Genomic DNA, 115,343 nt, shown 5'->3' with positions numbered 1-115,343 from the left:
GTGATCTGGGTGGCGCGCGAACGAATCATCGAAGTGTTGCGCTTCCTGCGCAACCTGCCCCGCCCCTACGTCATGCTCTATGACCTGCATGGCGTGGACGAACGCCTGCGGACCCATCGCCGCGGCCTGCCCAACGCGGACTTCACGGTCTTCTACCACCTGCTGTCCATCGACCGTAACAGCGATGTGATGCTCAAGGTAGCCCTGTCCGCCAACGACCTGCGCCTGCCCACCGCCACCGGCATCTTCCCCAATGCCAACTGGTACGAGCGGGAAGTGCTGGACATGTACGGCATCCATTTCGACGGTCACCCGCTGCCCAAGCGCATGCTGATGGCCGACAACTGGCAGGGGCACCCCCTGCGCAAGGACTATCCGGCGCGGGCCACCGAGTTCGATCCCTATGCGCTGAACGCCGCCAAGCAGGATCTCGAACAGGAAACCCTGAGATTCAAGCCCGAGGAATGGGGCATGAAGGAGCATGCGGAAAATTCCGACTTCATGTTCCTCAACCTGGGCCCGAACCACCCCTCCGCCCACGGTGCCTTCCGCATCATCCTGCAACTGGACGGCGAAGAAATCGTCGACTGCGTGCCGGAGATCGGCTACCACCACCGTGGCGCCGAGAAGATGGCCGAGCGCCAGTCCTGGCACAGCTACATCCCCTACACCGACCGGATCGATTATCTGGGTGGGGTGATGAACAACCTCCCCTACGTTCTCTCGGTAGAGAAGCTCGCTGGCATCAAGGTGCCGTCGCGGGTCGACTTCATCCGAGTGATGATGGCCGAGTTCTTCCGTATCAACAGCCACCTGCTGTACCTGGGCACCTATATCCAGGACGTCGGTGCCATGACCCCGGTGTTCTTTACCTTCACCGACCGTCAGCGGGCCTACAAGGTGATCGAGGCCATCACCGGCTTCCGCATGCACCCGGCCTGGTTCCGTATCGGCGGCGTCGCCCATGACCTGCCGCGTGGCTGGGACAAGCTGGTCCGCGAATTCCTCGACTGGATGCCCAAGCGCCTGGACGAGTACGAAAAGGCCGCGATGAAGAACAGCATCCTCATCGGCCGGACCAAGAACGTCGCCGTCTACAACACCAAGGAAGCCCTCGAGTGGGGCGTCACCGGTCCCAACCTGCGCGCGACCGGTCTGGACTTCGACCTGCGCAAGGCCCGCCCCTACTCCGGCTACGAGAACTTCGAATTCGAGGTGCCCATCGCCCACAACGGCGATTGCTATGACCGCGGCATGTTGCGCGTCGAGGAGATGCGCCAGAGCCTGCGCATCATCGAGCAGTGCCTGCAGCACATGCCCGAAGGCCCGTACAAGGCGGATCACCCGCTCACTACGCCGCCGCCCAAGGAGCGCACCCTGCAGCACATCGAGACCCTGATCACCCACTTCCTGCAAGTGTCCTGGGGTCCGGTGATGCCGGCGGGCGAAGCCTTCCAGATGATCGAGGCGACCAAGGGCGCCAACAGCTATTACCTGACGAGCGATGGCAGCACCATGAGCTACCGCACCCGCATCCGGACGCCGAGCTTCCCGCATCTGCAGCAGATCCCGGCCGTCATCCGCGGCAGCATGGTGTCCGACCTGATTGCCTATCTGGGCAGTATCGACTTCGTCATGGCCGACGTGGACCGCTGAGCATGAGCACCGAAACCCTGATCCAAACCGACCGTTTCGTCCTGAGCGACACCGAGCGCTCGGCCATCGAGCACGAGATGCATCACTACGAGGACCCGCGCGCGGCGTCCATCGAAGCCCTGAAGATCGTCCAGAAGGAACGTGGCTGGGTGCCGGACGGCGCCATCTACGCCATCGGCGAGGTGCTGGGCATTCCCGCCAGCGACGTCGAGGGCGTGGCGACCTTCTACAGCCAGATCTTCCGCGTGCCGGTCGGTCGCCACATCATCCGCGTGTGCGACAGCATGACCTGCTACATCGGCGGCCACGAATCCGTGGTCGGCGAGATCCAGCGTCAGCTGGGCATCGGTCTGGGCCAGACCACCACCGACAGCCGCTTCACCCTGCTGCCGGTCTGCTGCCTGGGCAATTGCGACAAGGCCCCGGCGCTGATGATCGACGACGACACCCATGGCGATGTCCAACCTGCGGGCGTGGCCAAACTGCTGGAGGGATACGCATGAGACTGACCTCCTTCGGGCCTGCCAACAGCATCGCCCGTACCCCCGAGACCCATCCCCTGACCTGGCGCCTGCGTGAAGACGGCGCCCCGGTCTGGCTGGAGGAATATCAGGCGAAGGACGGCTACGCCGCGGCGCGCAAGGCGCTGACCGAGCTGGCACCCGACGCCATCGTCCAGGAAGTCAAGGACTCCGGCCTCAAGGGCCGCGGCGGTGCGGGCTTCCCTACCGGCGTGAAGTGGGGCCTGATGCCCAAGGACGAATCCCTCGATATCCGCTACCTGCTGTGCAATGCGGACGAGATGGAGCCCAACACCTGGAAGGACCGCCTGCTCATGGAGCAGCTGCCGCACCTGCTGGTGGAAGGCATGCTGATCAGCGCCCGGGCACTCAAGGCCTACCGTGGCTACATCTTCCTGCGCGGCGAATACGTCGACGCCGCCGCCAACCTGCGGCGGGCGGTGGAAGAGGCCAAGGCCGCCGGTCTGCTCGGCAAGAACATCCTCGGCAGCGGCTTCGACTTCGAGCTGTTCGTCCACACCGGCGCCGGTCGTTACATCTGTGGCGAAGAGACCGCGCTGATCAACTCCCTGGAAGGTCGCCGCGCCAACCCGCGCTCCAAGCCGCCCTTCCCCGCCGCCGTCGGCGTCTGGGGCAAGCCGACCTGCGTCAACAACGTCGAGACCCTGTGCAACGTGCCGGGCATCGTCGCGGGTGGCGTGGACTGGTACAAGAGCCTGGCCCGCGAAGGCAGCGAAGACATGGGCACCAAGCTCATGGGCTTCTCCGGCAAGGTGAAGAATCCCGGCGTCTGGGAACTGCCCTTCGGCATCACCGCCCAGGAGCTGTTCGAGGACTATGCGGGCGGCATGCGCGATGGCTTCAAGCTGAAATGCTGGCAGCCCGGTGGCGCCGGTACCGGCTTCCTGCTGCCCGAGCACCTCTCGGCGCAGATGTACGCCGGCGGCATCGGCAAGGTCGGTACCCGCATGGGCACCGGTCTGGCCCTGGCCGTGGACGACAGCGTCAACATGGTTTCGCTGCTGCGCAACATGGAAGAGTTCTTCGCCCGCGAATCCTGTGGCTGGTGCACCCCCTGCCGCGACGGCCTGCCCTGGAGCGTCAAGCTCCTGCGCAGCCTGGAAAAGGGCGAGGGGCAGCAGGGCGATCTGGACACCCTGCTGCAACTGGTCAACTTCCTCGGCCCGGGCAAGACCTTCTGTGCCCACGCACCGGGTGCCGTCGAGCCCCTGGGTAGTGCCATCAAGTATTTCCGCGAAGAGTTCGAGGCCGGTGTGCGCAAGGCGCCCAGCGAGCCGCGACCGACTGCTTCGGCGAGCGTGACCTGAGGATCGGCCCCCGCGGGGGCCGCTTCCATCGCTTTCTGGCCGGACCCGCTCCGGCCGGCGCTGCCTCTGGCGATCGTCAGGGCGGCGCGAACGTTTTCCCATTAGCCAGACCCGCCCTGCGCGGGTGAGAAGAAAACCCTATGGCCACTATCCACGTAGACGGCAAGACGTACGAGGTCGACGGGGCGGACAACCTCCTCGAAGCCTGCCTGTCCCTGGGGCTCGACATCCCCTATTTCTGCTGGCACCCGGCGCTGGGCAGCGTCGGCGCCTGCCGCCAGTGCGCGGTGAAGCAGTTCGCCGACGAGAATGACACCCGCGGGCGCCTGGTCATGTCCTGCATGACCCCGTCCAGCGACAAGACCTACATCTCCATCGAAGACGCCGAAGCCAAGGAATTCCGCAGCTCGGTCATCGAATGGCTGATGACCAACCATCCCCACGACTGTCCGGTCTGCGAAGAAGGCGGCCACTGCCACCTGCAGGACATGACGGTGATGACCGGCCACAACAAGCGCCGCTATCGCTTCACCAAGCGTACCCACCAGAACCAGGACCTCGGCCCGTTCGTCGCTCACGAGATGAACCGCTGCATCGCCTGCTATCGCTGCGTGCGCTACTACAAGGACTACGCCGGCGGTACCGACCTGGGCGTCTATGGCGCCCACGACAACGTCTATTTCGGGCGTGTCGAGGACGGTGCCCTGGAGAGCGAATTCTCCGGCAACCTGACCGAGGTCTGCCCCACCGGGGTGTTCACCGACAAGACCCACTCCGAGCGCTACAACCGCAAGTGGGACATGCAGTTCGCCCCGAGCATCTGCCATGGCTGCTCGTCGGGCTGCAACATCAGCCCCGGCGAGCGCTATGGCGAACTGCGCCGCATCGAGAACCGCTTCAACGGCTCGGTGAACCAGTACTTCCTCTGCGACCGTGGCCGCTTCGGCTATGGCTATGTCAATCGCAAGGATCGTCCGCGCCAGGCCCTGCTGAAGGACGGCAGCCTGGAAACCGGCATCGACGCCGCCCTGGATCGCGCCGCCCTGCTGCTGCGCGGCAAGAAGGTGATCGGCATCGGCTCGCCCCGCGCCAGCCTGGAAAGCAACCACGCTCTGCGCGAACTGGTCGGCGCCGAGAATTTCTCCAGCGGCATGAGCGCTCGTGATCTGGCCAACGTGCGCCTAGTGCTGCAGGTCCTCAAGGACAGCCCCCTGCCCGTCCCGACCCTGCGCGCCATGGAGAAGCACGATGCCGTCTTCGTCCTTGGCGAGGATCTGACCCAGACCGCCGCCCGCCTGGCGCTGTCCCTGCGGCAGTCCGTCAAGGGCAAGCCCGAGGCCATGGCCGCGGCGCAGAAGATCCAGCCCTGGCTGAACGCCGCCGTGCAGAACATCGGCCAGAGCGAGCGCAACCCGCTGTTCATCGCCAGCGTGGCCGCCACCCGCCTGGATGACGTCGCCGACGCCCGTCTGCATGGCTCGCCGCTGGAGCTGGCCCGTTTCGGCCACGCCGTGGCCCACGCCATCGACGCCAGCGCCCCGGCCGTCGACGGCCTGACCAGCGAAGTCGCCGAGCAGGCTCGCCTGCTCGCCGAAACCCTACTGGCCGCCGAACGTCCGCTGGTGGTGTCCGGCACCTCCTTGGGCGAGCCGGCGCTGATCGAAGCCGCCGCCAACCTGGCCAAGGCCCTGGCCGCCAAGGGCAAGGCCGGCTCCCTGAGCCTGGTGGTGCCCGAAGCCAACAGCCTGGGCCTAGCGCTCTACGGCGGCGAGTCCGTCGAAGACGCCTTCGCGGCCCTGGAAAACGGCCAGGCCGATGCCCTGGTGGTGCTGGAGAACGACCTCTATCGCCGTGCCCCGGCCCAGCGGGTGGATCGGGCCCTGGCCCGCGCCCAGGTGCTGGTGGTGCTGGATCACCAGCGTACCGCCACCGCCCAGCGCGCCGACCTGGTGCTGCCGGCGGCGAGCTTCGCCGAAGGCGACGGTACCCTGGTCAGCCAGGAAGGTCGCGCCCAGCGTTTCTTCCAGGTCTATGAGCCGAGCTACTACGACCCCTCCAGCCTGGTCCGCGAAGGCTGGCGCTGGCTGCACGCCCTGCGCAACACCCTGGAAAACCGTCCGGTGGACTGGACCCAGCTGGACCATGTCACCGACGCCGTGGCCACCGCCGCGCCGCAACTGGACGGCATCCGCGATGCCGCGCCCAACGCCAGCTTCCGGGTGAAGGGCCTCAAGCTCGCTCGTGAACCGCACCGCTACAGTGGCCGTACCTCCATGCGTGCCAACCTCAGTGTGCACGAGCCGCGTGCGCCCCAAGACGCCGACACCGCCTTTGCCTTCTCCATGGAAGGCTATGCCGGCAGCGCCGAGCCGCGGCAGCAGATCCCCTTCGCCTGGTCGCCGGGCTGGAACTCGCCCCAGGCCTGGAACAAGTTCCAGGACGAGGTGGGTGGTCACCTGCGCGCCGGCGATCCGGGCGTACGCCTGATCGAGTCCCAGGGCGATCGCCTGAGCTGGTTCGCCGTGCCGACCGCTGCCGTGCGCGGCGCCGAGTCCGGCTTTCAGGCCGTACCGCTGTACCACCTGTTCGGCAGCGAAGAGACCTCTTCCCGCGCCGAGCCGGTGCGTGAGCGCATCCCGGCGGCCTACGTGGCCCTGGCCAAGGCCGATGCCGACCGCCTGGGTGTCAACGAAGGTGCCCTGCTGCGCCTGCAGGTCGCCGGTCAGGAACTGCGCCTGCCACTGCAGATCAAGGCCGAGCTGTCCGCTGGCCTGGTCGGCCTGCCCGCCGGCTTCGAAGGGATTCCGGTGGACTTCGCCGGCCTTACCGTGGAAGGACTGCAGGAGGCCGCGGCATGACCTGGCTCACCCCTACCCTCATCGCCGTGGTGATCGGCGTCCTCAAGGCCATCGTCATCCTCCTGGCGGTGGTCATCTGCGGGGCGCTGCTGAGCTTTGTCGAACGGCGCCTGCTGGGTCTCTGGCAGGACCGTCATGGTCCCAACCGGGTCGGCCCCTTCGGTGCCTTCCAGCTCGGCGCCGACATGCTGAAGATGTTCTTCAAGGAGGACTGGACGCCGCCGTTCGCCGACAAGATGATCTTCGCCCTGGCACCGGTGATCGCCATGGGCTCGCTGCTGGTGGCCTTCTCGGTCATTCCGATCACCCCCACCTGGGGCGTGGCTGACCTGAACGTCGGCCTGCTTTTCTTCTTCGCCATGGCCGGCGTCAACGTCTATGCCGTGCTCTTCGCCGGCTGGGCGAGCAACAACAAGTTCTCGCTGCTGGGCGCCATGCGCGCCTCGGCCCAGACGCTCTCCTACGAGGTGTTCATGGGTCTGTCGGTGATGGGCATCGTCGCGGTGACCGGTTCCTTCAACATGAGGGACATCGTCGAGGCGCAGCACCAGGGCTGGTGGTTCATCGTTCCCCAGTTCTTCGGCTTCTGTACCTTCTTCATCGCCGGCATCGCCGTCACCCACCGTCACCCCTTCGATCAGCCGGAAGCCGAGCAGGAGCTCGCCGACGGTTACCACATCGAATACGCGGGCATGAAGTGGGGCATGTTCTTCGTCGGCGAGTACATCGGCATCGTGCTGATCTCGGCGCTGCTGGTGACCCTGTTCTTCGGCGGCTGGCACGGTCCCTTCCTGGACACCCTGCCCTGGCTGTCGTTCTTCTGGTTCGCCCTGAAGACCGCCTTCTTCATCATGATCTTCATCCTGCTGCGCGCGTCCATTCCGCGTCCGCGCTACGACCAGGTAATGGCCTTCAGCTGGAAGTTCTGCCTGCCCCTGACCCTGATCAACCTGCTGGTGACCGGCGCGGTGGTGCTTTACACCGCCACGCCGGCCATCGGCCAGTGAGGTATCCGTCATGATCAAGGAAATCCTGCACGTCCTGCATGGCACCTACACCCAGTTGCGCAGCATCGTGATGGTCTTCGGCCACGCCTTCCGCAAGCGCGACACCCTGCAATACCCCGAGGAGCCGGTGTACCTGCCGCCGCGCTATCGCGGCCGCATCGTGCTCACCCGTGACCCTGATGGCCAGGAGCGCTGCGTGGCGTGCAACCTGTGCGCCGTGGCCTGCCCGGTCGGCTGCATCTCCTTGCAGAAGACCGAGGCCGAAGATGGTCGCTGGTATCCGGAGTTCTTCCGCATCAACTTCTCGCGCTGCATCTTCTGCGGCATGTGCGAGGAGGCCTGCCCCACCACCGCCATCCAGCTGACCCCGGACTTCGAGATGTCCGAGTTCAAGCGCCAGGAGCTGGTGTACGAGAAGCAGGACCTGCTGATCTCGGGTCCGGGCAAGTATCCGGAATACAACTTCTACCGCGTGGCCGGCATGGCCATCGCGGGCAAGCCCAAGGGTGCCGCGCAGAGCGAGGCAGAGCCGATCAACGTGAAGAGCCTGCTGCCCTAAGGAGCTGTCGTGGAATTCGCCTTCTATTTCTCCGCCGGGGTGGCCGTATTGGCCACCTTCCGGGTGATCACCAACACCAATCCGGTGCATGCGCTGCTGTACCTGATCATCTCGCTGCTGGCCGTGTCCATGGTGTTCTTCGCCCTGGGCGCGCCCTTCGCCGGCGCCTTGGAGATCATCGTCTATGCGGGCGCCATCATGGTGCTGTTCGTCTTCGTGGTGATGATGCTCAACCTCGGGCCGGTCGTCGCCGACCAGGAACGCAAGTGGCTGACCCCCAAGGTCTGGATCGGTCCCTCGATCCTCGCCGGTGCCCTGCTGGTGGAACTGCTGGTGGTGCTGGCACGCACCCCGGGTGGCGCCACCATCGGTCACACCTCGGTAGAGGCCAAGGCCGTGGGTATCAGTCTGTTCGGACCCTATCTGCTGGCGGTCGAACTGGCCTCCATGCTGCTCTTGGGTGCCCTGGTCGCGGCCTACCACCTGGGCCGCAGCGACGTCAAAGACGGGATCGGCGAGTGAGTCGCCAAGGACTGGAGAACAGCCAATGAACGCCATACCTCTGGAACACGGCCTGGCCCTCGCCGGCGCCCTGTTCGCCCTTGGCCTGGTGGGCCTGATGGTCCGCCGCAACATCCTCTTCGTGCTCATGAGTCTGGAAATCATGATGAACGCCGCCGCCCTGGCCTTCGTGGTCGCGGGTAGCCGTTGGGGCGCTCCCGACGGCCAGGTGATGTTCATCCTGGTGCTGAGTCTGGCCGCCGCCGAGGCCAGTATCGGCCTGGCGATCCTGCTGCAGCTCTATCGCCGCTTCCACACCCTCGACGTCGATGCCGCCAGCGAGATGCACGGATGAACCTGCTACCCCTCACCTTCGCCTTTCCCCTGGTCGGCTACTTCCTGCTGGCCTTCTCCCGCGGTCGGCTGTCGGAGAATCTCTCCGCGCTGATCGGCGTGGGTTCGGTAGGCCTGGCGGCGCTGGTCGCCGCCTGGGTCGGCTGGAACTTCCACGTCACACCGCCCGCTGACGGCCACCTGACCATCGTCCTCTGGCAGTGGATGAACGTGGAGGGCTTCGCGCCCAACATGGCTCTCTACCTGGACGGCCTGTCGCTGACCATGCTCGGCGTGGTCACCGGCGTCGGCTTCCTGATCCACCTGTTCGCCTCCTGGTACATGCGCGGTGAAGAGGGCTATTCGCGCTTCTTCGCCTACACCAACCTGTTCATCTTCAGCATGTTGCTGCTGGTTCTCGGCGACAACCTGCTGCTGCTGTACTTCGGTTGGGAAGGCGTGGGCCTGTGCAGCTACCTGCTGATCGGCTTCTACTATAGCGAGCGCGCCAACGGCAACGCAGCGCTGAAGGCCTTCATCGTCACCCGCGTCGGCGACGTCTTCATGGCCTTCGGTCTGTTCATCCTGTTCATGACCCTGGGCACCCTGGACATCCAGGAGCTGCTGCAGAAGGCCCCTGACGTCTTCGCCAGCGGTGATCCGCTGATCGTACTGGCCACCCTGGCGCTGCTCGGCGGTGCCGTCGGCAAGTCGGCCCAGCTGCCGCTGCAGACCTGGCTGGCGGACGCCATGGCCGGTCCGACCCCGGTCTCGGCGTTGATCCACGCGGCGACCATGGTGACCGCGGGCGTCTACCTGATCGCCCGGACCCACGGCCTGTTCCTGCTGGCGCCGGAGATCCTGCACCTGGTCGGCATCGTCGGTGCCGTGACCCTGGTGCTGGCTGGTTTCGCCGCCCTGGTGCAGACCGACATCAAGCGCATCCTGGCCTATTCGACCATGAGCCAGATCGGCTACATGTTCCTGGCCCTGGGTGTAGGCGCCTGGCAGCCGGCGATCTTCCACCTGATGATCCACGCCTTCTTCAAGGCGCTGCTGTTCCTTGCCTCGGGTTCGGTGATCCTGGCCTGCCACCACGAGCAGAACATCTTCAAGATGGGCGGCCTGTGGAAGAAGATCCCCCTGGCCTACGCCAGCTTCGTGGTGGGCGGTTCGGCCCTGGCGGCACTGCCGCTGGTAACCGCCGGCTTCTACTCCAAGGACGAGATCCTCTGGGAAGCCATGGCCAGCGGTCACACCTACCTGCTCTATGCAGGCTTGGCCGGTGCCTTCCTGACCTCGATCTACACCTTCCGCCTGATCTTCATCACCTTCCATGGCGAGTCGCACACCGAGGCTCATGCCGGCCACGGCATCGCCCACAACCTGCCGCTGGCGGTACTGCTGGTGCTTTCGACCTTCGTCGGCGCGATGATCGTGCCGCCGCTGGCCGGTGTGCTGCCGGAATCCGTCGGCCATGCCGGTGGCGAAGCCAAGCACTCGCTGGAGATCACCTCGGGGGCCATCGCCATCGCCGGCATCCTCCTGGCCGCCCTGCTCTTCCTCGGCAAGCGTTCCTTCGTGAACGGTCTGGCCAAGAGCGCGCCGGGCCGCTTTTTCGGGACCTGGTGGTATCACGCCTGGGGCTTCGACTGGCTGTACGACCTGATCTTCGTCAAGCCGTACCTGCTGCTGACCCGCCTACTGCGTCGCGATCCCTTCGACCAGGCCATCGGCCTGATCCCGATGCTGGCACGCGGTGGCAACCTGGCACTGAGCATCACCGAGAACGGCCGTCTGCGCTGGTACGCGGCTTCCATCGTGGGAGGCGCCGTGCTGTTGCTCGGCGCGCTGCTGCTGGCCTGACCCCCTGACTAAGGATAAGTACACGTCATGCTTCTGCCCTGGCTAATCCTGATCCCCTTCATCGGCGGCCTGCTCTGTTTCCTCACGGAAAAGACCGGCCCGCTGGTGCCCCGCTGGATCGCTCTGTTCACCATGCTGCTGGAGCTGGCGCTCGGCCTCTGGCTGTGGGCCCACGGCGACTACAGCCTGGCGCCGGCCCCTGGTGCCGAAACCGCCTGGACCGCGGAATTCCAGATGGACTGGATTCCGCGCTTCGGCATCAGCCTGCACTTCGGCCTCGACGGCCTGTCGCTGCTGATGATCCTGCTCACCGGCCTGCTCGGTGTGCTGGCGGTGACCTGCTCCTGGCGCGAAGTGCAGCGCCACGTCGGCTTCTTCCACCTCAACCTGCTGTGGATCATCGGCGGCGTGGTGGGGGTGTTCCTGGCGCTGGACCTGTTCCTGTTCTTCTTCTTCTGGGAAATGATGCTGGTGCCGATGTACTTCCTGATCGCGCTGTGGGGCCATAGCTCCGCGGACGGCAAGAAGAGCCGCATCACCGCCGCCACCAAATTCTTCATCTTCACCCAGGCCAGCGGCCTGATCATGCTGGTGGCGATCATCGCCCTGGTACTGGTGAACTACAGTGCGACCGGCGTCCTGACCTTCGACTACGAAGACCTGCTGCAGCTGCAGCTGGACCCCAAGCTGGAGTACCTGCTGATGCTGGGCTTCTTCATCGCCTTCGCGGTGAAGCTGCCGGTGGTGCCGCTGCACTCCTGGCTGCCCGATGCCCACGCCCAGGCGCCAACCGCCGGTTCCGTCGACCTCGCCGGTATCCTGCTCAAGACCGCCGCCTACGGCCTGCTGCGCTTCGCCATCCCGCTGTTCCCCAACGCCTCGGCGGAATTCGCGCCGATCGCCATGTGGTTGGGCATCATCGGCATCTTCTACGGCGCCATCCTGTCGTTCGCCCAGACCGACATCAAGCGCCTGGTGGCCTACTCCAGCGTCTCGCACATGGGCTTCGTGCTGATCGGCATCTACTCCGGCAGCCCCCAGGCGCTGCAGGGCGTGGTGGTGCAGATGATCGCCCACGGTCTTTCCGCCGCCGGCCTGTTCATCCTCTGTGGCCAGCTCTACGAGCGCATGCATACCCGTGACATGCGCGAGATGGGCGGTCTCTGGGCACGCCTGCCCTACCTGCCGGCCCTGAGTCTGTTCTTCGCCTCGGCGTCCCTGGGTCTGCCCGGTACCGGTAACTTCGTCGGCGAGTTCCTGATCCTGCTGGGCGCCTTCCCGGTGGTACCGATGATCACCGTCATCGCCACCTTCGGCCTGGTGTTCGCCTCGGTCTATTCGCTGATCATGATCCACCGTGCCTACTTCGGCCCAGCCAAGGCCGAGGGTGCCCTGCCGGGTCTGAACGCACGGGAACTGTCGATGCTGCTGTTGCTTGGCGTGCTGCTGGTGCTGCTCGGCGTCTACCCGCAGCCGGTGCTGGATACCTCGGCCGCGAGCATGGCCGGTGTCCAGCAGTGGCTCGGCGAAGCCTTCTCCTCTCTCGTTTCCGCCCGGTAAGAGCGCCATGACCTTTACCTACGAACACTTCATCGCCCTCCTGCCGATCATCATCACCGGCCTCACCGCCGTGGTGGTGATGCTGGGCATCGCCTGGCGGCGGGATCACACCATCATCCCGACCCTGGGCGTGATCGGTCTCAACCTGGCCCTGCTGTCCTGCATCCCGGCCCTGGGCGTCGGCGCCATCGACGTCACCCCGCTGCTGCGCATCGACGGCTTCAGCTGCTTCTACATGGCGCTGATCCTGATCGCCACCCTGGCCTGCATGACCCTGTCGCACGCCTACATGGAAGGCTATCCGGGCAACCGTGAAGAGCTGTACCTGCTGCTGCTGATCTCCGCCACCGGCGGTCTGGTGCTGGTGGCGGCGCAGAACGTCGCCGGCCTGTTCATCGGCCTGGAACTGCTGTCGGTACCGGTCTACGGCCTGGTGGCCTACAGCTACTTCAATCGCCGTTCCCTGGAAGCCGGCATGAAGTACCTGGTGCTGTCCGCCGCCGGCTCGGCCATCCTGCTGTTCGGCATGGCCCTGCTCTACGCCCAGTCCGGCAGCCTGAACTTCGCTGACATCGGCATGCAGATGGACGCCCCGGCCAGCACCGGCCTGCTGATGGAAATCGGCCTCGGCATGCTGATCGTCGGCCTCGGCTTCAAGCTGTCGCTGGTGCCCTTCCACCTCTGGACCCCGGACGTCTACGAGGGCTCGCCGGCTCCGGTCGGTGCCTTCCTGGCCACCGCCAGCAAGGTCGCCGTCTTCGCCGTGCTGGTACGGGTGTTCCAGACCATGCCCATGGCCACCGAAGACGGCTGGCTGCACGATGCCATCGCCTTCATCGCCATCGCCTCCATGCTGGTGGGCAACCTGCTGGCGCTGATGCAGAGCAACCTCAAGCGGCTGCTGGGTTACTCCTCCATCTCCCACTTCGGTTACCTGCTGGTGGCGGTGGCCTCGGGCGAAGGCCTGTCGATGGAAGCCGTGGCGGTCTACCTGGTGACCTATGTCTTCACCAGCCTGGGCGCCTTCGGCGTGATCACCCTGATGTCCAGCCCGAGCAACGGCCAGCGTGACGCCGATGCCCTGTTCGAGTACCGCGGCCTGTTCTGGCGCCGTCCGTACCTGACCGCGGCGCTGACGGTGATGATGCTGTCCCTGGCCGGCATCCCGCTCACCGCCGGCTTCATCGGCAAGTTCTACGTCATCACCGTGGGCGTGGAAGCGGGCATGTGGTGGCAGACCGCGGCCATCGTGCTGGGCAGCGCCATCGGCCTGTTCTACTACCTGCGCGTGATGGTCACCCTGTACCTGACCGAGCAGGGCCTGCAGCGCCACGATGCGCCGATGAACTGGGGTCAGCGCGCCGGTGGCGTGATGCTGATCGCCATTTCCATCGCCACCTTCGTGCTGGGTGTCTATCCGCAGCCGCTGCTGCAACTGGCGCAGCTGACGGTGTTCTGATCCCAGACGCCGCCCACGATCCCCGCTTCGGCGGGGATCGTCGTTTCTGGCCCCGGTGAAACACCCGCCCTTGGCAGGGTCGCACCGTGACCGCTACCCTCGACCCCTACTCTGCCTTCTTCTGCCCTTTTCTGGAGACCGCTTTCTCCCATGCCTGCGTTGAAACCCCTCGCCCTGACCATCGGCCTGCTGCTTGGCAGCCAGGCTTTCGCCGCCCCTGTCTTCGACGTCACCGAACTGGGTGACCCGGCAACCGCCTGTACCGACCTCGACACCTTCGTCAATGCCAAGTGGGTGGCGGCCAACCCCATCCCGCCGGACAAGTCGCGCTGGGGTTCCTTCATGGCCCTGGGGGAAAAATCACTCAACGACCAGCACGCCATCCTGCAACGTGCCGCGCGCTCGGCGGATCGCGCGGAAGCGGGTTCGGTAGAACAGAAGATCGGCTGGCTGTATCGCTCGGGCATGGACGAAGCCGCCATCGAGCGCGCCGGCTATCAGCCGATCCAGGCGCAACTGGCCGCCATCGATGAGCTACGCACCACGGCCGACGTGGTGAAGTACCTGCAACAGAGCTTCGCCCGCGGCGACATGCAGGTGTTCTCCTTCGGTTCCGGCGCCGACTACCAGAATGCCAAGCAGCAGATCGCCTATGCCTACCAGGGCGGCCTGGGCCTGCCCACCCCCGATTACTACACCGAGGCCGACTACGCCAAGCTGCGCCAGGCCTATCTGGGTCACATCGCCCGACTGCTGGTCCTGACCGGGGTACCCAAAGCCCAGGCGGCCGCCCAGGCCGAGCTGGTACTGGCCTTCGAAAGTCGCCTGGCGCGCGCCTCGGTCAAGCCGGTGGAGCTGCGCAATCCGGAGAACCAGTATCATTACCTGAGCTTCGCCGAAGCCAACAAAGTCACGCCGCATTTCGACTGGCAAGCCTTCTTCGCCAGCCAGGGCGTCACTGGCCAGCAGGGCTTTTCCTTGTCCCAGCCCGGCTTCTTCGCCGAATTCGACCGGATGCTGGCCGAGACCCCCATCGAGCAATGGCAGGCCTATCTGCGCGCCCATGTGATCGACGATGCGGCGCCGCTGCTGTCCAAACCCTTCCAGCAGGAGAGCTTCGACTTCAACCAGAAGACCCTGAGCGGCCAGCAGCAACAGAGCGAACGCTGGAAGCGGGTGCTGCGCACGGTCAACGGTGCCATGGGCGAAGGCCTTGGCCAGCTCTATGTGCAAGAGCACTTCTCGCCCCAGGCCAAGGCCCGCGCCCAGGAGCTGGTGGACAACGTGATGCTGGCGCTCAAGGCGCGCATCGAGCAGCTCGACTGGATGAGCCCCGAGACCAAGCAGAAGGCGCTGGCCAAGTGGGACAGCTTCCTGCCCAAGATCGGCTATCCCGAGCGCTGGCGCGACTGGAGCGGCCTGACCCTCAAGCCCCAGGGCTTCTACGCCAACCTGGAAGCCGCCTCGCGCTTCAACTATCGCCATGACCTGGACAAGATCGGCAAGCCCACCGACCGCCAGGAATGGGGCATGTACCCGCAGACGGTGAATGCCTACTATAGCCCCACCGACAACACCATCAACTTCCCGGCCGCCATCCTCCAGCCGCCGTTCTTCTATCCGGACGGCGACGACGCCATCAACTACGGCGGCATCGGCGCGGTGATCGGCCACGAGGCCAGCCATGGTTTCGACGACCAGGGCAGCAAGTTCGACGGCGCCGGCAACCAGGTGGACTGGTGGACCCCGGCCGATCGCAAGGCCTTCGAGGCCCGCACCGGCAAGCTGGTGGAGCAATTCGACAACTATCGTCCGCTGCCGGATCACCCGGACCTGCACGTCAACGGCAAGCTCACCCTGGGCGAGAACATCGGTGATCTCGGCGGCATCAATGCAGCCTACGACGCCCTGCAACTGGCGCTGGCGAAGAAGCCGGAGGAAGCCAACCGCACCCTCGACGGCTACACCCAGCAGCAGCGCTTCTTCCTCAACTGGGCACGGGTCTGGCGCAGCTCCGTGCGTGAGGAACAGCTACGCCTCTCGCTCAACACCGATCCCCATGCGCCCATGAGATTCCGCGCCATCGGCGCGCCGTCCAACATGCCGTCCTTTGCCCAGGCGTTCAGCTGCAAGGTGGGCGATGCCATGGTCCGACCGGACGAGAAACGCGTGGAAATCTGGTGAGGGTCCGGGGGCGTCCGGTGAACGGGTATCGCTTTTGCATCGGCTGTCGCCCCTCCCTGCCGGCGCCCCTTCCATGCCCCTAGAACTCGCCTTTGCCGAAGCCACCGCGACCGGTCCGCGCAAGGAAAACCAGGACGCCTTGCGCAGCGTCCAGCCCAGTGCGGCCCTGGCGGCGACCAAGGGACATCTGTTCGCCCTGGCCGATGGCGTCAGCGGCTGTCCGGACGGTGGCCTGGCCGCGCGCGCGACGCTCCAGGCCCTGGCCCAGGACTACTACTCCACGCCGGAGACCTGGCCGGTGGCCCAGGCCCTGGAACGGCTACTGCTGGCGCAGAATCGCTGGCTGCAGGCCGCCGGCAATGGCCAGCCACTGCTGACGACCCTTACCGCCCTGGTGATCCGCGGGCGGCGCTACACCCTGGCCCATGTCGGCGACTGCCGTGCCTATCGCTGGCATGGCGGTCGGCTGACCTGTCTCACCGTCGACCACGTCTGGCAGCAGGCCGGCATGCAGCATGTGCTGACCCGCGCCCTGGGGCTGGAAAACCACCTGGTGGTGGATTTTCGCGAAGGCGAACTGGAAGCCGGCGAAACCCTGCTGCTGGTGAGCGATGGGGTTTGGGCCGCGCTGGGCGAAGACAGCATGAGGCGCATCCTCGTCGACTGCGTCAGCGATCTGGACGCCACCGCTCAGGCGCTGGTGGCTGGCGCCCTGCATGCCGGCGGCCAGGACAATGCCAGCGCCCTGCTGGTGCGGGTCGATCGCCTGCCGGACATCTCCCTGGCCGATACCCTGGCCAATGCCGACACCTGGCCGCCGCTGCCTGCCTTGAAGCCTGGCCAGGCCTTCGAGGGCTGGACGGTGGTGGAGCGCCTGGCCGAGTCGCGGCAATCGCTGCTCTACCGGGTCACCGACGAGGGTGGCCGCCCCTGGCTGCTCAAGACCCTGCCCGCGGCGCTGCAATTCGACACTCTGGCCGGTCATGCCCTGCTCATGGAGGAGTGGTTCCTGCGGCGCGTCGCCGGCCGCGCCTTCGTCGAGGTGCATCCGCTGCCACGGCGCGCCCATCTCTATTTCGTGCAGCGCGAATATCCGGGGCGCACCCTGGCGCAGCAACTGACCGGCGACGGGCCCCTGGCCCTGGCCGACTGGCTGGACGTCGCCTCGCGCCTGTTGCGTGCGCTCGGCCAGTTGCACAGACGCAACATCCTTCACCGCGACATCAAGCCGGACAATCTGCACCGCGGCCAAGACGGCGAACTGCGCCTGCTGGACTTCGGCCTGGCCTACTGTCCGCAACTGTCCCAGGATCTGCAGGACAGTCCGGGCACCCCCAGCTACCGGGCCCCGGAATCCTTCGAAGGCGCCGAGCCGAGTCCCGCCCAGGACCTCTATGCGGCCGGGGTGACCCTCTATCAACTGCTGACCGATGGTTATCCCTACGGCGAGGTGGAGCCCTTCCAGCGCCCACGCTTCGGCACGCCCGCCAGTGCCCTGCGCCGGCGTCCGGATGTACCGGCCTGGCTCGACGACTGGCTGCAGCGGGCCGTGGCGGTCGACCCCGCCGAGCGCTTCGAAACCGCGGAAGAAGCCCTGCTGCTGCTAGAGCAGGGCGAGCGGCAGCCGGCAGTCCGCGCTCTGCCGCTGCTGCACCGCGATCCGCTGCGCACCTGGCAGGTGGTCGCGACCCTGTCGCTTCTGGCCAACCTGGTGCTCGGGCTGTTGTGGCTCTATCGCCACTGAGGCGTCCCGGTCTGGAGCAGCTTTTGCAGGCCACTGGCCAGCCTCCTGTTCGAGTCTCGCCCCATGTCCGATCGCCAGATGCCCCCTGCCCTGCGTTTCATGCTGGCGGCCCGCCGTTGCGAACTGCAGCAACTGGAGGGTCTTGCCCTGACCTGCGAGCTGGTGGAGGACGCCAGCGCGCTGGTGCATGACCTGCAGCGCGAGCGCGGCTTCAGCAATATCCTGCTGGGGACGGGTAGCGATCGCTATCGCAGCGCCCTGGAACGGCATTCGGCAACGACGCGCTGCAGCGAGACGCGCCTGCGCGAAGGCCTGGACACCTTCGACGCCAGCCTGGCCCAGGATCGCCCGCGCCTGCTCAATCGCATCGCCTGTGTCCTGCACCTGCTCGATGGCCTGCCGGGCCTGAGGCGCGGCGTGCTCGACCGGCGCCTGGGGATGGAAGAGGCCACCGCGGCCTTCTCGCACCTGATCGGTGGCTTGCTGGCGGTCATCTTCGAGGCGGCCGACACGGCGAGCGACCCGGGTCTCAGCCGGGCCCTGGTGGCGCTGTTCAACTTCATGCAGGGCAAGGAACTGGCGGGCCAGGCCCGGGCGACCGGCGTGGTCGGCTTCGCCCAGGGTCATTTCGATGCCGTGCTGCTGGCCCGTCTCGACGACCTGGACAGTGGCCAGGCCCGTTGCTTCGCCGGTTTCCTCGACCATGCCGATCCCCAGGCCCTGGTCCTCTGGCACGGGGTGCAGGAGTGCGCCTCGCGGCAGCAGATCGAACGGCTGCGCGGCGTCGCCCAGCGCACCTCGGCGAGTGCCCAGGTGGAGCCGGCGCTGGCCGAAATCTGGTTCGAACTCAATACCCGCCGCCTGGACGCCATGCAGGAGGTCGCCCAGCACCTGGTCCTGGAGCTCCGCGCGCGCTGTGCGAAGAGCATCGCCCAGGCCCGGGCGGACCTGGACAGCCATCGCAAGCTGTCCCGCCGCCTGGCCGAGCTCGACCGCGAGCCCAGCACGCCACTGCTGTTCAGCCTGACCGCCAATCCGCTGGGTGAAGCCCGGCCAGGCGAAGGTCAGCCCGGCATCCTCGAATTGCTGCACGAGCAGACCCGACGCCTGCATGAGGTGGAGGCGGAGCTTCAGGAAACCCGCCGCTCCCTGGTCGAGCGCAAGCTGCTGGAGCGCGCCAAGCAGCAGCTCATGCAGCAACTGCAACTGCCGGAGGCGGACGCCCACCAGCATCTGCAGCGACTGGCGATGCGCAGTGGCCGACCGCTGCCCGAACTGGTCCGGCAGCTACTCGGCCAGGAGCCCTAGGTCGGTACTATTCATCGATCAGTATTGGCCATCGTACTGCCTGGGCCCGTTCGGCACCTTCCATGCGCCGCCAGGGCGCACCCCGCCAGCGGAACGCCCCCTGACTGTGCGCCCAGGAACCGTAAAAGGCCTGGATCGCCCGGGATTCCGGGCTTGGCACAGTCCCTGCAGAAGCCCTGGCGAGCGCCATGCGCTCCCACAGCAATCCCCGGACGAAGGTGTCCACGCTCGCAGCCCAAGCCTGCCGAGAGTGGATGCCTTTTTTTGTGCCCGCGAAATAAGGAAGGACGATGGACGACAGCTCGCGTAACGATGACCAGGCCGGTCGCGGACTCCCCCGCCGCAGTTTCCTCAAGCAGTCGCTCGGCGTACTGGGCGCTGGCGCCGCGCTCACGCTGCTGCCACCCGGGCTGAGGTCCGCCGCCTGGGCCTCCGGCAGCGATGCCGTGGAGACGACCAAGGCCAAACTGGGCTTCATCGCCCTCACCGATGCGGCGCCGCTGTTCGTCGCCGACGAGCTCGGGCTGTTCGCCAAGTACGGCATGACCGAGGTGGAGGTGCTCAAGCAATCCTCTTGGGGTACCACCCGCGACAACCTGGTGCTGGGCTCGGCGGCCAATGGCATCGACGGCGCCCACATCCTCACCCCCATGGTCTATCACCTGGCCTCCGGCAAGATCACCCCCAACGGCCAGCCGCTGCCCATGGCGCTGCTGGCGCGGCTGAACGTCGACGGCCAAGGCATCTCCCTGTCAAACGACTACAAGGAGCAGAAGGTCGGCCTAGACGCCAGCGGCTTCAAGACCCCCCTGGCCGCGCGCCAGGCCGCTGGCAAGAAGACCTCGGCCGCCATGACCTTCCCGGGCGGCACCCATGATCTGTGGATTCGCTACTGGCTGGCAGCCAACGGTATCGACCCGAACAAGGACATCACCACCCTGGTGGTGCCCCCGGCGCAGATGGTCGCCAACATGAAGGTCGGCAACATGGACACCTTCTGCGTCGGCGAGCCCTGGAACGCCCAGCTGATCAAGCAGAACATCGGCTACAGCGCCCTGACCACCGGCGAGCTCTGGGCCAATCACCCCGAGAAGGCCCTGGCCCTGCGCGGCGACTATGTCCAGGCCAATCCCAAGGCCACCGTGGCGCTGCTCAAGGCGGTACTGGAGGCCCAGCAATACTGCGACGTGGCGGCGAACAAGCCGAAGGTCGCCGAGATCTGCGCCAAGCGGCGCTGGATCGGCGCGCCCGCCGAGGACGTAGTCGGCCGCCTGCAGGGCACCTTCGACTACGGTACCGGCCGGGTGGTGCAGAACAGTCCGCACCTGATGAAGTTCTGGAACGAGCATGCCTCCTTCCCCTACCAGAGCCACGACCTCTGGTTCATCACCGAGAACCAGCGCTGGGGCTATCTACCCGGCGACCTGGATGCCCAGGGCCTGATCGCCAAGGTCAACCGCGCCGATCTCTGGCGCGAAGCGGCGGCGGCCATCGGTGTCCCGGCCGGCGACATTCCCGCCAGCAACTCGCGCGGCAAGGAAAGCTTCTTCGACGGCAAGGTGTTCGACCCCGCCGATCCCAAGGCCTATCTCGCCAGCCTGACGCTCAAGGCCTGACGTCCACCATCCCTCAAGGAGTGCCGCCGATGAACGCCCACACCCGGCCGCCCAAGGCCCTCGCGACCTTTCGTCCGCAAACCCGTCTGCGTCGCTTCGGCCAGCAGGTGCTGCGCAATGGCCTGCCACCGCTGGTGGTGGGCGCCCTGCTGCTGATCGTCTGGCAACTGCTGTGCAGTCGCCCCGGCGCGGCCCTGCCGCCGCCGAGCCAGGTGGTCAACGACACCTGGGAGCTGATCACCCAGCCCTTCTACGACAACGGCGGCAATGACGTGGGCATGGCCTGGCAACTGCTGGCCAGCCTCGAACGCGTCGCCTACGGCTACCTGATGGCCGCCGTGGTGGGTATCGCCCTGGGCGTGCTGGTGGGCCAGTCGGCCTGGGCCATGCGCGGCCTCGATCCACTGTTCCAGGTCCTGCGCACCGTGCCACCGCTGGCCTGGCTGCCGCTGTCCCTGGCCGGCTTCAAGGACAGCCACCCCTCGGCGCTGTTCGTCATCTTCATCACCGCCATCTGGCCGATCATCATCAATACCTCGGTAGGCATCCGCAACATCCCAGAGGACTACCGCAACGTGGCGCGCGTCCTGCGCCTGAATGGCTGGGAATACTTCCAGAAGATCATGCTGCCGGCCGCCGCGCCCTACATCTTCTCCGGCCTGCGCATCGGCGTGGGCCTGTCGTGGCTGGCCATCATCGCCGCCGAGATGCTGATCGGTGGCGTGGGCATCGGCTTCTTCATCTGGGATGCCTGGAACGCCTCGCGCATCAGCGACATCATCCTGGCGCTGGTCTACGTCGGCGTCATCGGCTTCCTGCTCGACCGGCTGGTGGCCCTCATCGGCCGGCTGGTCACCCGCGGCACCGCGAACTAGAGGACTCCCACCATGGCCCAGCCCTACCTGAGCATCGAACACGTCGACAAGAGCTTCACCCGCAACGGCCTGACCTCCACGGTGCTGCGCGACGTCAATCTCAAGATCGAACGCGGCGAGTACATCTCCATCATCGGCCACTCCGGCTGCGGCAAGTCGACGGTGCTCAACATCGTCGCCGGCCTGATCGAACCCACCTCCGGCTCCATCCTGCTGGAGAACCGCGAGGTCCGCGGTCCTGGTCCGGAGCGCAGCCTGGTGTTCCAGAACCACTCGCTGCTGCCCTGGCTGACGGTCTACGAGAACGTCGCCCTGGCGGTGGACAAGGTGTTCAGGGGCGCCAAGAGCAAGGCCGAGCGCCATGCCTGGACGCTGCACAACCTGGAAATGGTCAACATGAGCCATGCCCTGCACAAAAGACCCAGCGAGATTTCCGGTGGCATGAAGCAGCGGGTCGGCATCGCCCGGGCCCTGGCCATGGAGCCCAAGGTGCTGCTGCTGGACGAGCCCTTCGGCGCCCTGGACGCCCTCACCCGGGCGCATCTGCAGGATGAGGTGATGCGCATCCAGAGCGAACTGCGCAACACCGTGATGATGATCACCCACGACGTGGACGAGGCGGTGCTGCTCTCGGATCGCATCGTCATGATGACCAACGGCCCGGCGGCCACCATTGGCGAGATCCTCACCATCGACCTGCCGCGGCCGCGCGATCGCATCACCTTGGTCGACGATCCCCGCTACAACGGCTATCGCCACGCGGTGCTGAGCTTCCTCTACGAGAAGCACAGCCACCCCGGTGCCGTAGCCTGATGATTCGCCCCGTTTCGAGGCAGCACGCCTCGAAACGGGGCGATTTTGCGGTCTCCCGCGCGCACAAACCCGGGATTTGTCTCGCTGGGGCAACTGGCACGAAGCCTGCAAATCCTCAGACAACTTAGGTCTTTCTTCAACGGCGAGGAAAGACCCTCCGGACAAAGGCGTCCCAGCTGCTTGCAGCGGGACGCCTTTTTTTTGCGTTACAGTCGCCACCCTGGATACGAGAGGTCACTACATGAGCGGGAAAGTCTGGTTGATCGGTGCCGGCCCCGGCGATCCCGAATTGCTGACCCTCAAGGCCGTGCGCGCCCTGGGTGAGGCCGAGGTGGTGATGATCGATGACCTGGTCAATCCGGCGGTGCTCGAACACTGTCCGAACGCCCGGGTGATCCGCGTCGGCAAGCGCGGCGGTTGCCGCTCCACGCCCCAGGCCTTCATCCATCGACTGATGCTGCGCTATGCCCGCCAGGGCCGTTGCGTGGCCCGGCTCAAGGGCGGCGATCCCTGCATCTTCGGTCGCGCCGGCGAGGAAGCCGAATGGCTGGCCGCCCGTGGCGTCAGCAGCGAGATCGTCAACGGCATCACCGCCGGCCTGGCCGGCGCCACCGCCTGCGGCATCTCCCTGACCCTGAGAGGCGTAGCCCGAGGCGTGACCCTGGTCACCGCCCACACCCAGGACGACAGTGCGCCCAACTGGCCGGCCCTGGCCGCCACCGGCACCACCCTGGTGGTCTACATGGGCGTGGCCCGCCTGGCCGAGATCCAGCAGGGCCTGCTGGACGGCGGTCTGGCCCTGACCACCCCGGTGGCCATGATCGAGAACGCCTCCCTGCCCAGCCAGCGCGAGTGCCGCTCGACCCTGCAGGATCTGCAGGCGGACGCCGCGCTCTTCCAGCTGCGCAGTCCGGCGATCCTGGTGATCGGCGAGGTGGTCGGCCAGGCCGCCCTGCAACAGGCCCTGAGCTTCGCCGCCCAGGCCTGAGCGGCGAACTCCGGAGCCCAGCCGCCGTTCCTATGGGTAATCCCCCAGCAGAGCGGCGCCCATGGACCTCGTCATCGCCCGCCCGGACGGCCTCTATTGCCCGCCCGGCGACTTCTACATCGATCCCTGGCATCCGGTGGAGCGCTCGGTCATCACCCATGGCCACGGCGACCATGCCCGGGTAGGCAACGGTCACTATCTCGCCACATCGGGCAGTGCCGGCATCCTGCGCGCCCGACTGGGGGCCGACATCAACCTCCAGACCCTGGAATACGGCGAGGTCATCGACCACCACGGGGTCAGGCTGAGCTTCCATCCGGCCGGCCATGTGCTGGGCTCGGCGCAGGTGCGCCTGGAGTATCGCGGGGAGGTCTGGGTGGCCTCGGGCGACTACAAGGTCGAACCCGATGGCACCTGCACCCCCTTCGAGCCGGTGCGCTGCCATACCTTCATCACCGAATCCACCTTTGGCCTGCCGATCTATCGCTGGCGACCCCAGGCCGAGATCTTTGCCGAGGTCAACCAATGGTGGCGCGCCAACCAGGCCCAGGGGCTGGCCAGCGTCCTCTACAGCTATGCCTTCGGCAAGGCGCAACGCCTGCTGCACGGCCTGGATCCGGAGATCGGCCCCATCCTCGCCCATGGCGCGGTGGAGCCGCTCAACCGGGTCTATCGCGAGGCCGGCATCCGCATTCCCGAGACCCACTACGCCGGCGACTTCAAGAAGAGCGATCCCACGTTGCGCCAGGCGCTGATCATCGCCCCGCCCTCGGCCGGGGGCAGTACCTGGATCCGCCGCTTCGGCGAGCACAGCGACGCCTTCGCCAGCGGCTGGATGATGCTGCGCGGCACCCGCCGCCGGCGCGGGGTGGATCGCGGCTTCGTGCTCTCCGACCATGCCGACTGGCCGGGCCTGCTGTGGGCCATCGAGCAGACCGGCGCCGAGCGCGTGATGGTCACCCATGGCTCGGTCGCCACCCTGGTGCGCTACCTGCGCGACCAGGGCCTGGACGCCCAGGGCTTCACCACCGAATACGGTGAGGAAGACGACACCCCAGTCGCCACGGAGGCCCAGGCATGAAGGCCTTCGCCGAACTCTATGGCCGTCTCGACGCCACCACCTCCAGCAACGCCAAGCTGGCCGCCCTGGTGGACTACTTCGGCAGCGCCCCGGCCGCGGATGCCGCCTGGGCGGTGTACTTCCTCGCCGGCGGCCGCCCCCGGCGCCTGGTGCCAACGCGCCAGCTGCGCGAGCTGACCATGGCGCTCTCCGGCCTGCCCGAATGGCTGTTCGAGGAGAGCTACCAGGCGGTCGGCGACCTGGCCGAGACCATGGCACTGCTTATCCCCACCGCCGATGCCGCCAATGCCGAAGGCTTGGCCTTCTGGCTGGAGGAATACCTGCTCCCCCTGCGCGGGCTGCCGCCGGAAGAGCTGGCCGAGCGCCTGCCGCCGCTCTGGGGCGAGCTGGATCGCCAGAGTCTGATGGTCTGCATCAAGCTGATCACCGGCGAATTCCGTGTCGGTGTCTCCAAGCTGCTGGTGACCCGTGCCCTGGCCACACTGGCGGACCTCGATCCGAAGCGCGTCGCCCAGCGCCTGGTGGGCTATACCGATCTCTCCCACCGTCCCACCGCCGAGGGCTATGCCCGCCTGGTCGCCCCGGAAAGTCCGGACGAGCACGCCCAGCGCGGCGGCCAGCCCTATCCCTTCTTTCTCGCTCACGCCCTGCAACTGCCGGTGGAGCAGTTCGAGGCGCAACTGGGGCCGGCCGAGGACTGGCAGGTGGAATGGAAGTGGGATGGCATCCGCGCCCAGTTGGTCAAGCGCGACGGTCGGCTGTGGATCTGGTCGCGGGGCGAAGACCTGGTCACCGATCGCTTTCCCGAATTGCATCCCCTCGCGGAGTCACTGCCCGATGGCACCGTGATCGACGGCGAGATCGTGGTCTGGAAGGAAGACGCCGCACCCGACACCCTGCTCAGCAGCGAAGAGGTGAGCGAGCAGCAGGACGGCCGCGATCCGGCCGCGCCCATCCCCTTCGGCGTGCAACCCTTCGCCCTGCTGCAGCAGCGCATCGGCCGCAAGACCCTGGGCAAGAAGATCCTCGAAGACGTGCCGGTCATCCTGCTCGCCTACGACCTGCTGGAATGGCAGGGCCACGACCTGCGCAGCCAGCCGCAACGCCAGCGCCGCGCCGAGCTGGAGCGGGTGGTGGCGCGTTGCGCCAGCCCGCTGTTGCGACCCTCGCCCCTGTTGCACGGCAAAGACTGGCAGGACCTCGCCCGCCAGCGCGAGGCCTCCCGCACCCTGGGCGTCGAAGGCATGATGCTCAAGGCCCAGGATTCGCTCTATGGCGTTGGCCGTACCAAGGACATGGGCACCTGGTGGAAGTGGAAGGTCGATCCCTTCTCGGTGGATGCGGTGCTCATCTATGCCCAGCGCGGCCACGGGCGGCGCGCCAGTCTCTATTCCGACTACACCTTCGCCGTCTGGGACGGTCCGCCGGAGAGCAGCGAACGGACCCTGGTGCCCTTCGCCAAAGCCTACTCCGGCCTCACTGACGAAGAAATGCGCAAGGTGGACGCCATCGTCCGGCGCACCACGGTGGAGAAGTTCGGCCCGGTGCGCAGCGTCGAGCCGACCCTGGTGTTCGAACTGGGCTTCGAGGGCATTGCCCTGTCCAAGCGCCACAAGAGCGGCGTCGCGGTGCGCTTTCCGCGCATGCTGCGCTGGCGCCACGACAAGCCGGTGGCCGAAGCCGACACCCTCGACATCCTGCAGAATCTGCTGGCCTAGCCCATGGCCGGTCAGACCGCGCCGCCGGTCGCCGATGGCGCCATAGGGGCCCCGCGGGAACCGCGCTGGGCCCTGGCGCTCGCCTGCCTGCCGGCGCTGGCGATCATCCTGCTCGTCGGCGGCTGGACGGCTGCCTGGCTGCCCTGCGTGGTGGCCCTGGGCGGCGCCTATACCGTTGGCTTCGGCGCCTACAAGAGCTTTGCCGCCGAACCCCTGGCACCGATGCTGGTGGCGGCGCTGGGGATGGCTTTTTCCACCGTGGTCGGCTCCCTGCTGGGTCATCAGCTGCCGGCGCTGGTCCTGGCCGGCGCCCTCTGGGCCGCCTGCTGCGCCTGGCTGTTCGCCGTTGGCAACGGCCCCTGGTGGATCACCCAGCAATGGACGGTGGCCCTGCTGGTGGCCGGCGGCTTTCCCGGTGACCTGCAGCAGGCGCTGCTGCGGGGCGGCCTGGTACTGGGCGGCGGGCTGCTGCAACTGCTGCTCTTCGCCCTGGTGCAAAAGGCGCTCTACCGCTCCCAATGGCGGCTGCGCACCGGCTCCCTGAAGGCCCACCTCCACGAGGTCGTGGTGCTGTTCGCGGACAGGTTTCGCCTTGGCCGCTACGGCTTCTATGCCGCCGCCGTGGTCGCTCTCTGCCAGACCCTGACCGGCCTGCTGGAGTACGGTCACGGCTACTGGGCGCCCATGACCGCGCTGCTGGTGCTCAAGCCGCGCCTGGGCGACACCTGGCGGCGTGGCCTCGGCCGGTTGGTCGGCACCCTAGCCGGCTGCCTGCTGGCAGGCGCGGTGGTCTGGCTCGATGACACCCCTGCCGTCCTGGCCGGCGCCTGCCTGCTGTGCGCGGCGGGCGCCTATCTATTGCAGGACGGGCGCTACTCGCTGCAGACGCTGTTCATCACCGGCACCACGGTCCTGATGGTTGCCCTGGCCGGCGCGCCCGAGGCCAGCATCGCCCGCGAACGGATCGGCAGCACCCTGCTCGGCGGCGCGGTCGCCCTGCTCTTTCTGGCGCTGGAAGCCGGCGTCGAACGAGGACTCGCCCGCCTTCAGCGGCGACGTCGGTTGCGCCAGGCGAACACCAGCAACCCCAGCAAGGCGCCCAGGTAGCTGCCAGCGTGCATCCAGGCCGCCAGCAGGAAACCTCCGCGGTCCTGTACGCAGGCCGGCACCCGCAGGACGCTGCCCAGCTCCACGGCGAGCCAGCCCAGGCCCAGGCCCAGCAGGGCGCAGCCCAGTGCCCCGAGCAGCACGGCCGCGCTGCCGCGCCAGAGATAGCGGTCACCGGCAGGCCGCCCGCGCGCCAGCCAGAGCAGCGCCAGGCCCAGCGGCAGTCCGGCCACCGCACCGGCCTGTAGGCCGACCCTGGCCGCTCGCCAACGCGGCGCCAGCGCCGTGTCGAGCAGGCCGAATTGCGGAAATTTCAGGCAGGTGAAGTAATCCGGACCCAGGCCATAGCTGACCTGATCATGCAGCGCCCCATAGAGCGCGGCCAGGGCGATCAGCGCCAGTAGCCTGCCCAGGCCGCTCGCCACCGGCTAGCCCAGGGCCTTGTGGTAGCTGTGCAGCCCCGTTCCCAACGGTCGCGGCAGAAAGCCGCAGTCTTGCAGACCGTGGCGGTCGTTGATCTCAACCAGGTAGAGCACGCCAGCGGTCATCGCCTTTTCCCGACAGGTCATCTCGCCTCGCTCCCGTTTCCTTTGCACACAGCCGCACGCCGCTATTGCTACCGAGCAGATACGATGTCTTATCGAATCGGGTCTTCTGCTACCTTTCTGCCCACCTTTGGCGCACGCGTATCTTTTTAGACCCAAAGCAGTGCGTTCGTCCGCCCCGGGCAGGAAAGCCGCGCCTTTCCGGTGCATAATGCGCGCCGTTTGGCTGGGTCGGCTGCTACAGGATGTAACCAACGCGGCAACCGCGTACAGATTTGGGACGATCTTCGCCGACTGGTAAGCTTATTGCTCCCGCGAGGGCACGGGCGTCGTACTGGCGCCATGATTTCATCCACATTCGCACTAGGATCCGACATGAAAAAAAGCTGGCTGACTCTCTCTGCGCTCGCCCTGTGTCTGGCCGCCGGTTCGGCGATGGCCAAGGAATGGAAAGAGATCCGCTTCGGTGTGGATACCACCTATCCGCCCTTCGAATCCCAGGCCGCCGATGGCAGCTTCGTCGGCTTCGACATCGAGCTGGGCAACGCCATCTGCGAAAAGCTGGAAGTGAAGTGCAAGTGGGTGGTGAGTGACTTCGACGGCCTGATCCCCGGCCTGCGCGCGCGCAAGTTCGACGGCATCCTGTCCTCGCTGACCAAGACCCCGGCGCGTGCCGAGCAGATCGACTTCTCCGACCTGCTGTGGTCGGGTCCCTCCTCCATGGTCACCAAGGAAGGCGCCAACCTGCAGGCCACCGCGGAAAGCCTGAAGGGCAAGACCGTCGGCGTGCAGCAGGGCACCATCCAGGAAACCTTCGCCAAGCAGAAGCTGGCGCCCAACGGCGTCAACGTCCAGAGCTACCAGAACCAGGATCAGGTCTATGCCGACCTGGTGTCCGGTCGTATCGACGTCGCCATGCAGGACATGCTGCAGGCCGAAGGTGGCTTCATGAAGTCGCCCCAGGGCAAGGGCTACACCAACACCGCCATCCACGACGAGCTGCTGCCGGCCGATACCGCCGTCGGTATCCGCAAGGGCAACGACGAGTTCAAGACCTTCGTCAACAAGGGCATCGCGGCCATCCACGCCGACGGCACCTACGACAAGATCCAGAAGAAGTACTTCGGCGACCTGAACCTCTACGATCCCAAGTAAGGTCGGTTCGGCAGACGCCCCCGGTGCCACCGGGGGCGTTTTACGTATGACCGCTGGCGCTCGTGGCGCCCGCGGCCTCACCAGGCGATTCTCCCAAGACGCATGCAGCAGAATTCCTTCGACTCCTTCTTGCAGTCCATCGGACTGGGCACGCTCAGCCTGCATGGCTACGGCCCGCTGATCCTGGAAGGCACCCTGACGACCCTCAAGCTCGCCGGCTTCGCGCTGATCGTGGCGGTCATCCTCGGCCTGCTCGGCGCCTCGGCCAAGCTGTCGCGCCTCGCGCCCCTGCGCTTCATTGCCCAGAGCTACACCACCCTGATCCGGGGCGTGCCCGATCTGGTGCTGATGCTGCTGATCTTCTACAGCCTGCAGAACTGGCTGGGCGCCCTCACCGACTACATGGGCTGGGATTACATCGACATCGATCCCATGGCCGCCGGTATCGCCACCCTCGGCTTCATCTATGGCGCCTACTTCACCGAGACCTTTCGCGGCGCCATCCTCGCCGTGCCACGCGGCCAGGGCGAAGCGGCCCTGGCCTACGGCCTGACCCGCTGGCAGACCTTCACCCTGATCACCTTTCCGCAGATGATGAGATTCGCCCTGCCCGGCATCGGCAACAACTGGCAGGTGCTGCTCAAGGCCACCGCGCTGGTCTCCATCATCGGCCTGGCCGATCTGGTCCGCGCCTCCCAGGAGGCCGGCAAGGGCACCTTCAAGCTGTTCTACTTCCTGATCGTCGCCGGCGTCATCTATCTGCTCATCACCGCCGTGACCAACGCCATCCTCGGGGCGCTGGAACGGCGCTATCACGTCGGCGTGCGGGAGGCCAAGCGATGATCGAACTCCTGCAGCAATACTGGAAACCGCTGCTGTGGACCGACGGCTACCACATCACCGGCCTGGCCATGACCCTCTGGCTGCTGGTGGCCTCGGTGGTGATCGGCTTCATCGTCTCGGTGCCGCTGTCGGTGGCCCGGGTCTCGGAGCGTCGCTGGCTGCGCTGGCCGATCGGCTTCTACACCTACGTCTTTCGCGGCACCCCGCTCTATCTGCAGCTGCTGATCTGCTACACCGGCATCTACAGCCTGGGCTTCGTGCGCGACCAGCCGATGCTGGGCAGCTTCTTCCGCGACGGCCTGAACTGCACCATCCTGGCCTTCGCCCTGAACACCTGCGCCTACACCACCGAGATCTTTGCCGGGGCCATCCGCAACACCCCCCATGGCGAGGTCGAGGCGGCCAAGGCCTATGGCCTGGACGGCTGGCGCCTCTATGTGCACGTTATCCTGCCCTCGGCGCTGCGCCGTTCGCTGCCGTTCTACAGCAACGAGGTCATCATGATGCTGCACTCCACCACCCTGGCCTTTACCGCCACGGTGCCGGACCTGCTCAAGATCGCCCGCGACGCCAACACCGCCACCTTCCTGACCTTCCAGGCCTTCGGCCTGGCCGCGTTGCTGTACCTGGCGGTGTCCTTCATCCTGATCGGCCTGTTCCGCCTGGCGGAGCGCCGCTGGCTGGCCTTCCTCGGCCCGACCCACTGACCCAAGCGGCCGCGCCCGGCGCGGCCCCGGAGTTGTCATGCGCCATCTCAGCCATCCGCTGGTCGCCCCGGTCCCGGGCACCGAGCGCTGCATCCACAGCTTCCACTTCGGCCCCGCCGACAGCGGTCGCAAGGTCTACATCCAGGCCTCGCTGCATGCCGATGAATTGCCCGGCATGCTCACCGCCTGGCACCTCAAGCAGCGCCTCAAGGCGCTGGAAGCCGCCGGTGAACTCCTGGCGGAAGTGGTGCTGGTGCCGGTAGCCAACCCCATCGGCCAGGACCAGCAGGTCGCCGACGTCCACCTCGGTCGCTACGAGCTGGAGACGGGGCAGAACTTCAATCGCCGCTTCCGCGACATGACCGCCCAAGTAGAGACGGTCATCGCCGAGCGCCTCGGCGATGACGTGGCCGCCAACCAGGCCCTGGTCCGCGCGGCCTTCCGCGAGGCCCTGGCCGCGGAATCCGCCACCACCCAGCTCGACAGTCAGCGCCTGACCCTGCAGCGCCTGGCCTGCGACGCCGAGGTGGTACTCGACCTGCACTGCGACTTCGACGCCGTGGCCCATCTCTACACCACCCCGGAAGCCTGGCCCCAGGTCGAGCCGCTGGCACGCTACTTCGGTTCCGAAGCCAGCCTGCTCGCCACCGATTCGGGCGGCCAGTCCTTCGACGAATGCTTCACCCTGCTCTGGTGGAATCTCCATCAGCGCTTCGGCGAGCGGCTGCCGCTGGGCAGCCTGTCGGTGACCCTGGAACTGCGCGGCCAGCTGGACGTGCGCGACGAACTCGCCGCGGCGGACGCCGAGGCCATCGTCAACTACCTACGTCATCAGGGCTTCCTGAGCGGCGTCGCCGCACCGCTGCCGCCCCTGCTGCAACCGGCCACGCCCCTGGCGGCGGTCGAGCCCGTGGCGAGCGCCCAGGGGGGCGTGCTGGTACTCAAGGCCCAGGTAGGCGAGCGCATCGAGGTCGGTCAGGTGCTGGCGCAGGTCATCGACCCCATCAGCGATCGCATGGAGGAGGTCCGCAGCGCCGTCGCTGGCATCCTCTATGCGCGCTCCAATCGCCGCATGGCCACGGCTGGCATGGTGATCGCCCACGTGGCGGGCACCGAGGCCTATCGCAGCGGCTACCTGCTCTCGCCGTGACCCCTACCCCTTTTCAGCTGTGGAATCCCTATCCATGTACAAACTGACCGTCGAAGGCCTGCACAAGCGTTACGGCGACCACGAAGTGCTCAAGGGCGTCTCGCTCAAGGCCAAGACCGGTGATGTGGTCAGCCTGATCGGCGCCAGTGGCTCGGGCAAGAGCACCTTCCTGCGCTGCATCAACTTCCTCGAGCAGCCCAACGCCGTGACCATGACCCTGGACGGCGAGCCCGTCCGCATGGCCGAGGATCGCGGCGCCGTCCGGGTGGCCGATGCCGCCCAGTTGCAGAATCTACGCACGCGCCTGGCCATGGTCTTCCAGCATTTCAATCTCTGGAGTCACCTGAGCGTGCTGGACAACATCACCCTGGCCCCGCGCAAGGCCCTGGGTGTGGGCAAGGCGGAAGCCGAGGACCGTGCACGCACCTATCTGGAGAAGGTCGGTCTACCGGCACGCGTGGCTGACCAATATCCAGCCTTCCTCTCCGGTGGTCAGCAGCAGCGGGTCGCCATCGCCCGCGCCCTGGCGATGGAACCGGAGATCATGTTGTTCGATGAACCCACCTCGGCGCTCGACCCGGAATTGGTCGGCGAGGTGCTCAAGGTCATTCGTGCCTTGGCGGAAGAAGGCCGCACCATGCTCATGGTGACCCACGAAATGGCCTTCGCCCGCGAGGTGTCTTCCCAGGTGCTGTTCCTGCACCAGGGGGTGGTGGAGGAAGAAGGTCCGCCAAGCGAGGTACTGGCGAGTCCACGGAGCGAACGTCTGCGCCAGTTCCTCAGCGGCAATCTCAAGTAGGCCTCGGGTCCCTGCCTGGGGACCCCGTGCGAACCAGGCGGCGCCAGCCACCCAGGTTCGCACCCGCCGCTGCCGAGGAGGCTTAGCGACGCTGCTGCGCGCGACGCCGTTGGGCAGCCAGCTGCTCGCGCTCGCGGCTGGGAATCGGGATGGCCTTCACCAGGCCGAGTCGGGCGAGCAGGTCCAGCATCAGAGCTTGTATACGGTCGTTCATGGAAACTCCTCGAGCCAGCGCTCAGTCAGGGACAGCTACAGCGGGCAAGGTTTGCTGCCCTCCTCCACAATATTGAGTCTTCACCGACCGATTCAATCCACAGGGCTGCGGTTGTTCGTCGCAACAGGGCTGAGCTTTGTCAGAAAGTATGTCTCCAGGCTGCCTGCCAGAGATTTCAGCTAGCAAACGTCACTGATTGGCCAGATGCCGATTGTTATTGGAACCCATAACAAATCTGTCTGTCTTGATCTGCTTGGCGAGTTCAATCCACCTCTCGAAACCTGACGAATGGTGAAAAAACGCTGCCTTCGTTGGTTATCATCCTAGAGTGATAACGGGTTAGCCGCGGTTCCTCATCCAATAACAACGATGTCATCAGGGTGTCCGCACTCCGATGTTTTCCCTGCTTGTTGTTATCTCCATTACTTCTATCAGGCGCGTCACCAGCACGGCGGGAGTGCTTCCATGAACAGATCCTTACCTCTATTTCTCGTCCTCGGACTCCTGGGCAGCCCGGTGATGGCGGCCAGCTGGGGCATGCAGCGCGAGGTGGGGGATTTCGCTCTGAAGATGAGCACGGCGCCGTCCCGCAGCATGGCTCAGGGCCTGGTCGCGCCGAACTCCGCCGGCATGGGCGGCGGCTTCGATCTCACCCATGACAGCGGTCTGTACTTCGGCCAGTGGACGACCAACAACGCCTCGTCCGCAGAAGCGCCCCTGCTGGAGATGGATACCTATGCGGGCTACAAGCATCGCTTCGCGCCCGGCTACGGCTACGAACTGGGTGTGATCAACTACAGCAACCTGATCCAGAACGTCGATCCCAGCCGTGAGCTGTATTCCGGCATGACCGTCTATGGCAAGCGCCTGGGCGCAGCCTTTGCCAATGACCCTGGACGCCAGAACGCCTCGCTCTACGCCGACCTGGGTACCCTGCCGTTGATCAAGACCGGGGTCTCGCTCAAGTACACCAACTATGTGCTGGACATGCCCACCACCCTCGACAGCGGCGGCATGGTACGCAGCTTCAATGACTGGTCGGTGAATCTGAGTCGCAAATGGGTGAACACCCTATTCAACCTGACCTACAGCGGCACCAGCCTGAGAGGCGCCGACTGCTCGGTGTATTCGGGCCACAACACCTATTGCGACAGCGCCCTGATGCTCAAGGCCTCTCACCCCTTCTTCTAAACACCACAGCTGTCCGCTACTGCCGCAATAGACTGCGCCCAAGCCCCACCTGGGGACGTTCCCGCCCCAGTTGCTGCAGGGCCTGCCGCGCCCGCACCTGTTCCCCGGCCTCCAGCTCGACCAGCCAATTGATCTTCGCCCCTACCCGGGTGGCGATGGGTACGCCATCGCGATAGAGCAGGCGATTGCCGGCCACGGCAGGCACCTTGGCGCCCGGCAGCAAGGTGCCGACCAGATTGAGCGGATCCAGCGCCGACACGCATACCCACAGATCCTCCGGCGGCCGCTGGCGCCATTCCCGCAAGGGTGCGATGGCGGCCGGATCGGCGAACTGCTCGCCGGACAAGCCGGCGATGAAGCGACCACCCCGGATCTCGCCACGGGCCTCCAGACGATGGCAGGCGCGCAAGAGATCGCGCCAGGGGGGCAACACCTCGCTCTCACGCTGCAGCAGTTGCCAGCAGAGCACGCCATAGCGGCGCAGCAACAGCCCGACCAGCCGCTCCAGCAGGGCATCCGGCAACCGCTCCTCGGTAGGGGCCTCGGCTAGTCGCAAGGCCGCCCAGCGCCCGGCGTCGTCCATGCCGCCATAAAGAGGCATTCGCCCGCGGCGCAGACCGGTGCGGCTGCCGCGCTTGGCTGCCGGTAGCAACAGGGCGCGCAGACCGGCGAAGCTATCGGCGTTGATCGCACCCACACCAACCAGCTCACCCAGGGCCGTTTCCAGCTCGCTGCGCAACAGGCGCGCCTCGCCGAGCAGCTCATCGAAGAAGGAGGCACCGCGACGCGTGAGCACCTCCAGCACCCGCTGCCCCTTGGGCGACAGGGCCTCGGCCAACGGGCGCGCGGTGAGGCTGTTCCAATCGGCCAGGTGGCGCCGGGGCAGCAGGACGATGGGTGACCCCTTGACCGGGCCGCCGCCACCGCGTCCGGGTTGCGGCAGGCGCAGCCAGACGACCCGACCAGCGCGGCAGAGATCATCGAGGTGGGTAAACTGGTAATCCGGTAGACGACTGGGCAGGACCTCCCCTTCCCAGCCGGCGGCGGCGACCTCGAAGCCCTCCAGCAGGCCGATGACCTGCTCAAGGCCCTCGTTACCTCTCAGGGTCGCCGGACCGGTCAGATGGTGGTGCTCCAACAAGAATCTCAGGTAGTCGGCCAGGGGCACCGGCTCGATGGCCTTGCGCAGTCGCCCCAGGGTATAGCGATGGATCCGCGCCAGGAGATGGCGCTCGCACCACTCCACGGCGCTGCCTGCCTCGGTGAAGCGCCCCTGCAGCACATAGCCTTCGCCCTGCAGGGCCAGCAGGGCCGGCGTGAGACGCGCCGGCAGGAGCCCGAGGCTGGCGGCCAGCTGGTGCTGGTCCACCGGACCGAGGGCGGTCAGGCGCGCGCGCAGGAGTTCCACCAGCGCCCCCTCAGGATCCACCGGCGCCTTGAATCCGGGCGGAGGACTGAGCAGCGGCTCCGTGGGGGTATCGGGAAATAGCACCTGAAAGAACGGCAGGCGCTCGGCCGCGATCCACAGGGTGAGCTCCGGCAGCCGCAGCCGCCCGGCTCGGCCGGCTTTGACCAGCTGGCGGGCCTGGGTCTGGTGCGGTGCCAACTCGGCCTCGGTGAGAAAGCCGACGCCCAACAGGGCTTCATGCAGGTCGTCGGCACTTTCCAGCCGTGGCCAGGCTTCTTCGCGCACTAGAGCGATCGCGGCGGGATCCAGGGCGCCCAACTCGTCGGGCTCGGCGCCGCCGAAGCGGCGATTCTGCACCGCGAGCGTCCGCCGCTCCTCGACCGGGGCATCGTCCAGATAAGCATAGGGCTTGGCCGTGAGCACCTCGGCGGCCAGTGGTGACGGCCCGGGCAGGTCGCGGGTGAGCAGGGTCAGCTGGCCAGAGGCGATGCGCGCCAGCAGCGCCAGCCAGTCACGGCTGTCGAGGGACTCGTGGAGGCAGTCGTCGAGGGTCTGGCGGACCAGCGGGTGATCAGGTACCTGGCGCTCGCCGGCGAGATTCTCCAGGCAGGCGACCTGATCGGGAAAGACCGTGGCCAGGAGGTCTTCGCTGCGCATGCGCTGCACCTGGGTCGCCACCTTGCGCCCGGCGCTGAAGCGCGGCAGGGCCAGGGCCGTGGTGGCATTCCAGCGCCAGCGCACGGCGAACAGTGGCGCATCGAGCAGGGCCTGGATCAGCACGGTCTCGGCGGTGGCCGGATGCAGGTAGCGCCAGACCTCGTCGAGGACGAAGCTGTGGCTCGTCGCCAGGGAGAGGATCAGGGCATTCTCCGTGGCCGCCGCCTGCAGCTCCACATTGAAGTTGCGGCAGAATCTCTTGCGCAGGGCCAGGCCCCAGGCGCGGTTAATGCGGCTGCCGAAGGGCGCATGGATGATCAGCTGCATCCCGCCGGCCTGGTCGAAGAAGCGCTCCATCACTAGCGTCTGCTGCGTCGGTAGCGCACCCAGCGCCTGCCGGGCACGACCCAGATAGTCCACCAACTGGCGGGCGGCACCCTCCTCCAGCTCATAGGCCGCGCCGATGCGGGCGATGGCCGGTTCCGGCGGCTCGTCGGTGCCGGGCAGCAGCGGTTCGAGCTCCGCCCGCAGCCGCGCCAGGCCTGCAGACAATTCATCGCTGCGCCCCGGCGCCTCGCCGTGCCAGAAAGGGATGTTGGGCGGCTGCCCCTTGGCATCCTCCACCCGCACCTTGCTGCCTTCGATCTTGACGATGCGGTAGGCGGTGTTGCCCAGCTGGAAGACGTCGCCCACCAGGCTTTCGAAGGCGAAATCCTCGTTGACGCTGCCGACGGTATGGCCCTGGGGTTCGAGCAGCACACTGAAGTCGCCGCTCTCCGGGATGGTGCCGCCGCTCATCACCGCAGTCGCCTTGCCGCCCCGGCGGCCGCGCAGGAGTCCATTGACCGCATCCCGATGGACGTAGGCCGCCCGCGGACCGCGGCGATCCGTATAGCCCTGGCTGAGCATCTCCACCACGGCTCGGTAGTCGGCTTCGCTCAGCCCGGCATAGGGCTCGGCCTGGCGCAGCACGGCCAGCAGGCCGGCTTCGGACCACTCCTGGCAGGCCACCTCGGCCACCAGCTGCTGCGCCAGGACATCCAGCGGCGCCACGGGGATGTGCAGGGTATCCAGCTCACCACGGCGCACGCAGTCGAGCAGCGCCACGCACTCGACCAGGTCGTCCCGCGAGGTGGGAAACAGCCGGCCCTTGGGTAGGCCGCCGACCTGGTGGTTGGCCCGCCCGACCCGTTGCAGAAAGGCGGCGATGGAGCCTGGCGAGCCGATCTGGCAGACCAGATCGACATCGCCGATGTCGATGCCCAGCTCCAGGGAGGCGGTCGCCAGCAGCAGGCGCAATTCGCCGCGCTTGAGGCGCTGTTCGGCGTCCAGTCGCTGTTCCTTGGCCAGGCTGCCGTGGTGGGCGGCGACCTGGGCGTTGCCGAGGCGGTCCGAGAGCTGGCGCGCCATGCGCTCGGCCAGGCGGCGGGTGTTGACGAACACCAGGGTGGTGCGGTGTGCCTCGGCCAGCTCGGCCAGGCGGTCGTAGACCAGCTCCCAGGCCTGGGTGGAGAGCATTGCCTCCAGGGGAATGGGCGACACCTCCAGGGCCAGATCGCGAGCACGCTGGTGGCCGATGTCGATCACCGTACAGGGCCGGGCCTGCCCCTGGGCATCGCGGCCGACCAGAAAGGCAGCCACCGCGGCCAGCGGCTTCTGGGTGGCGGACAGACCGATGCGTTGCAGCGAACGCCCGGTGAGGGCCTCCAGTCGCGCCAGACTCAGAGTCAGGTGACTGCCGCGCTTGCCATCGGCGATGGCATGGATCTCGTCGACGATGACGCCACGCACGCTGGCCAGCATTCGTCGCCCGGAGTCCGAACCGAGCAGCACATAAAGGGATTCTGGGGTGGTGACCAACAGATGCGGTGGCCGCCGGCGCATGGCCGCCCGCTCCTTTTGTGGCGTGTCTCCGGTGCGCACCGCCGTGCGTAACGCCAGGGGCGGTAGGTTTTGCGCCTCCAGCGCCGCGCTGATGCCAGCCAGGGGGTCTTCGAGATTGAGGCGGATGTCGTTGGACAGGGCCTTGAGCGGCGACACATAGAGCCAGAGGCAGGCCTCGGGCAGGCCACCCTCCTGCAATGCCTCCTGCACCAGGCCATCCAGCACGGCAAAGAAGGCGGTCAGGGTCTTGCCCGAACCGGTAGGGGCCGCCACCAGTACCGAGGCCCCGGCGCGAATGGCCGGCCAGGCCTGCCGTTGCGCCTCGGTCGGGGCGGGAAAGCGCGTCGTGAACCAGCTGCGCGGCGCGTCGTGAAAGTCCGCCAGGACGGCGGCAGGCGAGTTCGAGGTCATGCGCTCAATATGGGAGTGGCCACCGGGGGCCACAACCCAAGCCGACCGGCGGCTCACGCGATGCGATTGCGCAATTCGCCTCTCTGCAACATGGCTTCGAGGTTGGCCAGCATCACCTGTTGCTGCGCCTGTTGGGCCGAGGCGGCGTTGGCCGCGACATGGGGGCTAAGCACCAGGTTGGGCTGCTGACGCAGGCGCTCGGGCACCTCGGGTTCGCGGGCGAAGACATCCAGCGCCGCGCCGGCGATTACCCCCTGCTCCAGAGCGTCGGCCAGGGCCTCTTCGTCGACCACGCTGCCACGAGAGATATTGACCAGGTGGCCGTCGGCGCCGAGTGCGACCAAGACCTCGGTATCCACCGCGCCCACGGTCTCGGCGCTGGCGCGCACCGCCACCACCAGGACATCGCTCCAGCGCGCCAGCTCCAATAGGCTGCCGTGGTAGAGGTAGTCCAGTTCCGCACGGGGCGAGCGATTGAAGTAGCCGATCTCCATGTCGAAAGCCTCGCCACGCCGGGCGATGCGCCGACCGATCTCGCCCAGGCCATAGATGCCCAGTCGCCGCCCGGCCAGGCCCGGCACCTGGGGCATGCGCTCGACGGCGTTGCCCTGCCAGCGGCCGCTGCGGACGAAGGCATCGCCCTGCAACAGGCAACGCGCGCTGGCCAGGATCAGGCCAAAGGTGAATTCCGCCACGGCGGTGGCATTGGCATCGCCGGCGGTGGTCACCGCGATGCCGCGCTCGCGACAGGCGGCCAGCTCCACGCCTTCGTAGCCGGTGCCGTAGCACGCCACCAGGCGCAGCGCCGGCAGAGCGTCCAGCAGGGCGGCACGGGTCGGCAGGCCACCAATGGTCAGCAGCGCAACCGCCTCCTCGGCACCGACGGGCAGCGCCGTAGGATCGTTCGGCGAAAAGGGCCCGAGTACCCGGTAATGAGCTTCTAGCTGGGTTACCAGACCCTGGGGCAATTGCGGGGCCATCAGCAGCGTCGGTTTCATCTTGTAATACTTTCCTTGGCTAAAAAACCCAGCGTCGCCAGCGGAGGGCATGGTCGTCAACCATTCTCTTTAGGCCGCCGCTTGCGCCCCCCTTCACCGTGGCGGTGGAACCGACCCAAACCCTTGAATGGCTTGGGTTTTCACGCAACTTGTGGACCTGATGCCAGGTCCGATCGGCGTCCGCCAACCACACAGGGATTTTTGGGATGAGTAGAGTTCTCCGCCAGGTCGGTACCGCGTCCTGCCTTGCCTTGCTGGCCGGTCTGCCGCAGAGCGCCGCGGCACTGGAATTCAGTGGCTACGGCCGGGTAGGTGTCGGCGGCTCTGCGGAAGGTGGCAAGCAGAGCTGCTTCCAACTGCCCGGCGCACCGGCCAAGTACCGCCTGGGTAACGAATGCGAGACCTACTGGGAACTCGAATTGCACCAGACGCTGTACAAGGGCGTCGACGGCACCGAACTCAAGGTGCACGGCATGGCCAGCCTCTACAACGTCTACGACCAGACGCCGACCTTCAGCGGCGACAATGGCAACGTGCGCCTGCCGCAGATCTGGACCAGCCTCAGCCTGCCGGCACTCAATGGTGGCGGTCTCTGGGCCGGCCGCCGCTACTACAAGCGTCACGACATCCATATCAACGACTTCTACTACTGGAATCCGAGCGGTACCGGCTTCGGCGTGGAGGACTATGGCCTGGGCGACAGCGGTATGCGGCTGAGCTATGCCTTCAGTCGCGAGGACAACATCGACCAGCCGGACAAGGCCAACCGCCATGACCTCAACCTCGGCGGCATCAAGACCAATCCCGGCGGCGAGATCGAACTGGGGCTGTCCTATATCCAGCGCGCCGGCCAGGTGCAGAACGCCCACAGCGGCTGGTCGGCTACCGCCGAGCACAAGCAGGCGCAGTTCTTCGGCGGGGTCAATGTCTTCACCGTGCAGTACGGTCGCGGCCCGGGCACCGGACTAGGCGCCACCGGCAGCCTGACCGCCGACCAGGATTACGAAAGCCTCCGCGTGCTCGAATCGCCGCGCTGGCAGCTCACCCCGCGCTTCGGCGGCCAGTTGCTGGCGCTCTACCAGCGCGACCGGGCGCCGGGCGATGGTGGCCAGACCTGGTATTCCTTCGGGGTGCGGCCCAGTTACGCCTTCACCCGGCTGTTCAAGCTGCAGGTGGAATTCGGCCACGACCAGATCCACCCCGACAGCGGGGCCACCCGCAAGCTGAACAAGGTCACCGTGGCGCCGACGCTGGCGCTGGGCGGCATGGGGCTGATGGACCGCCCGGAGATCCGCCTCTACTGGACCTACGCCAGCTGGAACCACGGCGCCCAGGACGCTGCGGTGGCCGGCACGGCGCTGTCCGACAGCGGCGCCTTCGGCGATGCCCGCCACGGCAACAACTTCGGTGTGCAGCTGGAAACCTGGTGGTAGACGGCAGCGAGCGAGACCGCCCGTCATAACCGGGCGAACTAAACGTAGGCCGCCCGGTCGGTTTCCTGACCACAGGAAGACCGATCAGGGAAACTGCCATGAATCCTCTCGCCCGCACACTGCCCGCCGCGAGCCTTGCCGCCGCCACCCCGCTGGAGCGCTTTCGGCGGGTCCGGGCCGCCAGCGAGGCGCTCTGCGCCCCGCTCGCCGTCGAGGATTACGTCATCCAGAGCATGGCCGACGTCAGTCCGCCGAAATGGCACCTGGCCCACGTCACCTGGTTCTTCGAGGCCTTCATCCTCAAGCCCTTCCTCAAGGGTTACCAGACGCCCGATCCGGCCTACGACTACCTGTTCAACTCCTATTACGAGACCCACGGCAAGCCCTTTCCGCGGGCGGCCCGCGGGCACCTGTCACGGCCCGGCGTGGACGACGTCTATCGTTTCCGGGCGGCGGTGGATGCAGCCATGGCCGAGCTGCTCAGCGCGCCGCCCGCCGAGCACGCCGCCGAGATCGCCCGACGCCTGGAGCTGGGCCTGCACCACGAGCAGCAGCACCAGGAATTGCTGCTCATGGACATCAAGCACATCCTGGCGCAGAACCCGTTGCATCCGGTCTATCGCGCCGACCTGGTCAAGGGCGCCGCAGCTCCGGTGGCGCCCCTGGGCTGGGAAAGCCATCCAGGCGGCGTCCGTCACGTCGGCCATGGTGGCGAAGGCTTCGCCTTCGACTGCGAGACCCCGGTCCATCGGCAATTCGTCGACGACTTCCAGCTGGCCGACCGCCTGGTCACCAATGGCGAATACCTGGCCTTCATCGAGGACAACGGCTACGGCCGCAGCGATCTCTGGCTGTCCGACGGCGCCGCCGCCATCCGCAGCCTCGGCTGGCAGGCGCCGCTGTACTGGCAGAAGCTCGATGGCGTCTGGCATCACTTCACCCTGGGCGGCCTGACCCCGGTGGATCCGGCGGCACCGGTCTGTCACCTGAGCTTCTATGAAGCCGACGCCTACGCCAGCTGGGCCGGCGCCCGGCTGCCCACCGAGGCGGAATGGGAAACCGTGGCGGGGCGCCAGCCGATCCAGGGCAACTTCGTCGAGCAAGATCACCTGCAACCGGTCGCCGGCGAAGGTCAGGGCATGCGCCAGCTGTTCGGCGATGTCTGGGAGTGGACCGGCAGCGCCTTCCGTCCCTACCCCGGTTTCAAGCCGCTGCCGGGCAGTCTGGGCGAGTACAACGGCAAGTTCATGTCCGGGCAGATGGTCCTGCGCGGTGGCTGTTGTGCCACGCCCCAGGACCATGTGCGCGCCACCTATCGCAACTTCTTCTATCCCACCATGCGCTGGCAGTTCTCCGGTCTGCGCCTGGCCAGAGAGGTCTGACCCATGGCTCTAGCGGTGCGCTTCTTCGATCAGCAACCGGTGACCGTCGCCGACAGCTCGCTGCGGGACGACGTGCTCCAGGGCTTTGCCCAGACCCCCAAGGCGCTGTCGCCCAAGTACTTCTACGATCAGCGCGGCTCCGAGTTGTTCGAGGCCATCACCCGCCAGCCCGAGTACTACCCCACCTGCACCGAAGAAGCCATCCTCGCCAAGGCTGCAGCCGAGATCGCCCGCCTGGCCGGCCGTGATGCCGCCCTGGTCGAACTGGGCAGCGGCGCCAGTCGCAAGGTACGCCTGCTGCTGGAAGCCATGCACCCGGCCGGCTACCTGGGCATCGACATCTCCCGGGAATTCCTGCTCAGCAGCACCCAGCGCCTGGCGGCCGACTATCCCTGGCTGGACGTCAGCGCCGCCTGCGCCGACTTCAGCCGACCCATGACCCTGCCCGACAGTCTCGACGGCCTGCGGCCCATCGCCTTTTTTCCGGGTTCGAGCATCGGCAATTTCACACCCGAGGAGGCCAGCGTCTTCCTGCGCAATCTGCACCGGATGCTGCCAGCGACCGGTGGCCTGCTGATCGGGGTCGACCTGATCAAGGATCGGGCGCGGCTGGATGCAGCCTACAACGATGCCGCCGGGGTGACCGCCGCCTTCAATCTCAACCTGCTCGAACGCATCCGCCGCGAGCTGGATACCGATCTGGATCCGCAGCGCTTCCGGCACCTGGCCTTCTTCAACGAAGAACAGGCACGCATCGAGATGCACCTGGTCAGCACCCGCGACCAGACCGTACGTCTCGAAGGCCGCCGCTTCGCCTTCCATGAAGGCGAACGCCTGCATACCGAGAATTCCTACAAGTACAGCCTGGAGAGTTTTCGCGTGCTGGCCGAAGACGCCGGTTTCAGACAGGTACGGGTGTGGACCGACCCCCAGGCGCTGTTTGCAGTCTTCTACTTCGCGGCCTGAGCCTTTCGACAGATAAATGACGACTGGCAGAGTGTGAGGCGGGTGGTGAGGGAACTCTCGACCCGATCACGCTCTAAGTAGCAATCTGCTACTACAGCGCATCGAGACGTTGCTATGGAGCCTGCTCCACTCACTGCGGCCAATGAACGCCAGCGTCTTGCACTGCTGCGCGATCTCGCCTTGATCGACCGTCCTTCCGACCGTGCCTTTCAGGACCTCACCGCCCTCTGCGCACGGCTGTTCGATGTCCCTTACGCCATGATCTGCTTTCTTGACGGCCAGCAGGTTCATTGCCGGGCCACGGTGGGCTGTGAGCCCTTCACCGTGCCGCGTTCGCAGTCGTTCTGCCAGCATCTGCAGGAGACCGCTCTGCCGCTGCAGGTGGAAGACGCTCGCCACGACGTGCGCTTCGCTGGCCTGAGGGTAGTAAAGGGCGAGCCCAATATCCGCTACTATCTGGGCGCACCGCTGCGTACGGCCGAGGGGCTGATGCTCGGCAGTCTGTGCCTGTTCGATTCGGCGCCGCGGGCCGCCCTGTCGCAAGACCGGCTGCTGGGCCTGCAGCAGCTGGCAGCCCTCGCCAGCCAGCACATCGAACTGCTGCGTACCGAGGCTTTCTGGGATCCGGTCACCCAGTTGCCCAATGGCCAGCGTTTCATCGAAGACGCCGAAGGCCTGATCCGCGCCGGCACCCCGGTGGTGGCCGTGGCGGCCGACCTGTTCGCCCAGAGCTATCTCAACGACTTCATCAAGGCCATGGGCCAGGCCCATTTCGATGGCCTGCAACGCGCCATCAAGCAACACCTGCGCCGCCTGCTGCCGGCTGAACAACCGCTGTATCGCCTGGGGCCGGCACGCTTCGGCTTTCTCTTGCATGATACCGACGAAGCCGCGCAACAGGGGCTGCTCGAACGCCTGCAGCAGGAGTTGACCGGGGTGCTCGACTACAATGGCATTCCCATCCAGACCCGCCTGGGCCTGGGGGTGATGTCCCTGACCGACGATCATCCCACCGACTGGCTGCGCGCCCTGATCGCCACCGCCGACGATGCCCGCGCCGAGATGCGCGGCTGCCGGCATTTCGATCCGCAGCACGACGCCGCCTACCGCCGCGCCTTCGCCCTGCTCAGCGCCCTGCCCCAGGCGCTGCGCGCCGACGACCAACTCAGCCTGGTCTACCAGCCGCGTATCGACCTGGCCACAGGTCGCTGTCATAGCGTCGAGGCGCTGCTGCGCTGGCAGCATCCGCACCTGGGCCCGATCGGTCCGGCGGAATTCATTCCGCTGGCGGAAAAGACCGCGCTGATCACCGCCCTGAGTCGTTGGGTGATGCAGCAAGCCATCGGCCAGGCCTATGCCTGGCAACGCGAAGGAAGAGGGCTGGGGGTGGCGATCAACATCTCGGCCCATGATCTGAACGATCCGGACTTCACCGAGCACACCACCGACCTGCTGCAGCGCTATCCGGTCAATCCCCGGCGCCTGGAACTGGAGGTCACCGAGAATGCCCTGCTGGGCGATGTGGCCCTGATCCATCGGCAATTGGCGGCGCTACGCGAGCTGGGCATCGGCATCGCCATCGACGACTTCGGCACCGGCTACAACAATCTCTCGCACCTGCGCGAGTTGCCGGCCGACACCATCAAGATCGACCGCAGCTTCGTCCGCGAGCTGACCCATCGCACCAAGGATCGGCTGATCGTCAGCTCGCTGATCGAACTGTCCCATCAGCTGGGCTTTCGCATCACCGCCGAGGGCATCGAGACCGCCGAGGCTTTGGCCAGCCTGCTGGCGATGGGCTGTGACGAAGGCCAGGGCTTCTGGATCGGCAAGCCCATGGCGGAACCGGAATTGCAGGCCTGGCTGCTGGTGCAGCAACCCGACCTGCAGCGCCCGGCGCGCCGGGCCCCGGTATTCCAGCTGTTCGATGGCGCGGCCAAGAGCTAACCCTCAGAACCATCCATTTCAAGTTTTTCCATCCTTGATGATCTTAACTGCCCCTATCACGGGATGTTCGTGGAACTTAGGAGCGCAACCTCATCTGGAAAGAAGTCGTTGAGAGATTCGAATAGCAAGCCCTTGGTGCGGTGATGGCGCACCAGGCGTTGGACCGAGCCTTGCCTGTTAGTACACGGTCTTCATGGGCGGCAGAACCTGCCGGGGCTGGCAACTGCGGTAGCTCGACGGCAGCCGGCAGTTACCTTCAGGCCAGCGAGAAACGGCTGGCGCCGTTATGCGGCTTTCGTGGTGCGGCACTGCCGGGGCACGCGCTAGTGATCTACGACGCGGACAGTGCGCTGGTGCGCGACATCGTGGCGTGCGAAGACGCCTATGAGAGCAAGCGCCCCGGCCCTGCTCCTTGCGAAGGCCCAGGACAAGCAGGTGTGGATCGGCGACCGGCACTTCAGCACCCAGGCCATCGTTTAAGGACTGACCGAACGAGGAGCAGGCTGCATCGTGCGCGAGCGTGCGCGCCGCCCCAAGCCGCGACCCACTGCCCCATGGAACGAGCAGATCGACACTTGGACCGGGCACATGCGCGAGCAGTTCATCGAACAGGCCGAGCTCCCTAAAGGCGCCCTGCGGCACTGGCGCCGCATCGAGATCACGCTGCACACGCCCACCGAGTCCGGCGATAAGACCTTCGTGCTATGGAGCAACATGCCCCATGAGATCGAAGCGGCCACCCTCCGCGGCACTGTACCGCAAGCGACGGCGCATCGAAGGCCTGTTCGGGCGCCTAGAGTCGGTGCTTAACAGCGATATGAAGATGCTGGGCCATCCACGTGCCGCCTTGAAGGGCTTCACTGTGGCAGTGTTGGCCTACAACGTGCTAGCCCTACTCAAACAGCTCATCAAGCATGCGCGTCGCCACAGTCATCCGGAGCTGGACGTGTCCACCTACCACATAGCCGTGGACATCGCCGCCGACTACGGGCCAATGCTGCGCCTGCTAGCGCCGCAGAATCAATCGCGCGCAGACGACGCCCCCGGCCAACTCGTCGAGCACTTGCTGCTGGACAAGCGAACCCCAAGCAGTCGGCCACGTCCAAACGAAACCCAAGGCCGCAGGGCAAAAGCTACGTCGACAGCTCCGTTGCTCGCGCTCATGCGTCCACCGCTCGCGTACTCGAGCAAGGCGCGGCTAAAAAGACCTTGAAGGGGATGCCTTTTAAAGCCCTATTGCTGCAATGAAATGACAAGCGTTACTTCATGAAAAACCTTGACCAAGTCGGCTTCGAGCGAATGCGAGCTGGCGCCACACAAAGCTCACTGCACAGTGTCTGCTGGCCAGTGCTAGTGCTTCAGTTCATCCCATACCTTGGCATAAAGCTCCTGCACCTCTGGTGGGCAAGCCACTGTGTACTCGGCACTGTCCAGCACTGCTTTAGGAATATTCAGTTCCGGCGCGCTTCTAAGTTCCTCTGAAAGGAACATGTCGGCACCTTCAATTCCGGTGTCATAGCCGTGGAAACTCGAATTCAGCGCAGCGTTGCGCGGGGATAGTATGAAGTTCATGAACAGCCTGGCATTTTCCACGTTCCGAGCCTCGGCCAGCAGAACCAGACTGTCGCTGAACACTTGAGTGCCTTCACGCGGTAGTCCGAAGTGAACATGTGGGTTGGCCAGGCGCTGGCGCAAGGCGGCTCCATTCCAGTCGATGCTTGCCTGGAAGTGCCCACTGGCCATCATTTCCACGCTGCCATAGTCCATAGCCTTCCACGTCGGGCGTGCCTTGAGTAAGGTTGTCCGTACTTTGGACATCAACGCCGGCTCTGCATCGCACATACGCCCGCCGTGCATGCGTACCGCGGCGTAGATCACCTCGTTTGGGTCGGCACCGATGTTGATGGTGCCCTTCAGCGCTTCGGGTGGATCCAGCACCACCGACCAGGTATTGATGTCGCCTTCATAACGGTCGGCGTGCACTGTCACCCCTACTACGCCCCATGCCCAAGGGACTGAATACATGCGTTCTGGATCGAAGGGCGGATTGGTCCACGCCTTCTGTACATATCGGTAGTTGGCCAGGTCGATGGCGCCACTTGGACGTAGCAGCTTCGCTTCGCGCCAGGCAGGCAGAAAGTTGCTGGCGACCACGGCAAGATCGGCCTGAACTCTGCCATCTCTAATCTCGGATAAAGCCGCTTCGCTGGTGCGGTACTCGATCAGCCGGACCTTGATGTCATAGGCCTGCTCGAAGCTAGCCAGCAGTTCGGGGCTGGTGTAACTCTCCCAGTTGTACAGGGTTAGGGTACCAGCGGAGCTGACCGCCGTGCTCAACAAAAAGCCGCTCAGACCGACCAGGAGGCTGGTCACCGGTTTCCAGCTCATCAGATGTCTCCTTGCCGAGTTAGGCCAGCGGTAGTAGGACACGTCCCATCGCAACCTGCTTGGGGTGAGTGTCTTGCCCTTCCAGCGCCGAATAGGCAATTGATGCTGAGAACAGCATCAGCAGGACTGAGGCGCAGCGCAGGAATCTGCCGGTATACCTTGACCAGGCTCGGCGCAGGGTTAGGAGGTGGCCCAGGCAGGTCCACAGACTGCCGATTGGAATCAGCACCAGCAGGAAAACACCCATGAACCAGACGAACTGCGGCAGTGACTGGAATGCTGTCAATGGAAATGCGCTGCTGGCGAACAGAAACGCTTTGGGGTTGAGCAAGGTTGCAAGAAACACCTCCAGCCCGCCAGCGCACTGCTGATTGGAGACCAGGCGAGATACGCTACTGCGCCATAGGCGGGTAGCCAGCCATAGCAGGTAGCCCGCGCACAGCCATTTCATGGCAATGAGAAGCCAGGGCCGGTCTGCTCCGTAGGCCAGCAGCAAGCTGCCCCAGGCCAGGATCGATAGGGCGTAGCCTGCCGCCTCTGCACCTACCAGCGGCAAGGCCCGCCACAAGCCGAGTTGCACCCCAGCGGAGAACAACAAGGTATTAGTAGGCCCAGGCACTACGAGGATCAGTGAGGCAAGCAGCGCCAAGGGCAGCACGTGATCGAGTGTCGGCATGTGAAGTCCTCGCAGAGGGGCTCAGGGCGCGGTGAAGGGCAGTGATGTGCGCAACGGTTCGACACTGTCCAGGCCCAGTGCCATGCGGCACAGGCGCTCAATGCCGATGCCGAAGCCCGCGCTGCGTGGTGGAACGCTGCCGTCACGCATCAAGTCGCACATGATCGCGTCCTCAGGACCGAAACTGGCGAGATGGCGAGCTTGGGCCTCGAAGCGTTCCGGATCGTCTTCGTCGGTGTAGCCGTGGACCACTTCCACGCAATCGATGAGGATCTCGAAACGCTCAACGATGGCACCCTGGCCGTCCCGACGCCGGGCGCGCACTTCCGGCAACAGCGGGAAGTCGGTTACCACCATGCAGCGTCCCCGCGATAGCGGCTCGATCTGCTCGGTGATGTAGCGATCAATCAACCACAGGGGGAGATGTCCGGCTTGTTATACATTTGGCGAAACTTGCGCACCAGGGCCTCACTAGCGCCGGGATCGCTGAACAGGTCTATGCCTAGGTCTTCGAACAGGTGGCCGGCGAACGACAAGGTCTCGATCTGGCCTTTGTAGAAGGTGCGGACCAGTCGACAGGCTAGTTCGAGCATTTCGCCCAGGCTGGCCTCCTGACGATAGAGATCGAGCATGGTGAATTCGGGTAGGTGGGTGCTATCGAGCTCGTCTGGCCTGAAACAGGCTGCCAGTTCGTAGATCGCCGGTGCGTGCTGCAGGTTGCAACGCAGAGCGAAGGCCGAGGACTCGCGCAGCCACCGGCCGTCGCTCAGTTGCAGGCGAGGACGATCTGCATCGCCGGGGTAGCGGCGTAGAATCGGCGTCATGATCTCCAGGTAGCCTTCGCTGTCGAGCAACCTGCGAATACGCTGCAGCATCCGAGCCTTGTAGATCACGGGATGTATGTCGGGGGCCATGCACACTCCTTGGCGAGTATCTTGACCGGTCGCGGTCGACTCAGGGTTGCGGGTTGATCTTCCACCAGCGAGGCCGGGACGAAGTGAATGAATGGGACGTCGGGCGCAGTGCCTTGTCGCCCTTAGCGTCGAAACAGCCCAGCAGCAGGCCGACAGTGGGCGCGTCGTCAATGGCGCCGAGACTGCTGCCGCAGGTAGGGCAGAACGCACGGCTGGATTGCTCCGAAGAGCGGTACAGCGCCGGCATGCCACCTTCCCCGGTCCATTCGACGTCGGCCTTGTCAAACTCCACCCAGCACAGGGTGAGACTACCCGAGTGGCGTTGGCACATGCTGCACGAGCAGGTATGCGGAAATCGCGGTTCGCCCTTGGCGCTGAACCGAATGCGGCCGCACAGGCAACCACCGGTATGAACAGTGACTTTCATGGGACTAGTCCTTGCCGTCACGCGCGGCGTCGATCAGCGTACTCAGTTCTACCCATTGATCGACGAACGGGGTGAGCATCTGCAGGAAACCGTCGATGACTTGCGGCTGCAGGAAGCCGAACAACTGGGCCTGGCGAATGAAACGAGCAATGCCATCCTGGTGCCCTTGCTCGACCGCCACTTTGCCAGTGGCAGCCTCGTGTTCCTCGTCCAGATGCATGCGGTAATAGTCGTGCAACCTGGGCAGATCGGCACCCTGGCCACGCCCCAGTACCACGCCGAGGCGGTCGGTGATCGCTTGCAGCAGACGGGTTTCGGCGATCGCCACTGCTTCGGTGGCGTAGTACATGCCGAGGATGGTGGAAGGGCAATGGGACCAGGCCAGTACATCGATCATTGACACTAAGCTGCGGGTGGACGCGGCCCTGGGCATCCAACCATTGACTCTGAAGCCGAGGTCGGCAATCAGCGCGCCGCTGAAGACCACGTAGTGAGCGGGTAGCTTGCCGCGCTCACCCCCTTCCTCGAGATAGTTGCGCGTCAGTTCCTGTGCCAGCTCGGGACAGAAGCCGCGCACGGTATCGGCCGCACGCAGCAACAGGGTCGAGTTGTAACGGGCGAACACTGACAGCTCGCCAATGTACAGACGCGCCTGTTCGGCGGTCAGGGCGGCAGGATCGACGCGTTGCCAGATCTGTTGGTAAAGAGCCTCGATCAATGGATCGAGGTGTTCGATGATCAGCCGCTCACCGGAAATGACCGCCCGGCCTTCGCTGATTGCCTGTTCGAAGATCTGGCGCGTATGCGTTGCCTGAGCCAGTGCCTCGTCGACGAGACTGGGGAAATTTCTGTACATGTTCGACGCTCCTTCACCAGTTCAAACCAGTTCGAGACTACCGGTACGCGAGAGCGCCCGGCAGGCTTCACGCTGTTGCTCAGTTTCCACCGGCACAGAGTCATAGCTGTTCAGTTGCTCCAGCCAGGCGACCTGTCTGGCGTGCGGGTCATCAATGACCACACTGCGTGCTCCGGCAAACACACGCCGTTGAGCAGCAGAGCAGCCTAGAGCTGCCTGGTGGCTGACGTGCAAGGGTTCACGCAGGCGGATGCGCTGGCCTATCTGGATGGGCAACGGCTCCTGCAACGGGCCTTCCTCGCAGACTTTGGCCGAGATACGCCGTGGCAGCTCCCAGCCGCCGTTGCTGATCAGTCGGTGCCAGTGGTAACCGAGGTACTCGTGTAGCGCACCGTCGCTCCAGCGCCGCAAGTTGTCGTCCAGCAACTGCCCGAGCGGCACCAGCAGCGGATTGCGATTACCGAAAGGAAGCAGGTCGGAGATACCTTCCTGGTCGAATGCCAGACTCTGCTCACTGAGCTCCGGGATCACCCGACGTGAAAGAAAGCGCGTCAGTGGATAGGTGTAGAATGGCAGGGCCACCGATACTGAATACTCGTCCTGGCGTCCGATGTGATAAACCGACGCCGGCAGGTACAGCACGTCCCCAGGCTTGAGCAAGAACAGTTTGCCGGTCTTGAGTAAGGCGTCGTATGCGCTGGCACCAGCGAAGGTGGGCGCCCGGCCGCCGGCTAGGGCAATGTATTCATCGCGAGTCCAGCAGTAAAATTCCTTCACGCCGGGGCCCAGATGGCAAAGAAACGCGTGCTCGAAGCCTTCGTGTATACCGAATGCAGTGCCCGCATAATTGCCGCAAAACGCTGCTTGCTCCACGCCACCCACGGGCATGCCGCGAAACGCGAAAAATGAGCGAATGAAGCGACCAAAGGCTGCTGCCAGGCGAGGGCTGATCTGTTCGAGATTGTTGATTACCAGACTGAACCGCGTCCTTGCAGTAAGGCGCTGCATAAATGCGACCAGCGTTTCGCCATTGAGGCGTAGTTGACGGTAGGCCTGCTCAATGAGGTCATCCCGACGCTGTTCACCATCATAAATACGAATACGGCTATCGGTAGTTTTCCTATCAGATTGCTCGGCCAGATCATAAAATGCTTGTTCAACTACTTCAGGGCCGGAAAAACCTTTATGTATCGGCAGAATGGACTCGAATAAGTAGGGTGCTCGCCCCCCTGCGGTCTTTTGATCAAAATCGTCCCATAATTTTGCTTCAAACATATCGAGAAGTTCCTTCGCTAATCGAAAGCAACGCTACTCGCCGTTGAAATGACCGGCCGCTGCAACTCGCAGCGGCCGGCGCTTACCGCACTCAGGCGTCAGGTCGCACGCCTGCCTTCATCGCGTCGGGCCGTACACCCGCCTTCATGGCGTCCGGGCGAACCCCGGCCTTGAGGGCATCCGGTCGCACGCCCGTCTTCAGGGCATCAGGGCGCTCACCTGCTTTCAGCATGTCCATTTCGAAGTTCATGTTGCATTTTCCTTCTAAAATGATTGGCAAAAAGATTTGCCCGCACGCACAGCCACACAATCATCATGAATCGCTGCAATGATCTGAGCAAAGTTGTGTGTCCGCCCGTGCAGACGATGGGTTGAAACACGCCTGGAAGCCTTTTCTTCGGCGCAAGAAAACAATTACCTTCCGCAGAGGATTTTCCAAATCGGAAAATGTTTCGAGTTGTATGAATTGGCCTAACAGTTTGATGGAAATTAAAAAAATCGTGTAAAACGAGGGAGCCAAATGTGATTGGCTAACGTGACATGTGACATCTGAAGAGCAATCCAGATGACCGTTTTGTTACTGTGTGCGTTACGGTGTTGGAATCTTTTTCGTAAGGTAAAGAGTGGCATTGTCATAGGTACGTAACGCTGCCGGTTTAGGGCTTCGAAAGGAAAGGAGCTATGCATGTAGCCAATCCCCGTCACTGGCTTGCCCTTGTCGCGATCATGCTCGCTTTCCTACCCGTGGTTCTGGACATGACCATACTTACTGTAGCCATGCCCACCCTGACCCTGGCGCTGGGGGCTTCTGCCGCCGAAGTCCTGTGGATAATGGACATCTATCCATTGCTGATGGCAGGTCTGCTGGTGCCCATGGGAACGCTAGCCGATCGACTAGGCAACCGTCGTCTGCTCCTGATCGGCTTGGTAGTGTTCGGAGTTGCATCGCTGTTGGCAGCCCTGGCTTCGACCACTACCTGGCTCATCGCTGCCCGCGTGCTTCTGGCTTTTGGTGGCGCGATGATCATGCCATGCGTGCTGGGCATCATTCGCCGCACGTTCGAAGATGAGCAAGAGCGTGCTACGGCGCTGGGTTTGTGGAGTATGGTCGCTGCCGCTGGTGCAGCACTTGGGCCGCTGATTGGTGGCGCGCTGCTGGAGTACTTCTGGTGGGGAGCGGTCTTTCTGGTCAATGTCCCGATCATGCTGGTAGTTGCGCCCCTGGTGTTGCTGCTACTTGACCGAGACCAGCAGACCACTCCTTCCGATTGGGCACCTGGCCAGGCATTGCTCTTGATCGCAGGAATGCTGGCGTTGATTTACGGGGTAAAGGCCGCATTCGGCGCTACTCAACCTCTGGCCCTGGCTGTGCCGATCGCGCTGCTAGGAGTCGCTCTGCTGAGTATCTTCGTGCGGCTGCAATTGCATTCGACCACGCCCATGCTGGAGCTGTCGCTGTTCAACCAGCCTGCAATCGTGGCCGGGATTGCCATGGCGATGGTGACGTGCGGCACGCTAACCGGCGTGGAGCTTACGCTTGCACAGGAACTTCAGTACATGCTGGGAAAAACGCCGCTGCAGGCCGCCACCTTCATGATTCCGATCATGGCTGCTGCGGCCTTGGGTGGGCCATTGGCCGGCTATCTTATCAGACTCGGCAGCCTGCGCTGGGTGGCCAGTGCTTCCTTGTGGCTGTGCGCGATGACCATGGCCTTAATGGCCTCGGCTGACCTACACCAACCGGGTTTCTTGGTACCTGCAATACTGGCCTTGCTGGGCCTCACACTTAGTATAGGGCTGACAACTGCCTCTATTGCAATCCTGGGTTCGGTAGAAGCCAGCAAAGGTGCAGCAGCGGGATCATTGGAAGCTACTGCCTATGAGCTGGGGACAGCGCTGGGAATCACTTTTTTCGGTATGTTTATGTCCGTAGTGTTCGCCCATATGCTTGAGCTGCCGGTGGACCTTGCTCAGCCTTTGGCTGACCGTGCGATGCGATCAATCGGCGACAGCTATATCGTAGCCCAGGGTCTGATAGCGCCTCAGAGTGGGGCATTGATTAAGGCTGCCAGCGAGGCCTTTTCGACAACGCATAGCGTGTTGCTGATGACCTGCTCGGCCATGATGGGAAGCCTCGGGGTATTCGTCTTCCTCATGCTAAAAGGGTGCAGGCATTAGGGTTTGTTGAGAATCAAATCCAAACGATCACAAGGTTAGGGAGCAGTAAGCGGATGAGCATGGGCCGCCGGCAGAAGCCGAAGCAATCCACTATCAGCGTCGGCCCAAGCGGCATGACTCACACCAAAGAGCCTCCGGAGTTCCCAAGGCAGTTCATGCTTCTTAGAGCCTGTGCAAAGCATAGCGAGTTAGAGCCAAAGCAGGCCTAGACGGCCTTACGAAAGTAGCTGAAAAAGCGGATCAGACCCGCGCTCGGGTTTACGTGGTAAAGAAGCATTGCGACGGGGCCGCCTAGGCGGGGCTGGCGACCCAGGCTGTTTTCAACACCGTTTGGCCGACGCGCAGCAGACTTTGAACCGGCTCAGCGCGGGATCACTCCTGGGTGCGCTTGCGCGGCGGCGCGAAGCCGTCGGCCGAGGTCGGCACCAGGGCACCGGGGCGACGCTCGGACTTGGCTTTGGCCTTGGTCTTGGCCTTGCCGTCCTTCTTGCCCTCGGTCTTTTTCTTCTTGACGCCCGCCGCCTTGCCGGACGCCTTGAGCTTTTTCGGACCGTTGTAGCTGGCCTTGAGACCCGGCAGGTGACGGCGCTCGAATCTCAGCTTGAGATAGCGCTCGATGCTGGACATCAGATTCCAGTCGCCATGGGTGACGAAGGAGATCGCCGTGCCCGCCTCGCCCGCGCGACCGGTACGGCCGATACGGTGGACGTATTCGTCACCACTGCGCGGCAGGTCGTAGTTGATCACCAGGTCGAGGCCTTCGACGTCCAGGCCACGGGCGGCCACGTCTGTGGCGATCAGCACCTTGACCGCGCCACTCTGCAGGCGCTCCACGGCCAGCTTGCGATCCTTGGTGTCCTTGTCGCCGTGCAGGACGAAGACCTTGAGACCTTCGGCCACCAGGCGGCCGGTCAGGCGATCGGCCTGCACCTTGGTGTTGGTGAAGACGATGGCCTTGCGATAGGTCTCGTTGGCCAGCAGCCACTGCAGCAGGCGCTCCTTGTGCGGCGGCTCGTCGGCCAGGATCACCTGCTGCACCACGGCTTCGTTGAGTTCGCCGGTACGGTCCAGCATGAGGTTCTGCGGCTCGCGCAGGACCTGCTCGACCACCTGACGCAGGCTGTTGCCACCGCTGGTGGCGGAGAACAGCAGGGTCTGACGACCCTCGCGCTCGCAGCTCGCGGCGATCTGCAACACGTCCTCGGAGAAGCCCATGTCGAGCATGCGGTCGGCTTCGTCCAGCACCAGCATCTCGATGTCCTTGAGATCCACGTTGCCGGCGTTGCGCTGCTCCAGCAGCCGCCCCGGGGTGGCCACCAGGATCTCCGGGTTCTTGCGCAGGCCGGCGGCCTGGACGCGGAAGTCCTCGCCACCGATCACCAGGCCGGCCTTGAGAAAGGTGAACTGGCCGAAGCGTTCGATTTCCTTGGCGGTCTGCTGGGCCAACTCGCGGGTCGGCAGCAGAATCAGGGCGCGAGCGCCGGAGCGGGGCTTGGGATCCTTGAGCAGGCGATCCAGCAGCGGCAACAGGAAGGCGGCGGTCTTGCCGCTGCCGGTCCGGGCGGTGACGCGCAGGTCATGGCCTTCCAGGGCCGGGCCCACGGCAGCGGCCTGGACCGGGGTGGGCGTCTTGAAGCCCAGGGTATCGAGGGCCTTGAGCAGGCGCTCGTGCAGAGCGAGTTCGGTAAACACGGGTAGACCTCGGTAAAGAAAGGGCGGCCGCCGCGGGCGACCGCGGATGATCAGGGGACCAGACGGCTGTGGAACAGCGCCTGGTGCTCGCGGCATTGGGCGGCGGCGAGCAGGAAGACGCCATGGCCGCCACGCTCGAATTCGAGCCAGGTGAAATCGACTTCTGGATAGAGCGCCTCGACGTGGACCTGGCTGTTGCCCACCTCCACGATGAGGATGCCCTGCTCGGTGAGGTGATCGGCGGCCTCGGCCAGCATCCGCCGCACCAGATCCAGGCCGTCCTCGCCACAGGCCAGGCCCAGCGCCGGTTCGTGCTGGTATTCGGCCGGCATGTCGGCGAAGTCCTCGGCGTCCACGTAGGGCGGATTGCTGACGATCAGGTCGAAGCGCTGCCCCGGCAGACCGGCGAAGCCATCGCCCTGCACGGTATAGACGCGATCTTCCAGGCCGTGGCGCTCGATGTTCTGCCAGGCCACTTCGAGGGCGTCGTAGGACAGATCGCCCAGGGCAACTTCGGCCTCGGGAAAGGCATAGGCACAGGCGATGCCGATGCAGCCCGAGCCGGTGCAGAGATCAAGGATGCGCGCCGGCGTGGCCGGTAGCCAGGGGGAGAACTGGCCGTCGATCAGCTCGCCGATGGGCGAGCGCGGCACCAGCACCCGCTCGTCGACGGTGAACGGCAAACCGCAGAACCAGGCCTCGCCAAGCAGATAGGCGGTCGGCACCCGCTCCTGGATGCGCTTGTGCAGCAGCACCCCGAGTGCGTAGCGCTCGTCGTCTTCCAGGGCGCAGTCCAGGTAGCGGTCGGCGGTGTCCCAGGGCAGGTGCACGGCGCCCAGCACCAGGGCACGGGCCTCGTCCCAGGCGTTGTCATGGCCATGGCCGAAGAACAGTTCTTCGGCATGGAAGCGGCTGACGGCCCAGCGGATGTGGTCGCGCAAGGTGCGCAGGCGGGATTCGCTCATGAAAGGCTCCGGATGATCAGCCGCGCATTCTAACCCGCGCCCGGTCCGGCTGCAGGAACTTAACGTCCGGGCCCTTCTTCCTAAGCCTAGACCTTCAACGAGGAGAACATCATGAGCAAGACCGTAGCCGACCATCTCTGGGAGCGACTCGGCCAGTGGAACGTCGAGCGCATCTTTGGTTATCCCGGCGATGGCATCAACGGCATCATGGGCGCCCTGGGTCGGGTGGCCGACCAGTTCGACTACGTGCGGGTACGCCATGAGGAGATGGCCGCCTTCATGGCCTGCGCCCATGCCAAGTTCACCGGCGAGGTCGGCGTCTGCCTGGCCACCTCCGGGCCCGGCGCCATCCACCTGCTCAACGGCCTGTACGACGCCAAGATGGACCATATGCCGGTCGTCGCCTTGGTGGGCCAGCAGGCGGCCTCCTCGCTTGGCAGCGACTACCAGCAGGAAGTCGACCTGCACACCCTGTTCAAGGACGTCTCCGCCTACGTGGAGACGGTGGTGCATCCGGCGCAGCTGCGCCATGTCATCGATCGCGCCTTTCGCGTGGCCATCGCCGAACGCCAGGTGGCCACGGTGATCATTCCCAACGACATCCAACAACTGCCGGCGGTGGAAAGCCCGCCGCACCAACACGCCAATGTCCTCTCCGGTGCCGGCGCCATTCCGCCGCGCCCCTATGCCCAGGAAGACGACCTGCAGGCCGCCGCCGACATCCTCAATGCTGGCAAGAAGGTCGCCCTGCTGGTGGGCGCCGGTGCCCTACAGGCGCGTAGCGAGGTCATGGCGGTGGCGGAAAAGCTCAGCGCCGGGGTGGCCAAGGCGCTGCTGGGCAAGGGCGTGGTCTCCGACGAGCTGCCCTATGTCACCGGTTCCATCGGCCTGCTCGGCACCGAAGCCAGCGATCTGCTGATGAAGGAATGCGACACCCTGCTGATCGTCGGCTCGACCTTTCCCTACACCGAATTCCTGCCCCAGGAGGGCCAGGCGCGGGCCGTGCAGATCGACCTGCACGCGCGCAACATCAGCATGAGGTATCCCATCGAGCAGCCGCTGCTGGGCGATGCCGCCGAGACCCTGAGGCGCCTGCTGCCGCTGCTGGAGAGCAAACCCCATGACAGGTGGCGGGCGCGCATCGAAAAGAGCGTGGCCGACTCCTGGCACTCCATCGAGCAGCGCGCCCTGGCGCCCGCCGAGCCGATCAATCCGCAGCGGGTGTTTCATGAACTCTCCAGCCAGCTGCCGCAGGATGCGATCCTCTGCGGCGACAGCGGCTCCCATACCAACTGGTATGCCCGCGACATCCGCATGAGCGGCCAGATGCTGGGTTCGCTGTCGGGCAAGCTGGCCACCATGGGCTGTGGCATTCCCTATGCCATCGCCGCCAAGTTCGCCCATCCGGATCGCCCGGTAATCGCCCTGGTGGGTGACGGCGCCATGCAGATGAACGGCAACGCCGAGCTGGTCACCCTCCAGCAGTACTGGAAGAGATTCAGCAACCCGACCTTCATCGTCATGGTGCTCAACAACGGCGATCTCAACCAGGTGACCTGGGAGCAGCGCGCCCTGGCCGGGGATCCCAAGTTCGCCCCGGCCCAGGACGTGCTCGACTTCCCCTATGCGCGCTATGGCGAGCTGCTGGGCTTCAAGGGCCTGCGCATCCATCGCCCGGACGAGGTGGCCGATGCCTGGCAGCAGGCCTTCGAGGCGGATCGCCCGGTGGTGCTGGAATTCGTCACCGACCCCAGCGTGCCGCCTTTGCCGCCCCATATCAGCTTCGAGCAGGCCAGGGCGTTCCTCGGCGCCATCGCCAGCGGTGACCCGAACCGCTGGGACATGCTCAAACAGGGAGCCCGCCAGCTGCTGCGCTAGCCCGCGCGTCTCAGGCTCGCCAATAGCCGCCGAGGCGTATAACCTCGGCGGCCTGACCAAGCCTAGGGTATGAGCATGCAGTTGCCCGAGCACGACCGTTTCGATCCGCCGCCGCTGCGCTTGCGGCGACCCTTCCTGACCACCCTGACCGCCGGCCTAGGGGTCTTTTCCGTCCTGATCGGCCTGGCCGCACTGCTGGTCGGCGCCGCCGCCTGGTTGCAGCTGCCACAACTGGCGCCTTATCTGACGACGGCGCGCGAGACTGCCCAGGGCTTCCTGGCTGGCGGTGCCCTGCTGTTGCTGTGCGGGCTCTGGCTGCGCCGCCGCAGCCAGCGGCGCTGGCGCTATCGCAATGCCCTGAGTCTGGCGCCCGAGCTCAAGCGGCGGCGCTGATCAAGACTGCCGCAGCCGCGCCAGGCCACCACCCAGCAGACCGGTGAGGCATCCCAGTACCAGGCCGCCGACATGGGCGCCATTGGCGATGGAGCCGAAGCCGAGCAGATCGAAGACGCCGGTCAGGCAGATCACCAGCCAGATCAGCATCATGGCTACCACGCCACGGGGCATGCGATAGGCCGGATTGGGCGCCAGCCACTGGAACAGCCAGCAATGGCCGAGCAGGCCATAGAGCACCCCGGACAGACCGCCGAACAGCGCCGGTCCGGTCCAGGCGTACTGCACCAGGTTGGAGCCGGCAGCGAAGGCCAGGGTCAGGAGCAGCAGCATCACACCGCCCTGGCGGAATTCGACGCGGCGACCCAGCTCCCAGTACCAGAGGGCGTTCATCGCCAGGTGCAGCAGGCCGAAGTGCAAGAAGATCGGGGTGACCAGCCGCCACCATTCGCCACGGGACAGGCTGACATCGAGATCGAGAAAGGCGATGTGCTCGGCGTCGATCAGGCGGAATTCCTGCAGCGTCAGGTAGTGGATCAACGCCAGGTTGTCGCCCAGTTCGGTGGCCAGGCCCAGCAGCAGGGTGACGGCGAGAAAGACGGCGCTGACCGGACTGGCCTTGAGTTGCGCCAGCAGGCCGAAACCCCGCGGGCTACGGGTAGCCTGGACCTCGCCCCGCGGATCGCCGTCGGGATAGCGTTCATAGAGGCTGCGGGTCTCCTCGACCCGCGCCGGGTCCAGCACCCAGAGCACCTGGCTGTCGCCCTCTTCCACCACCCGGTGGCGGATCTGCAGGCGCCGCAGCAGGCGGGTGAAGGCCAGCAGGTCGCGGCCCAGGGGCACGCGCAGCACGGGTTGCGGCTGGTTCATCGGCCCTCCTCGCGCTGGACATCGATCCAGACGAACTTGGCCGGGTCGATCTGGCGTTCGTCGTCGAGGCGGTAGGCCACCAGCTTGCCGTACTTGACCGCGCTGTAGTCCAGGCAGGCCAGGTTGGGTCGCAGGGGTTCGGGATGGCCGTCGCGCCAGTAGTGGCCGACGAACAGCAGCGGCTCGCTTTCGCCATAGCAGAGCAACCCGGCCTTCTCCTCATCGCTCAGGCGTTCGCAGGCGATTTCCGCCGGCAGGGCATCGGGTTGGAAGACCACGTCGCCATAGGTCTGGGGATCGCGCTCCCAGAACTTGGTGCGAAAGCGCGCCCGCACATAGCCATCGCTGCCGGTGAGGCGCAGGCCATGGGGCAAGGGCAGCGACACGCCATTGAGCAGTCGCGAGGCGACCCGGCTGGCCAGGCTGCCACCGACGATGGACTGGCGGACGAAGTCTTCGTCGATGCAGGCATCCGGATAATGGTGGAGGAATTCGTCGATCAACCGCTGATCCCAGCAGGCGTGCACGATGCGGAAGTGGCCGAAGTCCTTACACAGCGGCAAGGTGTACAGCCAGCGCAGGTGGTCCTGCCACTCCTGGTGGTGATCGGCGAAGGCCGCCAGGGTCTCCTGGATCAGCTGACGGTGGCGCGGCGTATGCTCGCGCACCCAGGTCTGGCCGGTACCAGGTAGCGCCGGGGTGTGCCAGGCCAGGGCGTTGAGTTCGTGATTGCCGAGGATGCAGTGGGCGTGACCGCCCTCGACCATGGCGCGCACCCGGCGCAGCGAACCGCGGATACGCGGCCCGCGGTCGACCAGGTCACCGAGGAAGATCGCCTGGCGCTCGGGGTGCTGCCAGACGCCGTCCACCTGTCGATAGTCGAGGCGCTCCAGCAGCAGGTCCAGGGTATGGGCGCAGCCGTGGAGGTCGCCGATCAGATCGTAGCCCAGGGGCATCAGTCGTCTCCCAGGCGACTGCCCCAGCCGAGCTTGGTCCGGCAGATCTCGTAGTAGTTGTGATCCAGCGGATGGATCAGCCTGAGCTTGTGGGGCTTCTTCTGAATGGTCACGGTATCGCCGGGTGCGCAGGTGAAATGATTCTGGCCATCACATGAGACCTGCGGATAGATCGTCATGTTCGGCGACACCAGGATCGACAGGGTGCTGTCGCCGGACACCACGATGGGGCGGCTGGACAGGGTATGGGGATACATGGGCACCACCACGATGGCATCCAGCTTGGGATGCATGATGGGGCCACCGGCCGACAGCGAGTAGGCGGTGGAGCCGGTGGGCGTGGCGACGATCAGGCCGTCGGCGCGCTGGCTGCAGACGAACTGGCCGTCGATGTACAGCTCGAACTCGATCATCCGGGTGGACTTGCCGGGGTGCAGCACCACGTCGTTGAGGGCATCGCCCTGGCCGATCATCTCGCCGCCGCGCTCGACGAAGGCATCGAGCAGAAAGCGCGTCTCCATCAGGTACTGGCCGTCGAGCACCTCGGCGACCTTGGTCTCCAGCTCGTCGGGACGGATGTCGGTGAGAAAGCCCAGCTTGCCGCGATTGATGCCCAGCACCGGCACCCGTGGCCGCACCAGAGCGCGGGCGGCGCCGAGCAGGCTGCCGTCGCCGCCGACCACGATCACCAGGTCGCAGATCTCGCCCATGAGCTTGCGCGACACCGTCTGCAGGCCGTGCCCGGGCAGCACCTCGGCAATGGTGTTTTCCAGGATGACGTTGCGCCCGCGTTGCAGCAGGAAGGTCTTGAGCCGGCGGATGGTGTCCAGCACCTGGGTGCTGCCGAGTCGACCGATGATGCCGATGTTACGAAAGGAGTCCATGACGCGCCGGCGGCCCCGTTGGCTGGAAAGTGCGGAAAGTATGGGCGAAAGCCCGTGGCAGCGGCAAACCGCCCTCATCCGACCACGGGTCGCCGCCGGCGATCCGCAGCGGCCCGGCTTGGCCTATGCTGGCACCATGACGCCCTTTGCCGAGCTGCACGCCCTGCCCCGCCGCCTGAGCCAGCCCCAGGTGCGCGACCTTGCCTGGACCCTGGTCGCCGCGCCGCTGCTGACTACCGCCGATACCCGCCACCCCCTGGCCGCCAGCGACTGGGCGAGCCACCCTGCAAGACTGGCCGACTGGCTGCGGCAACAGGACGCGGCACCCGCTGAATTGGCCGCGTGGCTTGCCCAGGGCAGCGACCGCCGCCTGGGCCGGCAGTACGAAAGACTCTGGCAGTTCGCCCTGGCCCGAGCACCGGGCGTACGGCTGCGCGCTGCCAACCTGCCCCTGCGCGAGGGCGAGCGCACCCTGGGTGAGCTGGACCTGCTGGTGGAGGACGCCGAGGGCGTCCATCACCTGGAACTGGCGGTGAAGTTCTACCTAGGCGAAGGACCAACGCAGGCACCACGCTGGTTGGGCCCCGGCGGCGAGGATCAGCTGGCGCGCAAGCTCGCCCATCTGCGCCAGCGCCAGCTGCCGCTGTCGGCCACGCCCCTGGCCCGGGCCACTCTAGCCGCGCTGAACATCGCCCCGCCGCAGGCGGCGCTATGGCTGGGCGGCTATCTGTTCCAGCCCCTCGACCGCCCCCTGCCCTGGCCGACCGGTGCCTTGCCGCCCCGGCAACCCCAGCTGTGGTGCGAGCGCGGGCAGCTACCGGACGGCCCCTGGGAGGTGCTGCCCAAGGGCCACTGGCTGGCACCCGCGGTCGCCGACACGCCCTGCCTGCCCTTGCCGGACGGCGAGCCGATCTGGCCGCAATTGCTGGTGCGTCGCGACGCCCAAGGCGACGAGGACGCCCGACTGTTTCTGGTGCCGTGCGGTTGGCCGATTCAGCCCGCGGCCAACGCCGTCAGCTGAGCCTCCAAGGCGCGGCGGCCCTGCAGGCCGCCGCTGTGAATCAGCACCAGGCGACTACCCGGTGGCAGTGCGCCGCCTTCGATCTCCTGGCGCAAGGCCAGCCAGAGCTTGCCGGTATAGAGCGGCTCCAGGGCGATCCCGGTCTGCGCCTCGAAGTCCGCCATGGCCCGGGCCAGCTCGGCATCGATGCGCCCGAAGCCACCGCGGCTGGCGTCCAGCAAGCGCCAATTCGGGTTGGTGTGCTGCGCGAGCAGCCGGTCCAGGTTGGCTTCGACGCCATGCCCGGGCGGCACCGCCAGCCCACCCACCACCTGCCAGGCGGGATCGGCGGCGCGGATCACGCCGGCCAGAGTGGTGCCAGTGCCGGCGGCCAGCCAGAGTTGCTGGCAATCGGGCCAGCCCAGGGCGGCGAGCCCCTCGCGCAACTCGGTAACGATCGCCATGCAGGACGCGGCGGCCGACTCGTCGCAGCCGCCTTCGGGAACCGGCAGCAGCCCGGGATAACGGGCCTGCCAGGGTTGCCAGAAATCGGCGTCATGGCGGCGGCGATAGCCGCCATAGCCCAGCCAGTGCAGGGTCATGCCATTGGCCTGCACGTCCTCGACGGTGGGCGTCAGGCAGGGCTCGCCACGCAGGAGGCCGACGGTGGCGAAGCCTTCCTCCCGGCCCAGGGCGGCCAGCGCGTGCAGATGATTGGAGTGGGCGCCGCCAAGGCTGATGAGCCCACGGCCCGCGCCCCGGGCCAGGCGTTCGCGCCAGGGCTGCAGCTTGTAGCCCTTGTTGCCGTTATGGGCGGCGGGACGCTGATCCAGGCGTAGCACCGCCAGGCGCAGGCCGCGTGCGGCCAGAGCGGCGAGCCGCACCTCCTGGAGTGCGGCGGGGGTGGGAAACGTCATCAGCCAGGGGCTCAGAGATTGGCGACGTCACCATCGCTGTCATCGCCGCGGTGCTCGGCGCACAGCGTCGAGTGCTGAGGATCGAACTGGGCCGGATGCTCCACTCGCACCACCGGTCGGCCGCAGCGTTCGCCGTCCACCTCGGCCAGGCACACCGGCTGCTGGTGATGCTCCAGCCAGCGCTGGTACTGATCGCGACTGACCTTGCAGTGCTCGGCGACATACCCTAGCGGATCGGCGCTGAAACGCGGGACATCCTGGCGACTGAGGATCAGATGACCGGCGCCAGGCTGGAAGGTGACGAACAGGATGCCCTGGCGCGCCAGGCGCTCCAACTGGCCTTCGTTGCTGTCGCCGATCAGCTGGGCGCAGCGCTCGCGCAGCTGGCGGATGTCTTCCTGCAACTGTCCGTCCAGCTCGTCGCGGTACTTGAGTTCCACCTCGCGGATGGTCAGCTGATTCTTCAGCTCACCCACCGCCGCGGCTACCCGGGCCTCGCTTTCGGCTTCGGACTGGATGCGCAGCGCCTCGATCTTGTAGAGGGCGTTGCGTTCCAGGGTGCGCATCTGTTCGTTGAGTTCTTCACGCTCCTGGCGGGCCAGGTCGTGCTGCTGCTCCAGGTGCTGGGCCAGGGCGGCATAGCGCACCTCCAGCTCGGCCTTGGCCGTACGCAATTCGTCGGCATCGCGCTGCAGGCGCGCCAGGTCTTCCTGATGCTGGCGGGTCAGGGTCAGCAGCCGGGTGCGCTGGCCGGCGATCAGCTTGTCCAGCGCCTCCTGGTGTTCCTGGGCGAGGATGCGGCGGACCCGTTCGAGACGGGCCTCGACGTCGATGCCATCGGCGGCGCTGGGATGGTATTCCCCGGCCAGCTCCACCTCGCCATCGCGCGGTGCGACCAGCCCCAGGCAATCGCGGATCGCCTGCCAGTCGTCGTGCTCGGCATCGCTGCGCGGATCCCAGAGATCGCCCTGGTGCCAGGAGATTGGACAATGGCTGCGACTGGCCAGGCGGATCGGCCCGGCGCCCAGGTCGGGACCGACCCCGCCGCGCTCGGCCAGCTCCACCAGCGGCAGGTCCCATTCCGGCAGCGGACTGCCCTGGGCATCGAAGGCCAGCAGGAAAAACACCGTGGCCTTGACCCGGCGATGGTCGTCCAGCAGCAGATAGACGAAGCGATGGCGCCGTCCGGCGCAGTCGAGCAGCGTCTGGTCGCCCTGCCAGAGCGCCTGAAAATCGGGAAACAGCAAGGCGCGATTCACACCCTGGTCGCCGAACCCCAGCACCACCGGGGTCAGTACCGCCTCTTCGTTCAACGTCTCTGCCATCTCTCGCCGCGTGCTCTGTCGATCCCACATGAATTCCGAGGCCGGCGTCTCGCCACCGGGCGACCGGACGTGCATCCGCGCCCGACCTCTGGCGGCGACGCCTGTATCTCGCGTCTCCGCCCGACTGCTCCGATGCGCCAGGCCCCCACCCGACGCATCAGGACGGCAGCTTAGCCAATCCTGGTCGGCGGGATGGAACAGAGGCCAGACATTGGGACGAGGGTCGGTCCGGATCGGATGTTATGCGGAGTGGATCACAGAAATCATCCCTGATTGCAACGAAGAGTTACAGCTTCACGGCCAGCCGGGTGGCTTGATCGATGGCGCGCTTGGCGTCGAGTTCGGCGGCGACATCCGCCCCGCCCACCCGATGCACCGCCACGCCGGCGTCGAGCAGCTCGTCTTCCAGCTCGCGCAGGGACTCCTGGCCCGCACAGAGCACCACGTTGTCCACGTCCAGCACCTGCTCGGCGCCATCGGGCAGGCGCAGGTGCAGGCCGGCGTCGTCGATGCGCAGGTATTCCACCCCACCGAGCGCCTTGACGCCACGCTGCTGCAGGCGCGCACGGTGGATCCAGCCGGTGGTCTTGCCGAGGCCCTTGCCGGGCTTGCCCGGCTTGCGCTGCAGCAGCCAGACCTCGCGCGGCACCGCCGGCGGCGCGGCCGGTGCCAGCCCGCCGCGGTTGCTGAAACTGGGGTCTATGCCCCACTCGCGATAGAAGGCGGTGATGGGCTCCGCCTCCTGGTGGCCATGGGTGAGGAAATCCGCGACATCGAAGCCGATGCCGCCAGCGCCGATCAGCGCCACCCGCCGCCCCACCGGCTGGCGCTCCAGCAGCACGTCCAGGTAGCCCAGCACCTTGGGATGGTCGACGCCGGGAATCGGCGGCACCCGCGGCGTCACCCCGGTGGCCAGGATCACCGCGGCGAAGCCCTCGGCCTGCAATTCGGCGGCGCTGACGCGATGGTTGAGGCGGACATCCACCGCCAGTCGCTCCAGGCGACGCTGGAAATACCTCAGGGTCTCGCCGAATTCTTCCTTGCCGGGAATGCGCCGGGCCACATTGAACTGGCCGCCGATGCGCTCGCTGGCCTCGAACAGCACCACCTGGTGACCGCGCTCGGCCAGGGTGCAGGCGGCGGCCAGGCCCGCCGGTCCGGCGCCGACCACGGCAAAGCGGCGTGATTCGGCAGCGGGCAGGATCTGCAACTCGGTCTCGTGGCAGGCGCGCGGATTCACCAGGCAGCTGGTCAGCTTGCCGGCGAAGGTGTGGTCCAGGCAGGCCTGGTTGCAGGCGATGCAGGTATTGATCTCGTCGGCGCGGCCGGCGGCGGCCTTGGCGACGAAATCCGCGTCGGCCAGCAACGGCCGGGCCATGGACACCAGGTCGGCCTGACCGGCGGCGAGGATGGCTTCCGCCACCTCGGGGGTGTTGATGCGGTTGGTGGCGATCAGCGGCACCCGCACCCGGCCCTTGAGCTGGGCGGTGACGGCGGCGAAGGCGCCGCGCGGCACCAGGGTGGCGATGGTGGGGATGCGCGCCTCGTGCCAGCCGATGCCGGTGTTGATCAGGCTGACCCCGGCGTCTTCCAGCCAGAGCGCCAGCTGCAGGCATTCCTCGGGGGTGCTGCCCTGCTCCACCAGATCCAGCAGCGAGAGCCGGAAGATGATCAGGAAGTCCGGGCCAGTCGCAGCGCGGATGCCTGCGACGATGGCCAGCGGCAAGCGGCAGCGCTGGGCGAAGTCGCCGCCCCAACGATCCGTGCGGTGGTTGGTCCGCGCGGCGATGAACTGGTTGATGAAGTAGCCCTCGGACCCCATCACCTCGACGCCGTCGTAGCCGGCCTGTTGCGCCAGCGTGGCGCAGCGGATGAAGGCGGCGATCTGCCCCTCCACCTCGGCCTCGTCCAGTTCGCGCGGGGTGAAGGGATTGATCGGTGCCTGCAGCGCCGAGGGCGCCACCAGCTGGGGGTTATAGGCATAGCGACCGGCGTGCAGGATCTGCAGGCAGATACGCCCGCCGGCGGCATGCACCGCCTCGGTCACCGGCCGGTGGTGCTCGGCTTCCTCGGGCGTGGTCAACTTGGCCGCGCCCTTGGCCACCGCGCCCTCTTCGTTTGGCGCGATGCCGCCAGTGACGATCAGGCCGACCCCACCCCGCGCCCGCTCGGCGAAGAAGGCAGCCATCCGCGCGAAACCGCCCGGCCGTTCTTCCAGCCCCGTATGCATGGACCCCATCACCACACGATTGCGCAAGGTGATCGACCCCATGGGCAGGGGTTCGAGCAGATGCGGATAGCTATTCATAGGGGTGGTATTACTGGGGGCAAACTCGATCATGGCGGTCTCCGATGGTTGGCCCTTCTGGGAAAGCCTGGCGCCACGATAGGAGCGGCGCGCCCCGGCCTCAATCACCAGAAATGACAACCTCTTTACCCAAATGCACAGCCACCCCTTGGCAGTGGCGGTCTGGTCTCCTACCCTGAGCACCTTTATCTCACCCGGCCACAGGGGCCGGGACCGCTCTGGAGTGCCGATGCGCAAGCTCGTGTTCCTGGTGCTGATCGCCTTGTTCGCCGTGCTGGCGGGCTGGGTGGCCCAGCGGCCAGCCTTCCATTATCTGTCGGACCTACGCAGCAGCCTGGCGGTGGACCTGACCACCACGCCAGCCGCGGCCACCACCGGCAATCTATTGGGGATCGAGCCCGAGCTGATCGCCCTGGACTACGGCAATCCCGAGCGGCTGCGCCTCAAGCTCGACGCCTCTCTGGCCAATGCCCGCCGGCTGGGGCTGATCGGCACCCAGACCATCGTGGTGCTGCCCGAACACCTGGGCACGCCCCTGGCGCTGATGGGCGAGAAGCCCGAGGTCTATGCCGCGGCCCGCAGCGAAGAAGCCATCCAATGGCTGCTGCTGGGCAATCCGCTGCGCGTGGCCCGCGCCTGGTTCCAGACCGAGGGCGACCGGCGCCTGGCCGACAGCCTGTTGCGCATGAAGGCCTGGGACATGGCCAGCGCCTATCAGCAGCTTTTCGCCGGACTCGCCCGCCAGTACGGCGTCACCCTGGTAGCCGGCTCCATCGTTCTGCCCGGTCCGACCCTGGTCGACGGCGAGTTGCGGGTGGGCAGCGGACCGCTGCGCAACGTCACCCTGGTCTTTGGTCCCGACGGCAAGCCCCTGGGCCAGCCGCTGGTGCGACCGCTGACGGCCCAGGTGCACGGCGATGATCTCAGCCCGCCGCTGCTGCGGCTGGAGACGCCGCTGGGTCGCCTGGGCGTCATCCAGGGGAGCGACACCGGTCGCGTCGGCGTGCTGGACGATCCCCAGGTGGACCTGCTGGCGATCCCTGCCCTCGCCTCGGGCACCACCCCCGCACCGGCGCCCTTCGATGTGCAGCGCCTGCGCGCCGCCGGCATTCGCGCCGCCTTGGAAGTGCAGCTGCGCGGCCGTCTCTGGGAATGGCAGGCCGCTGGCGGCAGCCAGGCCTTTACCCCGGATGCGGCAGCGGCCACCGATCCCGCCCGGGCCGGCAGCAAGCTGATCAATCTGCGGCTATGAGTGCGCCGGCGCTGCGCCTGGGCGACCTCTCCACCGGCTTCGTGCTGGCGCTAGCGGCAGCCGTCGCCCAGCGGGGTGCCGATGCCGCCGGCCTGCTGGCACGCTTCGGCCTGACCGCGGCGCGGCTGGCCGAACCTGGCGGACGGCTGTCGATCCCTCACTACATGCGCCTGGGCCATGCCGCCTTGGAATTGACCGGTGATCCGGCGCTGGGCCTGGCCATGGGCCAGGCGATGCGCCCGGCCTTGCTCGGCCTTGCCGGCATCACCGTGGGCCAGGCGCCGGACGTGCGGCATGCCGCCGAGACGCTGCTGACCCTGGAGCCGCTCTATGGCCGCAACTACCGGGGCCGATCGCGCTATGCGGCCCAGGGCCGCGACGCCTGGCTGCACTTCTATAGCATCAGCCCCTACAACGGCTACAACCGCTTCGTGGTGGACGTGGTGCTCAGCGCCTGGTTGGCACTGCTGGGCACGGTGGCCGGGCAGGCGCTGCAACCGCGTCGCGTGCTCATCGAATACCCCGCGCCGGCGGATCCGGCACCCTACGCGGCCGCTTTCGGTTGCCCGGTGGAATTCGGCGCCGCCGAGAATGCCCTGCTGCTCGATGCCGCCAGCCTCAGCCTACCCGGCCCCGAACACTGTCCGGCCACCTGGCGCCAGCTGCTGGCCCTGAGCGAAGCCGAGCACAGCCGCCTGACCCGGACCCGCGGCCTCACCGAGCGGGTGGTCGAGGTCATGGGGCCACTGCTGCGCCATGGCGAGCCGACCCTGGAGCAGATCGCCGGTCGACTGCGCCTGCCCCCCTGGACGCTGAGGCGCAAGCTGGCCGAGGAAGGTACCCAGTACCGCACCCTGCTCAACCTGACCCGTCGCGACCTGGCACTCGCCTATATCCGCGACACCGAGGCCAGTTTCGGCGAGATCGCCTACCTGCTCGGTTTCGCCTCTCCCGCGGCCTTCCAGCGCGCCTTCAAGCGCTGGACCGAACAGACGCCCGGCGACTGGCGACGGACCGCGCGCCTGGCCTGACCTGCGCGGTCCCCCGCCACGTGCGACCCAGGCGCTACCAGTCGCTGCCCTGCCCAAGCAGCTCCAGGGCGTGGTGGCGCAATTCCAGCAGCCGGGGATCATCGCGCCGTCGGGGATAGGAGCGATCGACGACGATTTCGGCCAGCACCCGAGCCGGTCGCGCCGAGAACACCAGTACCCGGTCGCACAGCAGCAGGGCCTCTTCGACGTCATGGGTGACCAGCAAGGCGCTGTAGCGCTGGCGCTGCCAGAGACGAATCAGCTCGCTCTGCATGGCGATGCGGGTCAGGGAATCCAGCTTGCCCAGAGGCTCGTCGAGCAGCAGCAGCCGTGGCTCGTTGACCAGTGCCCGCGCCAGAGCCGCACGCTGCGCCATGCCCCCGGACAGCTGTCGCGGATAGGCGTTGCGAAACTCCAGCAGCCCGACCCGGCGCAGGGCCTCGTCCACCCGTTCGCGCTGGGTGGCGAGCAGGCCACGCGCCTGCAGACCGAGGGCGACGTTGTCCCAGACGCGGCGCCAGGGATAAAGGGTGGGATCCTGGAACATCAGGACCCGGGAGTGATGCGGCCCCGGAATGGCGGCGCCATCGGCCAGCAGACTGCCACTCTGCACAGGCTCCAGGCCCGCCACCAGCCGCAGCAGGGTCGACTTGCCACAGCCCGAGGGGCCCAGCAACCCCAGGCTCTCGCCGGCCGCCAGTTGCAGATCCACTCGGTCCAGCACGGCCAGCGGGCCATCCGCCAACTCGAAGGCGTGGCTCAGACCGCGCACCGCAATGGCCATCCCCTTGGTTTCCGGGACTATCGAAATTGCTGCACTCACCATTTCATCGTCCCCTTCTGCCAGGCCAGCACCCGGTCGCGGATAGCGAACAGCAGGGTGATCAACCCCGAACAGAGCAGCGCCATCACCAGCAGTGCCGCATACATGTTGGCGTAGGCTGCCCAGCCCTGGGCCCATTGCAGATACCAGCCGAGACCGGCCTTGACCCCCATCATCTCGGCCACCACCAGCACCGAGAAGGAGGCTCCCAGTCCCATGAACAGCCCGACGAATACCTGTGGCAAGGCCGCCGGGATGGCGACCCGCAGGATCAGGAAGGCATTGCTCGCGCCCAGGGTCCGTGCCACCTCGTAATAGGCGCGATCGACACTGGCGACGCCGGACCAGGTCAGTACGGTGACCGGGAACCAGGTGGCCAGGGCGATAAGAAAGACGCTCGCGCTCCAACTGGTGGGAAAGAAGAAGAAGCAGATTGGCAATAGCGCGGTGGACGGGATGGGACCGAGCAGACGCAGCACCGGATGCACCCAGTAGCCGATGCGCTGGGACCAACCGATGGCGAGACCAGCGAGAAAACCGCAGAAGGCGCCGGCGGCGACCCCGTTGAGCAACAGCCACAAAGAGTGCGCCAGACTCAAGCCCAGCCGCGGCCAGTCGTCGACGAACACCTCGACCAGTGCCTGGGGCGGGGCGAAGAAGGGGACCGGCAGCAGCCGCAGCTTGGCGGTCGCCAGGGTCCAAAGCCCCAGTAGCAGGGGTAGCGCGATCAGCCAGGGCCCCGCACGCCGCAGCCTCGCCAGCAGCCGTTCGCTACGCCTGGGCAGCAGTGCCAGCAAGGCCAGGAGTCCGGCGACCACCGTGGCCGCTACGGCCAGTTCGCGGGTGAAAGGCCAGGGCCGCCCGTGCTCGGGATAGAACGGCAGGAACACCGCCAGGGCCAGCCAGGCCGCCGCGGCGAGCAGACCACCCCGCCAGGTGAGAGCGGTCGCCGGGACCGCGTGGATGCGCTCAAGCGAAGACGTCGGCATGGATGCTCTCCGCGAAGGCGAGGGGGTCGGTCCGCGGCCGCAGCACCTCGATCTGCTTGAGGTCGCGGGCGTAGACGGCAATCTCCCTGACGAAGGCCTCGCCCACCGAGTAGTGAGCGTGGGTGTGCTCCCGCAGGATGGCCAGCAACTCCTCCCGGGAGCTGTTCACCGTGAGTGGCAGGAAGCGCTCGGCCACCACCTCGGGATGCTGCGCCGCCCAGGCGTGGGCCTGCAGGATGGCATGGGAGATGGCCGCTGCCACCGGCTTGTCCTGGCGCGCCAGGGTGCCGCTGACCCCGATCACGCAGCAGCTGAGGTTGGCGTAATCCTCCACCAAGTTGTTGGACAGTTCGACGATGCCAGGCCGCTGCTTGACCCGGTACATCATGGGGTCCGAGCCGCTGGCCGCCTGGATCTCGCCCTTGTCCAGCGCCGGGCCGAGCAGGTCCACCGGATACACTCGCCAGGTGATGTCGCGGCTGGGGTCGACGCCATGGCGTTTGAGCATCAGGGCGAAGAAGTTCTTGTCCGCCGCGGCCATGTCGGTGACGCCGATGGTGGCCCCCTTGAGCGCCGCCAGGTCGCCGGGGCCGCCCTCCCGCGCCAGCAGTCGCAGGCAACCGCCGTGGGTGCCGCCAGTGAGCTGGACGTCGAAGCCCTGCTCCAGCGCCTTGAGCCAGCGCAACGCCATGCCCACTGCGGCGTCGGCCTTGCCGGTGGCCATGGATTCCAGCAGTACTTCAGTGGAGTTGCCGAAGTTGACGAACTCCACGTCCAGGTTGTGCTGTTTGAAGATGCCCTGGGTATCGGCGACGGTCACCGGTGCCAGGCAGACGGCATTGAGATTGACCGCCAGCCGCACCTTGCGCGGCTCCGGCAAGGCCCAGCGCGCGGTGTCCTGCAGGAAATCCACCGGACTGGCCGCAGGGGCCACCCCATGGCCGGCATGCCCTGCATGGACATCGCCCGCCTCGGCAGCGAAGCCCAGCCGGCCGACCAGCGCTGCAGCGGTAGCGGCACCCGCCATGCCGAGCAGGCGGCGGCGATTGAAGGTATGGATGGTCATGAAGCCTCCTGAACGTATCCGGGCAGGCTCCACAGCGTCGGGTGGCGTGCCGATGAAGATGTAAAGAACGGATGAACCGACTTGCGACGGCCGCGGCGAGCCGTCTCCCGTCATGCCCGAGAGGAGTGAATCCACGTGGGGCGCGCATTAGCGCTAAGGCCGGACCAGCGCGATCGAGCCGATTCCGAGTCAGGTACCAGGCGCCCGCTCGCTCCCCCTGCTGCGGACGCTGAGCCTGACCGGGAACCGACGTCAGATACGCCGCGGCCATCCAATAGCGCGACGGTAAAACACAGGCGGATCATTGGTAAAATTCAATTTATAACTAATCTAATATGCAAAAATTACATTTAAGACCGATTGAATGCAGGACAGGCCAGTTCTTGGCGTCGTCATTCGCCAGGGAGTCATCGCGCTGCCTGACGAGTCTATGAGGCCAGACTCGTCTTCCGGTACTGCTCAGGTCTTAACCATGTTCAAAGCCTTGCTCGCCCTGTTGCTGTTGTGCCTGGCATTGCCCCTGCGCGCCGCCGAACCCCCTGCCCAGGCAGCGGCCGGCCTCGACCCCCAGCAGGCGCGCCAGGTCGCCGCCCTGCTGCAGGATCCGCAACGCCGCCAGGAGCTGATCCTGACCTTGCAGGCCATCGCCAGCCAGCCGACGAGCACTACCGGGACGCAGGCGGCGCCGGCCGCTACGGCGCCCGCGGCCGCCACCGCGCCCAGTGCGGCCACCCCCCCGGCGGCAGGCGAAGAAAAGGCGCTGGTACCGCTGGAGGCCAATGGCCTGATCGCCCAGACCCTCAGTCGCGTCGGGCGCTGGGCGGACAACCTGGGCAGCGAGCTGAACCAGATACAGCGGGCCGTGCGTACCCTGCCGGACTGGTCGCGCGCCAGCTTCACCTCCGCAGCGGGTCGCCATGCCCTGTTGCAAGCCCTGCTGACCCTGGCCACCCTCTTTGCCGCCGGCCTGGTGGGCGAGTGGCTGATCCATCGGGCGCTCCGGCGCCCGCGGCAACGACTGCAGCGCCATGCCGATCTCGCCGACAGTCGCGCCCGGCGCCAAGCCCAGCAGACGGCGGCCCAGCAGCCTCCGCCTGAAGCCTCGGCGACCACGACCGAAGACACGGCTACCCGCCCCACGGAACCTGCTGTGGCGCTGGTCAAGACCCAGATCGATGGGGTGGATCGGCTCGAAGAGGTGCCCATCGCCCCGTCCGACAGCGCGGCGCCCGCGCCAGCCGCGCCGGCGACCGAGTCCGCCGCCACCGATCCCACACCCGCCAACCGCGCCCGACCCAGCGCCGAGGAGCACTGGACCACCCTGCGGCACCTGCCCTTCGCCCTGGGACTGCTGTTGCTGGAAGTGCTGCCACTGCTGGCCTTCTGGGCCACGGCGGCGCTGCTGATCCACTATCTGGTGGGGTCGGATGCCAATCAGCGCGAGCTGGTCGGTGGCTTCCTCGGGGCCTATCTCACCACCCGCCTGGCGCTGATCGTCATCCGCCTGCTGATCGATCCTGCCGCCCACGGCATCCGCCTGCTCAAGGTCAAGACGGCCCTCGCCTGCACCCTGTTGCGCTGGCTGCACGCCTTCGTTGCCCTGGTCACCTTCGGCCTGGCGCTGGCCCAGGCCGCGGACATCCTGGGGGCTAACGAAGAGGGCCGTGAAGCCATCGTCAAGCTGGTCTCGCTGCTGGCCCATCTGCTGGTGGTAGGGCTGATCTTCCACATGCGTCGACCGGTGGCCGCGCGGATCGCCGGGCGCCAGGACGGCAATGGTGCCCTGACCGTGCTGCGCGCCTGGCTGGGTCAGGTCTGGGCCGTATTCGCCGCCGTGTTCGTCATGGGTGGCTGGACCATGTGGGCGCTGGACATCGAGAACGGGCTGCCGCGGCTGATGAATTTCGTCGCCCTCTCCGCCGGTATCGTCATCCTCGGACGCCTGGCGGCGGTGTTCCTGCTCGGCTTGCTGGGTCGGCTGTTCCAGCCGGCCACCACCGAAGGCGCCAGCGGCACCGAGCTGCACCTGCAGCGCTACTATCCGCTGGCGCGCTGGCTGGTGGGGGTGATCGTCACCCTGATCACCGTCCTGGCGCTGTTCCAGTCCTGGGGCTGGAGCGTGCTGGACTGGTTCGGCACGGGCAGCATCGGGCGCAGCCTGCTGTCCGCCTTTCTCACCATCCTCATCGCCGCCGTCATCGCCGTAGTGGTCTGGGAAGGCGCCAACACCACGGTAAATCGTCGGCTGAGCAGCTGGAACGAACGCGGCGACACGGTGCGGGCCGCTCGCTTGCGCACCCTGTTGCCCATGCTGCGCACCGGGCTGTTCATCCTGGTCGCGCTGATCGTCGGCCTGACCGCCCTGAGCGAACTGGGCATCAACACCACGCCACTCCTGGCCAGCGCCAGCATCATCGGGGTGGCCCTCGGCTTCGGCTCGCAGAAGCTGGTGCAGGACTTCATCACCGGCATCTTCCTGCTGCTGGAAAACGCCATGCAGGTAGGCGACTGGGTCACCGTGGCCGGGGTCTCGGGCACCGTGGAATACCTGTCGATCCGCACCGTGCGCCTGCGCGCCGGCGATGGCTCGCTGCACATCGTGCCCTTCAGCTCGGTGTCGGCGGTCAACAACATCAACCGCGGGCTGGGCAATGCCGCCCTGCGCATCAGCGTGGGCTACGGCGAAGACATCGAGCGCGTCATCGCCGAACTCAAGGACATCGGCGCCGGCATGCGTGCCGACGAGGCCTTCAAGGACCTGATCCTCGCCGATCTGGAGATCTGGGGCGTAGATGCCGTCGACGGCGCCATGGTGACCATCGCCGGGCAGATGAGATGCCTAGACAAGGGCCGCTGGGGCGTGCAGCGCGAACTCAACCGACGTATCCTCGAACGCTTCCGCGAGCGCGGCATCGAGATCGCCAATCCGCGCGCCAGTCTGCTGCTGCCTAGCGAAGCCGGTATCGTGCCCTCCTCGCCCATCCAGCCACGGCCTGCGGAGTGAACCCCGTGCAGTATCGCCAAGACGCCTTCAACGGCCTGATCATCGATGCCGCCTCGCTGCCCGCCACCCGCGAGGCCTTCGCCCCGGCGCTGGCCGAGTTGCTCGACAGGGCTCGCCGCGAGGGTCGCAACCTGATCTGGCTGACCCTGCCCCTCGCCCTTGGCGAACTGGTCGGCGTGGCCACCGCCGCCGGTTTCGTCTTTCACAACTGCCTGGAAGAGGAACTGACCCTGGTCTGGCGCGGCACACCGACCGCCTTCGCGCCCTTCGTCCCGACCCACAGCCTGGGTGTCGGCGGCCTGGTGCTGAACAGCCATGGCGAACTCCTGGCGATCCGCGAACGCGGCAGCCAGGGCTACAAGCTGCCGGGCGGCCATGTCGAGCTGGGCGAGGACTTGGGTCCTGCGGTGATCCGCGAGGTCTGGGAGGAAACCGGTATCCGCAGCGCCTTGCGCGGCGTGGTCGGGCTGGTGACCACCCACCCCTATCGCTTCGGCAAGTCCAATCTCTATGTGGTCTGCCGCCTCGACCCCCTGAGTGCGGAGATCGCCATCCAGGATCCGGACGAGATCGAGGATGCCCGCTGGCTGGCGCTGCCCGACTACCTGGCGGACCCGGGCAACAGCGCCTTCAATCGCGAGCTGGTGCGCAGCCTGGCCCATGCCGAAGGGCTGGCGCCCAGCGCCTTGAACAGCGAGCGCTATCCTAAGGCCGAAGTCTTTCTCGCTCAGTCGTCGAAGGACTGATCCATGCTCTCGGCCGGATGGGCGTCGCGCGGACGGCCCACCGGGCGGGCGGGAATGCCCACCACCGTGGTGTGGGGCGCCACCGGGTGCAGGACCACGCTGTTGGCACCGATCTTGGCGCCCTCGCCGATCTCCAGATTGCCGAGGATCTTGACCCCGGCGCCGATCATCACCCCGCGACGCACCTTGGGATGGCGATCGCCCTGCTCCTTGCCGGTACCGCCCAGGGTCACCTGTTGCAGGATGGAGACGTCGTCTTCCACCACCGCGGTCTCGCCGATGACGATGCCGGTGCCGTGGTCGAGCATGATGCCGCGCCCCAGCCGCGCGGCCGGATGGATGTCGATGGCCAGCAGGCGATTGCAGCGCGCCTGCAGGTGCAGGGCCAGCAGGCGCTCGCCGTTGCGCCAGAGCGCATGGCTCAGGCGCTGGGTCTGCAGCGCCAGGAAGCCCTTGGAGAACAGAAAGATCTCCAGCAGGCTGGCATAGGCCGGATCCCGCGCCAGCACGGCTTCCAGGTCCGCGCAGGCGGCCGCGGTCAATTCCGGCCACTCGGCGTGCAGCGCGGCGAAGCGCTCGGCGAGTGCCTCGGCCTGTCGCGGATCTTCCGCCAGGGCCTCGGCGCAGCGCCGCACCAGGACGGCGGCCAGATCCACCGGCTGCAGCAGCGCTCGCGTCAGGCCCTCGGCCAGGGCTGGGGCGTCGCGGCACCCTGCTTCGGCCTGGGCGCGCAGGAGTTGCCAGAGTTCGGTAGCGGAGTGAGGCGGCATGGCAGGAAAGGGTCCTTAACGGGGGGCGCCAAGCTTAGCGGGCGCGACCGCCAACGTCTTGTACATCAGGGTGGTGTTGTCTCGGCGTTCGGGCTGGCGAGCATCCAGGGCATAGCCGGGAATCCGGCCGACCACCTGATAGCCCAGGGACAGATAGAGCGGCTCGGCATGGTCGTCGCTACGGGTGTCCAGGGTCAGCAAGTCCCGCCCCTGTGCCTGGGCGGCCGCCTCCACCGCCTGCATCAGCCGGCGCGCCAGCCCCTGGCGACGGCAGTCGGGATGCACCAGCAACTTGACCACCTCGGCGCGGTGCGGCTGATTGGCCGGGGTATCCAGCACCAGTTGCACGCTGCCGACCACCCGGTCGCCCTGCAGCGCGGCGAACAGCAGCCGGGTACCCTGGGCCAGGCCCGGGGCCACGGCCTCGGTCCAGAAGCGCCGATTCACGGCGTCACCCAGCGGCAGGATGAAGCCGATGCTGGCGCCCTGCTCGACACAGGCGGCCAGTAGTTGCTGGAATTCATTCAGATGCCTCGTGAAAGCGGCGGCATCGAGCTGTTCGATACGCAGGGAAGCACTCATGGACACACCTCAGATCATGAACAGGAGATAACGGGCGCCCGCCGGGCCGCTCAGGAAGCGACTGCTACCCCAGAGGCGATAGCGCAGGCAGTCGCCGACGCCCAGCCGATAGGGCTGCTCTTCGATCCACAGCTGCAACTCGCCTTCGAGCAACAGCAGATGGTGTTCGAGCCCGGGACGGGGCGCTGCCTGATAGCGGATATCCACCCCTGGCCCCAGCTGGCTCTCGATGACCTCGCCCGCCAGCGCCTGGGCCGGCGGCGAAACCGAACGACGGGTGAAGGCCTGCTCGGGATCGGCCCAGATCTGCTGCGCCTGGCGCTCGACCTGGGCCGGATAGGCGCTTTCCACGCTATGCAGCAGGCGCGTCAGGGTCAGGCCGTAGGCCGAACAGAGCTGCCCGAGAACCGCCGTGGTCGGGCTGACCTCGGCGTTTTCCAGCCGCGACAGCGTGGCGCGACTGACCCCACTGAGGGCCGCCAGTTGGTCCAGCGACAGCCCGCGCTCCAGGCGCAGGGCCCTGAGCCTGGATGCCAAACGTTCATCGAGCATGGCCACCTCCCATATTGGGGATTTTTTCTCACAAAAGAGAGAACAGCACAAGCGTCTCGTAGTGGGAGAGCCCCTTGCTTCTAACTTTCGCCCTGACTATCGCCTTAATCTTTATCGGAAAAATTATTAGCTTTTAAATAGTGATGACTACAGACATTATCGTCTGCCAACTTTACAAAAGGCTCTGGAAGACACCTTTGCCGAGCTCTTGCAGATCACTGAAAGAACGACCCGCAACAATTACCGCTCAGAAAAAAGCGCCTTGCCAGCGATGATTTCGGCCGTGCAAAAGAACCAGCGTCGAGAAAAATCGTCTCAGCCTCCAGCGGCAAAAAAATCAGCGCTGACGCACCCTGCGACAAAATATTTCAAAAGATTTCACTCTTTTCAGCTGTGCGTAAGAAATTCTGCTAGCGAACCTTACGGATTCTTTTACAACTCCTGTACAGCCTTTTTACCAAGGGCTCTGGCACGATCATGGTCATCATCAACCTTGTATCCAACTTGAAGTCCGTCGAATAAAACCACCCTCTATCACCACATTCGAACCGCCCTTACAAAACCCTACTCCTAATAGTCGAGCCGCTTGGCCTTTGCGGGTACGGCGTTCGCTTCATCAATAACTGTAATTGGGAGAAGTCCTCATGGCTAACAAGAGCAGCAACCCAGGCAACTTCGCCAATAATCGCGACCGCGCCGCCGAGGCCGGGCGCAAGGGTGGGCGTGCCAGTGGTGGCAATTTCGCCAACAATCCCGCTCGTGCCTCCGAAGCCGGGCGCAAGGGTGGCCAGAACAGTCATGGCACCCGGCGCACAGAAGCAGAGAGCGAAGCGGCCGCGACCTGAAATCCACCGTTTTGCCGGCAGCCTCCTGTCCTCCACGCCAGAAGGCTGCCTCTGTATCCCTGCCAGACCAGTACCCCTCTCCTATTGCGCCTTCCCAAGTGAGCCCCAACTCACATAAATGCATGGCCGTGCTACCGTTATCGGACAGCCCGAGTGGCCCTTAGGGCTCACTCCTTTCGCCCTCGTCCGCCTGCACCGGTGCCCATGCTCAACAACATTCGCATCCAGAACAAACTCTTCGCCGGCTTCGCCGCCATCATCGCCCTGGTGGTCCTGCTACTCTGGCTGACCTATGCCGCCTTGCAGAGCCTGGTCGACGCCAATCGCTGGGACAGGCACACCGCCGAGGTGCTGCTGTCGGTCACGGCGCTGGACAACAACCTGCTCGAAACCCGCGCCAAGTTGCGTACCTACTGGTATTCCGGGACCGCCACCGATGCGGAGACCGCGCGCCAGGCCCTGCCGTCGCTGGCCGCCGCCCTGCGTGTGCCCCAGCAACTGACCCAGGACAATGTCAGTCAGCAACAACGCTTCGCGCGCCTGATCGCCGAGCTCGACAGCTGGCGACAGAACACCTTCGAACCGCTGCTGCGCCTGCGTGCCACGGGTAATCTCAGCGCGGTCCAACTGGCCAACGAGCCGCTGATCGACAACCTCACCAGCCAGGTCGCGGCGATGCGCCAGGAGATCCAGGCTATTGCCGATGAAGAGCGACGCCTGTCCGCGCAACGCGCCGGCCATACCGAGGAGGTACGCAACCAGCTGACCTGGACCCTGGTCGCCGGCGGTGCCCTCTGCGTGCTGCTGGCCGCGCTCATCGCCTGGCTGCTCTCCCGTCATCTGCTGCGCTCGATCCGCCGCCTGACCGCTACCGTGGCGCGCATCTCCGCGGGCGAAAGCGGCGCCCGCGTGGACGTGCAGGGCCGAGACGAACTCGCCCAGGTGGGGCTGGCCTTCAACCAGATGGCCCAACAGATCCAGGACGACCATGCCCGCGAGCAGGTCCTGATGCAGCGCCTGCGCGCCGATGTCGACGATCTGCTGAGCGTGGTCAACCGGGCTGCCGCCGGTGATCTCACCGGACGCACCGCGGTCAGCGGCGATGACGCCATTGGCCAGCTGGCCCGTGGCCTGGGCAAGATGATCGAAGACCTGCGCGGGATGATCGCCAAGGTGCAGCGCGCCGGCATCCAGGTGACCTCCTCCACTACCGAGATCGCCGCCTCGTCGCGCCAGCAGGAAGCCACCAGCATCGAACAGGCACAGACCAGCGTGGAAGTGCTGAGCACCACCCGGGAAATCGCCGCCAACGCCAATGCCCTGGTGCGCACCATGGAGGAAGCCGTGCAGGTGGCGGACGAGACCACCCAGGGCGCGGTGCAGGCGCGCAGCAACCTGGCGAGCATGGACAGCACGATGCAGCGCATGGTGGCGGCGACCGACTCGATCAATGCCAAGCTCGCCGCCCTGTCGGAGAAGTCCAGTCATATCAACAAGGTGCTGACCACCATCACCAAGGTCGCCGACCAGACCAATCTGTTGTCGCTCAACGCCGCCATCGAGGCGGAAAAGGCTGGCGAGGCGGGCCGCGGCTTCTCGGTGGTGGCCACCGAGATCCGCCGGCTGTCGGACCAGACCACCGCCGCCACCGACGACATCGAGCAGATGCTCAAGGACATGAATTCCGCGGTATCCGCCAGCGTCATGGGCATGGACAAGTTCTCCGAAGAGATCCGTCGCAGCGTGCAGGAGGTGGCCAGCGTCAGCGATCAGTTGGCCGGGGTGATCGAGGACGTGCAGAAATTGCCGGCACGCTTCGATATCGTCCTGGAAGGCATGCAGTCCCAGGCGGTTGGCGCCGGCCAGATCGCCGAGACCATCACCCAGCTCAACGACAGCACCCAGCAGACCACCGAGGCGCTCAAGGCCACCAGCGAAGCGGTGCAGTATCTGCAGCAGGCGGCCCAGGACCTGCAGAGCAGCGTCGCCACCTTCTCGGTCACCCGTTGACCATGCAGATCCTGGTCTTCCAGTTGGCCGACGCTGCCGCGGCCCTGCCCACGACGGCGATCCGCCAGGTGCTGCCCTTTCTGCAGCTGACACGGTTTCCCGCCGCGCCACCCGGAGTGGCCGGGCTGATGAATCTGCACGGCGCGGCCATCCCGGTGGTGGACATCACCGCCATGAGCGGCGGACCGGCCGCCCAAGCGCGCCAGGACACCCGCATCCTGCTGGTCGACCATGCCCTGCCCGATGGCACCCGTCGCCCGCTCGGCCTGGTGGTGGAAGGCGTCGCCGGCGTGCGGCGGATCAGCGCCGCCACGCCTCGCCCCGCGGGCATCCGGCTGCCTGACTATCCCTGGCTCGGCGAGGTGCTGGAGACGCCAGAAGGCCTCTGGCTGTGGCTCGATCAGGATCGTTTGCTGTCACCTGCCCTGGCCGCCCTGCTGTTCCAGGAGGCCGCGTGAAGCTCGATCCCCGGCTGGCGCCCCTGGTGCGGGCGCGCACCGGCCTGGCCATCGCCGACGACATGCTCGGCCGCGCCATTCGCCAGCGCCTACGCGAGCGCCAGGAGAGCGATGCCGAGGTCTATATGGCGCGCATCCTCGACGACGAAAGCGAATTCGCCGATCTGCTGGACCTGCTGGTCATTCCCGAGACCTGGTTCTTTCGCGACCCCCAGGCCATCGCCCATGCCGCGCGCTTCGCCCAGGAGCGCCATGCCCGCAGCGGTGCGCCGGTACGCCTGCTCAGCCTGCCCTGCTCCACCGGTGAAGAACCCTACACCCTGGCCATGGCGCTGTTCGATACCGGCCTGCCAGCCCAGGCGTTCCAGGTCACCGCGGTGGACATCAACGAGCCGTCCCTGGAGCGCGCCCGCCGCGGCCTCTATGGGCGCAACTCCTTTCGCGCTCGCGACCTGGCCTTTCGCGAGCGCTATTTCCAGCCCGAAGGCGATCGCCAGCGTCTGACCGAACGGGTGCGCAACCAGGTGCGCTTTCGTCAGGGCAACATCCTGCAGCTGGGCAGCCTGCGCGACGGCGCCCCCTTCGACGTGGTGCTCTGCCGCAACCTGCTGATCTATTTCGACGACCAGACCCAGGGCCGAGCCCTCAGCCACCTGGCCGCGCTCATGCACGACGACGGCCTGCTCTGCGTCGGCAGCTCGGAGATGGTCAGCGCCATGCGCCATGGTTTCGCCAGCCTGGGCGTCGCGCACGCCTCGGCGTTGATCAAGCGCCAGGCGAACATCGCCGATCCGCTACGGCCGCCACCGCCTGCGGCGCCCCGGCGCAAGGCCGCGGTGCGCCCGCCGCCCCCGGCGACGACGCTCCCTACCCGCCTGCGGGCCAGAAGTGCTCCCGCATCGCTACCGACCGCGCCCATCCCGGCCGCCTGCCCGCCCCTGAAAGAAGCCCAGCGGCTGGCCGATGCCGGACGAGGCGCCGAAGCCGAGACACTGTTGCGCACCCTGCTCGATACGGATCGCAGTCAGGCTGGTGCCCATTTCCTGCTGGCGCTCATCCTGCCCGATGCCCGCGCCGCCGAGGCCGAGCGGGCGCTACGCCAGGCGCTCTATCTGGAGCCGGAGCACTATCCGGCCCTGTGCCGCCTGGCGCTGATCTGCGAAAGAGCCGGCCGACTCGACGAAGCCGGACGCCTGCGCGACCGCGCCGCGCGCATCCAGACCCGTGCCGGTGACGACGCATGAGCCTGAACCGCGAACTCAGCGCCCTGGAGCGTGCCGACTGGGCCGAGCGCTATGCCGAACCCCTGGACGATCGCCAGGCGCAGTCGGCCAGTGCGCTGGTCTTTCGCCTCGGCGCGGAATGGCTGGGCTTGCCCGGCGGCTGTCTGGTCACGGCCACCGAACCCACCGCCGTCCATCGGGTGCCCCACCGGCGTTCGCCGCTGCTGCGCGGTATCGTCCCGGTACGGGGTCAGTTGCAGCCCTGCATCGCTCTGCAGCTGCTGCTGGCGGTGGCCCCGGGCGAGCAGACCGGCGGTTTTCCGCGATTGCTGCTGCTGCATATCGGTCGCCGTGACTGGGCCGTGCAGGTGGACGAGGTGCTAGGACTGCAACGCTATGCCCCCGGCGAGGTGCAACCGCCGCCCGCGACCCTGGGCGGCGAGTTGCTCAGCTACCTGAGTGGCGTCTATCGCGAAGGCGCGCATCAGGTCGGGCTGCTCGATCTGCCGCGCCTGGAGCGGGCCCTGGAAGAGGCGCTGCGATGAGTCAGCCACCGCGCGATGTGCGCGAGATGTCCCTCTACGATCTCTTCGCCAGCGAGGTGCAGAGCCATCTGCAGGCGTTGGACAGCGGCTTGTTGCGCCTGGAGCGCGATCCCCACGACACCGGGGTGATCGAGCCGATGATGCGGGCGGCCCATTCCATCAAGGGCGCGGCGCGCATCGTCGACCTCGACGGCCTGGTCGAGCTGGCCCACGCCATGGAGGATTGCCTGGTCGCCGTCCAGGCCGGTCGCCGCCACCTCGGTCCGGCGGACATCGATCAGCTGTTTCGCTGCGTCGACGTCCTCGGTGAGGTCAGCCGCCTGGACGAAGCCGCCAGCCAGCGCTGGCAGCGCGAACAGCGGGATGCCCAGCGGGCGCTGGCACAGGCGCTGAGCGCTGGCGCCGCTGCCCCTGCCCCGATGGCGCCAGCGCCAGCCCGGGAGCTGGCGCCCGCCGTGGCGGAAGACCCGGCCCCCGAAGCCGAGCGCAGCCGTGATCCGCTACGGGTGGACAGCGGCCGCTTCAATCAGATTCTCGCCCTCACCAGCGAGGCCCGGGTGATGGGCCTCGGTCTGCACGGCCTGGTTCAGGGCTTCCAGGGCTATCGCGCGGAATTGCAGGGGCTGTTCGGTCAGGCCAATGCGGTCAGCAGCGACGTGCGCCAGCGCCAGGAAGGCCTGCTCGATCGCTACCAGCAGCAGCTCCAGGCGCTGGAAGCCTACGAACGGCGCCTGCTCGGCGTCTGCCAGGGGCTGCTGGACGAGGTGCTCGGGGTGCGCATGCGGCCACTGCGCGATGCCGTCCAAGGCTTTCCACGGCTGGTGCGTGACCTGGCCCGGGGGCTGGACAAGGAGGCCGTGCTGCAGGTCGAAGGCGCCGATACCCTGATCGACCGCGAGGTGCTGGCGCGGCTGGAAAGTCCGCTCAATCACCTGCTGCGCAACGCCGTGGACCACGGCCTGGAAACCCCGGCCGAACGCCGCGCCCTGGGCAAGCCCGAGTGCGGCCAGATCCGCCTCGAAGCCCGGCATGTCGCCGGGCGCCTGCAGGTCAGCCTGCACGACGACGGCCGCGGCCTGGACCTGGAACGCATCCGCGCCGCGGTCATCGCCCGCCGCCTGAGTCCGCCGCCGGTGGCCGCCGAACTGAGCGCGGCCGAGTTGCTGGAATTCCTGCTGCTGCCCGGCTTCAGTCTCAAGGAGACGGTGACCGAGTTGTCCGGCCGCGGGGTGGGCCTGGACGTGGTGGCCGATGCCATCCGCGCCCTGGATGGCGAAGTCCGCCTGGAAACCCGCCCTGGTCTAGGCTTCACTACCCACCTGCTGGTACCGGTCAGTCGCTCCATCGTCCGCGCCCTGATCGTCGACATCGCCGGCGAGGCCTATGCCCTGCCGGTCAACCGCATCGAACGGGTACTGCGCCTGGATCCCGCCGAGGTCCACGCGCTGGAGGGCAAGGCCTTCTTCCTGCTCGGCGAGGATCGCCTAGGCCTGGTCGCCGCCCATCAATTGCTGGAGCTGGAAGGCGCGCCGCCCAGCGGCGACCTGGCGGTGCTGGTGATCGGCAGCGGGGCGCGCCGCTATGGGCTGGTGGTGGATCGCCTGCGCGGCGAGCAGGGCCTGGCGCTCAAGCCGCTGGACGAGATCTTCGGCAAGCTACGTTCGGTCACCGCCGGGGCCCTGCTCGACGACGGCAGCCCGGTGCTGCTGCTGGACGTCGCCGATCTGCTCACCGGTATCGAGCGCCTGCTCGGCGAGGGGCAGCTGCGTCAGGTGCAGGGCGGTGCCGCTGTCGCCACCCGACGGGTCAAGCGCATCCTCGTGGTGGACGACTCCCTCACCGTGCGCGAGATGGAGCGCAAGCTCCTGGAAGGCCAGGGCTATCAGGTGGAGGTCGCGGTGGATGGCATGGACGGCTGGAACGCGGTGCGCGGCGGCGAATTCGACATGCTGCTGTCGGACATCGACATGCCACGCATGAATGGCATCGAACTGGTGGAACTGGTGCGCCGCGATCCGCGTCTGCATGCCCTGCCGGTGATGATCGTGTCCTACAAGGATCGCCCCGAAGACCGCCTCAAGGGCATGCAAGCCGGCGCCGACTACTATCTGACCAAGGGCAGCTTCCACGACGATGCCCTCATCACCGCCGTACAGGACCTCATCGGAGCACCATGAGAATCGCCATCGTCAACGATCTGCTACTGGCCACCGAAGCCCTGCGCCGCCTGCTGGCCAGCGATGGGCGCCATACGGTCGCCTGGATCGCCCACGACGGCGAGGAAGCGGTGGCCCGTTGCGCCGAGGACCGCCCCGACCTGATTCTCATGGACCTGCAGATGCCGCGGCTGGACGGCATCGAGGCGACGCGCCGGATCATGGCGCAGTCGCCCTGCGCCATCCTCATGGTCACCGCCACCCCCGACGATTGCGAGGGGGTGTTTCGGGCCATGGGCGCCGGTGCCCTGGACGTGACCGCCACCCCGGCACTCAGCGGCGGTGCCGATGGCGGTGCCCTGCTGCGCAAGATCGCCCGCATCGAGCCCCTGGTGCGCCTGCCGGAACGCGCCGCCCGCCCGCAGCTGGTCAGTGCCACCGCACCGACCGAGCACGCTCAAGCGACGCCGGACACCCTGGTCGCCATCGGCGCCTCCACCGGTGGGCCGGCGGCCCTGGTGAGTCTGTTCGAAACCTGGACGCCGACCCCCGAGGCGAGCGTGGTGCTGGTGCAGCACATCGATCGGCGTTTCGCCCCTAGTTTCATCGGCTGGCTCGGGACCCAGATCGCCTGGCCGGTCACGGCGGCCATGCCCGGCGCCCTGCCGCAGCCCGGTCAGGTCTCGGTGGCCCTGGGCGACGATCACCTGCTGCTGGATGCACGTGGCCGCTTCGCCTATACCGTCGAGCCGGCCGATTATCCCTATCGTCCCTCGGTGGACGTGTTCTTCGCCAACCTCGCCAGCCACCCGCGCCGGGTCGGCAAGGCCCTGGGCATCCTGCTGACCGGCATGGGACGGGACGGCGCCAGTGGCCTCTACGCCCTGCGCCAGAGCGGTTGCCCCACCCTGGCCCAGGACGAGGCCAGTTGTGCCGTATACGGCATGCCCGCTGCTGCGGTTAGAATGGGCGCCGCGGAACGTGTTCTCAGCCCCACGCAGATCGGTGCCTGGCTGCAACGGCGCTTCGGCAACAGCTCGCGTAGCATGACATGACCGGTCGCCAACAGGAGCGTTGGACGGCGCAGTGGCAGGGATTGGCCAAGGTGAGACGCGGGATGCCTGACCCCGCCCGCACAAGGACTCGCAGTAATGGCCACGAATGAGGGCAGCACTCTGGACAGCCTGACCGCACCCAAGGTACGCCTGCTGCTGGTAGACGATCAGTTGATCATCATCGAAGCCCTGCGGCGGATGATCGCGGATCAGCCCGATATCGAGCTGCATTACTGCCTGGATGCCCACCAGGCGGTCAACATGGCCCTGCAACTCAAGCCCACGGTGGTCTTGCAGGACCTGATCATGCCCGAGATCGACGGCCTGGAAACGGTCCGACGGTTCCGTGCCGAGCCGGGGCTGCGCGACGTGCCCATCGTGGTGCTTTCCTCCAAGGAAGATCCCCAGGTCAAGGCGCAGAGTTTCGCCACCGGCGCCAACGACTATCTGGTCAAGCTGCCCGACAAGCTGGAGCTGTTGGCGCGGGTGCGCTACCACTCCGAGGCCCATGTCCTGCGCGCCCAGCGCGACGAAGCCTTTCGCTTCCTGCGCGAGAGCCAGCGCCAGCTCGCCGAGGCCAATATCCAGCTGCAGAAGCTGGTGGCCATCGACAGCCTCACCGGCATCAACAACCGGCGTCATTTCGACCAGACCTACGAAGGCGAATGGCTGCGTGCCCGGCGCAATCGCCAGCCGCTCGCCCTGCTGCTGTGCGACGTCGACCACTTCAAGCGCTACAACGACACCTATGGTCATCTCAGCGGCGATCTCTGCCTGAAGAAGGTGGCGGCGGTGCTCACCGAACAGCTCAAGCGCCCGGCCGACCTGGTGGCCCGCTACGGTGGCGAAGAATTCGCCATGGTATTGCCGGAAACCGATGCCGAAGGCGCGCGCAAGGTCGCCGAAGGCTGTCGCGCAGGGGTCGAGCGGCTACAGGTCGCCCACTCCGGCAGCGACCTGGGCTTCGTCACCATCTCCATTGGCGTCGGCAGCATCCAGCCGCAAAGCGGCGACGATCATGAAGCCTTTATCGAACGCACCGACCAGGCGCTGTACCAGGCCAAGGCCGAAGGCCGCAACCGGGTGCATCTGGTCGAGGGCAGCGGCAAGGACCTTCCAGCCTAGGGACGCGGCGGCACCGACCTAGAAGCTGCGACTGACCAGGCGATCACGCCCCTCTGCCTTGGCCTGATAGAGCAGGTCGTCGGCGGCCTTGAGTAGACCGTTCGGGGTCTGCTCGGGGGTCGGATTGCAGCAGGCCAGGCCCATGCTCATGGTCAACCAGAGGCGATCCTCGGCCAGCGGATGGGCGATGCGCAGTTCGGCGATGCCCTGCCGACAGCGTTCCAGCACCGCTTCCGCGGCCGTGCGCGAGGCGCCGGGTAGCAAGAGCACGAATTCCTCGCCGCCGTAGCGCGCCAGGCAATCGCGCTCGCGGATGCGCTGCTCCAGCACCTGGGCGACCCGCGCCAGGGCCTGATCCCCGGCGCCATGGCCATGGGTATCGTTGTACTGCTTGAAATAGTCGATATCGAGCATGGCGATGGCCAGGGCGCCGCGCCGGCTGACCGCCAGCTGCCACTCGATGGTCAGCTGCTCGTCGAAGCGGCGGCGATTGCCCACGGCGGTCAGCGGATCCATGTGCGCCAGCTGTTCGAGCAGCCGCCGCTGGCGGGCCAGTTGCAGGTGCAGCCGCACCCGCGCCAGCACCGCCAGCGGATTGAAGGGTTTCTGGATGAAGTCGCTGGCGCCCAGTTCGAAACACTCCACCTCGCGATGCAGGTCGTTGGCTGCGGTGATGAAGATCACCGGGATGGCGCTGGTCTCGGCGCGGCGCTTGAACAGCTGGATCAGCTGCAGGCCGTCGATGCCGGGCATCACCACGTCCAGCAGGATCAGATCGGGGTGTTCGCGGGCGGCCTTGGTCAGGGCCTGGACCCCGCTCTTGGCCAGCATGATGCGCGCCTCATCGCGCAGCAGGTCGCCGAGGACACGCAGGTTGCTCTTCTGATCGTCGACGATGAGGATCAATGGCAGGTCGGGACGACGCCCCTCCATGGGCAGTTATCCCGACCGTTGTCCGGCCTGCCGCACCCGCCGCAGCAGATCCGCGGTGGCATCGGCGGCATGCTCGAACTCGACGTCATTGACCCACTCACGGATGCGCACCAGATCGGCGCTGTGGGGGGTGCTCACGCAGGCGCGCAGCAAGAGGTCGAGCAGTTCCTCGGCGGCGAAGTCCGACGTCTGCAGCAGTCCGACCAGGCGTTCGAGCAGGGCCTCCAGTTCCTCGACGGTGGCTTCCTCGTCACCCGCGACCTCGACCAGGATCTCGTCGAGGGACGCCAGGCAGCGCTCGGCTTCGGCGTGCAGGCGGCGCACGTCCTCGCCGATGGGCTGGGCCAGGCGGATCCGGTTGGTCAGACGTTGTGCTGCTTCCTGCAGGGCGATGGCACCGACATAGGCGGCGGTGGCCTGCAGGCCATGGGCGCACTCGAACAACGCGGTGACATCGTCCGCTGCCCGCCAGGCAGCGATCCGCCCCGGCAGTTCGGCCTGTTGCACGCGGAAATCCCGCATTAATTGCTCATAGAGTTCGGCGCTGCCACGCAGCAGGCGCAACGCCGACTCGGGTTCGAGCGCCGCACTGGCACGGGCACGCGCCAGCACGCCGGCCTCCTTGATCTCGACCACCTCCTCCACCGCCTTGCGCTCGGCGCGCTGCAGCTGTTCGAGGTTGGCCCAGGCGGCGATGATGCGAAACAGCTCGGCGGGATCGAGCGGCTTCACCAGGTGATCGTTCATGCCGGCCTCCAGGCAGCGCTCCCGATCGCCCGGCAGGCCGTTGGCGGTCATGGCGATGACCGGCAGCCCGGCCAGCGCCGGGCGGGTGCGCAATTCGCGGGTGGCCGATAGGCCGTCCAGGCGCGGCATATGGACGTCCATCAGCACCAGGTCATAGCGCTGCCGTTCCAGCTGGTCCAGCGCGGCCTGGCCGTCTTCGGCCACCTCGATGAGGATGCCGCTGCCCTGCAGGAAGCCGATGACCACCTGGCGATTGATGGCGTTGTCGTCCACCAGCAGCAGGCGAATGCCCTGCAGATCCACCACGCTCTGGCCCACCGTCGGGGTGGCGACCGGCGCCAGTCCCAGACCGGCCAGCAACCGCTGCACCGCGGGACCGGTGACGGGCTTGTCGAGGAGTTCCAGGCCGCCCAGGTCTTCGCCCAGGCTACGCACCTCTTCCGCCTCATAGGGCGAGGCCAGCAGGGTCAACGCCAGCTCCGGCTGCCGGGCACGCAGCTGACGCGCCAAGGCCAAACCGTCTTCGGTGCCCAGGCGCCAGTCGACGATGGCCAGCTCGAAGACCGACGTGGCCATGGCCGCCAGGGCCTGCTGGGTGGATTCCGCTTCCACCACCTGCATGCCCAGTTCGCGCAGGCGCTGCCCCAGGGTCCGCCGGGCCAGACCGTGGTCGTCCACCAGCAGGACCTGCCGGGAGGTCTGGCTGAGCGGCCGCTCGGGCTCGCCCACCACCGGCAGGGTCAGGCGCAGGGTGAAACAGGAGCCCCGCCCAGCTTCGCTGTGGACCTCCAGGGTGCCACCCATGAGCTCGGTTAGCTGGCGGGAGATCGCCAGGCCCAGTCCGGTACCGCCGTAGCGGCGGCTGATGGAGCCATCCGCCTGGGTGAAGGGTTGGAAGAGTTGCGCCTGCTGGGCTTCGGTCAGACCGATGCCGGTGTCTTCCACCGCCAGGCTGAAATGGGCGCGACCGGCTTCGCAGACGGCGCCGACGCGAACCAGTACATGGCCCCGCTCGGTGAACTTGACCGCATTGCTCAGCAGATTGACCAACACCTGCTGCAGGCGCAGCGGATCGCCTTCCAGCGCCAGGGGAATGTCCGGACCGCAATCCAGCACCAGCTCTACGCCCTTCTCGTGGGCCTTGAGCGCACAGAGGTTGAGGGTACGTTCGAGCACCTTGGCCAGGTTGAAGCCCAGCTGTTCGAGTTGGGTACCGCCGGCCTCGTTGCGCGAATAGTCGAGGACGTCATTGATCACGCCCAGCAGGGTCTCGCCGGAGTCGAGGATCTTGCCGACGTGACCACGCTGTTCGCTGGACAGCCGCGTGCCCAGGGTCAGGCGACTGAGGCCGATCACCGCGTTGAGCGGGGTGCGGATCTCGTGGCTCATGGTCGCCAGGAACAGCGACTTGGCCGCCGCCGCCTCCTCGGCGCGAATGCGCGCCTGGTCCAGCTCGCGGGTGCGTTCGCCGACGCGCTGCTCCAGGGTCTCGTAGATCTGCGCGTGCTCCAGGGAGATCGCCGCCTGGGTGGCCAGGATCCCCAGCACCTGCAGGCGTCCCGGGGTGAAGGCCTGGGCCAGCAGGTTGTTTTCCAGATAGAGGATGCCGATCAGGCGACCCTGGCGCAGGATCGGCAGGCAGCAGACCGAACGCGGCCGGCGCGCGCGGATATAGGCGTCGCGGACGAAGCGGCCGGCGCGGGCGGCGTCATCGAGAATCACCGGTTCGCGCTGCCGGATCACCTGGGACACCAGGGTCAGGGGCACCAGGCTTTCGCCGGACTCCTGTTCGTTCAGGGACAGCGGCAGGCTCTGCAATACCTGAGGCTCGGCCGCGCCGCTGCAGACCGAGGCCTGCACCAGCCAGCGACCGCCTTCGGGCAACAGCAGCAAACCGTGCTGGGCACCGCCCTCCTCCAGGATGATGCGCATCATCCGCGCCAGCAGCTGGTCCAGCGCCAGTTCGTTGGAGATGGTCTGCAGCGACTTGAGCACCGACAGCCAGTCCAGCCGCATCATCTCGCTGGTGGATTGGCCCTGGGTGCGCTGCACGGTCAGGGCATTGGTCTCGGCGGCGCGCAGCCAGTGCGGGAATTCGTTTTCCAGCGCCTGGGCCTTGGCCACGGCGCCCCAGTGCAGATAGCTGCGTTGGGCATCCTGCAGGTAGGTCCGGGCGATCCGCGGACGCTGTTGTTCCAGCCAGAACCGCCCATAGAGTTCCTCGACCAGTGCCGCGCCCTGGCGGAAGCCATGCAGCCGCGCGGATTCCAGGGCTTGCTCGTAGAGGTCCATGGCGGCCTCGACGCGGCCCTCGCGGCGCGCCCGCTCGGCCGCCACCAGATCGCGCTTGTGGGCGAAATTTTCCGGGCAGTGCGCGGCCCAGCCGCTCAGCCGCTCCTGGGCAGCCTCGATCTTGGCCAGCGCCTCGCCCGCCAGCTCGCCCTCGGCGAGCAGGATCAGCGCCTGGTAGAAGGCGTGCTCGGCGATGCTGAACCAGCCAAAGCTCGCCGCCAGCGAAGCCTCCATGGCCTCGGCGTGCTGCCGTGCCTGGGGCAGTCGGCGAAACAGCAGCGCCGCCTGCATCTTGTTGAAGTCGTAGTAGTTCAGACAGAGGACATGACCGCTGTCCTGCATCTGCCGCACCAGCGCCGCTTCGTCCTGGCCCTCCTCGTCCCAGGTCGCCTGACCCGGGGTGAGGCCCTGCAGCAGGCGCAGCGACTGGCGCAGGATGGTGAAGATCTCCAGGGTATTGGGATCGCCGATCCCCAGCAGGATCCGCTCGATCTCCGCGGTTTCCCCCAGGATGTCATCGAGCGGCGCGCCGGCGTGCTGCAGGTGCTTGAGAATGTGGAAGGCGCTGTAGGCGGTAAAGATGACGTCACCGGTACGCTGACCGGCCGCCAGGGCCTCGCGCAGCAGGGCGACGTTGTCCGCGATGGGGGTCGACCAGGGACTGTTGGTCACCGCGAACATGGTGTAGACCTTGCACTTGAGCGGCAGATTACCGGTGCGGTCCACCAGGTCGACGGCCAGCCGCCCGACCTGGTAACCCAGTTCGTAGCGGCCATGGAAGGCTGACAGCAACGAGCCGTAGTTGGCGTAGCCGAAGGGCGAGAGATCGCCATTGCCGTACTGGATCGACAGCTTGACGATACGCATGACCGCCAGCAGGCTCATGGGCAGGTCGACGTTGATCGCCGGGCCCCAGAGCAGGCCCAACAGGCGGATCAGCAACTGGGCACGCGGGTCTTCCATGCGCGGCAGGTCGAGCAGCGCCGCGGGATGGCGCTCGGCGAGCCAGGCCTCGACCTCGGCGCTGTCGCTGCCGATGGCCTGATTGATATCGTCCGGTGCCTCTGGCCAGGGCTCGCCCAGCACCTGGATGCCGGCCTTGGCCACGGCCAGGGCTTCGGTGAAACGCCCGAGGCCGCTGTAGAGGTCGATCTGCAGGGCGCGGACCCCGGCTTCTTCGAAGGTGGTGCGAGCGCGTGGCAGCAGCAGTTCGCAGATGCGCAGGGCTTCGTTGGCATCGCCACAGAGGTGCGCGACTTCGGCCCATTCCCGATGCAGCTGGAACAGCAGCACATGGCGGGCCTCCCAGGCGCCGGCGTCGATCAGGGCGACCGCCGTGCGCAAAAAGGCCTGGGCGGCCGGATAGGCGTTGGCCTGGCGCGCCTTGCGCGCGGCGTCCAGATTGAGCTCCAGCAGCTGCAGCCGCTCGGCGGCCGTCTCGATCAGCGCCAGGGCCAGATTGAGGTGACTGACCGCGTCCAGCCGCGCGGTGCTGCCTTCGGCGAGGTACAGCTGACCGGCGCGCAGGTGGACCCGCTCGCGCTCGGCAGGCGCCAGCAACGAGTGGGCGGCATGGCGCACCTGATCGTGCAGGAAGCTGTAGTGCGTGGGCGTGTGCTCGCCCACCTGGCCGCCTTCGGGTTCGGTGAGCAGCCCCTCCTGCACCAGCGCCTGGCAAAGTCGGCGGATATCCGCAGGGGATTCCGCCATCAGCGCGGCGAGGCGGTCGCTGGAGAAATGAGTGCCCAGGCAGGCTGCCCATTGCAGCAACTGCGAGGTGGCGGTCGGCAGGTCCTTGAGCTTGCCGACCATGAAATCGACGACGTTGTCGTAGACGTCCAGTGCCTGGAGCCGGGCCAGTTCCCAATGCCACTGGCCGGTCTCGCCATCGAATTCCAGCAGGCCTTCCTGTTGCAGACTGCGCAGCAGCTGTTCGATGAAGAAAGGATTGCCGAGGGTCTTGTCCAGACAGAGCCCGGCCAGGGCCGCCTGGTCCGCGGCCGGCGCCGGCAGCAGTTCGGCGATCAGCCGCTCGATCTCCACCCGCGACAGGGGACCCAGCGACAGGGTGCGGATCAGGGCCGCGCCCAGCAGCCGCTCCAGGCCGCTGCCGGACAGTTGCTCTTCCCGCAGGGTCGCCACCAGCAGCAACGGACCCTGGTCGGCACGGGCCAGCAGGCGCTCGATCAGTCGCAGCGAAGCACTGTCGGCCCATTGCAGATCGTCCAGCCACAGCAGCAGCGGACGGGTATCCGCGGCAAAGGCCAGCAGCAGCGCGATCACGGCTTCGTCGAAGCGCTGCTCGGCCTGCTGCGGCGGCAATTCGGCCACTGGCGGCTGGGGACCGAGCCAGGCGGCCAGCTCCGGGGACACTTCGGTCAGCACCCCGGCGTTGCCGCCCAGGGCCTCGACCAGGCGAGCGGCGAAGGGCTCCCCCAGGGTCTGGCCGATTTCCACCAGTTCGCGCAGCGCCTGGCGCAGGGCGCCATAGGGCACGCCGCTGCCAAGGGTCTCGAACTTGCCATGGGCGAGCAGCACCCGCTCGCCCTGGCGGCGGACGAAGGCCTGCACCAGCGCCGACTTGCCCACCCCGGAAGGGCCGCTGACGAAGACGGCTTCGATCCGGCCCAGGGTCGCCCGCGCCAGCGCCTCTTCCAGCAGCCGCAGGGGGGCTCCGCGGCCCTGTAGGGTGCGTACCGGTACCAGTCGCGCGGGCGGATCCTGCTCGCCCAGGGCGAAGGGGCTGCGTTCACCCGCCTGATGGGCCGCCTGGCAGCGCTGCAGATCGCGCAGGATGCCGAAGCAGCCCTGATAGCGCTCTTCGGCGGCCTTGGCCATGAGCTTGTCCACCAGCGCCGCCAGCATGGGCGGTACCGTCGGCACCCGCTCGACCAGCGAGGGCGCGCGCATCGCCAGGTGCGCGTGCACCAGTTCCAGGGGGTCCTGGGCGCGAAACGGCGGCTCGCCCGCGAGCATCTCGTAGAAGGTCACACCCAGGGCATAGAAGTCGCTGCGATAGTCCTGGTGACGTCCGGTTCGGCCGCTCTGCTCCGGTGCCAGATAGGTCAGCGAGCCCTCCAGGCGGGCGTCGCCGCCCTTGACGGCACCAAAGAGGGTGGCGATGCCCAGATCGGTCAGGCGCAGGCTGCCCGTGGTGCAATTGCAGACGATGTTGCGCGGATTGAGGTCGTTGTGGGCGATGCGCAGCCGGTGCAGCCGGGCCAGGGCGCGGACGATGGCCAGCGCCCAGTCGAAGAAGTCGTCCAGCGCCAGCGGCCCGGCGGCGAGCAGCTCGGCCAGGTCGGTACCGCCGATGTCTTCGAGTACCAGCACCTGGCGGCCCTGGAATTCCAGCAGTTCCAGGGCCGCGCTCACCGCGCCGCTGGCGCTGGCGCGCCGGGTCAGCTCGAACTCATGGCGCAACCCGGCCTGGGCCTGGGGCGTGGGATAGTCGGCGGCCAGTTGCTTGAGGATCACCGGCTGACCGTCGGCCAGGCGCGTGCCGCGGTAGATCAGGGCATGGCGGCTTTCGCTCGCCTGCGTCTTGCAGCTGTAGCCTGGAATCCTCAACACCGCGCTCGCCTCGATCCTCGGCCGACCGGGCACACCGGGTCAGCACCTCAACTGTTTCCGTTGCCTTGCTAAAGTCTCAAGGGAACTTTTCGATAAAGTGATATTACCTTAGCCATCACTTGGCATTCGTCCACTGGTGCAACAATTTGCACACTTCGGAGCAATAGGCATGGAAGCTATCCCTTCTGTCCGCAAGATCGCCATTCTGGGTGGCGGCGTGTCCGCCGTCACCGCCGCCTTTCGTCTGACAAGCGAGCCCAACTGGCAGGAACGCTATCAGCTCACCCTCTACCAGCAGGGCTGGCGGCTCGGCGGAAAGGGCGCCAGCGGGCGCAACGCCGAGGACCACCAGCGCATCGAGGAACACGGCATCCATGTCTGGTTCGGCTTCTACTACAACGCCTTCCATAGCCTGAGGCAGTGTTACGAGGAGCTGGACCGCCCTGCCGGCGCGCCCCTGGCGACCCTCGACGAGGCCTTCTTCCCGCATTCCCATACCGCCTTCGCCGACGACTTCCAGGATCAATGGACCACCTGGCCCATCGACACCCTGGCCTTGCCCGGCAAGCCCGGCGAGGGCTGGAACCCCAAGCCGTTCATGGGCGCCCTCGGCGATCTGCTGGAGTGGCTGCTGCGCCTGGGCGAGGTGGACGATACCCCGCCGACCGCCGCGCCGACCGGCCTGTTCGCCCGCCTGCGTGCGCACTGCCGCGAGGAATTGCAGGAGCTGGCCCTGGACGAAGCCGAGCGGCACCTGCAGCGCGCACGCACGGAATTGCCCGACGGCGTCGATCATCCGTTGCTGCTGTGGCTCCTGCGCAAGGCACGCAGCCTCCTAGGCGAGATCCTGCACGAACGCAGCCAGACCCAGGTCGGCGCTCACCGGTTGTGGCTGCTGATGGATTTCGGCCTGACGGTACTTATCGGCATGCTCGCCGACGAGGTCTATTCCAAGTGCTTCGAGATGCTCAACGCGGAAACCTTCCAGGCCTGGCTGAGCCGCCATGGCGCCAGCGCCGCGACCCTGGACGGCGCCGTGCTCAAGTCGCTGCATGGCGGCATCTTCGCCTATCGCGACGGCGATCTCGCCCAACCCGATGTCGAGGCCGGCACCGTGCTGCGGGCGGCGCTGCTGGCCCTGACCACGTCGAAGGGCTCCTTCATCTGGCGCATGCAGGCAGGCATGGGCGACGTGGTCTTCGCGCCCTACTACGAGGTGCTGGCCAAGCGAGGCGTGAACTTCAAGTTCTTCCATCAGGTGACCGGTATCGAGGCCGCCGACGAGGGCCAGGGACCGCGGGTGACCCGCCTGCAGATCCAGCGCCAGGTATCGCTCAAGCAGGAGCCCTACCAGCCCCTGGTGGACGTCAAGGGCCTGCCCTGCTGGCCTTCGGCGCCGCTGTACGCGCAGATCTCCGACGACGTCGCCCAGCGGTTGCAGGAGCAGCACATCAATCTGGAGTCCAACTGGAGCGGCTGGTCGGGCGTTGAACAACTGGAACTGCAGGTCGACCGCGACTTCGACGAGGTGATCCTGGGTATTTCCGTCGCCGGTCTGGCCGATCTCTCCCCCAGCCTCTGCGCCCTGGATCCGGCCTTCGCCCAGATGACCCGGGCCGTCGCTACCGTGGCTACCCAGGCGGTGCAGCTCTGGCAGGATCGCGACGTCTGGCAACTGGGCTGGACCGGCTCGCCCCAAGGCGGCCAGGCGCCGGAACTGCTCGGCTTCGCCGCCCAGGCGATGGATTCCTGGGCCGACGTCAGCTATCTAGTGGCGCGCGAAGACTGGTCGAGCGGCACCCGCCCCAGGACATCAGCTACTTCTGCGGCGTCTTCGCTGCCGACGCCGCGCCCCCCATCGGCACGCAAAACGACTATCCCGCGCGCCAGGCGGCCCGGGTGCACCAGGCCTTCATCGACTTCATGAACGGCAACCTGCGCGACTACTGGCCGGACGCCGGGACCGACCAGGGTTATCGCTGGGAATACCTGCTGGCTCCCGCCACGGTCAGCGGCGTGGCGCGCTTCGACTATCAATACTGGCGCGCCAACGTCGACCCCAGCGAACGCTATGTGCAGAGCGTGGCCGGCAGCAGTCGCTATCGACTGGCGACCGACGGCAGCGTCTGCCGCAACCTCTATCTGACCGGTGACTGGATCCACAACGGCTTCAACATGGGCTGCGTGGAATCGGCGACCCTATCCGGCCTGCAGACCGCTCGTGCCGTCCTCGGCCACCGCGAGATCCTGCCCGGCGAGGACGCCTTCCAGTGACGCCACCGCCTGGGCCGTCGCGTAGACAGCGCAGCGGTCCACGGCGGGCGGATAGGCGGGTTGGTCGCCATCCAGGTAGTTCAACAGCTCGAGGGCCTGATTCCACTCGGCGGCCTCCCGGTACAGCTTGCGCAATTCCAGGCGAATCCAGCCATCCATGAGACGCACGCCCAGCTCCTCGATGCCCAGGCCATGTCCTTCGATCACCTCGCGATCGGCCTCGGTGAGGGGATAGTGCGGCGGATAGAAGTCGGCCAGGCTGACCAGCAACTTGACCGAGAAGCCACGCGGATCGGCCAGCAGCGCGCCCAGCTCGGCGAACAGCGTCGCCTCCTCCACCAGCGCCTGGGCGAACATCAGCCGATACAGGGTGATGTTGAGAAACAGCTGACCCACCGCGTTTTCCGCGCGGGCGTCCTCCTGATGCAGGGCGAAACCGGCCAGGATGGAGGCATTGTGCGCCCGGTACCAATGGCGCGGCGTGGGATCGGCGATAAAGGTCAGCCAGCAGCGCGTCGGATAGGGCGCCTGGTCGCCTGGCAGCTGATGAGTCGCCAGGCAGCCCGCCAACTCGGACAGGTAGATGAAGTGCAGATTGACGTTGCGCCACCAGGCGCTGCCCGTCACCGGATCCAGGACGCCAGCCTGGATTTCCCAGTCGAGAAAGGCCAGTTCCGAGTCGCCATAACTCAGACCATCGTTATCGGCGTCGCCGAAGCTCCTGTAGAAATCTTCACGGACCGCCCGCCGCCTGGCGGGCAGATTCTCGATCTGGCTACAGAGTTCGGTGGTCGCGGCGACGGCGTCTTCGTAGGTATACATGGCGTCCTTGCTCTGATTGTCGACATCCTGCGCGATCATGGCGTAATGGCATCGTCGGCTTCCACGCGCAATAGGCTGAACGCACTAGAAGAGCGCTCCAGCGGACGCCCCTCCAGACGCCAGTCCCCCTTGAGTGGATCACCGCTGCGGGCGATGACCACCACCGGTCGCACCTGGCGATAGTCGGACAGCTTGCGTTGGGGCAGCATGGCATCGCCGTCATCCAAGCGCACCCGGCGGGGCAGATCGGCGACCCGCAGCCGCCGTACCGCCAGCGGCGGACCGGGCTGATCCACCGCCAGCGCCAGCACGAAGACACTGTCCTCGGGCCGCACACGCTGCGCCACCGCGGGCGCCAGACTGACCTCCACCTCCAGCCCCGGCGTGGTCAGCACCTGACCAGCGGCCCGCGCCGCGCGCTCCGCCCGGGTGACCCCTTCGGCCAGGGTGCCGCGCAGGGGATCGGCCGGCGGCAGCACGGCGACTAGGCGCTGCCAGTAGCCTGCCGCATCGGCGTAGGCGCCCCGCTCGTAGGCGGCCATGCCCAGCAGTCCCAGGGTGGTGGGCTCGCCGGGATTGGCGGCCAGGGCTTCGTCGGCCAGGGCCTGGGTGCGGGCATCCAGCTGGCGCCCCGCGGCGAAGAAACGGGCCTGGGCCAGTTGGCCGAGGACCTCCGCCCGCCGGCCATCACGCGAGATGACCTGCTCGAAGGCCGCTACCGCGGCCTGGTAGCGGCCCAGGCCGGCATAGGCGCGCGCCAGCAGATACCAGTTGTCGGCCGCCTGGGGTTGCAGTCGCGTCGCCGCTTCCAGATCGGCCAGCAGCGCCTGGGGCGACGCTGGCGGCGTAGCGAGGCGCTGGCTCAGCTGCAGCGCCGGCCAGGCGCCAAGCAGCAGATAGAGCCCCAGGGCCAGGACCGGGCCGCCCAGGGCGACCGCGACACCCAGGCGCCGGCCCTGGCGCAGCGGCGAAGAACCCTCGGCAGGACTGTCGGCGAGCAGGCTGCGGCCCGCCTCGGCTTCGGCCAGCGCCAGGGCCTGGATGTCCAGCTCCCCCCGTGCGGCCCGCGCCCGGGCATCGGCCAGGCGTTCCTGATAGAGGGTACGATTGAGCACCGCCCGCTGATCCGCCATGACACGTCCACCGCGCAGCAGCGGCACCAGCAGGATCAGCACCGCCAGGATCAGCAGCAATCCCGCCAGCCCCCAGAAGGTCAGTATCACGGCTCCTCCTCCGCCTGCAGCTGCGCCAGTCGCTGGCGTTCGGCGTCACTCAGCGTCTGCTCCGGGCGGCGGCGCCGCGTCAGGACCAACAACAGCCCGGCCCCAGCCAGCAGTGCCAAGCCCGGCAGCAGCCAGAGCAGCAGGGTGCGGCCCTCGAAGGGCGGCCGGTAGCGGATGAATTCGCCGTAGCGCTGCTCCAGGTGGGCGATGATCTCCTCATCGCTCCGCCCGGCCGCCATCAGGCGCTGGATCTCGCGACGCAGATCGCCGGCGATGGGCGCATTGGAATCGGCCAGGTCCTGGTTCTGGCACTTGGGACAGCGCAGTTCGCGGGTCAGCGCCTGGAAGCGCGCGCGTTCGGCGTCGTCGCGAAAGCCATAGGGGTCGATGGCCGCCTGGCTCAGGGTCGACCAGACCAGCAACAGGAGCAGCCAGCCGACCCTCATGGCGTCGCCACCAGGGCTCGGTAGCGCGGCCCGAGGTCTGCGTCCCAGACGCGCTGATCGACCACCCCGACATGGCGATAGCGCACCACGCCGCGGGCATCGATGAGAAAGGTCTCGGGCGCGCCATAGACGCCCAAGTCCAGGCCCAGCCGGCCTTCGTCGTCGCGGATATCGAGCTGGTAGGGATCGTGGAATTCCGCCAGCCAGCGCCGAGCGCTGGCATTGTCGTCCTTGTAGTTGATGCCGTGGATCACCACGCCCTCGGCCTTGAGTCGAGTGAGCACCGGGTGCTCTTCCCGGCAGGCCACGCACCAGGTGCCCCAGACATTGACCAGCGCCGGGCGGCCGAGCAGATCCTGCCGGGTGAACAGTCGCTCATCCTGCACGCCCGGCAAGGAAAACGCCGGAAAGGGCTGGCCGACCAGCGCCGAAGGCAGCGCCTGGGGATCGCGATGGAGCCCGCGAAAGAGCAAGCCGGCCAGCACCAGAAAGGCCAGCAGTGGCAGGCAGAGCAACAGGCGACGGCGCATCAGGCGGACTCCGTGGCAGCGACAGGGGAAGACGAGCGCCGGCGGCGATAGCGCGGATCGGCCAGGGCCAGCAGGCCACCCAAGGCGGTGAGCAGGCCGCCGAGCCAGATCAGCCGGACGAAGGGCTTGATTTGCAGGCGCACGGCCCAGACGCCCTCCCCCAGCGGCTCGCCGAGGGCCACATAGAGATCGCGGGTCAGGCCGGCATCGATGGCCGCTTCGGTCAAGGCCGCGCCACTGGCCAGATAGCGGCGCTTCTCCGGGGTCAGCAGGGCGATCACCCGCCCCTCACGCTCGACCTGCAGCAGCGCACGCTCGGCGGTGAAGTTCGGCCCTTGGTAATGCTGGGTCCCGGCGAAGCCGAAGCGATAGCCCTGCAGCTCGACATGCTCGCCCGGCGCCAGGCGCAGATCGCGTTGCACATCCAGCTGGCTGGCCAGCACCACGCCCAGGGCCAGCACCGCCAGGCCCAGGTGCGCCAGGTGCATGCCCCAGTAGCTGCGCGGCTGGCTGCGCAGGCCACGGCGCCAGCCCAGCGCCAGCACCTTGCCCAGCACATCGCGCAGCGCGGTCAGCAGGATCCAGGCCGCCAGCGCCAGCACCGCCAGGATCCCCGCCCTGGGCTGGTCCAGCCACCAACCGGCGAGTCCGGCGAGCACGGCGCAAGCCAGCAGGATGGGCGCCAGCAGGCGGGCCAGCCAGCGCCCCGGGCTGCTTTTCCAGCGCACCAGCACCCCGACGCCCAGCGCCAGCATCAGCAGCGCCATCAGCGGCACGAACAGCAGGTCGAAATAGGGCGGCCCCACCGACAGCTTGGCACCCGTCAGGCTGTCGATGATCAGCGGATAGAGGGTGCCGAGCAGCACCATGGCAGCGGCGGTCACCAGGATCAGGTTGTTGATCAACAGCAAGGCCTCACGGGAGGCCAGGCCAAAGGACGCCGAGCCGCCGAGCGCCGGTGCGCGCCAGGCGAACAGCGCCAGGGAGCCGCCGACCACCAGCAGCAGGAAGGCCAGGATGAAGACGCCGCGAGTGGGATCGCTGGCGAAGGCATGGACCGAGGTCAGCACCCCCGAGCGCACCAGAAAGGTCCCCAGCAGGCTGAGGGAAAAGGCGGCGATGGCCAGGAGCACCGTCCAGCCCTTGAACAGGCCGCGCTTCTCGGTCACCGCCAGGGAATGCAGGAGCGCCGTCCCTACCAGCCAGGGCATGAAGGAGGCGTTTTCCACCGGATCCCAGAACCACCAGCCCCCCCAGCCCAGTTCGTAATAGGCCCACCAGGAGCCCAACACGATGCCGCAGCCGAGAAAGGCCCAGGCCAGCAGCGTCCAGGGCCGGGCCCAGCGCGCCCAGGCAGCGTCCAGCCGACCTTCCAGCAGCGCTGCCAGGGCGAAAGCGAAGGCCACCGAAAAGCCCACATAACCCATGTAGAGCAGGGGCGGATGCAGGATGAGACCCGGGTCCTGCAACAGCGGATTGAGATCGTTGCCCTCCCGCGGAAATTGCGGCAGCAGGCGCGCGAAGGGGTTGGAGGTGGCCACCAGGAAGGTCAGGAACCCCGTGGCCACAAGCCCGAGGATACCTAGCACCCGCGCCAGCAGGGCCTGGGGCAACTGGCGCGAGCAGACGGCCACCGCCAGGCTCCAGCCCGCCAGGATCAGCGCCCAGAGCAGCAGTGAGCCCTCGTGGGCGCCCCAGGTGGCGCTGACCTTGTAGTACCAGGGCAGGCGACTGTTGGAGTTGGCCGCCACATAGGCCACCGAGAAGTCGTCCTGGAGAAAGGCCCAGATCAGGGCCGCAAAGGCCAGCGCCAGGAACAGCCACTGGCCAAAGGCGGCCGGGCGCGCCAGCCGCATCCAGTCGACCTGACCGCGCCAGGCGCCCAGCAGCGGCAAGGTGCCCTGCACCAGGGCCATGACGAGCGCCAGCAGCAGACAGAGTTGCCCCAGTTCCGGAATCATGGCGCCGGCCTCGCGCCGTCCAGTGGCCGTCCGGCCTGGCGCAGCGCCTGGCTCACTTCGGGGGGCATGTACTTCTCGTCGTGCTTGGCGAGGATCTGGTCGGCCACCAGGCGGCCTTGGTCGTCGAGTCGGCCCAGGGCCACCACGCCCTGACCTTCGCGGAACAGATCCGGCAGGATGCCGGCATAGCTCACCCGCACCTCGCGCTGGAAGTCGGTGATGACGAAGCTCACCGCGAGGGAATCCGCGGCGCGCACCAGGCTGCCCTGCTCCACCATGCCGCCGGCACGGATGCGGGTTTCCCGCGGCGCCTCGCCCTGGGCGATCTGGCTCGGGGTATAGAAGAGGTTGATGTTCTGCTGCAGGGCGCTGAGGGCCAGCGCCACCGCGCCCCCCACCCCCAGCAACAGCAGCAGGATCCACAGCAGCCGGCGACGACGAAGCGGATTCATGGCCGCCGCTCCCGTAGCCAGCGCTGGCGCAGTTCCCGCTCCAGCCGGCGACGCGCCCGCCAGCCGTGCAGCAGCAGGCCGCCGAGGATGACCAGGGTCAGGCCGAAGGCCGGCCAGACATAGAGGCCATGACGCCCCATGCCAAGGGTTTGCGCCCAGTCCACGCCGCTCACGCGCCCTCCTCGCCCAGTTCCAGGCGTACCCAGCGACTGCGCCATTCGCGCCTGAGCACCTCCAGGCGCATGCGCTGCAGCAACACGCCGGCAAAGAACAAATAGAACGCCAGCACCATCACCAGCAGCGGCAGCCACATGGCCGCGGGCATCGGTGGACGCTCCACCAGGCTGAAGGTGGCCGGCTGATGCAGGGTGCTCCACCACTCCACCGAATACTTGATGATCGGCAGATTGACCGAGCCCACCAGCGCCAGGATGGCGCAGGCCCGGGCGGCGCTCTCGCGATGGTCGATGGCCTGCCCCAGGGCGATCACGCCCAGATAGAGAAACAGCAGCACCAGCATCGAGGTGAGCCGGGCGTCCCAGATCCACCAGGTGCCCCAGGTGGGAATGCCCCACAGCGACCCGGTAGCCAGGGCGATCACCGTCATCCAGGCGCCGATCGGCGCGGCCGCGCGCAGAGCCACGTCGGCCAGCTTGAGGCGCCAGACCAGGCCGACGGCTCCGGCGACCGCCAGCAGCAGATAGCAGGACTGCGCCAGAAAGGCGGCCGGCACATGCACATAGAGGATGCGAAAGCTGTCGCCCTGCTGGTAGTCCGGCGGCGCCAGGAACAGCCCCCACACCAGACCGACGGCCAGCAGCAGTCCGGCCAGCGCCAGGCAGGGCCGCTGCAGCCGACCGGCCAGGCGATAGAAGATGGCGGGAGAGCCCAGGCGGTGCAGCCAGGTCCAGTTCATGTTGTCCTCGTCATTGGGCCGCGCCGATGCGCAAGCCGGCGGCGACCGCCAGGGGCGCCAGGGTCAGGGCCAGCAGGGTCAGGCAGCCCAGCCAGAGCAGCAAGCCGGTCACCGGCAGACCCAGCCGCGCCGCGTCCAGGGTGCTGGCGCCCAGGATCAGCACCGGGATCTGCAGCGGCAGGTTGAGCAGCGCCAGCAGCAGCCCGCCACGAGCCAGGCCCACGGTCAGGGCCGCGCCGATGGCGCCGATCAGCGTGAGGGCCAGACTGCCCAGGGTCAGGGCCGCCAGGGTCGCTGGCAGGGCCGCGGCGGGCAGCCCCAGCATCAGCGCCAGCAGCGGCGTCAGGGCCACCAGGCCAAGGCCGGCGAAGCACCAGTGCACCAGCAGCTTGAGCAGTACCAGCAGCGGCAAGGGCTGGGGCGCCAGCAGCCAGAGTTCCAGGGAGCCGTCCTGCCAGTCGCTGCGAAACAGGGCCTCCTGGCCCAGCAGCAAGGCCAGCAGTAAGGCGATCCACAGCAGTCCCGGCGCCAGGGCGGCCAGCTGCTGGCTATCGGGACCCAGCGCCAGGGGAAACAGGGTCACCACCAGGGCATGGAAGGCCAGGGGCGTGAGCCACAGCGCCGGACGGCGACAGGCCAGGCGCCCTTCGCGCCCGAGGATGGCCAGCCAGGCGCCGCTCATCGGCCACCGTCCAGCCAGAGCAGGCGATGCCCCTCGGGCAGAATCTCCAGCTCGCGATGACTGGTCAGCACCAGGGCGCCACCCGCGGCGCAATGGGCGCGCAAGCGCTCTTCCAGCTGGGTGCAGCTGGCGGCGTCGAGGGCGGTGAAGGGTTCGTCCAGCAACCAGAGTCGCGGCGGCGCGGGCAGGTGGAGACGGGCCAGGGCGACGCGGCGGCGCTGACCGGCCGAGAGCTGCCTGCAGGGCTCGTCCGCCCAGTCGGCCAGACCCAGCGCCGCGAGGGCAGCCAGGCAGGCAGCCGGCGTGGTCGGGCGCCAGAGATTGGCCAGGCTGTGAAGATTTTCCAGCGCGGTCAGCCCCTCGGCGAGGCCGGGCGCATGACCCAGCCAGAGCAGTTCGACCGCCGCGGGTCGGCGCACCTCGCCCGCATCCGCCGGCAGCAGTCCCGCCAGGATGCGCAGCAGGCTGGTCTTGCCGCTGCCGTTGACGCCACCGATCTGCAGCGACTCGCCTGCCGCCAGGCCCAGGCTCAGGTCGTCGAACAGCAGGCGACCGCCCCGTTCGCAACGGAGCGCGACGGCGTCGAGCAGGGGCTGATTCAAGACAGGCGATCTCACGGCACTAAAGTCGGTCGGGCGCTGGCCGTTAACCCGGCACACGCCCTTGAAGGCGCGCCATTATACACAGGCGATTCCACCGGACCTGCCCAATGACCCCCATCTCCGCGATCCCACCCAGCGTCGGCGTCACGCCCGCCCTGCCCGTCCGGGCCGCGGCGGCGCAGGCGTCGGATGCCGGCGCGCAGATCCTGCAGGCCCTGCAGTCCCTCGATGACCTGATACTGCCCGGCAGCACGGCCACCGCCGAGGTGCTCGCCACCCGGCCGGCCGGCCAGAATTTCCAGTTCCTGCTGCAGCTGCAGCTGGCCCAGGGCGGTAGCGTCCTGCTCACCACCCAGAGTCCGACCAATAACCTGCCGGTGGGCAGCCAGCTGCTGGTGAGCACCCTGGGCTCCACCCAGCTGGCGGTGCTGCTGCAGAGCCTGGAAGGCGACGCCCCGCCACCACCGCTGCAGCAACTGGACCTGCGCCAGCTGCCGGTGGGGACCACCCTGCAGTTACGGGTGTTGAGCAGCCTGCTGCAACAGCAGCCCGGCGCAGCACCCACCTACGAGGTGATCGCCAAGGCCCTGAGCTCCAACCTCGAAGGCCGCCAGCTCAAGCTGGAATCGCCCCGTCCGGTACCGGTGGGCAGCCTGCTGACCGTGGTGATCAAGGACCGCCAGGAGGTCACGGTGCTGCCCATGGCGCAGCGCCTCGACCAGCTCGACATCGACCGCCAGCTGCAGGGCCAGGGCCAACGCCAGCTGTCGATGAACGCCCTGCTGCAATGGCTGGAGGACGTCCCCGAGGCGGAGCTGCCACCGTCGGTGGGGGCCGCGCTCAAGGCGCTGCTGGCCAATCTGGAGCACACCGAGGCGCTCACCACCGCCCAGGGCTGGACCCGCGCCCTGGCCCGTAGCGGCCTGCAACTGGAGCAGCAACTGCTGGAGCGCGGCGGTCCCGATCTCCAGGAAGACTTCAAGGCCAACCTCCTGCGCCTGGTGGATCGACTGCTGGCCAGCGTACCGGGCGATGCCCTGCGCAATCCCCAGGTCGCGGCCCAGGCCGCCCAGCAGAATCTCCCCGACGCCCTGCGCCGGGCCCTGGGCGGCGCCGCCACCGCCAGTCGCCAACCCACCGCCCTGGACTTTCCCCTGGGCGAACGCGACGGTCGTGGCCTCAGCGCCGCCAACGCCGAACTCGACGAATTGCTGCAACTGGCCACCGGCGTCATCGCCCGCCTGCAGACCCACCAGCTCGCCAGCCTGGCCCAGACCCAGGTCCTGCCGGACGGCTACTACCTCTCCACCTGGCAGACCGAGATTCCCTGGCGCGATGGCGAGCGCCTCGGTGCGGTGCAGGTACGCTTCCAGGAGGAAAGACCGCCGCCGGATACCCGCGGCGAAGCCCGCGACAGCCTGTGGAAGGTGGAACTGGCCTTCGACCTGGCACCGCTCGGCCCGCTGCAGGTACGGGCACAGCTGGCCAGCGGCCGGCTGTCGAGCGAGTTCTGGGCGGAAAAAGGCGCCACCGCGGCGCTGATCGATACCGAATTGCCCCATCTGCGCGACCGCCTGCTGGCCGCCGGCTTCGTGGTCGGCGACCTCAGCAGCCGCCAGGGCCGCCCTGCGCGCCATCCGCGCACCTCTCTCGAACAACGTTGGATCGACGATACCGCATGAGCACGTCCGCCCCCCGCCAGGCCATCGCGTTGTCCTATGACGGCAGCAGTGCACCCATCCTGTCCGCCAAGGGCGACGCCGAACTGGCCGAACTCATCCTGGCCACAGCCCGGGAGCACGAGGTGCCCATTTACGAGAACGCTGATCTGGTGCGGATCCTGGCGCGCCTGGAGCTGGGCGCGGAAATCCCCGAGGCGCTTTACCGCACCCTGGCCGAAATCATCGCCTTCGCCTGGCACCTCAAGGGCAAGTGCCCGGCCCACCTGGCCGACCAACCGGACCTGTCCTACGGCTGGGAGCGGATGCCGTAGGTTGCGGTTGAGCGCAGCGAAGTCCAACAGCCGGGCTTGGACGACACGTCGAAACCCGTCCAGATCTCGGCAGCGTTGGGCTTCGCTATGCTCAGCACCAACCTACGCCCGGTTTCAGCGACCCTGCAACGAATGCCCGACGACGCCCTTCTCTTCCACCTTGGCGGCGTCCCAGAACGCGTCCATCTCCTCCAGGCTGGCTTCCTGCGGCGTGCGCCCCTGGGCTTTCAGCGCCTCTTCTATATAGCGGAAGCGTCGCTCGAACTTGGCGTTAGCCTGGCGCAGGGCGTCTTCCGCATCGACCTGCAGGTGCCTCGCCAGATTGACCATGACGAATAGCAGATCGCCCACCTCTTCCGCCACCTGGGTGGCCTGGCCGTTGGCCATGGCCTCGCGTACCTCGTCCAGTTCCTCCTGGATCTTGGCTACCACCGGCGTGGCATCGGCCCAGTCGAAGCCGACATTGGCGGCGCGCTTCTGCAGCTTGGCCGCCCGACTCAGGGCCGGCAGCGCGGCCGGAACGTCATCCAGCAGCGACAGCTGCTCGGGCGCCGCGGCCTTCTCCGCACGCTCCTCGGCCTTGATCTCTTCCCAGCGCCGCTTGATGGTCGCCTCGTCCAGCCGTGGCAAGTCCAGGGGGCCATGCAGGTCGCCATCGGGAAAGACATGGGGATGACGCCGCACCAACTTGCGGGTGATGCCGTCCACCACCTGGGCAAAGTCGAAATGGCCATCCTCACGCCCCAACTGGCTGTAGTAGACGACCTGGAACAGCAGATCGCCCAACTCGTCGCGCAGCTGGGGAAAATCCCGCTTGGCGATGGCGTCGGCGACCTCGTAGGCCTCTTCCAGGGTGTGGGGCACAATGCTGCCGTAGTCCTGGCGCAAATCCCAGGGGCAGCCGTGACGGGGATCGCGCAACCGGGCCATGAGGTGCAGCAGGTCGTCGAGCTGGTACATGAGTGAATCCTGTCGCTGGAAAAAGCACGAGGCGCCAGAGGCGCCTCGTGGGGTCGTCGTCACACCGCTCAGGCGGTGCGATTACGCCGGGCTTCGATGATATTGGGCAGCTGGGAAATGCGCCCGAGCAGGCGGCCGAGGGCGTCCAGGCCGGGGATCTCGATGGTCAGCAGCATGTTGGCGGTGTTTTCCTCGCGATTGGAGCGGGTGTTCACCGCCAGCACGTTGATCCGCTCGTTGAGCAGGATCTGCGAGACGTCGCGCAGCAGACCGGAGCGGTCGAAGGCCTTGATCACGATATCGACCGGATAGGTCTGCACCGGCACTGGGCCCCAGCTCACCTGGATGGTCCGCTCCGGCTCGCGACTGGCCAGCTGCAGGGCATTGGCGCAATCCTGCCGGTGGATGGTCACGCCGCGGCCGAGGGTAATGTAGCCGACGATGGCGTCACCCGGTACCGGCTGGCAGCACCCGGCGATCTGGGTCAGCAGATTGCCCACCCCCTGGATCTGCACATCGCCGCGCTTGCCCGGCTTGTTGGTGGGCTTGCGCGGGAGAAGATCGAGGGTATCGAGGCCCTTGTCCGGCTCCACCAGCTGCTGAGCGGCGTGCATCACATGGGCCAGGCGCAGATCGCCGGCGCCCAGGGCCGCGAGCATGTCCTCGGCGCCCTTGTAGTTGACCTTCTCGGCCAGGATGTTGAAGTCCACCGGCGGCAACGCCAGGCGTGACAGCTCGCGCTCGACCATGGCCTTGCCGGCGGCGACGTTCTGGTCGCGCGCCTGGAATTTGAACCAGTGGACGATCTTGGCCCGGGCCCGCGAGGTGTTGACGTAGCCGAGGTTGGGGTTGAGCCAGTCGCGGCTGGGCGAACCCTGCTTGCCGGTGATGATCTCCACCTGCTCGCCGGTCTGCAGCTGGTAGTTCAGCGGCACGATACGGCCGTTGATCTTGGCGCCGCGGCAGTTGTGGCCGATCTCGGTGTGCACCCGATAGGCGAAGTCCAGCGGCGTCGCGCCCTTGGGCAGGTCGATGGCGTGGCCGTCGGGGGTGAAAACGTAGACCCGGTCCGGCTCGATGTCGACTCGTAGCTGATCGGCCAGGCCGCCGATGTCGCCCAGCTCCTCGTGCCATTCCAGCACCTGACGCAGCCAGGAGATCTTTTCTTCGTAGTGGTTGGAGGCCGATTTGACGTCGGTACCCTTGTAGCGCCAGTGCGCGCAGACCCCCAGCTCCGCCTCTTCATGCATGGCGTGGGTACGGATCTGCACCTCCAACACCTTGCCTTCCGGGCCGATCACCGCGGTATGCAGGGAACGGTAGCCGTTCTCCTTGGGATTGGCGATATAGTCGTCGAACTCGCGGGGAATGTGCCGCCAGAGGGTATGCACGATACCCAGCGCGGTATAGCAGTCACGCATCTCGGGCACCAGTACCCGCACCGCCCGCACGTCGTAGATCTGGCTGAATTCCAGACCCTTGCGCTGCATCTTCCGCCAGATGGAATAGATGTGCTTGGCCCGACCGCTGAGGTCGGACTTGATGCCGGTGGCGGTGAGTTCGTCCCGCAGCTGCTGCATGACGTCGGCGATGTACTGCTCGCGATCCAGCCGCCGCTCATGCAGCAGGGTCGCGATCTGCTTGTACTGCTGCGGCTCCAGATAGCGGAAGGACAGATCCTCCAGCTCCCACTTGATATGGCCGATGCCCAGGCGATGGGCCAGGGGCGCATAGATGTCGGCCACCTCGCGAGCCACCCGGTTGCGGCGCTCTTCGGTGGCGTTCTTGACCGCGCGGATGGCACAGGTGCGCTCGGCCAGCTTGATCAGGGCCACGCGGACGTCGTCGACCATGGCCACCAGCATGCGCCGCAGGTTGTCGACCTGGGTCTGGCTGCCCAGCACCATGGACTTGCGCGGATTGAGACTCTCGCTGATCGCCGCCATGCGCAGCACGCCTTCGATCAGCTTGGCCACCACCGGGCCGAAATGCTCGGTCGCCGACTCCAGGGTCGCCTTGCCCTCGCGCACCGCCCGATAGACGATGGCCGCGATCAGGCTGTCCTGATCCAGCTTGAGGTCGGCCAGGATCTCGGCCATCTCCAGCCCGGTATGGAAGCTGGAGGTACCCTCCGCCCAGGTGTGCTCGACCTGGCCGGAATTCTCTTCCGCCGTGCGGGCGAAGCCGCAGGCATCCAGCAAGGCCTCGCGATCGAGATTCGGATCCACGCTCTGGATATGATCCAGCCAGGCGTGGAGGTTGATGCTGCCATCGACGTTGACTGGCTGATGCGCTCTGACCTGTACCATCTACCCCTTCCTCACGGCGTAGCCTTCTCGCCGGATTGGCTCGCATCGGTTGGCGAGCCGTCGTTACCCGGGCATCCTGCCCGCTTCGAACAGCACCATGGCTTCCACATGGGCGGTCTGCGGGAACATGTCGAGAATGCCCGCCCTTGTCATGCGATAGCCCTGTCGGACCAGCTCTCCCGCATCCCGCGCCAAGGTGGCCGGGTTGCAGGAAACATAGACCAGTCGCCCGATGCCGAGCCCTCTGAGCTGCCGGACCACCTCCAGCGCACCGTCGCGCGGCGGATCCAGCAAGGCCAGCGAATGGCTGCCCAGATCGGCGGGTAGCGGGTTCGACAGGTCCACCTGTAGAAAGTGCGCGTTGCCGATGCCGTTGTCACGCGCATTTTGTATTGCCCGGGATGTCATCGCCGCGACCCCTTCGATCCCGGTGACCGCCGCTGCCTGCCGCGCCAATGGCAGGGCGAAATTGCCCAGGCCGGAGAACAGATCGAGCACCCGGTCGTCAGCGGTGGGCGCCAGCCAGTCCAGCGCCTGGGCGACCATGGCCTCGTTGATGGCGGCGTTGACCTGGACGAAATCGCCCGGCTGATAGGCCAGCGTCAGGTCCCAGGGCGCCAATCGATAGCCCAGCCTGGCGTCGACATGATCCGGCTGCGGCTCGCCCTTGCCCTGCCACCAGAGCTGGACGCCAGCGGCCGCGCAGAAGTCGCGCAGACGGGCCTGGTCGTCTGGCAGCAGCGCCTGGGTATGGCGCACCAGCAGGGCCGTGGCCGTACCCTGGAAGAGTTCGACATGACCGATCGCCTGGGAGCGCTCCAGCCCGCTCAGCACGTCAGGTAGCGCCCGCAGCAGCGGCTGCAGTTCCGGGACTAGTACCAGGCAGTCGTCGGGGGTGACGATGTCCTGGCTGGCCTCGGCGCGAAAACCCACCTCCAGGCGTCCTTGGCGTTCGTCCCAGCGCACCGCGACGCGGGCGCGCCGGCGATAGCCGAACTCGGGACCGACCATGGGGGCGGCCCAGGCCAACGGTTGCACCCCGGCCAGCCGGCGGAATTGCTCGGCGAGGGCGTCCTGCTTGAGGGTCAGTTGATCGGCATGGGGCAGGTGCTGCAGGGTGCAACCACCGCAGCGGTCGGCCACGCTGCAGGGCGGTGTGCGCCGCAGCGGATTGGCTTCCAGCACCCTGAGGGTACGGGCCTCGACCACCTGGCTACGAGCACCGAGCACCCGCGCCTCGACCTGCTCGCCCGGCAGGGCACCGGCGACGAACCAGGTCCGCCCGCCTTCGCGGGCGACGCCGCGGCCGTCATGGGACAGCCGCTCGATGGCCAGCAGCTGCCGCTTGCCAGTCGGCACCGCCGCCGCCCGGGCGCCACCGGCGGGTTGGAAGCGCAGCCCGCCGCCGCCTCGCTTAGCGCGGGTCATAGACGCCGGTCGACAGGTAGCGATCGCCTCGGTCACAGATGATCGCGACGATCACCGCATTGTCCACTTCCCGGGCGATGCGCAGGGCGCCCGCCACCGAACCGCCGGACGACACACCGCAGAAGATGCCTTCTTCCCGGGCCAGGCGGCGCATGGTGTCCTCGGCTTCCTGCTGGCCCATGTCGATGATGCGATCCACGCGACTGGATTCGTAGATCTTCGGCAGGTAGGCCTCCGGCCAGCGGCGGATACCGGGAATGGCCGCGCCCTCCTCCGGTTGCAGACCCACGATCTGCACCTTGGGATTCTGCTCCTTGAGGTAGCGCGAGGTACCCATGATGGTCCCGGTGGTCCCCATGGAACTGACGAAATGGGTGATGCTGCCGTGGGTCTGGCGCCAGATTTCCGGACCGGTGCCCAGGTAGTGGGCGACCGGGTTGTCGCCATTGCCGAACTGGTCGAGCACCTTGCCGCGGCCCTCGGCCTGCATGCGGGTGGCCAGATCCCGCGCGCCTTCCATGCCCTCTTCCTTGCTGACCAGGATCAGCTCGGCGCCGTAGGCGGTCATGGCCGCCTTGCGTTCGGCGCTGGAGTTGTCGGGCATGATCAGGATCATGCGATAGCCCATGATCGCGGCGGCCATGGCCAGGGCGATCCCGGTGTTGCCGGAGGTGGCCTCGATCAGGGTATCCCCGGGCAGGATGTCGCCACGGGCCTCGGCCTGGCGGATCATCGACAGCGCCGGGCGGTCCTTGACCGAACCCGCCGGGTTGTTGCCTTCCAGCTTGAGCAGCACGGTACTGCGGGTGTCGCCGGCCAGGCGCTGCAGGCGCACCAGCGGCGTGTTACCGATGCAATCGGCGATGGTGGGATAGTGCAGACTCATGAATCAGCTCGTTCCGCCAGGGGTGAAAGCCTTCCATGATACTCCCAAAGCATCGCTGACCCTACCCATCCGGCGCCTGGCTAAGGCCGCGGCGTGGCGGCACCGTCGCTGGCCACCTCCAGGGCGGCGGGCAGGCTCAGCGACAGGATGCCCTCCGGCCCCAGGTTGGGCCGCACCTGCGGCGTCACCTGCAGCCCCGGCAGCCCGGCCAGCCGTTCGGCCAGCCGCTTGGCGGCCTCGGGTGCGACCTTGCGGGTGAGGTCCTCGGTACCGGAGTACAGCCACAGCTGCACCGGACGGGCACCCCCCACGCCCTGGAATTCCTGCGCCCGCTTGAGGATGAAACCCTGCTGCCAGCCAAAGGCGACATCGCTCGCCACATAGCGCTGGAAAGCCTGGGGCTGCCGATAAAGGGTATCGAGCACGAACAGCCCGCCGTAGCCATGGCCCCAGAGGGTCTGGCGGTTGGGGTCCACCGGTACGCTCTGGGTCAGCAGCGGCTTGATGCGTTGTTCGATCAGATCGAGAAACGCCCGCGAGCCCCCTGCTGGCCAGTCCTTGCGCACGTCGTCATGATTGCGCCCACTGCCGATCGCCGGGGTGTAGTCGTAGGTGCGTTCCTGCATGGCGTCCGCGGCATCGGCGTACCCGATGGCCACCAGCACCGGCGGACTCTTCAGTTTATGCGGGGACAGCCAGACATCCTGCAGCTGTGCCAGGGCGGCATCGCCATCGAGCAGAAAGAGCGCGGGATAGCCCATCATCGGCGCCGGTTGCTTGGGGATGCCTATATAGACCCGATAGCGGCGCTTGCCATCCGCCGAGTCGAGCAGGTGCGTCTCGAAGCTGTAGTACATCGACCCCCGCTCCACCAGGGTGGTCTTCTTGGGCTCCTGGGCCTGGGTCGGCATCATCCAGCCGGTCCCCAGCAACAGGGCGCCCGCCAGCATCAGACTGCAACTCTTCTTCAAAGGATCTCCTCGCACGCAACCGCACCGGAACGACCGGCAGTCCCTACCAGACCGCCGACGGGGTCAATGGTTGTGCACCTCGGCCAGAAGCCGTGGCAGCCTTCGCGGATTTTCTCGAATCAACGCGCCAAGGGGTGCGACCCCTTTCGCAAAGACTCTCTTTACATTTGGTAAAGGGGTTAGACTCGCCAATTTCCTCGGGGGACGTGCAGTGCTGGACGAATTGGGACTCAAGGGGCGCATCCTGCTGTTGAGCGTCCTCCCGACCTGCTGCATGGCGGCTCTGCTGGGGGTCTATTTCAGCTGGGTGCAGCTGTCCGACATGCGCAACCAGCTCATCGAGCACGGTCAGCTGGTGGCCCAGCAGATGGCCCCGCTCATTGCCCCGGCCATGCGTACCGGTGACAACGACCAGCTCAACCGTATCGCCCAGCGCGCCCTCGACCAGGCCGATGTCCGGGCCATCACCTTCCTGGATGACGACGGCAACGTCCTCGCCCATGCGGGCCCCTCGATGACGGTGGCGCTCACCGGACGGGACTACCAGACCATCAGCATGAGGTCCGGCCTCGACATCACCCACTTCAATCTGCCGGTGCAGACCCACGACCTGCGCCTGACCCGCAGCGACGGCAACCCGGCCACGCCCCAGACCCTGGGCTGGATCCAGCTCGAACTCTCCCACCACGCCACCCTGCTGCGCGGCTATCGCAACCTGGTGGCCGGTCTCCTGCTGATCCTGCTCGGCCTGGCCTTCACCGCCTTCATCGCCGTGCGCATGGGCCGGCGCATCAACCGGCCGCTGCAGGTGATCGCCCAGGGGGTCAGCCAACTGCAGGAGGGGCGCCTGGAGACGCGCCTGCCGACCCAACTCGGCAGCCCCGAATTCGACGAACTGGCCACCGGCATCAACCGCATGGCCGAAGCCATGGAAAATGCCCAGTTCGAGATGCAGAACAACATCGACCAGGCTACCGAGGACGTGCGCCAGAACCTGGAAACCATCGAGATCCAGAACATCGAGCTGGATCTGGCGCGCAAGGCCGCGCTGGAGGCCAGCCGCATCAAGTCGGAATTCCTGGCCAACATGAGCCACGAGATCCGCACCCCGCTCAACGGCATCATCGGCTTCACCAATCTGATGCAGAAGAGCGAGCTGACCCCGCGCCAGCAGGATTACCTGAGCACCATCCAGAATTCCGCCGAGAGCCTCCTGGGCATCATCAACGAGATCCTCGACTTCTCGAAGATCGAAGCCGGCAAGCTGGTGCTGGAGAATCTGCCGTTCAACCTGCGCGACATGATCCAGGACACCCTGACCATCCTGGCGCCGTCGGCCCATGAAAAGCACCTGGAGCTGGTCTGCCTGGTCTACCGCGACACCCCGACCCACCTGGTCGGCGATCCGCAGCGCCTGCGCCAGGTGCTCACCAACCTGGTGAGCAATGCCATCAAGTTCACCCACTCCGGCACCATCGCCGTGCGCGCCATGGTCGAGGAAGAGACCGACGACCACGCCCAGTTGCGCATCAGCGTCCAGGACACCGGGGTCGGCCTGACCGACGAAGACCGCCAGATGCTGTTCCAGGCCTTCTCCCAGGCCGACAACTCCCTGACCCGCCAGGCCGGCGGAACCGGTCTCGGCCTGGTCATCTCCAAGCGCCTGATCGAGCAGATGGGGGGCGAGATCGGCCTGGAGAGCATTCCCGGCGAAGGCTCGGAATTCTGGATCACCCTCAACCTGCCCAAGGCCCACGGCAGCGTCGAGAGCCACAAGCGCATCGCCCTGGCCGGCCGTCGCGTCGGCCTGGTCGAGCCCCACCCCCTCACCCGCCAGGCGCTGCAGCATCAGCTGGAAGAATGCGGCCTGAGCGTGGAGCCGTTCGAGACCCTGGAACAGCTCAGCGAAGCCGTCGCCCATCCGGCCTCCGGCAAGCTGCCGGTCAGTCTCGCGGTGCTGGGCGTCAGCGCGCGCAGCATTCCGCCGGACCTGCTCACCGAGCGCATCTGGGAACTGGGCCGCCAGGATTGCAACACCCTGGTCTATTGCCCGACCACCGACCAGGCGGTGTTCCATGCCTCCCTGCCCGACGTCCATTGCCAACTGCATTCCAAGCCGGCCTGCAGCCGCAAGCTGGAACAGGCCGTGGCGGAATTGCTCAACCAGCGTCCGCAACGCAATGAAAGTGGCGGCCTGGGCATCACCGACAGACCACCGCGCCTGCTCTGCGTCGACGACAATCCAGCCAACCTGCTGCTGGTGGAGACCCTGCTGACCGATCTCGGCGCCCAGGTCACGGCGGTGGAGAGCGGCTATGCGGCGGTGGAAGCCGTCCAGCAGGAGCGCTTCGACCTGGTGTTCATGGACGTGCAGATGCCTGGCATGGATGGCCGCCAGGCCACCGAGGCGATCCGTGACTGGGAAGCCAGCGAAGGC

97 protein-coding genes (2 of these 97 running past the window's edge) are annotated in these 115,343 nt (G+C 66.7%); 53 read left to right on the top strand and 44 right to left on the bottom strand.

The features are described 5' to 3' along the window. From nuoC to C722_RS0120395, 21 genes are all read left to right on the top strand, one after another. Positions 1-1,656, top strand: the 3' portion of a protein-coding gene (gene nuoC, locus C722_RS0120495) for an NADH-quinone oxidoreductase subunit C/D (protein WP_017642311.1). Its footprint begins 129 nt before the window's first position; 1,656 of the gene's 1,785 nt are visible here — the last part of the coding sequence; the start codon falls outside the window, past its left edge; it ends in the stop codon at positions 1,654-1,656. A gap of 2 nt (positions 1,657-1,658) precedes the next feature. Beyond that, positions 1,659-2,159, top strand: a complete 501-nt coding sequence (gene nuoE, locus C722_RS0120490) for an NADH-quinone oxidoreductase subunit NuoE (protein ID WP_017642310.1) — start codon at positions 1,659-1,661, stop codon at positions 2,157-2,159. Next, positions 2,156-3,505: an NADH-quinone oxidoreductase subunit NuoF gene (nuoF, locus tag C722_RS0120485; RefSeq protein ID WP_017642309.1), complete on the top strand. Its 1,350-nt coding sequence runs from the start codon at positions 2,156-2,158 to the stop codon at positions 3,503-3,505. Before nuoE ends, nuoF begins: the two co-directional genes overlap by 4 nt. Positions 3,506-3,645: 140 nt before the next feature. After that, entirely contained in the window at positions 3,646-6,363 is a 2,718-nt protein-coding gene (gene nuoG, locus C722_RS0120480) for an NADH-quinone oxidoreductase subunit NuoG (RefSeq protein ID WP_017642308.1), read from the top strand. Beyond that, the gene (gene nuoH, locus C722_RS0120475) at positions 6,360-7,370 is read left to right on the top strand and encodes an NADH-quinone oxidoreductase subunit NuoH (RefSeq protein ID WP_017642307.1); all 1,011 of its coding nucleotides are present in this window, start codon (positions 6,360-6,362) and stop codon (positions 7,368-7,370) included. The genes nuoG and nuoH overlap by 4 nt, the downstream gene beginning before the upstream one ends. Before the next feature lie 10 nt (positions 7,371-7,380). Next, a complete protein-coding gene (gene nuoI / locus C722_RS0120470) occupies positions 7,381-7,929 on the top strand; it encodes an NADH-quinone oxidoreductase subunit NuoI (protein WP_017642306.1) in 549 nt (182 codons plus the stop codon). Between the two features lie 9 nt (positions 7,930-7,938). Next, positions 7,939-8,451, top strand: coding sequence for an NADH-quinone oxidoreductase subunit J (nuoJ, locus tag C722_RS0120465; protein ID WP_017642305.1), 513 nt, complete (start codon positions 7,939-7,941; stop codon positions 8,449-8,451). Positions 8,452-8,476: 25 nt separating this feature from the next. Beyond that, positions 8,477-8,785 (top strand): NADH-quinone oxidoreductase subunit NuoK, encoded by a 309-nt coding sequence (nuoK, locus tag C722_RS0120460; RefSeq protein ID WP_007158894.1) that lies wholly within the window; start codon positions 8,477-8,479, stop codon positions 8,783-8,785. Next, positions 8,782-10,629, top strand: coding sequence for an NADH-quinone oxidoreductase subunit L (gene nuoL / locus C722_RS0120455; protein ID WP_017642304.1), 1,848 nt, complete (start codon positions 8,782-8,784; stop codon positions 10,627-10,629). The genes nuoK and nuoL overlap by 4 nt, the downstream gene beginning before the upstream one ends. Positions 10,630-10,656: 27 nt before the next feature. Continuing rightward, positions 10,657-12,189, top strand: coding sequence for an NADH-quinone oxidoreductase subunit M (gene nuoM, locus C722_RS0120450; protein WP_017642303.1), 1,533 nt, complete (start codon positions 10,657-10,659; stop codon positions 12,187-12,189). Between the two features lie 7 nt (positions 12,190-12,196). Continuing rightward, on the top strand, positions 12,197-13,648 hold the full coding sequence (gene nuoN / locus C722_RS0120445) for an NADH-quinone oxidoreductase subunit NuoN (protein ID WP_017642302.1): 1,452 nt from the start codon (positions 12,197-12,199) through the stop codon (positions 13,646-13,648). Positions 13,649-13,798: 150 nt separating this feature from the next. Then, positions 13,799-15,832, top strand: a complete 2,034-nt coding sequence (locus C722_RS0120440; protein WP_256204555.1) for a M13 family metallopeptidase — start codon at positions 13,799-13,801, stop codon at positions 15,830-15,832. Positions 15,833-15,905: 73 nt separating this feature from the next. Next, positions 15,906-17,576 (top strand): bifunctional protein-serine/threonine kinase/phosphatase, encoded by a 1,671-nt coding sequence (locus tag C722_RS0120435; protein WP_017642300.1) that lies wholly within the window; start codon positions 15,906-15,908, stop codon positions 17,574-17,576. A gap of 63 nt (positions 17,577-17,639) precedes the next feature. Then, positions 17,640-18,884 carry a nitrate regulatory protein gene (locus C722_RS0120430; protein WP_017642299.1) on the top strand — a complete coding sequence of 415 codons (1,245 nt, stop codon included), beginning with the start codon at positions 17,640-17,642 and terminating at the stop codon, positions 18,882-18,884. 290 nt (positions 18,885-19,174) lie between these two features. Further along, a complete protein-coding gene (locus tag C722_RS0120425; protein WP_017642298.1) occupies positions 19,175-20,500 on the top strand; it encodes a CmpA/NrtA family ABC transporter substrate-binding protein in 1,326 nt (441 codons plus the stop codon). A gap of 29 nt (positions 20,501-20,529) precedes the next feature. Next, positions 20,530-21,375, top strand: coding sequence for a nitrate ABC transporter permease (gene ntrB, locus C722_RS0120420; protein ID WP_017642297.1), 846 nt, complete (start codon positions 20,530-20,532; stop codon positions 21,373-21,375). Positions 21,376-21,387: 12 nt separating this feature from the next. Further along, complete coding sequence (locus C722_RS0120415) at positions 21,388-22,188, top strand: ABC transporter ATP-binding protein (protein ID WP_017642296.1); 801 nt, start codon at positions 21,388-21,390, stop codon at positions 22,186-22,188. Between the two features lie 241 nt (positions 22,189-22,429). Continuing rightward, positions 22,430-23,176 (top strand): uroporphyrinogen-III C-methyltransferase, encoded by a 747-nt coding sequence (cobA, locus tag C722_RS0120410; RefSeq protein ID WP_026083990.1) that lies wholly within the window; start codon positions 22,430-22,432, stop codon positions 23,174-23,176. A gap of 61 nt (positions 23,177-23,237) precedes the next feature. After that, complete coding sequence (locus C722_RS0120405; protein WP_017642294.1) at positions 23,238-24,257, top strand: ligase-associated DNA damage response exonuclease; 1,020 nt, start codon at positions 23,238-23,240, stop codon at positions 24,255-24,257. Next, on the top strand, positions 24,254-25,975 hold the full coding sequence (locus tag C722_RS0120400) for an ATP-dependent DNA ligase (RefSeq protein WP_017642293.1): 1,722 nt from the start codon (positions 24,254-24,256) through the stop codon (positions 25,973-25,975). The genes C722_RS0120405 and C722_RS0120400 overlap by 4 nt, the downstream gene beginning before the upstream one ends. A 3-nt stretch (positions 25,976-25,978) precedes the next feature. Beyond that, a complete protein-coding gene (locus C722_RS0120395; RefSeq protein WP_020380533.1) occupies positions 25,979-27,082 on the top strand; it encodes an FUSC family protein in 1,104 nt (367 codons plus the stop codon). Here the strand turns inward: C722_RS0120395 and C722_RS25505 are convergent. After that, entirely contained in the window at positions 27,022-27,507 is a 486-nt protein-coding gene (locus tag C722_RS25505) for a hypothetical protein (protein ID WP_017642292.1), read from the bottom strand. The two genes, C722_RS0120395 and C722_RS25505, sit on opposite strands and share 61 nt — an antisense overlap. Before the next feature lie 3 nt (positions 27,508-27,510). After that, positions 27,511-27,651 (bottom strand): hypothetical protein, encoded by a 141-nt coding sequence (locus C722_RS26325; RefSeq protein WP_017642291.1) that lies wholly within the window; start codon positions 27,649-27,651, stop codon positions 27,511-27,513. A gap of 351 nt (positions 27,652-28,002) precedes the next feature. On the opposite strand from C722_RS26325, the gene C722_RS0120380 reads away from it, so the two are divergent. The 5 genes from C722_RS0120380 to C722_RS0120360 all read left to right on the top strand — a co-directional run bounded on the left by C722_RS0120380 (position 28,003) and on the right by C722_RS0120360 (position 32,281). Beyond that, on the top strand, positions 28,003-28,782 hold the full coding sequence (locus C722_RS0120380; protein ID WP_017642290.1) for a transporter substrate-binding domain-containing protein: 780 nt from the start codon (positions 28,003-28,005) through the stop codon (positions 28,780-28,782). A 102-nt stretch (positions 28,783-28,884) separates the two neighbouring features. Then, positions 28,885-29,625, top strand: a complete 741-nt coding sequence (locus tag C722_RS0120375) for an ABC transporter permease (RefSeq protein ID WP_007158911.1) — start codon at positions 28,885-28,887, stop codon at positions 29,623-29,625. Then, complete coding sequence (locus C722_RS0120370) at positions 29,622-30,332, top strand: ABC transporter permease (protein ID WP_007158912.1); 711 nt, start codon at positions 29,622-29,624, stop codon at positions 30,330-30,332. The genes C722_RS0120375 and C722_RS0120370 overlap by 4 nt, the downstream gene beginning before the upstream one ends. 37 nt (positions 30,333-30,369) lie before the next feature. Beyond that, a complete protein-coding gene (locus C722_RS0120365; RefSeq protein WP_017642289.1) occupies positions 30,370-31,482 on the top strand; it encodes a succinylglutamate desuccinylase/aspartoacylase family protein in 1,113 nt (370 codons plus the stop codon). A gap of 34 nt (positions 31,483-31,516) precedes the next feature. After that, positions 31,517-32,281, top strand: coding sequence for an ABC transporter ATP-binding protein (locus C722_RS0120360; RefSeq protein WP_017642288.1), 765 nt, complete (start codon positions 31,517-31,519; stop codon positions 32,279-32,281). Positions 32,282-32,363: 82 nt separating this feature from the next. Here C722_RS0120360 and C722_RS26790 read toward each other — a convergent pair whose 3' ends face one another. Further along, complete coding sequence (locus C722_RS26790; RefSeq protein WP_256204554.1) at positions 32,364-32,495, bottom strand: hypothetical protein; 132 nt, start codon at positions 32,493-32,495, stop codon at positions 32,364-32,366. A 465-nt stretch (positions 32,496-32,960) separates the two neighbouring features. Here C722_RS26790 and C722_RS0120350 point away from each other — a divergent pair, with 465 nt between their 5' ends. Next, positions 32,961-33,686, top strand: coding sequence for a TorF family putative porin (locus C722_RS0120350; protein ID WP_026083989.1), 726 nt, complete (start codon positions 32,961-32,963; stop codon positions 33,684-33,686). A 16-nt stretch (positions 33,687-33,702) separates the two neighbouring features. On the opposite strand, the gene C722_RS25205 is transcribed toward C722_RS0120350, so the two are convergent. Further along, entirely contained in the window at positions 33,703-38,046 is a 4,344-nt protein-coding gene (locus tag C722_RS25205) for a DEAD/DEAH box helicase (RefSeq protein ID WP_017642285.1), read from the bottom strand. Between the two features lie 53 nt (positions 38,047-38,099). After that, on the bottom strand, positions 38,100-39,044 hold the full coding sequence (locus C722_RS25200; RefSeq protein WP_017642284.1) for an NAD(P)-dependent oxidoreductase: 945 nt from the start codon (positions 39,042-39,044) through the stop codon (positions 38,100-38,102). 206 nt (positions 39,045-39,250) lie between these two features. On the opposite strand from C722_RS25200, the gene C722_RS0120335 reads away from it, so the two are divergent. From C722_RS0120335 to C722_RS25500, 5 genes are all read left to right on the top strand, one after another. Continuing rightward, a complete protein-coding gene (locus C722_RS0120335; protein WP_017642283.1) occupies positions 39,251-40,477 on the top strand; it encodes a carbohydrate porin in 1,227 nt (408 codons plus the stop codon). Between the two features lie 98 nt (positions 40,478-40,575). Next, the gene (gene egtB / locus C722_RS0120330) at positions 40,576-41,859 is read left to right on the top strand and encodes an ergothioneine biosynthesis protein EgtB (protein ID WP_017642282.1); all 1,284 of its coding nucleotides are present in this window, start codon (positions 40,576-40,578) and stop codon (positions 41,857-41,859) included. Positions 41,860-41,862: 3 nt separating this feature from the next. After that, positions 41,863-42,825, top strand: a complete 963-nt coding sequence (gene egtD / locus C722_RS0120325; RefSeq protein ID WP_017642281.1) for an L-histidine N(alpha)-methyltransferase — start codon at positions 41,863-41,865, stop codon at positions 42,823-42,825. Positions 42,826-42,939: 114 nt separating this feature from the next. After that, positions 42,940-44,772 carry a bifunctional diguanylate cyclase/phosphodiesterase gene (locus C722_RS0120320; protein WP_017642280.1) on the top strand — a complete coding sequence of 611 codons (1,833 nt, stop codon included), beginning with the start codon at positions 42,940-42,942 and terminating at the stop codon, positions 44,770-44,772. 588 nt (positions 44,773-45,360) lie between these two features. Continuing rightward, positions 45,361-45,582, top strand: a complete 222-nt coding sequence (locus C722_RS25500) for a hypothetical protein (protein ID WP_026083987.1) — start codon at positions 45,361-45,363, stop codon at positions 45,580-45,582. A gap of 540 nt (positions 45,583-46,122) precedes the next feature. Here the strand turns inward: C722_RS25500 and C722_RS0120300 are convergent. From C722_RS0120300 to C722_RS26480, 8 genes are all read right to left on the bottom strand, one after another. Further along, positions 46,123-47,160 (bottom strand): extracellular solute-binding protein, encoded by a 1,038-nt coding sequence (locus tag C722_RS0120300; RefSeq protein WP_017642278.1) that lies wholly within the window; start codon positions 47,158-47,160, stop codon positions 46,123-46,125. Between the two features lie 19 nt (positions 47,161-47,179). Next, entirely contained in the window at positions 47,180-47,836 is a 657-nt protein-coding gene (locus C722_RS25190; RefSeq protein WP_017642277.1) for a LysE family translocator, read from the bottom strand. Positions 47,837-47,857: 21 nt separating this feature from the next. Beyond that, complete coding sequence (locus C722_RS0120290; protein WP_017642276.1) at positions 47,858-48,247, bottom strand: amino acid--tRNA ligase-related protein; 390 nt, start codon at positions 48,245-48,247, stop codon at positions 47,858-47,860. Beyond that, positions 48,244-48,750: an amino acid--tRNA ligase-related protein gene (locus C722_RS0120285; RefSeq protein ID WP_017642275.1), complete on the bottom strand. Its 507-nt coding sequence runs from the start codon at positions 48,748-48,750 to the stop codon at positions 48,244-48,246. The genes C722_RS0120290 and C722_RS0120285 overlap by 4 nt, the downstream gene beginning before the upstream one ends. A 40-nt stretch (positions 48,751-48,790) precedes the next feature. Continuing rightward, positions 48,791-49,177 (bottom strand): GFA family protein, encoded by a 387-nt coding sequence (locus C722_RS0120280; RefSeq protein ID WP_017642274.1) that lies wholly within the window; start codon positions 49,175-49,177, stop codon positions 48,791-48,793. Positions 49,178-49,181: 4 nt separating this feature from the next. Then, entirely contained in the window at positions 49,182-50,033 is an 852-nt protein-coding gene (locus C722_RS0120275) for a DUF3865 domain-containing protein (RefSeq protein ID WP_017642273.1), read from the bottom strand. Between the two features lie 21 nt (positions 50,034-50,054). Continuing rightward, on the bottom strand, positions 50,055-51,308 hold the full coding sequence (locus tag C722_RS0120270; protein WP_017642272.1) for a cupin domain-containing protein: 1,254 nt from the start codon (positions 51,306-51,308) through the stop codon (positions 50,055-50,057). 91 nt (positions 51,309-51,399) lie between these two features. After that, positions 51,400-51,558, bottom strand: coding sequence for a hypothetical protein (locus C722_RS26480; protein WP_017642271.1), 159 nt, complete (start codon positions 51,556-51,558; stop codon positions 51,400-51,402). Between the two features lie 431 nt (positions 51,559-51,989). Here C722_RS26480 and C722_RS0120260 point away from each other — a divergent pair, with 431 nt between their 5' ends. Beyond that, positions 51,990-53,486 (top strand): MFS transporter, encoded by a 1,497-nt coding sequence (locus tag C722_RS0120260; RefSeq protein WP_017642270.1) that lies wholly within the window; start codon positions 51,990-51,992, stop codon positions 53,484-53,486. Between the two features lie 372 nt (positions 53,487-53,858). Here the strand turns inward: C722_RS0120260 and C722_RS0120255 are convergent, their stop codons facing one another. Next, the gene (locus C722_RS0120255) at positions 53,859-55,178 is read right to left on the bottom strand and encodes a DEAD/DEAH box helicase (protein ID WP_017642269.1); all 1,320 of its coding nucleotides are present in this window, start codon (positions 55,176-55,178) and stop codon (positions 53,859-53,861) included. 50 nt (positions 55,179-55,228) lie between these two features. Beyond that, the gene (prmB, locus tag C722_RS0120250; RefSeq protein WP_017642268.1) at positions 55,229-56,143 is read right to left on the bottom strand and encodes a 50S ribosomal protein L3 N(5)-glutamine methyltransferase; all 915 of its coding nucleotides are present in this window, start codon (positions 56,141-56,143) and stop codon (positions 55,229-55,231) included. Between the two features lie 111 nt (positions 56,144-56,254). Here prmB and C722_RS0120245 point away from each other — a divergent pair, with 111 nt between their 5' ends. Then, positions 56,255-58,021: a thiamine pyrophosphate-requiring protein gene (locus C722_RS0120245; protein WP_017642267.1), complete on the top strand. Its 1,767-nt coding sequence runs from the start codon at positions 56,255-56,257 to the stop codon at positions 58,019-58,021. Positions 58,022-58,090: 69 nt separating this feature from the next. Continuing rightward, the gene (locus C722_RS0120240; protein ID WP_017642266.1) at positions 58,091-58,414 is read left to right on the top strand and encodes a hypothetical protein; all 324 of its coding nucleotides are present in this window, start codon (positions 58,091-58,093) and stop codon (positions 58,412-58,414) included. On the opposite strand, the gene C722_RS0120235 is transcribed toward C722_RS0120240, so the two are convergent. From C722_RS0120235 to C722_RS0120225, 3 genes are read right to left on the bottom strand one after another with little or no spacing between them, the layout of a single operon-like run. Next, complete coding sequence (locus C722_RS0120235) at positions 58,415-59,284, bottom strand: rhomboid family intramembrane serine protease (RefSeq protein ID WP_017642265.1); 870 nt, start codon at positions 59,282-59,284, stop codon at positions 58,415-58,417. Continuing rightward, positions 59,281-60,240, bottom strand: a complete 960-nt coding sequence (locus C722_RS0120230) for a metallophosphoesterase (RefSeq protein WP_017642264.1) — start codon at positions 60,238-60,240, stop codon at positions 59,281-59,283. Before C722_RS0120230 ends, C722_RS0120235 begins: the two co-directional genes overlap by 4 nt. After that, on the bottom strand, positions 60,240-61,124 hold the full coding sequence (locus tag C722_RS0120225; RefSeq protein ID WP_007158929.1) for an NAD(+) kinase: 885 nt from the start codon (positions 61,122-61,124) through the stop codon (positions 60,240-60,242). The genes C722_RS0120230 and C722_RS0120225 overlap by 1 nt, the downstream gene beginning before the upstream one ends. A gap of 40 nt (positions 61,125-61,164) precedes the next feature. On the opposite strand from C722_RS0120225, the gene C722_RS0120220 reads away from it, so the two are divergent. Then, entirely contained in the window at positions 61,165-62,145 is a 981-nt protein-coding gene (locus C722_RS0120220; protein ID WP_017642263.1) for a DUF1853 family protein, read from the top strand. On the opposite strand, the gene C722_RS0120215 is transcribed toward C722_RS0120220, so the two are convergent. The 3 genes from C722_RS0120215 to C722_RS0120205 form a co-directional block, all read right to left on the bottom strand. Next, on the bottom strand, positions 62,118-63,041 hold the full coding sequence (locus tag C722_RS0120215; RefSeq protein ID WP_017642262.1) for a 1-aminocyclopropane-1-carboxylate deaminase/D-cysteine desulfhydrase: 924 nt from the start codon (positions 63,039-63,041) through the stop codon (positions 62,118-62,120). The genes C722_RS0120220 and C722_RS0120215 overlap by 28 nt on opposite strands. An 11-nt stretch (positions 63,042-63,052) precedes the next feature. Then, positions 63,053-64,366 (bottom strand): chromosome partitioning protein ParA, encoded by a 1,314-nt coding sequence (locus C722_RS0120210; protein ID WP_177323674.1) that lies wholly within the window; start codon positions 64,364-64,366, stop codon positions 63,053-63,055. 286 nt (positions 64,367-64,652) lie between these two features. After that, the gene (locus tag C722_RS0120205) at positions 64,653-66,674 is read right to left on the bottom strand and encodes an NADPH-dependent 2,4-dienoyl-CoA reductase (protein WP_017642260.1); all 2,022 of its coding nucleotides are present in this window, start codon (positions 66,672-66,674) and stop codon (positions 64,653-64,655) included. Positions 66,675-66,903: 229 nt separating this feature from the next. On the opposite strand from C722_RS0120205, the gene C722_RS0120200 reads away from it, so the two are divergent. Next, positions 66,904-67,926, top strand: a complete 1,023-nt coding sequence (locus C722_RS0120200; RefSeq protein WP_017642259.1) for a hypothetical protein — start codon at positions 66,904-66,906, stop codon at positions 67,924-67,926. Further along, complete coding sequence (locus C722_RS0120195) at positions 67,923-68,957, top strand: AraC family transcriptional regulator (RefSeq protein WP_017642258.1); 1,035 nt, start codon at positions 67,923-67,925, stop codon at positions 68,955-68,957. Before C722_RS0120200 ends, C722_RS0120195 begins: the two co-directional genes overlap by 4 nt. A gap of 34 nt (positions 68,958-68,991) precedes the next feature. Here the strand turns inward: C722_RS0120195 and C722_RS0120190 are convergent, their stop codons facing one another. Genes C722_RS0120190 through C722_RS0120180 form a run of 3 tightly spaced genes read right to left on the bottom strand, consistent with a single transcriptional unit; the run spans position 68,992 to position 71,835 of the window. Next, complete coding sequence (locus C722_RS0120190) at positions 68,992-69,741, bottom strand: ATP-binding cassette domain-containing protein (RefSeq protein WP_017642257.1); 750 nt, start codon at positions 69,739-69,741, stop codon at positions 68,992-68,994. A 35-nt stretch (positions 69,742-69,776) separates the two neighbouring features. Further along, the gene (locus tag C722_RS0120185; protein WP_017642256.1) at positions 69,777-70,769 is read right to left on the bottom strand and encodes an ABC transporter permease; all 993 of its coding nucleotides are present in this window, start codon (positions 70,767-70,769) and stop codon (positions 69,777-69,779) included. Further along, a complete protein-coding gene (locus C722_RS0120180; RefSeq protein WP_017642255.1) occupies positions 70,750-71,835 on the bottom strand; it encodes an ABC transporter substrate-binding protein in 1,086 nt (361 codons plus the stop codon). Before C722_RS0120180 ends, C722_RS0120185 begins: the two co-directional genes overlap by 20 nt. A gap of 472 nt (positions 71,836-72,307) precedes the next feature. Between C722_RS0120180 and C722_RS0120175 the strand changes: the two genes are divergently transcribed. Further along, positions 72,308-74,839, top strand: a complete 2,532-nt coding sequence (locus C722_RS0120175) for a mechanosensitive ion channel domain-containing protein (RefSeq protein WP_017642254.1) — start codon at positions 72,308-72,310, stop codon at positions 74,837-74,839. 5 nt (positions 74,840-74,844) lie between these two features. After that, entirely contained in the window at positions 74,845-75,585 is a 741-nt protein-coding gene (locus C722_RS0120170; protein WP_017642253.1) for an NUDIX domain-containing protein, read from the top strand. Here the strand turns inward: C722_RS0120170 and cysE are convergent. The 3 genes from cysE to C722_RS0120155 are packed head-to-tail and all read right to left on the bottom strand — an operon-like array spanning position 75,567 to position 77,489. Further along, entirely contained in the window at positions 75,567-76,355 is a 789-nt protein-coding gene (gene cysE / locus C722_RS0120165; protein ID WP_017642252.1) for a serine O-acetyltransferase, read from the bottom strand. The genes C722_RS0120170 and cysE overlap by 19 nt on opposite strands. Positions 76,356-76,370: 15 nt before the next feature. Beyond that, entirely contained in the window at positions 76,371-76,937 is a 567-nt protein-coding gene (locus C722_RS0120160) for a GNAT family N-acetyltransferase (RefSeq protein WP_017642251.1), read from the bottom strand. A gap of 9 nt (positions 76,938-76,946) precedes the next feature. Then, positions 76,947-77,489, bottom strand: a complete 543-nt coding sequence (locus C722_RS0120155) for a helix-turn-helix domain-containing protein (RefSeq protein WP_017642250.1) — start codon at positions 77,487-77,489, stop codon at positions 76,947-76,949. Between the two features lie 644 nt (positions 77,490-78,133). Between C722_RS0120155 and C722_RS0120150 the strand changes: the two genes are divergently transcribed. The 8 genes from C722_RS0120150 (at position 78,134) to C722_RS0120115 (ending at position 86,906) form a co-directional block, all read left to right on the top strand. Then, complete coding sequence (locus C722_RS0120150; protein WP_017642249.1) at positions 78,134-78,334, top strand: general stress protein; 201 nt, start codon at positions 78,134-78,136, stop codon at positions 78,332-78,334. A gap of 204 nt (positions 78,335-78,538) precedes the next feature. Next, positions 78,539-80,344, top strand: a complete 1,806-nt coding sequence (locus C722_RS0120145) for a methyl-accepting chemotaxis protein (protein WP_017642248.1) — start codon at positions 78,539-78,541, stop codon at positions 80,342-80,344. Positions 80,345-80,346: 2 nt separating this feature from the next. Then, positions 80,347-80,802, top strand: a complete 456-nt coding sequence (locus C722_RS0120140; protein WP_017642247.1) for a chemotaxis protein CheW — start codon at positions 80,347-80,349, stop codon at positions 80,800-80,802. Continuing rightward, positions 80,799-82,046 carry a protein-glutamate O-methyltransferase CheR gene (locus tag C722_RS0120135; protein WP_017642246.1) on the top strand — a complete coding sequence of 416 codons (1,248 nt, stop codon included), beginning with the start codon at positions 80,799-80,801 and terminating at the stop codon, positions 82,044-82,046. Before C722_RS0120140 ends, C722_RS0120135 begins: the two co-directional genes overlap by 4 nt. Then, a complete protein-coding gene (locus tag C722_RS0120130) occupies positions 82,043-82,570 on the top strand; it encodes a chemotaxis protein CheW (RefSeq protein ID WP_017642245.1) in 528 nt (175 codons plus the stop codon). The genes C722_RS0120135 and C722_RS0120130 overlap by 4 nt, the downstream gene beginning before the upstream one ends. Next, positions 82,567-84,747: a hybrid sensor histidine kinase/response regulator gene (locus tag C722_RS0120125; RefSeq protein WP_017642244.1), complete on the top strand. Its 2,181-nt coding sequence runs from the start codon at positions 82,567-82,569 to the stop codon at positions 84,745-84,747. The genes C722_RS0120130 and C722_RS0120125 overlap by 4 nt, the downstream gene beginning before the upstream one ends. After that, positions 84,744-85,781, top strand: a complete 1,038-nt coding sequence (cheB, locus tag C722_RS0120120) for a chemotaxis-specific protein-glutamate methyltransferase CheB (RefSeq protein WP_017642243.1) — start codon at positions 84,744-84,746, stop codon at positions 85,779-85,781. The genes C722_RS0120125 and cheB overlap by 4 nt, the downstream gene beginning before the upstream one ends. A gap of 96 nt (positions 85,782-85,877) precedes the next feature. Then, the gene (locus C722_RS0120115) at positions 85,878-86,906 is read left to right on the top strand and encodes a diguanylate cyclase domain-containing protein (protein WP_017642242.1); all 1,029 of its coding nucleotides are present in this window, start codon (positions 85,878-85,880) and stop codon (positions 86,904-86,906) included. Between the two features lie 18 nt (positions 86,907-86,924). Here the strand turns inward: C722_RS0120115 and C722_RS0120110 are convergent, their stop codons facing one another. Continuing rightward, positions 86,925-87,839 carry a diguanylate cyclase domain-containing protein gene (locus C722_RS0120110; protein WP_017642241.1) on the bottom strand — a complete coding sequence of 305 codons (915 nt, stop codon included), beginning with the start codon at positions 87,837-87,839 and terminating at the stop codon, positions 86,925-86,927. A gap of 6 nt (positions 87,840-87,845) precedes the next feature. Then, positions 87,846-94,451 carry a response regulator gene (locus tag C722_RS0120105; protein WP_017642240.1) on the bottom strand — a complete coding sequence of 2,202 codons (6,606 nt, stop codon included), beginning with the start codon at positions 94,449-94,451 and terminating at the stop codon, positions 87,846-87,848. 169 nt (positions 94,452-94,620) lie between these two features. Between C722_RS0120105 and C722_RS25185 the strand changes: the two genes are divergently transcribed. Both C722_RS25185 and C722_RS25490 read left to right on the top strand, forming a co-directional pair. Further along, complete coding sequence (locus C722_RS25185; RefSeq protein ID WP_051226189.1) at positions 94,621-96,378, top strand: FAD/NAD(P)-binding protein; 1,758 nt, start codon at positions 94,621-94,623, stop codon at positions 96,376-96,378. Beyond that, positions 96,351-96,725 (top strand): FAD-dependent oxidoreductase, encoded by a 375-nt coding sequence (locus tag C722_RS25490; RefSeq protein ID WP_051226187.1) that lies wholly within the window; start codon positions 96,351-96,353, stop codon positions 96,723-96,725. The genes C722_RS25185 and C722_RS25490 overlap by 28 nt, the downstream gene beginning before the upstream one ends. Here the strand turns inward: C722_RS25490 and C722_RS0120095 are convergent. The 10 genes from C722_RS0120095 to ccmA are packed head-to-tail and all read right to left on the bottom strand — an operon-like array spanning position 96,651 to position 104,359. After that, on the bottom strand, positions 96,651-97,586 hold the full coding sequence (locus tag C722_RS0120095; protein ID WP_017642239.1) for a hypothetical protein: 936 nt from the start codon (positions 97,584-97,586) through the stop codon (positions 96,651-96,653). The two genes, C722_RS25490 and C722_RS0120095, sit on opposite strands and share 75 nt — an antisense overlap. Beyond that, a complete protein-coding gene (gene ccmI / locus C722_RS0120090; protein ID WP_017642238.1) occupies positions 97,583-98,770 on the bottom strand; it encodes a c-type cytochrome biogenesis protein CcmI in 1,188 nt (395 codons plus the stop codon). Before ccmI ends, C722_RS0120095 begins: the two co-directional genes overlap by 4 nt. Then, positions 98,767-99,216, bottom strand: a complete 450-nt coding sequence (locus C722_RS0120085) for a cytochrome c-type biogenesis protein (protein WP_017642237.1) — start codon at positions 99,214-99,216, stop codon at positions 98,767-98,769. Before C722_RS0120085 ends, ccmI begins: the two co-directional genes overlap by 4 nt. After that, positions 99,213-99,746 carry a DsbE family thiol:disulfide interchange protein gene (locus C722_RS0120080; RefSeq protein WP_017642236.1) on the bottom strand — a complete coding sequence of 178 codons (534 nt, stop codon included), beginning with the start codon at positions 99,744-99,746 and terminating at the stop codon, positions 99,213-99,215. The genes C722_RS0120085 and C722_RS0120080 overlap by 4 nt, the downstream gene beginning before the upstream one ends. Further along, a complete protein-coding gene (locus C722_RS0120075; RefSeq protein ID WP_017642235.1) occupies positions 99,746-101,707 on the bottom strand; it encodes a heme lyase CcmF/NrfE family subunit in 1,962 nt (653 codons plus the stop codon). Before C722_RS0120075 ends, C722_RS0120080 begins: the two co-directional genes overlap by 1 nt. Continuing rightward, positions 101,704-102,159 (bottom strand): cytochrome c maturation protein CcmE, encoded by a 456-nt coding sequence (gene ccmE, locus C722_RS0120070; RefSeq protein ID WP_017642234.1) that lies wholly within the window; start codon positions 102,157-102,159, stop codon positions 101,704-101,706. The genes C722_RS0120075 and ccmE overlap by 4 nt, the downstream gene beginning before the upstream one ends. Continuing rightward, positions 102,156-102,332, bottom strand: a complete 177-nt coding sequence (ccmD, locus tag C722_RS25920; protein ID WP_017642233.1) for a heme exporter protein CcmD — start codon at positions 102,330-102,332, stop codon at positions 102,156-102,158. Before ccmD ends, ccmE begins: the two co-directional genes overlap by 4 nt. After that, a complete protein-coding gene (locus C722_RS0120060) occupies positions 102,329-103,075 on the bottom strand; it encodes a heme ABC transporter permease (protein WP_017642232.1) in 747 nt (248 codons plus the stop codon). Before C722_RS0120060 ends, ccmD begins: the two co-directional genes overlap by 4 nt. A gap of 10 nt (positions 103,076-103,085) precedes the next feature. Further along, entirely contained in the window at positions 103,086-103,757 is a 672-nt protein-coding gene (ccmB, locus tag C722_RS0120055; protein WP_017642231.1) for a heme exporter protein CcmB, read from the bottom strand. Next, positions 103,754-104,359 carry a cytochrome c biogenesis heme-transporting ATPase CcmA gene (gene ccmA, locus C722_RS0120050; RefSeq protein ID WP_017642230.1) on the bottom strand — a complete coding sequence of 202 codons (606 nt, stop codon included), beginning with the start codon at positions 104,357-104,359 and terminating at the stop codon, positions 103,754-103,756. The genes ccmB and ccmA overlap by 4 nt, the downstream gene beginning before the upstream one ends. A 107-nt stretch (positions 104,360-104,466) precedes the next feature. Here ccmA and C722_RS0120045 point away from each other — a divergent pair, with 107 nt between their 5' ends. Together C722_RS0120045 and C722_RS0120040 are read left to right on the top strand one after the other, a co-directional pair. After that, positions 104,467-106,041, top strand: coding sequence for a flagellar hook-length control protein FliK (locus C722_RS0120045; RefSeq protein WP_017642229.1), 1,575 nt, complete (start codon positions 104,467-104,469; stop codon positions 106,039-106,041). Continuing rightward, on the top strand, positions 106,038-106,352 hold the full coding sequence (locus tag C722_RS0120040; RefSeq protein ID WP_017642228.1) for an EscU/YscU/HrcU family type III secretion system export apparatus switch protein: 315 nt from the start codon (positions 106,038-106,040) through the stop codon (positions 106,350-106,352). The genes C722_RS0120045 and C722_RS0120040 overlap by 4 nt, the downstream gene beginning before the upstream one ends. 114 nt (positions 106,353-106,466) lie before the next feature. Here the strand turns inward: C722_RS0120040 and mazG are convergent, their stop codons facing one another. From mazG to C722_RS25180, 5 genes are all read right to left on the bottom strand, one after another. Then, positions 106,467-107,312, bottom strand: a complete 846-nt coding sequence (gene mazG, locus C722_RS0120035) for a nucleoside triphosphate pyrophosphohydrolase (protein ID WP_017642227.1) — start codon at positions 107,310-107,312, stop codon at positions 106,467-106,469. A 68-nt stretch (positions 107,313-107,380) separates the two neighbouring features. After that, the gene (gene relA, locus C722_RS0120030; protein WP_017642226.1) at positions 107,381-109,621 is read right to left on the bottom strand and encodes a GTP diphosphokinase; all 2,241 of its coding nucleotides are present in this window, start codon (positions 109,619-109,621) and stop codon (positions 107,381-107,383) included. A 63-nt stretch (positions 109,622-109,684) separates the two neighbouring features. Beyond that, the gene (gene rlmD / locus C722_RS0120025; RefSeq protein ID WP_017642225.1) at positions 109,685-111,049 is read right to left on the bottom strand and encodes a 23S rRNA (uracil(1939)-C(5))-methyltransferase RlmD; all 1,365 of its coding nucleotides are present in this window, start codon (positions 111,047-111,049) and stop codon (positions 109,685-109,687) included. Then, entirely contained in the window at positions 111,036-111,935 is a 900-nt protein-coding gene (cysM, locus tag C722_RS0120020) for a cysteine synthase CysM (protein WP_017642224.1), read from the bottom strand. Before cysM ends, rlmD begins: the two co-directional genes overlap by 14 nt. Before the next feature lie 80 nt (positions 111,936-112,015). Next, the gene (locus C722_RS25180) at positions 112,016-112,906 is read right to left on the bottom strand and encodes an alpha/beta hydrolase (protein WP_177323672.1); all 891 of its coding nucleotides are present in this window, start codon (positions 112,904-112,906) and stop codon (positions 112,016-112,018) included. Positions 112,907-113,117: 211 nt separating this feature from the next. Between C722_RS25180 and C722_RS0120010 the strand changes: the two genes are divergently transcribed. Next, positions 113,118-115,343, top strand: the 5' portion of a protein-coding gene (locus C722_RS0120010) for a response regulator (RefSeq protein ID WP_017642222.1). Its footprint extends 543 nt past the window's final position; only the first 2,226 of its 2,769 coding nucleotides appear in the window; the start codon lies at positions 113,118-113,120; its stop codon lies off the right edge, out of view.

Source organism: Pseudomonas sp. 313, from assembly GCF_000316965.1.
Lineage (GTDB): Bacteria > Pseudomonadota > Gammaproteobacteria > Pseudomonadales > Pseudomonadaceae > Chryseomonas > Chryseomonas benzopyrenica.
Note: the sequence above shows the minus strand (reverse complement) of the source record. Positions and strands in the feature narration are given on the sequence as shown.

Bases quoted from the DNA above. Each gene is read 5' to 3' on its own strand.
- nuoE (WP_017642310.1), top strand. From the start codon at position 1,659: ATGAGCACCGAAACCCTGATCCAAACCGACCGTTTCGTCCTGAGCGAC.
- nuoF (WP_017642309.1), top strand. From the start codon at position 2,156: ATGAGACTGACCTCCTTCGGGCCTGCCAACAGCATCGCCCGTACCCCC.
- nuoG (WP_017642308.1), top strand. From the start codon at position 3,646: ATGGCCACTATCCACGTAGACGGCAAGACGTACGAGGTCGACGGGGCG.
- nuoH (WP_017642307.1), top strand. From the start codon at position 6,360: ATGACCTGGCTCACCCCTACCCTCATCGCCGTGGTGATCGGCGTCCTC.
- nuoI (WP_017642306.1), top strand. From the start codon at position 7,381: ATGATCAAGGAAATCCTGCACGTCCTGCATGGCACCTACACCCAGTTG.
- nuoK (WP_007158894.1), top strand. From the start codon at position 8,477: ATGAACGCCATACCTCTGGAACACGGCCTGGCCCTCGCCGGCGCCCTG.
- nuoL (WP_017642304.1), top strand. From the start codon at position 8,782: ATGAACCTGCTACCCCTCACCTTCGCCTTTCCCCTGGTCGGCTACTTC.
- nuoM (WP_017642303.1), top strand. From the start codon at position 10,657: ATGCTTCTGCCCTGGCTAATCCTGATCCCCTTCATCGGCGGCCTGCTC.
- nuoN (WP_017642302.1), top strand. From the start codon at position 12,197: ATGACCTTTACCTACGAACACTTCATCGCCCTCCTGCCGATCATCATC.
- C722_RS0120440 (WP_256204555.1), top strand. From the start codon at position 13,799: ATGCCTGCGTTGAAACCCCTCGCCCTGACCATCGGCCTGCTGCTTGGC.
- C722_RS0120435 (WP_017642300.1), top strand. From the start codon at position 15,906: ATGCCCCTAGAACTCGCCTTTGCCGAAGCCACCGCGACCGGTCCGCGC.
- C722_RS0120430 (WP_017642299.1), top strand. From the start codon at position 17,640: ATGTCCGATCGCCAGATGCCCCCTGCCCTGCGTTTCATGCTGGCGGCC.
- C722_RS0120425 (WP_017642298.1), top strand. From the start codon at position 19,175: ATGGACGACAGCTCGCGTAACGATGACCAGGCCGGTCGCGGACTCCCC.
- ntrB (WP_017642297.1), top strand. From the start codon at position 20,530: ATGAACGCCCACACCCGGCCGCCCAAGGCCCTCGCGACCTTTCGTCCG.
- C722_RS0120415 (WP_017642296.1), top strand. From the start codon at position 21,388: ATGGCCCAGCCCTACCTGAGCATCGAACACGTCGACAAGAGCTTCACC.
- cobA (WP_026083990.1), top strand. From the start codon at position 22,430: ATGAGCGGGAAAGTCTGGTTGATCGGTGCCGGCCCCGGCGATCCCGAA.
- C722_RS0120405 (WP_017642294.1), top strand. From the start codon at position 23,238: ATGGACCTCGTCATCGCCCGCCCGGACGGCCTCTATTGCCCGCCCGGC.
- C722_RS0120400 (WP_017642293.1), top strand. From the start codon at position 24,254: ATGAAGGCCTTCGCCGAACTCTATGGCCGTCTCGACGCCACCACCTCC.
- C722_RS0120395 (WP_020380533.1), top strand. From the start codon at position 25,979: ATGGCCGGTCAGACCGCGCCGCCGGTCGCCGATGGCGCCATAGGGGCC.
- C722_RS26325 (WP_017642291.1), bottom strand. From the start codon at position 27,651: ATGACCTGTCGGGAAAAGGCGATGACCGCTGGCGTGCTCTACCTGGTT.
- C722_RS0120380 (WP_017642290.1), top strand. From the start codon at position 28,003: ATGAAAAAAAGCTGGCTGACTCTCTCTGCGCTCGCCCTGTGTCTGGCC.
- C722_RS0120375 (WP_007158911.1), top strand. From the start codon at position 28,885: ATGCAGCAGAATTCCTTCGACTCCTTCTTGCAGTCCATCGGACTGGGC.
- C722_RS0120370 (WP_007158912.1), top strand. From the start codon at position 29,622: ATGATCGAACTCCTGCAGCAATACTGGAAACCGCTGCTGTGGACCGAC.
- C722_RS0120365 (WP_017642289.1), top strand. From the start codon at position 30,370: ATGCGCCATCTCAGCCATCCGCTGGTCGCCCCGGTCCCGGGCACCGAG.
- C722_RS0120360 (WP_017642288.1), top strand. From the start codon at position 31,517: ATGTACAAACTGACCGTCGAAGGCCTGCACAAGCGTTACGGCGACCAC.
- C722_RS26790 (WP_256204554.1), bottom strand. From the start codon at position 32,495: ATGAACGACCGTATACAAGCTCTGATGCTGGACCTGCTCGCCCGACTC.
- C722_RS0120350 (WP_026083989.1), top strand. From the start codon at position 32,961: ATGAACAGATCCTTACCTCTATTTCTCGTCCTCGGACTCCTGGGCAGC.
- C722_RS25205 (WP_017642285.1), bottom strand. From the start codon at position 38,046: ATGACCTCGAACTCGCCTGCCGCCGTCCTGGCGGACTTTCACGACGCG.
- C722_RS25200 (WP_017642284.1), bottom strand. From the start codon at position 39,044: ATGAAACCGACGCTGCTGATGGCCCCGCAATTGCCCCAGGGTCTGGTA.
- C722_RS0120335 (WP_017642283.1), top strand. From the start codon at position 39,251: ATGAGTAGAGTTCTCCGCCAGGTCGGTACCGCGTCCTGCCTTGCCTTG.
- egtB (WP_017642282.1), top strand. From the start codon at position 40,576: ATGAATCCTCTCGCCCGCACACTGCCCGCCGCGAGCCTTGCCGCCGCC.
- egtD (WP_017642281.1), top strand. From the start codon at position 41,863: ATGGCTCTAGCGGTGCGCTTCTTCGATCAGCAACCGGTGACCGTCGCC.
- C722_RS0120320 (WP_017642280.1), top strand. From the start codon at position 42,940: ATGGAGCCTGCTCCACTCACTGCGGCCAATGAACGCCAGCGTCTTGCA.
- C722_RS25500 (WP_026083987.1), top strand. From the start codon at position 45,361: ATGCGCGAGCAGTTCATCGAACAGGCCGAGCTCCCTAAAGGCGCCCTG.
- C722_RS0120300 (WP_017642278.1), bottom strand. From the start codon at position 47,160: ATGAGCTGGAAACCGGTGACCAGCCTCCTGGTCGGTCTGAGCGGCTTT.
- C722_RS25190 (WP_017642277.1), bottom strand. From the start codon at position 47,836: ATGCCGACACTCGATCACGTGCTGCCCTTGGCGCTGCTTGCCTCACTG.
- C722_RS0120285 (WP_017642275.1), bottom strand. From the start codon at position 48,750: ATGGCCCCCGACATACATCCCGTGATCTACAAGGCTCGGATGCTGCAG.
- C722_RS0120280 (WP_017642274.1), bottom strand. From the start codon at position 49,177: ATGAAAGTCACTGTTCATACCGGTGGTTGCCTGTGCGGCCGCATTCGG.
- C722_RS0120275 (WP_017642273.1), bottom strand. From the start codon at position 50,033: ATGTACAGAAATTTCCCCAGTCTCGTCGACGAGGCACTGGCTCAGGCA.
- C722_RS0120270 (WP_017642272.1), bottom strand. From the start codon at position 51,308: ATGTTTGAAGCAAAATTATGGGACGATTTTGATCAAAAGACCGCAGGG.
- C722_RS26480 (WP_017642271.1), bottom strand. From the start codon at position 51,558: ATGAACTTCGAAATGGACATGCTGAAAGCAGGTGAGCGCCCTGATGCC.
- C722_RS0120260 (WP_017642270.1), top strand. From the start codon at position 51,990: ATGCATGTAGCCAATCCCCGTCACTGGCTTGCCCTTGTCGCGATCATG.
- prmB (WP_017642268.1), bottom strand. From the start codon at position 56,143: ATGAGCGAATCCCGCCTGCGCACCTTGCGCGACCACATCCGCTGGGCC.
- C722_RS0120245 (WP_017642267.1), top strand. From the start codon at position 56,255: ATGAGCAAGACCGTAGCCGACCATCTCTGGGAGCGACTCGGCCAGTGG.
- C722_RS0120240 (WP_017642266.1), top strand. From the start codon at position 58,091: ATGAGCATGCAGTTGCCCGAGCACGACCGTTTCGATCCGCCGCCGCTG.
- C722_RS0120235 (WP_017642265.1), bottom strand. From the start codon at position 59,284: ATGAACCAGCCGCAACCCGTGCTGCGCGTGCCCCTGGGCCGCGACCTG.
- C722_RS0120230 (WP_017642264.1), bottom strand. From the start codon at position 60,240: ATGCCCCTGGGCTACGATCTGATCGGCGACCTCCACGGCTGCGCCCAT.
- C722_RS0120225 (WP_007158929.1), bottom strand. From the start codon at position 61,124: ATGGACTCCTTTCGTAACATCGGCATCATCGGTCGACTCGGCAGCACC.
- C722_RS0120220 (WP_017642263.1), top strand. From the start codon at position 61,165: ATGGGCGAAAGCCCGTGGCAGCGGCAAACCGCCCTCATCCGACCACGG.
- C722_RS0120215 (WP_017642262.1), bottom strand. From the start codon at position 63,041: ATGACGTTTCCCACCCCCGCCGCACTCCAGGAGGTGCGGCTCGCCGCT.
- C722_RS0120210 (WP_177323674.1), bottom strand. From the start codon at position 64,366: ATGGCAGAGACGTTGAACGAAGAGGCGGTACTGACCCCGGTGGTGCTG.
- C722_RS0120205 (WP_017642260.1), bottom strand. From the start codon at position 66,674: ATGAATAGCTATCCGCATCTGCTCGAACCCCTGCCCATGGGGTCGATC.
- C722_RS0120200 (WP_017642259.1), top strand. From the start codon at position 66,904: ATGCGCAAGCTCGTGTTCCTGGTGCTGATCGCCTTGTTCGCCGTGCTG.
- C722_RS0120195 (WP_017642258.1), top strand. From the start codon at position 67,923: ATGAGTGCGCCGGCGCTGCGCCTGGGCGACCTCTCCACCGGCTTCGTG.
- C722_RS0120190 (WP_017642257.1), bottom strand. From the start codon at position 69,741: ATGGCCATTGCGGTGCGCGGTCTGAGCCACGCCTTCGAGTTGGCGGAT.
- C722_RS0120185 (WP_017642256.1), bottom strand. From the start codon at position 70,769: ATGCCGACGTCTTCGCTTGAGCGCATCCACGCGGTCCCGGCGACCGCT.
- C722_RS0120180 (WP_017642255.1), bottom strand. From the start codon at position 71,835: ATGACCATCCATACCTTCAATCGCCGCCGCCTGCTCGGCATGGCGGGT.
- C722_RS0120175 (WP_017642254.1), top strand. From the start codon at position 72,308: ATGTTCAAAGCCTTGCTCGCCCTGTTGCTGTTGTGCCTGGCATTGCCC.
- cysE (WP_017642252.1), bottom strand. From the start codon at position 76,355: ATGCCGCCTCACTCCGCTACCGAACTCTGGCAACTCCTGCGCGCCCAG.
- C722_RS0120160 (WP_017642251.1), bottom strand. From the start codon at position 76,937: ATGAGTGCTTCCCTGCGTATCGAACAGCTCGATGCCGCCGCTTTCACG.
- C722_RS0120155 (WP_017642250.1), bottom strand. From the start codon at position 77,489: ATGCTCGATGAACGTTTGGCATCCAGGCTCAGGGCCCTGCGCCTGGAG.
- C722_RS0120150 (WP_017642249.1), top strand. From the start codon at position 78,134: ATGGCTAACAAGAGCAGCAACCCAGGCAACTTCGCCAATAATCGCGAC.
- C722_RS0120145 (WP_017642248.1), top strand. From the start codon at position 78,539: ATGCTCAACAACATTCGCATCCAGAACAAACTCTTCGCCGGCTTCGCC.
- C722_RS0120140 (WP_017642247.1), top strand. From the start codon at position 80,347: ATGCAGATCCTGGTCTTCCAGTTGGCCGACGCTGCCGCGGCCCTGCCC.
- C722_RS0120130 (WP_017642245.1), top strand. From the start codon at position 82,043: ATGAGCCTGAACCGCGAACTCAGCGCCCTGGAGCGTGCCGACTGGGCC.
- C722_RS0120125 (WP_017642244.1), top strand. From the start codon at position 82,567: ATGAGTCAGCCACCGCGCGATGTGCGCGAGATGTCCCTCTACGATCTC.
- cheB (WP_017642243.1), top strand. From the start codon at position 84,744: ATGAGAATCGCCATCGTCAACGATCTGCTACTGGCCACCGAAGCCCTG.
- C722_RS0120115 (WP_017642242.1), top strand. From the start codon at position 85,878: ATGGCCACGAATGAGGGCAGCACTCTGGACAGCCTGACCGCACCCAAG.
- C722_RS0120110 (WP_017642241.1), bottom strand. From the start codon at position 87,839: ATGGAGGGGCGTCGTCCCGACCTGCCATTGATCCTCATCGTCGACGAT.
- C722_RS25185 (WP_051226189.1), top strand. From the start codon at position 94,621: ATGGAAGCTATCCCTTCTGTCCGCAAGATCGCCATTCTGGGTGGCGGC.
- C722_RS0120095 (WP_017642239.1), bottom strand. From the start codon at position 97,586: ATGATCGCGCAGGATGTCGACAATCAGAGCAAGGACGCCATGTATACC.
- C722_RS0120085 (WP_017642237.1), bottom strand. From the start codon at position 99,216: ATGAGGGTCGGCTGGCTGCTCCTGTTGCTGGTCTGGTCGACCCTGAGC.
- C722_RS0120080 (WP_017642236.1), bottom strand. From the start codon at position 99,746: ATGCGCCGTCGCCTGTTGCTCTGCCTGCCACTGCTGGCCTTTCTGGTG.
- C722_RS0120075 (WP_017642235.1), bottom strand. From the start codon at position 101,707: ATGATTCCGGAACTGGGGCAACTCTGTCTGCTGCTGGCGCTCGTCATG.
- ccmE (WP_017642234.1), bottom strand. From the start codon at position 102,159: ATGAATCCGCTTCGTCGTCGCCGGCTGCTGTGGATCCTGCTGCTGTTG.
- C722_RS0120060 (WP_017642232.1), bottom strand. From the start codon at position 103,075: ATGAACTGGACCTGGCTGCACCGCCTGGGCTCTCCCGCCATCTTCTAT.
- ccmB (WP_017642231.1), bottom strand. From the start codon at position 103,757: ATGAGCGGCGCCTGGCTGGCCATCCTCGGGCGCGAAGGGCGCCTGGCC.
- C722_RS0120045 (WP_017642229.1), top strand. From the start codon at position 104,467: ATGACCCCCATCTCCGCGATCCCACCCAGCGTCGGCGTCACGCCCGCC.
- C722_RS0120040 (WP_017642228.1), top strand. From the start codon at position 106,038: ATGAGCACGTCCGCCCCCCGCCAGGCCATCGCGTTGTCCTATGACGGC.
- mazG (WP_017642227.1), bottom strand. From the start codon at position 107,312: ATGTACCAGCTCGACGACCTGCTGCACCTCATGGCCCGGTTGCGCGAT.
- relA (WP_017642226.1), bottom strand. From the start codon at position 109,621: ATGGTACAGGTCAGAGCGCATCAGCCAGTCAACGTCGATGGCAGCATC.
- rlmD (WP_017642225.1), bottom strand. From the start codon at position 111,049: ATGACCCGCGCTAAGCGAGGCGGCGGCGGGCTGCGCTTCCAACCCGCC.
- cysM (WP_017642224.1), bottom strand. From the start codon at position 111,935: ATGAGTCTGCACTATCCCACCATCGCCGATTGCATCGGTAACACGCCG.